Origin of the sequence: Wenzhouxiangella indolica (genome assembly GCF_042310355.1) — a bacterium.
GTDB lineage: Bacteria > Pseudomonadota > Gammaproteobacteria > Xanthomonadales > Wenzhouxiangellaceae > Wenzhouxiangella.
Genome location: NZ_JBHJMR010000006.1, coordinates 1 through 115,343, shown reverse-complemented (window position 1 = coordinate 115,343; position 115,343 = coordinate 1). Strand labels below are relative to the sequence as shown.

Annotated in this window: 94 protein-coding genes and 2 pseudogenes (1 of these 96 running past the window's edge); 37 read left to right on the top strand and 59 right to left on the bottom strand. The window is 64.0% G+C overall.

Annotated elements, in window-relative coordinates; genetic code table 11:
* The 3 genes in view from ACDC67_RS08890 to ACDC67_RS08880 are tightly spaced (at most 23 nt apart) and all read left to right on the top strand, a layout consistent with a single transcriptional unit that may run on beyond the window.
* Positions 1–1,370, top strand: partial view of a vWA domain-containing protein gene (locus ACDC67_RS08890; RefSeq protein WP_376692405.1) — the 3' end only. Its footprint begins 3,961 nt before the window's first position; the window shows 1,370 of its 5,331 coding nt (coding positions 3,962–5,331); its start codon lies beyond the left edge, outside the window; it ends in the stop codon at positions 1,368–1,370.
* A gap of 23 nt (positions 1,371–1,393) precedes the next feature.
* Positions 1,394–3,778, top strand: coding sequence for a hypothetical protein (locus ACDC67_RS08885; protein ID WP_376692403.1), 2,385 nt, complete (start codon positions 1,394–1,396; stop codon positions 3,776–3,778).
* A gap of 8 nt (positions 3,779–3,786) precedes the next feature.
* Positions 3,787–5,235 carry a hypothetical protein gene (locus ACDC67_RS08880; protein WP_376692401.1) on the top strand — a complete coding sequence of 483 codons (1,449 nt, stop codon included), beginning with the start codon at positions 3,787–3,789 and terminating at the stop codon, positions 5,233–5,235.
* A 153-nt stretch (positions 5,236–5,388) separates the two neighbouring features.
* On the opposite strand, the gene ACDC67_RS08875 is transcribed toward ACDC67_RS08880, so the two are convergent.
* A complete protein-coding gene (locus ACDC67_RS08875; protein WP_376692400.1) occupies positions 5,389–7,677 on the bottom strand; it encodes a right-handed parallel beta-helix repeat-containing protein in 2,289 nt (762 codons plus the stop codon).
* 229 nt (positions 7,678–7,906) lie between these two features.
* Between ACDC67_RS08875 and ACDC67_RS08870 the strand changes: the two genes are divergently transcribed.
* Together ACDC67_RS08870 and ACDC67_RS08865 are read left to right on the top strand one after the other, a co-directional pair.
* Positions 7,907–8,359: a hypothetical protein gene (locus ACDC67_RS08870; RefSeq protein WP_376692398.1), complete on the top strand. Its 453-nt coding sequence runs from the start codon at positions 7,907–7,909 to the stop codon at positions 8,357–8,359.
* A gap of 328 nt (positions 8,360–8,687) precedes the next feature.
* Positions 8,688–10,823, top strand: a complete 2,136-nt coding sequence (locus ACDC67_RS08865; protein ID WP_376692397.1) for a hypothetical protein — start codon at positions 8,688–8,690, stop codon at positions 10,821–10,823.
* A gap of 240 nt (positions 10,824–11,063) precedes the next feature.
* Here ACDC67_RS08865 and ACDC67_RS08860 read toward each other — a convergent pair whose 3' ends face one another.
* Complete coding sequence (locus ACDC67_RS08860) at positions 11,064–11,606, bottom strand: COG1361 family protein (protein WP_376692396.1); 543 nt, start codon at positions 11,604–11,606, stop codon at positions 11,064–11,066.
* A gap of 83 nt (positions 11,607–11,689) precedes the next feature.
* Entirely contained in the window at positions 11,690–12,334 is a 645-nt protein-coding gene (locus tag ACDC67_RS08855) for a DsbA family oxidoreductase (protein ID WP_376692394.1), read from the bottom strand.
* 73 nt (positions 12,335–12,407) lie between these two features.
* On the opposite strand from ACDC67_RS08855, the gene ACDC67_RS08850 reads away from it, so the two are divergent.
* A complete protein-coding gene (locus ACDC67_RS08850) occupies positions 12,408–14,741 on the top strand; it encodes a DUF748 domain-containing protein (RefSeq protein ID WP_376692392.1) in 2,334 nt (777 codons plus the stop codon).
* Positions 14,742–14,978: 237 nt separating this feature from the next.
* Here ACDC67_RS08850 and ACDC67_RS08845 read toward each other — a convergent pair whose 3' ends face one another.
* The 9 genes from ACDC67_RS08845 to ACDC67_RS08805 form a co-directional block, all read right to left on the bottom strand.
* Positions 14,979–15,851: a COG1361 family protein gene (locus tag ACDC67_RS08845; protein ID WP_376692391.1), complete on the bottom strand. Its 873-nt coding sequence runs from the start codon at positions 15,849–15,851 to the stop codon at positions 14,979–14,981.
* Positions 15,832–17,016: an O-antigen ligase family protein gene (locus tag ACDC67_RS08840; RefSeq protein WP_376692389.1), complete on the bottom strand. Its 1,185-nt coding sequence runs from the start codon at positions 17,014–17,016 to the stop codon at positions 15,832–15,834. Before ACDC67_RS08840 ends, ACDC67_RS08845 begins: the two co-directional genes overlap by 20 nt.
* A 257-nt stretch (positions 17,017–17,273) precedes the next feature.
* The gene (locus tag ACDC67_RS08835) at positions 17,274–17,705 is read right to left on the bottom strand and encodes a DUF2846 domain-containing protein (RefSeq protein WP_376692387.1); all 432 of its coding nucleotides are present in this window, start codon (positions 17,703–17,705) and stop codon (positions 17,274–17,276) included.
* A 1-nt stretch (position 17,706) separates the two neighbouring features.
* Positions 17,707–18,069, bottom strand: a complete 363-nt coding sequence (locus ACDC67_RS08830; RefSeq protein WP_376692386.1) for a hypothetical protein — start codon at positions 18,067–18,069, stop codon at positions 17,707–17,709.
* A gap of 401 nt (positions 18,070–18,470) precedes the next feature.
* The gene (locus ACDC67_RS08825) at positions 18,471–19,106 is read right to left on the bottom strand and encodes a PRC-barrel domain-containing protein (protein WP_376692384.1); all 636 of its coding nucleotides are present in this window, start codon (positions 19,104–19,106) and stop codon (positions 18,471–18,473) included.
* Between the two features lie 344 nt (positions 19,107–19,450).
* Positions 19,451–20,467: a 3-oxoacyl-ACP synthase III gene (locus tag ACDC67_RS08820; protein WP_376692383.1), complete on the bottom strand. Its 1,017-nt coding sequence runs from the start codon at positions 20,465–20,467 to the stop codon at positions 19,451–19,453.
* 614 nt (positions 20,468–21,081) lie between these two features.
* The gene (locus tag ACDC67_RS08815; protein ID WP_376692381.1) at positions 21,082–22,257 is read right to left on the bottom strand and encodes a hypothetical protein; all 1,176 of its coding nucleotides are present in this window, start codon (positions 22,255–22,257) and stop codon (positions 21,082–21,084) included.
* A 498-nt stretch (positions 22,258–22,755) separates the two neighbouring features.
* Complete coding sequence (locus ACDC67_RS08810) at positions 22,756–23,583, bottom strand: CmcJ/NvfI family oxidoreductase (protein WP_376692379.1); 828 nt, start codon at positions 23,581–23,583, stop codon at positions 22,756–22,758.
* 113 nt (positions 23,584–23,696) lie between these two features.
* Positions 23,697–23,828: a hypothetical protein gene (locus tag ACDC67_RS08805; protein ID WP_376692377.1), complete on the bottom strand. Its 132-nt coding sequence runs from the start codon at positions 23,826–23,828 to the stop codon at positions 23,697–23,699.
* A gap of 140 nt (positions 23,829–23,968) precedes the next feature.
* Here ACDC67_RS08805 and ACDC67_RS08800 point away from each other — a divergent pair, with 140 nt between their 5' ends.
* From ACDC67_RS08800 to ACDC67_RS08760, 9 genes are all read left to right on the top strand, one after another.
* Entirely contained in the window at positions 23,969–25,789 is a 1,821-nt protein-coding gene (locus ACDC67_RS08800; protein ID WP_376692376.1) for an ABC transporter ATP-binding protein, read from the top strand.
* A gap of 208 nt (positions 25,790–25,997) precedes the next feature.
* On the top strand, positions 25,998–26,264 hold the full coding sequence (locus ACDC67_RS08795; RefSeq protein ID WP_376692374.1) for a YlcI/YnfO family protein: 267 nt from the start codon (positions 25,998–26,000) through the stop codon (positions 26,262–26,264).
* Complete coding sequence (locus ACDC67_RS08790; RefSeq protein ID WP_376692372.1) at positions 26,261–26,560, top strand: type II toxin-antitoxin system RelE/ParE family toxin; 300 nt, start codon at positions 26,261–26,263, stop codon at positions 26,558–26,560. The genes ACDC67_RS08795 and ACDC67_RS08790 overlap by 4 nt, the downstream gene beginning before the upstream one ends.
* A 459-nt stretch (positions 26,561–27,019) precedes the next feature.
* Positions 27,020–27,685 (top strand): TMEM175 family protein, encoded by a 666-nt coding sequence (locus ACDC67_RS08785; RefSeq protein ID WP_376692370.1) that lies wholly within the window; start codon positions 27,020–27,022, stop codon positions 27,683–27,685.
* 168 nt (positions 27,686–27,853) lie between these two features.
* Positions 27,854–28,210: a transposase gene (locus tag ACDC67_RS08780; RefSeq protein ID WP_376692369.1), complete on the top strand. Its 357-nt coding sequence runs from the start codon at positions 27,854–27,856 to the stop codon at positions 28,208–28,210.
* 582 nt (positions 28,211–28,792) lie between these two features.
* Positions 28,793–31,327: a M12 family metallopeptidase gene (locus ACDC67_RS08775; protein WP_376692368.1), complete on the top strand. Its 2,535-nt coding sequence runs from the start codon at positions 28,793–28,795 to the stop codon at positions 31,325–31,327.
* A 209-nt stretch (positions 31,328–31,536) separates the two neighbouring features.
* Positions 31,537–32,196 carry a transposase gene (locus ACDC67_RS08770; protein ID WP_376692367.1) on the top strand — a complete coding sequence of 220 codons (660 nt, stop codon included), beginning with the start codon at positions 31,537–31,539 and terminating at the stop codon, positions 32,194–32,196.
* A 362-nt stretch (positions 32,197–32,558) separates the two neighbouring features.
* Positions 32,559–33,212: a Crp/Fnr family transcriptional regulator gene (locus ACDC67_RS08765; RefSeq protein ID WP_376692365.1), complete on the top strand. Its 654-nt coding sequence runs from the start codon at positions 32,559–32,561 to the stop codon at positions 33,210–33,212.
* 72 nt (positions 33,213–33,284) lie between these two features.
* The gene (locus ACDC67_RS08760; RefSeq protein WP_376692363.1) at positions 33,285–33,482 is read left to right on the top strand and encodes a YgaP family membrane protein; all 198 of its coding nucleotides are present in this window, start codon (positions 33,285–33,287) and stop codon (positions 33,480–33,482) included.
* A 103-nt stretch (positions 33,483–33,585) separates the two neighbouring features.
* Here the strand turns inward: ACDC67_RS08760 and ACDC67_RS08755 are convergent, their stop codons facing one another.
* The 6 genes from ACDC67_RS08755 to ACDC67_RS08730 form a co-directional block, all read right to left on the bottom strand.
* On the bottom strand, positions 33,586–34,497 hold the full coding sequence (locus tag ACDC67_RS08755) for a Brp/Blh family beta-carotene 15,15'-dioxygenase (protein ID WP_376692362.1): 912 nt from the start codon (positions 34,495–34,497) through the stop codon (positions 33,586–33,588).
* Positions 34,490–35,641, bottom strand: a complete 1,152-nt coding sequence (locus ACDC67_RS08750; protein ID WP_376692360.1) for a lycopene cyclase family protein — start codon at positions 35,639–35,641, stop codon at positions 34,490–34,492. The genes ACDC67_RS08755 and ACDC67_RS08750 overlap by 8 nt, the downstream gene beginning before the upstream one ends.
* Positions 35,634–36,575, bottom strand: a complete 942-nt coding sequence (locus ACDC67_RS08745) for a phytoene/squalene synthase family protein (RefSeq protein WP_376692359.1) — start codon at positions 36,573–36,575, stop codon at positions 35,634–35,636. The genes ACDC67_RS08750 and ACDC67_RS08745 overlap by 8 nt, the downstream gene beginning before the upstream one ends.
* On the bottom strand, positions 36,572–38,098 hold the full coding sequence (gene crtI / locus ACDC67_RS08740) for a phytoene desaturase family protein (RefSeq protein ID WP_376692357.1): 1,527 nt from the start codon (positions 38,096–38,098) through the stop codon (positions 36,572–36,574). The genes ACDC67_RS08745 and crtI overlap by 4 nt, the downstream gene beginning before the upstream one ends.
* The gene (locus ACDC67_RS08735; RefSeq protein WP_376692356.1) at positions 38,095–38,991 is read right to left on the bottom strand and encodes a polyprenyl synthetase family protein; all 897 of its coding nucleotides are present in this window, start codon (positions 38,989–38,991) and stop codon (positions 38,095–38,097) included. The genes crtI and ACDC67_RS08735 overlap by 4 nt, the downstream gene beginning before the upstream one ends.
* Positions 38,992–39,061: 70 nt before the next feature.
* Complete coding sequence (locus ACDC67_RS08730) at positions 39,062–39,829, bottom strand: bacteriorhodopsin-like (protein ID WP_376692354.1); 768 nt, start codon at positions 39,827–39,829, stop codon at positions 39,062–39,064.
* A gap of 835 nt (positions 39,830–40,664) precedes the next feature.
* On the opposite strand from ACDC67_RS08730, the gene ACDC67_RS08725 reads away from it, so the two are divergent.
* A complete protein-coding gene (locus ACDC67_RS08725) occupies positions 40,665–41,411 on the top strand; it encodes a DUF2797 domain-containing protein (protein ID WP_376692353.1) in 747 nt (248 codons plus the stop codon).
* Positions 41,412–41,781: 370 nt separating this feature from the next.
* Here the strand turns inward: ACDC67_RS08725 and ACDC67_RS08720 are convergent, their stop codons facing one another.
* Positions 41,782–42,705: a tetratricopeptide repeat protein gene (locus tag ACDC67_RS08720; protein ID WP_376692351.1), complete on the bottom strand. Its 924-nt coding sequence runs from the start codon at positions 42,703–42,705 to the stop codon at positions 41,782–41,784.
* Between the two features lie 226 nt (positions 42,706–42,931).
* Here ACDC67_RS08720 and ACDC67_RS08715 point away from each other — a divergent pair, with 226 nt between their 5' ends.
* Both ACDC67_RS08715 and ACDC67_RS08710 read left to right on the top strand, forming a co-directional pair.
* On the top strand, positions 42,932–43,954 hold the full coding sequence (locus tag ACDC67_RS08715; protein ID WP_376692350.1) for a transposase: 1,023 nt from the start codon (positions 42,932–42,934) through the stop codon (positions 43,952–43,954).
* A gap of 432 nt (positions 43,955–44,386) precedes the next feature.
* Positions 44,387–44,644 carry a hypothetical protein gene (locus ACDC67_RS08710; protein WP_376692348.1) on the top strand — a complete coding sequence of 86 codons (258 nt, stop codon included), beginning with the start codon at positions 44,387–44,389 and terminating at the stop codon, positions 44,642–44,644.
* A 281-nt stretch (positions 44,645–44,925) separates the two neighbouring features.
* Here the strand turns inward: ACDC67_RS08710 and ACDC67_RS08705 are convergent, their stop codons facing one another.
* Positions 44,926–45,279 (bottom strand): hypothetical protein, encoded by a 354-nt coding sequence (locus tag ACDC67_RS08705; RefSeq protein ID WP_376692346.1) that lies wholly within the window; start codon positions 45,277–45,279, stop codon positions 44,926–44,928.
* A gap of 36 nt (positions 45,280–45,315) precedes the next feature.
* Positions 45,316–46,095, bottom strand: coding sequence for a hypothetical protein (locus ACDC67_RS08700; RefSeq protein WP_376692345.1), 780 nt, complete (start codon positions 46,093–46,095; stop codon positions 45,316–45,318).
* Positions 46,096–46,761: 666 nt separating this feature from the next.
* Here ACDC67_RS08700 and ACDC67_RS08695 point away from each other — a divergent pair.
* Positions 46,762–47,784 (top strand): transposase, encoded by a 1,023-nt coding sequence (locus ACDC67_RS08695; RefSeq protein WP_376692343.1) that lies wholly within the window; start codon positions 46,762–46,764, stop codon positions 47,782–47,784.
* A gap of 165 nt (positions 47,785–47,949) precedes the next feature.
* Here the strand turns inward: ACDC67_RS08695 and ACDC67_RS08690 are convergent, their stop codons facing one another.
* The 3 genes from ACDC67_RS08690 to ACDC67_RS08680 form a co-directional block, all read right to left on the bottom strand.
* Positions 47,950–48,090 (bottom strand): winged helix-turn-helix transcriptional regulator, encoded by a 141-nt coding sequence (locus ACDC67_RS08690; protein ID WP_376692341.1) that lies wholly within the window; start codon positions 48,088–48,090, stop codon positions 47,950–47,952.
* A 406-nt stretch (positions 48,091–48,496) separates the two neighbouring features.
* The gene (locus tag ACDC67_RS08685; protein WP_376692338.1) at positions 48,497–48,898 is read right to left on the bottom strand and encodes a hypothetical protein; all 402 of its coding nucleotides are present in this window, start codon (positions 48,896–48,898) and stop codon (positions 48,497–48,499) included.
* A gap of 161 nt (positions 48,899–49,059) precedes the next feature.
* On the bottom strand, positions 49,060–49,995 hold the full coding sequence (locus tag ACDC67_RS08680) for a hypothetical protein (protein WP_376692337.1): 936 nt from the start codon (positions 49,993–49,995) through the stop codon (positions 49,060–49,062).
* A gap of 620 nt (positions 49,996–50,615) precedes the next feature.
* Between ACDC67_RS08680 and ACDC67_RS08675 the strand changes: the two genes are divergently transcribed.
* A complete protein-coding gene (locus ACDC67_RS08675; RefSeq protein ID WP_376692336.1) occupies positions 50,616–51,638 on the top strand; it encodes a transposase in 1,023 nt (340 codons plus the stop codon).
* Positions 51,639–52,295: 657 nt separating this feature from the next.
* Here ACDC67_RS08675 and ACDC67_RS08670 read toward each other — a convergent pair.
* The 10 genes and pseudogenes from ACDC67_RS08670 to trpE all read right to left on the bottom strand — a co-directional run bounded on the left by ACDC67_RS08670 (position 52,296) and on the right by trpE (position 61,348).
* Complete coding sequence (locus tag ACDC67_RS08670; protein WP_376692335.1) at positions 52,296–52,490, bottom strand: transposase; 195 nt, start codon at positions 52,488–52,490, stop codon at positions 52,296–52,298.
* 146 nt (positions 52,491–52,636) lie between these two features.
* Positions 52,637–54,376: a DUF11 domain-containing protein gene (locus ACDC67_RS08665; RefSeq protein WP_376692334.1), complete on the bottom strand. Its 1,740-nt coding sequence runs from the start codon at positions 54,374–54,376 to the stop codon at positions 52,637–52,639.
* Between the two features lie 351 nt (positions 54,377–54,727).
* A pseudogene (locus ACDC67_RS08660) lies at positions 54,728–55,364 on the bottom strand (transposase); the annotation flags it as partial.
* A 111-nt stretch (positions 55,365–55,475) separates the two neighbouring features.
* Positions 55,476–56,405 (bottom strand): annotated as a pseudogene (locus ACDC67_RS08655) (transposase zinc-binding domain-containing protein); the annotation flags it as partial.
* 221 nt (positions 56,406–56,626) lie between these two features.
* The gene (locus ACDC67_RS08650) at positions 56,627–56,848 is read right to left on the bottom strand and encodes a hypothetical protein (protein WP_376692332.1); all 222 of its coding nucleotides are present in this window, start codon (positions 56,846–56,848) and stop codon (positions 56,627–56,629) included.
* Positions 56,841–57,371 carry an AAA family ATPase gene (locus ACDC67_RS08645; protein WP_376692331.1) on the bottom strand — a complete coding sequence of 177 codons (531 nt, stop codon included), beginning with the start codon at positions 57,369–57,371 and terminating at the stop codon, positions 56,841–56,843. The genes ACDC67_RS08650 and ACDC67_RS08645 overlap by 8 nt, the downstream gene beginning before the upstream one ends.
* 36 nt (positions 57,372–57,407) lie before the next feature.
* Positions 57,408–58,202 carry an indole-3-glycerol phosphate synthase TrpC gene (gene trpC, locus ACDC67_RS08640; RefSeq protein WP_376692329.1) on the bottom strand — a complete coding sequence of 265 codons (795 nt, stop codon included), beginning with the start codon at positions 58,200–58,202 and terminating at the stop codon, positions 57,408–57,410.
* Positions 58,199–59,218, bottom strand: coding sequence for an anthranilate phosphoribosyltransferase (trpD, locus tag ACDC67_RS08635; RefSeq protein WP_376692327.1), 1,020 nt, complete (start codon positions 59,216–59,218; stop codon positions 58,199–58,201). The genes trpC and trpD overlap by 4 nt, the downstream gene beginning before the upstream one ends.
* A 10-nt stretch (positions 59,219–59,228) precedes the next feature.
* Positions 59,229–59,813, bottom strand: a complete 585-nt coding sequence (locus tag ACDC67_RS08630) for an anthranilate synthase component II (RefSeq protein ID WP_376692325.1) — start codon at positions 59,811–59,813, stop codon at positions 59,229–59,231.
* Positions 59,810–61,348 (bottom strand): anthranilate synthase component I, encoded by a 1,539-nt coding sequence (gene trpE / locus ACDC67_RS08625; protein ID WP_376692323.1) that lies wholly within the window; start codon positions 61,346–61,348, stop codon positions 59,810–59,812. The genes ACDC67_RS08630 and trpE overlap by 4 nt, the downstream gene beginning before the upstream one ends.
* A gap of 380 nt (positions 61,349–61,728) precedes the next feature.
* Between trpE and ACDC67_RS08620 the strand changes: the two genes are divergently transcribed.
* Positions 61,729–63,561: a sensor domain-containing protein gene (locus ACDC67_RS08620; protein WP_376692321.1), complete on the top strand. Its 1,833-nt coding sequence runs from the start codon at positions 61,729–61,731 to the stop codon at positions 63,559–63,561.
* A 170-nt stretch (positions 63,562–63,731) separates the two neighbouring features.
* Here the strand turns inward: ACDC67_RS08620 and ACDC67_RS08615 are convergent, their stop codons facing one another.
* The gene (locus tag ACDC67_RS08615; protein WP_376692319.1) at positions 63,732–66,530 is read right to left on the bottom strand and encodes a S8 family serine peptidase; all 2,799 of its coding nucleotides are present in this window, start codon (positions 66,528–66,530) and stop codon (positions 63,732–63,734) included.
* Positions 66,531–66,907: 377 nt separating this feature from the next.
* A complete protein-coding gene (rpe, locus tag ACDC67_RS08610; protein ID WP_376692519.1) occupies positions 66,908–67,567 on the bottom strand; it encodes a ribulose-phosphate 3-epimerase in 660 nt (219 codons plus the stop codon).
* A 51-nt stretch (positions 67,568–67,618) separates the two neighbouring features.
* Between rpe and ACDC67_RS08605 the strand changes: the two genes are divergently transcribed.
* Entirely contained in the window at positions 67,619–68,497 is an 879-nt protein-coding gene (locus ACDC67_RS08605; protein ID WP_376692317.1) for a phosphoribosylaminoimidazolesuccinocarboxamide synthase, read from the top strand.
* On the top strand, positions 68,490–69,767 hold the full coding sequence (locus ACDC67_RS08600) for an O-antigen ligase family protein (RefSeq protein ID WP_376692315.1): 1,278 nt from the start codon (positions 68,490–68,492) through the stop codon (positions 69,765–69,767). Before ACDC67_RS08605 ends, ACDC67_RS08600 begins: the two co-directional genes overlap by 8 nt.
* Before the next feature lies 1 nt (position 69,768).
* Here the strand turns inward: ACDC67_RS08600 and ACDC67_RS08595 are convergent, their stop codons facing one another.
* Together ACDC67_RS08595 and ACDC67_RS08590 are read right to left on the bottom strand one after the other, a co-directional pair.
* Complete coding sequence (locus tag ACDC67_RS08595; RefSeq protein ID WP_376692313.1) at positions 69,769–70,869, bottom strand: hypothetical protein; 1,101 nt, start codon at positions 70,867–70,869, stop codon at positions 69,769–69,771.
* Positions 70,866–71,792 carry an LpxL/LpxP family acyltransferase gene (locus ACDC67_RS08590; RefSeq protein ID WP_376692311.1) on the bottom strand — a complete coding sequence of 309 codons (927 nt, stop codon included), beginning with the start codon at positions 71,790–71,792 and terminating at the stop codon, positions 70,866–70,868. The genes ACDC67_RS08595 and ACDC67_RS08590 overlap by 4 nt, the downstream gene beginning before the upstream one ends.
* An 81-nt stretch (positions 71,793–71,873) precedes the next feature.
* On the opposite strand from ACDC67_RS08590, the gene waaA reads away from it, so the two are divergent.
* Entirely contained in the window at positions 71,874–73,142 is a 1,269-nt protein-coding gene (gene waaA / locus ACDC67_RS08585; protein ID WP_376692309.1) for a lipid IV(A) 3-deoxy-D-manno-octulosonic acid transferase, read from the top strand.
* Here waaA and ACDC67_RS08580 read toward each other — a convergent pair.
* Positions 73,132–74,487 (bottom strand): TolC family outer membrane protein, encoded by a 1,356-nt coding sequence (locus ACDC67_RS08580; RefSeq protein WP_376692308.1) that lies wholly within the window; start codon positions 74,485–74,487, stop codon positions 73,132–73,134. The two genes, waaA and ACDC67_RS08580, sit on opposite strands and share 11 nt — an antisense overlap.
* Positions 74,488–74,512: 25 nt before the next feature.
* Positions 74,513–75,172 (bottom strand): protein-L-isoaspartate O-methyltransferase family protein, encoded by a 660-nt coding sequence (locus ACDC67_RS08575; RefSeq protein WP_376692306.1) that lies wholly within the window; start codon positions 75,170–75,172, stop codon positions 74,513–74,515.
* A gap of 369 nt (positions 75,173–75,541) precedes the next feature.
* On the opposite strand from ACDC67_RS08575, the gene ACDC67_RS08570 reads away from it, so the two are divergent.
* Both ACDC67_RS08570 and ACDC67_RS08565 read left to right on the top strand, forming a co-directional pair.
* Entirely contained in the window at positions 75,542–76,876 is a 1,335-nt protein-coding gene (locus tag ACDC67_RS08570; protein WP_376692305.1) for an amidohydrolase family protein, read from the top strand.
* A gap of 194 nt (positions 76,877–77,070) precedes the next feature.
* A complete protein-coding gene (locus ACDC67_RS08565) occupies positions 77,071–77,649 on the top strand; it encodes an N-acetylmuramoyl-L-alanine amidase (RefSeq protein WP_376692303.1) in 579 nt (192 codons plus the stop codon).
* A 189-nt stretch (positions 77,650–77,838) separates the two neighbouring features.
* Here ACDC67_RS08565 and pepN read toward each other — a convergent pair whose 3' ends face one another.
* Positions 77,839–80,487, bottom strand: a complete 2,649-nt coding sequence (gene pepN / locus ACDC67_RS08560) for an aminopeptidase N (protein WP_376692302.1) — start codon at positions 80,485–80,487, stop codon at positions 77,839–77,841.
* 40 nt (positions 80,488–80,527) lie between these two features.
* On the opposite strand from pepN, the gene ACDC67_RS08555 reads away from it, so the two are divergent.
* Together ACDC67_RS08555 and ACDC67_RS08550 are read left to right on the top strand one after the other, a co-directional pair.
* The gene (locus ACDC67_RS08555) at positions 80,528–81,481 is read left to right on the top strand and encodes a threonine ammonia-lyase (RefSeq protein ID WP_376692300.1); all 954 of its coding nucleotides are present in this window, start codon (positions 80,528–80,530) and stop codon (positions 81,479–81,481) included.
* A gap of 79 nt (positions 81,482–81,560) precedes the next feature.
* Positions 81,561–82,037 (top strand): SixA phosphatase family protein, encoded by a 477-nt coding sequence (locus ACDC67_RS08550; protein WP_376692298.1) that lies wholly within the window; start codon positions 81,561–81,563, stop codon positions 82,035–82,037.
* Here ACDC67_RS08550 and ACDC67_RS08545 read toward each other — a convergent pair.
* From ACDC67_RS08545 to pilM, 10 genes are all read right to left on the bottom strand, one after another.
* On the bottom strand, positions 82,016–82,474 hold the full coding sequence (locus ACDC67_RS08545; RefSeq protein WP_376692297.1) for a GAF domain-containing protein: 459 nt from the start codon (positions 82,472–82,474) through the stop codon (positions 82,016–82,018). The two genes, ACDC67_RS08550 and ACDC67_RS08545, sit on opposite strands and share 22 nt — an antisense overlap.
* Positions 82,471–83,076 (bottom strand): DUF938 domain-containing protein, encoded by a 606-nt coding sequence (locus ACDC67_RS08540; RefSeq protein ID WP_376692295.1) that lies wholly within the window; start codon positions 83,074–83,076, stop codon positions 82,471–82,473. The genes ACDC67_RS08545 and ACDC67_RS08540 overlap by 4 nt, the downstream gene beginning before the upstream one ends.
* A complete protein-coding gene (gene hutF / locus ACDC67_RS08535; protein WP_376692293.1) occupies positions 83,073–84,428 on the bottom strand; it encodes a formimidoylglutamate deiminase in 1,356 nt (451 codons plus the stop codon). Before hutF ends, ACDC67_RS08540 begins: the two co-directional genes overlap by 4 nt.
* A complete protein-coding gene (hutG, locus tag ACDC67_RS08530; RefSeq protein WP_376692291.1) occupies positions 84,425–85,207 on the bottom strand; it encodes an N-formylglutamate deformylase in 783 nt (260 codons plus the stop codon). Before hutG ends, hutF begins: the two co-directional genes overlap by 4 nt.
* A 97-nt stretch (positions 85,208–85,304) precedes the next feature.
* Positions 85,305–87,968: a hypothetical protein gene (locus ACDC67_RS08525; protein ID WP_376692290.1), complete on the bottom strand. Its 2,664-nt coding sequence runs from the start codon at positions 87,966–87,968 to the stop codon at positions 85,305–85,307.
* Between the two features lie 59 nt (positions 87,969–88,027).
* The gene (gene pilQ, locus ACDC67_RS08520) at positions 88,028–90,187 is read right to left on the bottom strand and encodes a type IV pilus secretin PilQ (RefSeq protein WP_376692288.1); all 2,160 of its coding nucleotides are present in this window, start codon (positions 90,185–90,187) and stop codon (positions 88,028–88,030) included.
* A 65-nt stretch (positions 90,188–90,252) separates the two neighbouring features.
* Positions 90,253–90,786 carry a pilus assembly protein PilP gene (locus tag ACDC67_RS08515; protein ID WP_376692286.1) on the bottom strand — a complete coding sequence of 178 codons (534 nt, stop codon included), beginning with the start codon at positions 90,784–90,786 and terminating at the stop codon, positions 90,253–90,255.
* Complete coding sequence (locus tag ACDC67_RS08510) at positions 90,783–91,406, bottom strand: type IV pilus inner membrane component PilO (RefSeq protein ID WP_376692284.1); 624 nt, start codon at positions 91,404–91,406, stop codon at positions 90,783–90,785. The genes ACDC67_RS08515 and ACDC67_RS08510 overlap by 4 nt, the downstream gene beginning before the upstream one ends.
* A gap of 3 nt (positions 91,407–91,409) precedes the next feature.
* Entirely contained in the window at positions 91,410–92,006 is a 597-nt protein-coding gene (locus ACDC67_RS08505) for a PilN domain-containing protein (RefSeq protein WP_376692283.1), read from the bottom strand.
* Positions 92,006–93,079: a type IV pilus assembly protein PilM gene (gene pilM, locus ACDC67_RS08500; RefSeq protein ID WP_376692282.1), complete on the bottom strand. Its 1,074-nt coding sequence runs from the start codon at positions 93,077–93,079 to the stop codon at positions 92,006–92,008. The genes ACDC67_RS08505 and pilM overlap by 1 nt, the downstream gene beginning before the upstream one ends.
* A 221-nt stretch (positions 93,080–93,300) precedes the next feature.
* Here pilM and ACDC67_RS08495 point away from each other — a divergent pair, with 221 nt between their 5' ends.
* The 4 genes from ACDC67_RS08495 (at position 93,301) to mnmG (ending at position 99,343) form a co-directional block, all read left to right on the top strand.
* Positions 93,301–95,805, top strand: coding sequence for a penicillin-binding protein 1A (locus ACDC67_RS08495; protein WP_376692280.1), 2,505 nt, complete (start codon positions 93,301–93,303; stop codon positions 95,803–95,805).
* Positions 95,806–95,808: 3 nt separating this feature from the next.
* On the top strand, positions 95,809–96,435 hold the full coding sequence (locus ACDC67_RS08490; protein ID WP_376692278.1) for a hypothetical protein: 627 nt from the start codon (positions 95,809–95,811) through the stop codon (positions 96,433–96,435).
* Between the two features lie 2 nt (positions 96,436–96,437).
* On the top strand, positions 96,438–97,376 hold the full coding sequence (locus ACDC67_RS08485) for a hypothetical protein (protein WP_376692276.1): 939 nt from the start codon (positions 96,438–96,440) through the stop codon (positions 97,374–97,376).
* An 86-nt stretch (positions 97,377–97,462) separates the two neighbouring features.
* Entirely contained in the window at positions 97,463–99,343 is a 1,881-nt protein-coding gene (gene mnmG, locus ACDC67_RS08480) for a tRNA uridine-5-carboxymethylaminomethyl(34) synthesis enzyme MnmG (RefSeq protein ID WP_376692517.1), read from the top strand.
* A gap of 9 nt (positions 99,344–99,352) precedes the next feature.
* On the opposite strand, the gene ACDC67_RS08475 is transcribed toward mnmG, so the two are convergent.
* From ACDC67_RS08475 to ACDC67_RS08465, 3 genes are all read right to left on the bottom strand, one after another.
* On the bottom strand, positions 99,353–100,771 hold the full coding sequence (locus ACDC67_RS08475; protein WP_376692274.1) for an alanine/glycine:cation symporter family protein: 1,419 nt from the start codon (positions 100,769–100,771) through the stop codon (positions 99,353–99,355).
* Positions 100,772–100,899: 128 nt separating this feature from the next.
* Positions 100,900–102,759: a signal peptide peptidase SppA gene (gene sppA / locus ACDC67_RS08470; RefSeq protein WP_376692273.1), complete on the bottom strand. Its 1,860-nt coding sequence runs from the start codon at positions 102,757–102,759 to the stop codon at positions 100,900–100,902.
* A 95-nt stretch (positions 102,760–102,854) separates the two neighbouring features.
* On the bottom strand, positions 102,855–104,225 hold the full coding sequence (locus ACDC67_RS08465; RefSeq protein WP_376692271.1) for an MATE family efflux transporter: 1,371 nt from the start codon (positions 104,223–104,225) through the stop codon (positions 102,855–102,857).
* A gap of 190 nt (positions 104,226–104,415) precedes the next feature.
* Here ACDC67_RS08465 and ACDC67_RS08460 point away from each other — a divergent pair, with 190 nt between their 5' ends.
* Complete coding sequence (locus tag ACDC67_RS08460; RefSeq protein ID WP_376692269.1) at positions 104,416–105,009, top strand: hypothetical protein; 594 nt, start codon at positions 104,416–104,418, stop codon at positions 105,007–105,009.
* 12 nt (positions 105,010–105,021) lie between these two features.
* Here ACDC67_RS08460 and ACDC67_RS08455 read toward each other — a convergent pair whose 3' ends face one another.
* Together ACDC67_RS08455 and panD are read right to left on the bottom strand one after the other, a co-directional pair.
* Positions 105,022–106,455 carry a hypothetical protein gene (locus ACDC67_RS08455; RefSeq protein WP_376692267.1) on the bottom strand — a complete coding sequence of 478 codons (1,434 nt, stop codon included), beginning with the start codon at positions 106,453–106,455 and terminating at the stop codon, positions 105,022–105,024.
* 14 nt (positions 106,456–106,469) lie between these two features.
* Positions 106,470–106,850, bottom strand: coding sequence for an aspartate 1-decarboxylase (panD, locus tag ACDC67_RS08450; protein ID WP_376692265.1), 381 nt, complete (start codon positions 106,848–106,850; stop codon positions 106,470–106,472).
* Between the two features lie 315 nt (positions 106,851–107,165).
* Here panD and ACDC67_RS08445 point away from each other — a divergent pair, with 315 nt between their 5' ends.
* From ACDC67_RS08445 to ACDC67_RS08435, 3 genes are read left to right on the top strand one after another with little or no spacing between them, the layout of a single operon-like run.
* Positions 107,166–107,855: an ABC transporter ATP-binding protein gene (locus ACDC67_RS08445; RefSeq protein ID WP_376692263.1), complete on the top strand. Its 690-nt coding sequence runs from the start codon at positions 107,166–107,168 to the stop codon at positions 107,853–107,855.
* Positions 107,855–110,281: an FtsX-like permease family protein gene (locus ACDC67_RS08440; RefSeq protein WP_376692261.1), complete on the top strand. Its 2,427-nt coding sequence runs from the start codon at positions 107,855–107,857 to the stop codon at positions 110,279–110,281. Before ACDC67_RS08445 ends, ACDC67_RS08440 begins: the two co-directional genes overlap by 1 nt.
* On the top strand, positions 110,281–111,396 hold the full coding sequence (locus ACDC67_RS08435) for a lipocalin-like domain-containing protein (RefSeq protein ID WP_376692259.1): 1,116 nt from the start codon (positions 110,281–110,283) through the stop codon (positions 111,394–111,396). The genes ACDC67_RS08440 and ACDC67_RS08435 overlap by 1 nt, the downstream gene beginning before the upstream one ends.
* A gap of 237 nt (positions 111,397–111,633) precedes the next feature.
* Here ACDC67_RS08435 and ACDC67_RS08430 read toward each other — a convergent pair whose 3' ends face one another.
* The 3 genes from ACDC67_RS08430 to erpA form a co-directional block, all read right to left on the bottom strand.
* Positions 111,634–112,926 carry a metal-dependent hydrolase family protein gene (locus ACDC67_RS08430; protein WP_376692257.1) on the bottom strand — a complete coding sequence of 431 codons (1,293 nt, stop codon included), beginning with the start codon at positions 112,924–112,926 and terminating at the stop codon, positions 111,634–111,636.
* A gap of 251 nt (positions 112,927–113,177) precedes the next feature.
* Positions 113,178–113,990, bottom strand: coding sequence for a hypothetical protein (locus tag ACDC67_RS08425; protein WP_376692256.1), 813 nt, complete (start codon positions 113,988–113,990; stop codon positions 113,178–113,180).
* 80 nt (positions 113,991–114,070) lie between these two features.
* The gene (gene erpA, locus ACDC67_RS08420; protein WP_376692254.1) at positions 114,071–114,412 is read right to left on the bottom strand and encodes an iron-sulfur cluster insertion protein ErpA; all 342 of its coding nucleotides are present in this window, start codon (positions 114,410–114,412) and stop codon (positions 114,071–114,073) included.
* A 284-nt stretch (positions 114,413–114,696) separates the two neighbouring features.
* Here erpA and ACDC67_RS08415 point away from each other — a divergent pair, with 284 nt between their 5' ends.
* Positions 114,697–115,158, top strand: coding sequence for a CopD family protein (locus ACDC67_RS08415; protein WP_376692252.1), 462 nt, complete (start codon positions 114,697–114,699; stop codon positions 115,156–115,158).
* The last annotated feature ends 185 nt before the right edge of the window (positions 115,159–115,343 follow it).

The window sequence follows — 115,343 nt, the reverse complement described above, 5'->3', positions numbered from 1 at the left end:
CGATCGTATTCATGTGGGACGGCAGCGGCAGCGTGTCGGCACACCAGCCGGCGATCTTCAAGGCGCTGGGTCGCTTTGCCGAGGGCCTGGAGCCGGGCCAGGAAGTCGCCAACGTGATGCCGCTGGATGGGCCGCTGCTGATCCAGGGCTGGGCCGAGTATCCGTCCGAGATCACGCAGACCCTGTCCGCATTCAACGCCAACCTGAGGTCGTCGGACTCGGAACCGGCCATGATCGAGGCCAGCCGGGCACTGGCCCGGCAGGACGGCGAGCACGTGATTTTCCTGATCACCGATGCGGCGCTGGTCGGCCGGGATCTCGGCGTCTGGGATGCGCTCGAGCAGGTCCGGCCGCGGATATTCACACTCGAGATTGCCCACGGCGATCGCGTCGATGTGGCCGAGAACCGCTGGTACCAGAACCTGATGAAGTCCTGGGCCAACGTCGCCAACGGCCGGTACCGCTACACCGTCAACCGCGCCGAGCTGATCCGCGGTTTCGAGGCCGGCATGCGCGAAGTGCGCCAGCCCACGCGATTTGCCCTTTCGGTCTCGTCGGACTACCGCGAGCCGCCCAAGCCGGGCTCGCTCGAGGTCCGGGCCGGCGATCAGCCGGTCCTCGGCGCCGGCGTTGTGCACCTGATTTTTGATGCGTCGGGCTCGATGCTGCAGCGCATGGACGGCGGTCGTCGGATCGACGTGGCGCGGCAGACCGTGCTGGACATGCTCGATGAACACATTCCCGATCGCGTGCCGATTGGCTTGCGCGCCTACGGCCACACCGAGCCGCACTCGTGCGAATCGGAGCTGCTGGTCGCACCCGATGATGGCAGCCACGGCGCGGTTGCCAATGCCGTCGGCGCTTTGCAGGCGGTCAACCTGGCGCGCACGCCGCTGGCCGCGTCGCTGCAGGCCGTGCCGGAGGACCTGGCCGGTCATGGGGAGGGCAGACGTCTGGTCGTCATGCTGACCGATGGCGAAGAAACCTGCGACGGCGATGTTGCCGCGGCTGTCGAAGCGCTGGTCGAACAGGGCCTGGACGTGCGCTTGAACATCGTCGGCTTCCAGATCGACGAGCTCGAGCTGCAGGCTGAATTCGAGGAACTTGCCGCGCTGGGTGGCGGCGCCTACTTCGACAGCCAGGACGGCGCCGAGCTGTCTTCCAGCCTCAGCGAGGCCCTGGCCGCACCGTTCCGGGTTGTTGACGCGGCCGGTGAAACCGTCGCGCGCAGCCGGGTCGGCGCTGAAGCAATCGAACTGGAGCCCGGCGAGTATGAGCTGCACATCGAGGCCGGCTACGGCGATACCGAGCAGACGGTGCGCATCGCACCGGGCCAGGCTGAGGTCATTCGTCTCGACCAGGCCCAGTGAATGCATTTCCAAGGAAACTTGCCATGAAGCACATACGAACCATTTCGCTAACGCTGGTCTTCACGCTGGTCTGCCTTGCGCCGGCCCCGGCGTCGGCGGCCTCGGCCTGCCAGGAGGCGTCGTCCGACCGCTTTGCCCGGGCCGAGGGCGAGTTGCGCGACCTGTACTCGGCCATTCGCGAAGGCCTGGACGAGATTCCGACCCGGGGCTTCGACGTTGCTTCCCGGCAGCGGGCGATCGGCGAGGACCCGGCCGACCTGTTCGCCTGGGTCCGCGACAACACCCGCTGGATCGCCTATCGCGGCGTGCTGCGCGGTGCACGCGGCACCTTGATGGACAGAGACGGCAGCCACGCCGACCGCGCGCTGTTGCTGGCCGCGCTGCTTGAGTCGGCCGGGCACGAGGTGCGCCTGGCGCGCAGCGGTCTTGGCGAGGAAGCCGTCGATCGCCTGCTTGACGGTTTGCCCTCCGGCGCCTCATCCGCCGACCGCAATCGAGGCAACCCGGACACCGATGCCGAAGACTACGCACGCGTCGCCGATCGATTGAATGCAGACGTCGAGACCATCCGAGCCAGCGTGCGCGAAGTCGAGCAGCGCGCGCAGGCGCTCGAGCAGCGGGTGGCCGAGCAGGTCGAGCGTCAGAGTCGCGCGCTCCATGACCGAATCGCCTGGGCCGAACCCGACGATCCGGAGCGCCGAGACGCGCTGCGGGAATCGATTGCTGACCACTGGTGGGTGCAGCTTCGAACCGGCTCGGGCTGGCAGGACCTGGATCCGTCGCTTTCAAGTCATGCACCCGGCGACCGCCTGGCCGACGCTGCCGAGCAGACCTTGTGGCCGGATGAAGTCCCGACCGAGCAACACCATCGGTTGAAGCTCGAGATCGTCGCCGAGCGCCTGGACGGGGGTCGCCTGCGCGAGAACACCGCGCTGACCCACGAGATCGCCGCGATCGATCTGGTGGGTCGAACCATCGCCGTCGACCTGCACCCGATGGACCTGCCCGGCGCCGAGGGCCTGTTCGGCGGCCAGGGACGCGACGCGCCGTCGACGCTGCCGGAACGGCTGAAGTCCCAGGACGACTGGATGCCGCTGATCACGATCGGCGGCACGCCCGAATACGATCTGCGCATCCGCTCGGATGGCCGGGTCGTTGCGATGGCCGCGACCGGCCAGGCCGAACTGGCCGAGAAAGCCTCCGGCATGCTCGGCCAGATCAGCGCCGGTCGCGGCGATTCCGGCCCGGCTCCGGAGCTGACGGCCGTTTTCCTTCGCCTGTCGATCCTCGAACCGGGGGCCGATCCGATCCTGCACGAGCGCGCGCTGATGGACGTGCTCGGGCCGCACCGGCGGGCCGAGCGCGAGCTCGAACTCGAGTTCAACGACGCGCTGCGCGCTCGACGCGCGGTCGAAATGCTGTCGTCGACCGAAATCCTGGCCCAGGCCCACTGGTGGCCGGTCGACTACACGCTCGGACACCTGCTGCACGGCGCGCTCGCCAACCGCCGCGCCACGCTGGGCGCGGTGCACGCCGCGCGTCGCGGCAACCCCGGCTTGATGGGCAAGGCGATCGAGTTGCTGTCGGCCTCGGGAATCGAACTGGTCAGCCTGGCCCACCACCGCAACGCGCGCAGCCGGCAGGATGAGGCGATGGTCCTGACCGGGCTGAACCTGTTGTCGACGACCGAACGGATGGACTTTGTTGATGGTCAGCCGGCCATGACGCGCGGATTCGACATCATCGAGAATCGCGTCGATGTTCGGCCCGGCGCCACGCTTGATGCCCGCCGGGCGCGCCTGGACCAGGGCGTACTCGATACCGTGCTCGAGGCGGAACTGATCGAAGACCGCGGCTCGGCCCGCAATACCAGCCTGGAGTTTGCCCGCGCGCTGGATGCCGGTGCTGAATGGCGCTCGATCGACGCGGCCGACCTGCCGTCCACGCTGGACGAAGACCTGGCCGCGCGCGTGGCTCGAACGCTGGCCCACGGCGACACGGTCGTCATGGCGGCCGAGCCGGCAGCCGGTCAAAACCCCAGCTGGTGGCGGGTCGACCCGAACACCGGCACGACGCTGGGCATCGGCCCGGACGGCCGCGGCCAGATGACCGAGCAGATTCTTGTGCTGATGAATTCGATCGACAACGCGGTCTCGGCCGTCGCCACGGTGCAGGCGGTCTGGAACTGCATCCTGACCCGGCCGTCGGCTTCGGGCATGCAGTGCTGCATCGTCAAGACCGGGCTCGATATCGCTGCCGGCAACGCGCTCGGCAAGCTGACCGATCGTTTTGGCGAGATCGCAAGCTGGGCGATCGACTCGAAGATCTACCTGGCCGCGCTCGACTCGGTATTCGGCGAAGCCAACGGCATCATCGTCGACGGCCTGATGCCCGACCCCTGCGGATAGGAGTGACCATGGACGCATTATTTCGCACGCTCGCCTTCGCCGTGCTGGCGTTTTCGACCGCAACCCTCGCCGCCGATTCACCGACGCCAGGCGAACTGGCCCGCCCCGGCGTTCACGCCGAACTGGAACTGGCCGGCTGCAGCCGCGCCATGCTGTTCGAGGTCGCGCGGGTCGAGGTTGCCGAGCGCGTCGACGAGCGCGATCCGCCGCCGGGGCATCGCTGGCTGGTAGTCGATGTCGAGGTCGAGAACCGCATGCCGGCCGACCTGATGTTCGATCTCGACTACAAGGAACAGCTGCTGGTCGCATCGGTGCCGCGACAGATGTACCTATTGATCAATGATCGCGTGGTGTCACGTTCGGTCGCCGAACTCAACACGCTGAAACCCAACTTCATCCTGCCCTACATCGGCGCGACCGAGTCCGGCCGGGTCGTTTACCCAGTGCCCGAAGACGATATCGAATCGCTGTCGCTGCGCTATTACCACGACCAGTACGCGCCGGTCGTCGTGCACCTGGCCGGGTCGGAACCGCTGGCGATCGACGAATCGATCGCGGCGCAAGCCGACGGTAGCGACGGTCCTGCAAGCGAGCCGCAGCGCAACGATGTACTCGAGCTGGCGGTGGCAGACGCTGCGCGCGAATCAAGCTGGCAGGGTGTGCCCGCTCCCGACGGCATGCAGTGGCTGGTGGTCGAACTGCTTGGGCGCAGCTTCTGGACGCTTGAAGCCGACGCGCTGGCGATGGATCGGGACGCGGAAATCGACGCCCGGATCGATCTGCCCAAGGTCATGGAGTACGTCGAGGCGGCCGGCTTGCTCCAGGTCGTCGTCGATGGCCGCCACGGCTACACCCGCGAGCTGACGCTGGGCAACCTGCCCGCCGAGCCGGCGCTTCTCCCGGATGCCTGGGCCGGCGGCCGGGCGGTGTTCCCGATCCCGGCCGATGCCGGGCGCGTCGAACTGGCCGTGCACTATCCGATGTTCCAGGGTGAGGGCATCGAGGACGGGATCCCCGAGACGATGCACTTCGAGCTGTTCGATGAAGCCGACGCCGGGTCGGCGCCGTCCGAGCTTCTGGTTATCGAAGATGATCCGACGCCGCTGACGATTCACCGGGCCGCGCGAATCGAAGAATTTTCTGATCATCGCGCCGGCGAGGGCCGGGCGCTGCTTCGTCTCGATGCTTCGATGCGAAACAACAGCCAGACCGGCGGCATGATGGCCATCAGCGGGCGACTGTCGCTGACCGGGCCGGATGGCGAGCCGATCGAGCTGCTCGGCGCCTACCTGCGTGGACCTCTGATGCTCGAAGAGCCGTTCTGGCTCCCCGCCGGCGGCGAGCCGCGCGCGTTCAGCCTGATCTACGACGTGCCGCAAGGCCTGGACACGGCAGAGCTTGCCTACGGCGGAGTCTCGGTCAACACTCGCGAGCAGTTGACGCTCGATACGCCTTGATCAGGTGCAGCTACCCACTTCCCCAACTTGGGACCAGGAACAAAAGGAAACCCAGGACACCCACGATTTGGAGAACATTTCCTACACCACTCGGATCGATCCGCTGTGCTTTCTCAGAGAGCCTCTCAGGTGAACGGATACAGCAATAGACGTTCACGGAGTTTCGAAGCGATCCTGAAACAGCGAGTCGGGCAGCTGCAGTTCCGCCGGCTCGATGGTGAATTGACTGGTGTTGCCGTCGGCATCGGTAGCGGTTGCAACCAGAAATCCACTACCGGGAGCTCCTCCAGGGATGGGCAGCGTGCCTGAGCGAAACGCGAAGGCCTCCGAAGCGAGGTACTCATCCGAGCCCAGGAAGATCATTCCCTGCTGCGTGTCACCGTCGGCGAGATAGAAGTCGATGACCAACGGATAGGCGGCATTGGACGCGTTCGTCTGAACGCGAAAGCGATATTCGATTTCCCCCGCCGATGGGTTGACCTGCGTCTGAGCCGGGTCGAACTCCGGATAATTCATCTGATTATTCGGCCCGGTCGCCGCCCCGCCAACATCGACTTCAACCATGCCCAGATCGATGCCGGGCACTTCAGTGACCGTCCCCCCGGAAATGTGATTTCCGCGAATGACATTATTGACCGTCCCATCACCGGCGTCGAACAGATCGATACCGATCATGTTGTTCGCAATGACGTTGCCCAGACCGGATCCCGGCGACCAGGTTTCCGGATTGATAGTGTCGGCAACCGGAAAGCCGATTTGATTGTCAAAGGCACCTGTCCCCAAATGTTCCCGCAACCAGATCCCCCGTCCGTTGCTCATACCCTGCCCATTGCTGTGCAAACCTATTAAATTCCCAGCCACGAGCACCTCGGAGGCACCGCCGCGCAATTTGATACCCGTAGTGTTGTCCACGATCACGTTGCCGGCGCCACTCTGGCCGATCCATACCCGATTCTCCGTTCCTTCAACCGCAACACCGATTTCATTCCCCAGGAAATCCCCGTTGGCGTTCGTCCCAATGTAGTTTCTCCTGATCATTGCCACGCCGGTTGGATTGTCGCTCTCATAGTCCTCGACCGAAACGCCCACGGGCTGGTCTCCGATCACGTTCGCGTCCGCCCAGTCGGTTGTTCCCAGTTGACCGGCGGCCTCAAATCTGACACCTGTATCGAAGTTCCCGACAATCGTATTTCGGTGATAGGAACCGCCGCTACTTTTGATGACCAGGCCCAAGGTGTTGAAGGAAATTGTATTGCTACGGATCAAATTCCCGGATCCATTGGATACCTGGATACCGGTGATATGACCGAGCGATGAACCTTCGCTATCGGTGCCGATCCAATTGCCAATGACGGAGTTGTCGTCGGCTGGGGACAAACCGCCGATTCCGATGCCGAAAAGCGTATTGTGACCGATCACGTTGCGTTGGCCACCGGTCCCACCGACCGTGTTCTCGGAACTGTTCAGCAAGATGCCGCCACCGCCGTTACGGTATTCCGACGAGACGAAGCCCGATGCAACCTCGCCTTCGTGCGGCACCCCGACGCGATTTCCGAACACCGACTGCCCGTCGGCTCTGATGAATATTCCCGTCTCTCCGTTGTTGGAAATTGTGTTGCCGGAGAACAGACCGATCAGGTTGTCGGCGCCGGCATCAGCATCGATCAGAATGCCGTAACCACCGTTGCCTGCCTGAGGCCGAAAGGCACCGGAGGAAAGCAGTGGCGGCCGCAATCCGATCACATTGCCCTGGATCAACACATTTTCAGTCCCGTCCTGAACGACGATACCGCTGCCATCATTGGCCATCACGACATTATTCTGTACAAGCGTTGCATCGCCTGCGGACGGTACGTTCAAGATGCGAATTCCGGCGCCGCCGTTACCGTCGATCGGAACGTCGGTATTCACCCAACTGCCGCCGATCACGTTGTCCGTAATGGTGTAGTTGGTCCCGTTGGCGACAAGAATGCCGTCTTCGCCGAATCCGCGCACGGCGATGTGGCGAATGGTTGAGCCCGAAGCACCGCTAAGCGTCAGACCATTGGCATCGTCGACCCCGGAATTGCCGTTGATCACCAGGTAGGTGAAGCCGCCGCCGGAGTAATTAGGATGGGTCTCGCCGGCAATCGTGGTCGGGACCACAATGGGCGGCAACGGACTGTTGACATCGATGATGGAATTCCCGCTGGAGTTGGTGGGAATTCCATCATCGATCTCGATGGTGATGGGCGGGGAGGCAAAGATCGAGGCCTGGAGCGCGGCCCGCAGCGTGCATGTTCCGGCCGTGGAGAGACAGATGGCGTCATTCTGACCAGCCTGGTCACCGAGAGAATTGATGGTGTAAGTCGTCTGCGCAATCGCAGGGCCGGAAAAAGCCATCAGCGAAAAAAACAGGGCCAGCCCCGCCGACGCGGGTGAAAACGCGTGAACTTTCGTCATTCTTCGATCCTTGGATATTCTGGGTGCCTGTACAGGACTACGGCATGGGATCGAATCGGAGGACACGGGCAATCGGCGAGCCCGTGTCGCGGGGGCTTCTTCGACCACGCCCAGATATCCGGGGAACCACGACTCGTGGCAGGGGTCTCAAATTTCGAGCCTGAGCAACTGAACGTTTACGCTCGCACATCAAAGATCGCCCTCCATTCCACGAGATCAAGGATCACTCATGCCCTCAGCCAAGTTGTTCATTTCTCTTCTTGTTGTCGCATTGACCATCCACTTGCCGGTCGATGAACTCCGCGCCGCATCGAATCCAGAGCCCACAACGATGGACGCGCCGAGCCAGACTCTCTCGGCACCAGACGACCATCGGATCGTGTCGGACCTGACCCACCACTATCAGTTCGTGAGCACCGCAGTAGTCGGTGCCGGAGCAGCCCAGTTTGACTGGGCCGACTCGACCGCAGTTCGGAGCGCCATCCGCAAAGGCGATGTGCTCGAATTCAGAGTGACCTCGGTGTTCTATGCCGACTCCGATGGCGGGTTGCAGCGTGAAGTGAACTCGATCGTTTCATACCAACTAAATGAGGACCGCTGGGCGCTGATTGGCGTGCAGACCGAAGGGACGCGCAGCGTGGTGAGCTCGCGGGCTTCGAGTGACACAACGGAAAACTGCTGAGTCCGACACAGCCATTGGTTCCGAAACAGACAGTGGTCGCCCGCGCCTTCAGAGGGCGACCCGACTCCCTTCTAGCGGCGTTTAGTCCAAAATCCATCACCCAGAATCCAGGACATCCACGATTTGTAGGCTATTTCCTGCACCACAGTGCGATTTGGCCTGGGAAATCGTGGGTGTCCTGGTTTTTCCCGGGTGCCTGATGGCTCACATGTGCTGAATCAGCACACAGTATTGACGTCAATCACGTTTTGGGATAATTATGTGATATAGCTCTCTTAAAAACGGGTGCGAGTGTCGTGCCGGACGACTTCAGGAAAGGAGTTGCCGCATGACCCCGATCACTCGCTTCGCGGCCGCGTGCGCGGCCTGTCTCGTTGCGCTGGCGTCGCCCGTTGGCGCCGAAACCAACCGGTCGGATTTCTCCGTGGTCGAAGCGTCGTCCTTTAGAGGGACGGTGATCAGCGCGACGCGCACCATTTTTCTCGATCTGGATGGCAACTTCGTCAGCGTTGCCTCGCCGATCGCCTATCATCCCGGTTTCGATCGTTATTACGGCTCGAATACTGGGAGCACCAGCGTGACCGCCATGGTGTTCGGGCCATCCGGCGGCGCCCCGGTGTCAACCGTCGCGCCCTTGAACATCGACCCCAGGTCCTGGGTGTACAACGCCAATACCGCTCAACTGGAGGTTGTCTCCTACAGTGCGGTCAGTGGCCCTCCTGGCCTGATTCTTCCCGGCACCGACGCCTCCGGCAACCTCACCGGCGCGACCACGGAGCTGCTTCCGGATCTTCCGGGTCTGCTGGGATCCCAGACGGCGCCCGCTTATGACGCCGATGCGGATGTGTTTTATTCACGTTCGAGTACGAACACTGTCAACATCGTCAATCGAAGCGACGGCTCCCTGGCCGGCTCGGTCAATCTCGATTTTGTCGCTGCCGGCATCTCGAGCGTCCCCCAAGACGGGATTGTCCACCTTCCGGGCTTCGACCTGCTGGGTGTCGTGGACCAAGCGACTGACGTTGTTGCCCTGTTCGACACTACCGGCACCTTCGAACTGGCCGCGCAGCTCGATATAGACGTCAACGGCGGCTCGCGCCGTTCCGGTTTCGCCAATGGCCAGTTGTTCGTGTTCGATGACGTCCGCCAGGGCTGGCAGGGGTACGCTATTCCCGGGCTCACGGACGGAGTTTTCAGCGACCGGTTCTTCCAGAAGAAGCTGAGCACGAGTGGCAGCTGGACATGCGCCACTGGCACGAGTTGCCAGGATGTCTACGAGGTCGATCTGGAGGCAGGCGCCGTGGTGACCATCAAGGTCAGCGATCTCACCGGCAGCTCGAATGCTCGTCTTGCCGCGTTCGGGCCGGGCGAAAGCCTGGATGGCAACAATGCCCTGCTGGGAACCAACAGTGATCACCTGTGCGCTGAGCAAGGCGCCGACGATGAGGCGAGCTTCTTCACCGGCCAGGCCGGTACCTGGCGGATCGCGATCGGGCGAGACTGGGCGCGCAGCGCCGGTGCCTCGGGAAGCTACTCGGTCTCGATCACCTCCTCGGTCGAGTTTCCTGGAGCGCTGACGGCCGTGGCCGATGACGTGGAAAGCGAGGCAGTGGGCGTGCTCTGCGATGCGTCCTATGTCATCGATTCCTCATGGGCCTGCCCGGTTGGAGACAGCTGCCAGGACGTCTTGTCGCTCGGTCTTGAAGCCGGCAGCTCGCTCGAGCTGGCGGTAACCGAAGTGACCGGCAACTCGGTTCCGCGGATTGCGCTGCACGCGCCCGGAGTCAGCCTCGGCGATATCAATCTGCTGACCAACACCAATGAAGATCGCCAGTGCGTCGGGCAGAACAGTTCGGATTTCCCCGTTCCCTATCCGGTATCGAGTACCGGTACGCACACCCTTGCAGTGACGCGTGACTGGGGTTCAAGCGCCGGTTCGAGCGGCAGCTACCGATTGACCATTTCCGCGCAGGGCGACCATTTCGTCCCGCCTCTGCTCATCGACAATGATGTCGACTCGCTCGCGCCGGGCGGACGCTGCGGTTGGCTCTGGACCGCGGGGTCGAGCTGGGCCTGTACTGTATCGGAGAGTTGCCAGGATGTCTTCGATATCGGGTTGCGGGCCGGGTCGACGCTAAGCGCTGAAGCGACTGCGGTCACCGGTGCTTCAGTCGTGCGACTGGCCGCATTCGCGCCCGGCGAGCCGCTGTCGGGAACCAATTTGTGGACCGGCTCGGCGCTTGACTATTCCTGTGGCGGGCAAAATGCCGATGCGGCTTCACCACCTTTGTCGATTGCGGCCGATGGAACGTACCGAATCGCGTTCGGCCGGGACTGGGGCACCAGCGCCGGCGGAAGCGGCAACTACACCGCGTCGCTCGTCGTGCAGGATGGCTACGGTGACGCAGTCGTGCAGACGATCGATGACGTAGACTCGCTTAGCGGGGGGCTGATCTGTCCATAGGCTCCCGAGAACCCGGGTAGAGCTTCGAGCACCGCCGGCAATGAGAACAGCCAATACCATGGTAGCCCCGTCCTGATCTGGACTGCCGGCTGAACGGCATGGGCCGTACCTCAGCCCCTGCTTGAAATCGGGCCCCAGACGGCCGGTACAGCGCTCGCCATCCCAAGTCGCAGCCACTTCGGGCTCATTCTCAGCAGATACCGATGTCCCGCCAACCGCTTTCAGCAGCGCCGAAAGTGGTTACTCAAACCTATCAGAAAACATCGTGTCTTCAATCCGCAATTCGCGCACCACGGTATTGTTGGACGGCAAGATATCGCGCACATAGCTGGCGGTAGCGGTCAGCTCGCGCTGACCTTCGCTAAGCGGCGCTGTCAGCCGTAAGCGATAGTGAATCGACCCATCCGCGCCAATGTTGATGTTCTGGTTGATTGGCCCTTCGCCGGAGAATGCCAAACAGTCAAAGCTGCCGACGGAAAAACAGTCCCAGGCATCGATCGAAAACGCTTCAGGATCGAAGCCGACTCGAATGCCATAAGCGTTGCTGGGCCCAGAGTTATAAACACTAAGCCACACGATCGCCTGTCCGCCTGGGCCGACCACCTCAGGATCGTCGGAAAACTCGATGGCAACATCGGCCTCCTCAACGATGGTCAGCACCTGCTGCGCCAGTTCATCACCTGGGTTGCCCTCAACTTGGCTGGATTCCGCCGCGACCAGAAAATCCAAGCGACCCAGCGCATCAGGATCGATAGCCAGGGTGGCAAACACGAGGACACACACGAATTTCTCGGCCTATTGAAAAAGTCGCGGCAGGTGCTTGGACTTTGGGGACCGGGCATCGGCACACCCGTGATTCCCCCGGTCTAGCTTTGCGCGGCTCTGTTCATCGCATCGACCAGCACCTCGGGCGGTTGCGCGCCGGAGATGCCCTCGTCCAGCTGTCTGAAAACGAAGCAGGGCACGCCTGTGATACCGAGCTTGCGAGCCAGGTCTTCGTCGTTACGCACATCCTCGGCGTAATCGGTCCCGTCGAGTATCGCCGACACGTCGCTGGCGGCAAGACCGGTTTCAGTCGCGACCGCCAACAGGGTCTCGGGGTCGGAGATGGACCGCCCTTCATGCAGATATGCCCTGAACAGGTTTTCCTTCAGCTCGGTCTGGCGCTCGTGCCCATTGGCGAACGCCAAAAGCCGGTGGACATCAAAGGTGTTCGACGGCCGGATCCGATCAAAACGGATGTCCAGACCGCGACCGCGGCCGGCCTCGACCATGCGTGCGATGAAGCCCTCGGCCTCGTCCCGGCTGGTGCCGTATTTGTCCGCCAATCGCGCCACGTAGTCGACCGCTTCCGGCGCGTCTGCCGGCGCGTCCGGGTTAAGCTCGAAGGCTCTCCAGCGGATTGCGACCTGGTGGTCCGAGGCTGCGATCGCCGCTTCCAGCGAGCGCTTGCCGATCCAGCACCAGGGACAGGCAATATCGGACCAGATTTCGATGTTGACAGCACTCATGTGCAGCAGTTTAAAGGAATCAGCGGCGGCCTTGGCAAGAAGCCTCGGTGGGAATATGTCAAGATGCTCTTATATGCCCAATACATTCCCTCGACGATTCACCCGCAACTTGCGAACCGGCTGGCTCAGTCCGCGCCGGGTCCGGTTCTGGCTGGTTGTCGTGGGCGTTGCCTACACCCTGGTCGGTTTCTTCGTTCTGCCCTGGATCATCCAGAACGTCGCCGTAGATACGGTTCGGGATCGTTCGGGGCACGAGCTGCAGATCGATGGGGTTTACACCAATCCCTTTACGCTGATGCTCCGGGTAGACGGCCTGACGCTGTCGGATGGCGATGATTTCGACCTGCTCAGCTTGAATCACCTGTCCGCCAACTTGTCGTGGTCGAGCGTGACCAGCAGGGCGTGGACATTTTCCTCGATCGGTCTCGACGGGCTCATGGTTGCGGAGGAACGCTTCACTTCGGGCGAGACGCGCCTGACGCGGCTGGTCGAGTCGTTCGCCGCCTCCGCCGAAGCGCCGGCCGAACCGGATTCGCTACCCACATTGCGAGTCGAGGATTTGCGGGTGGAAGACGCCGCCTTCCATTTCACTAACCACCTACGTGAGCCGTCGGCGGAAGCCGGCCATGAACCGACCCCAACCCGACTGTCGCTGCAGGACATTGCCATCGCGGTGGACGGATTCTCGCTGGCGGCGGGTGAGCGTTTTCCCGCGCGACTGAGCGGGCAGTTCGCCCGCGGCGGTGCGTTCGCTTTCGACGGACAGGTGCAGGTATTGCCCACGCCGGCATTCGAAGGCGAGGCAAGCATCGAGGAGCTGGCAATTGCCCCGTTCGAGCCGTACCTGCGCCAGGCGGCCATCGTCCGTATCGACAGCGGCGCGCTGAACCTCGACGGGACAATCCGCAGGGACGAGGATGAGCCGCTTGCGTTCCTGGGGACCGCGGGCATCGATACCCTTCACATCAGCAGGAGTTCGGATGGCGTCACACTCATCGGCTGGCAGACCTTGCAAACGGATCGACTCGACCTACGACTCGGGGACGGGCGCCTGGAAACCGACACCGTCCGGCTCAAAGGCCTGTCCGGCCGGATTGTGATCCACGAGGACCGGACCACCAATTTCGGCCGGCTGCTGGCAATCGACCCGGAGACGACGACCGAAGGGGGCAGTGCTGATTCCACTCTGCTCGGAATGACCATTGCGAACATCGAGGTAACGAACGGCTCCGTCCGGTTCACGGATCGCTCGCTGCCGCTGCCGTTCTCGACCTACATCCAGGCATTGAGCGGAGAAGTATCCACGCTCAGCTCCGAGTCCGCCGAGCCGGCCCGGGTGCAACTGGAAGGACAGGTGGAAGACTACGGTCGGGCCAGCGTTGGTGGCACCATCAACGCCTGGCAGCCGATGCGCGAGACGAACCTCGAACTGAACTTCCGCAATCTCCGGATTCCCGATTATTCCGCCTACACGGTGCGCTTCGCGGGGCGCCGGATCGCGTCAGGCACGATGGATCTCGATCTCGACTACACGATCACGGATCGGCAGCTCGACGGGCAAAACAACCTCGTCCTGCGGGATCTGGAACTGGGCGAACGGATGGAAGCTCCCAATGCGATGGACCTGCCACTCGACATGGCCCTGGCCCTGCTCAAGGACGAGGACGGCGTGATCAATCTCGACCTGCCGGTGACCGGAAGCATGGGTGATCCGGAGTTCGGTTTCGGGCAGGTCATCCGGCAGGCAATAGGTGACGCGATCGGCTCGATCGTGACGGCACCCTTCCGGTTTCTTGCGAGCCTCGTCGGCACGGAAGACGAGGACCTCGGGACGGTCACGTTCCCGGCCGGTCGCAGTGACTTGACAGCCCCCATGCGCGAGCGCATCGACACGCTTCGCAAGGCCCTCGAAAAGCGTCCGGCACTGGCCCTGGAACTCCCCGGCGCCTTCGACCCGGCGCTCGACGGTCCGCCACTGCAGCGTCGCAGCGCCATGGACGAGCTGCGGAAACGCCTGGACCGCAAGATCGACGATCCCAGTCTCTCGGCCGAGGCCACCCTCGAAATCGTCGAGGAGATGTTCGCCGACTACTACCCCGACACGACCCTGGAAAAGGTGCGAGCACGCTTCACCACGGCAGGTGAGGACTCGCCGGAGGAAGAGACCTTCGACGCCCCGTCCTACCGCAACCACCTGGCCGAACAAGTCGTTGCCGCACAGCCGCTCACGGACGAGGACCTGAAGGCTCTCGGCAACGCCCGAGCGGCTGCGGTCCGGGACGCGCTCATGGCGTCGGAAACCGATCGGGGCATCGCCGCACGGCGCCTGCGTCTGCTGGAACCGGTCGAAGTCGATTCGGGCGAGGGTGAACTTGTCGCCATGCAGATCGGCATCGCTCCGGACTGACGGGGCTCGCTCACGCAGGCCGGGTCGTCGTTCCGCGCAAACCGCGAGCACTTCATTGCCTATGCGGCTCCGCCGCTGCGTCCGGCGCACCTTTCTCTGCGGCTTCGACAGCGCCTGCTTGAAATCGGACTCCAGACGGCCGGTACAGCGCTCGCGATTCCAAGTCGCAGCCACTTCGGGCTCATTTTCAGCAGATGCCGATGTCCCGCCAACCGCTTTCAGCAGCGCCGAAAGTGGTTACTCAAACCTATCCGTAAACATCCTGTCTTCAATCCGCAATTCGCGCACCACGGTATTGTTAGACGGCAGGATGTCGCGCACATAGCTGGCGCTAGCGGTCAGCTCGCGCTGACCTTCACTAAGCGGCGCTGTCAGCCGTAAGCGATAGTGAATCGACCCATCCGCGCCAATGTTGATGTTCTGGTTGATTGGCCCTTCGCCGGAGAATGCCAAACAGTCAAAGCTGCCGACGGAAAAACAGTCCCAGGCATCGATCGAAAACGCTTCAGGATCGAAACCGACTCGAATGCCATAGGCGTTGCTGGGCCCAGAGTTATAAACACTAAGCCACACGATCGCCTGTCCGCCTGGCCCGACCACCTCAGGATCGTCGGAAAACTCGATGGCAACATCGGCCTCCTCAACGATGGTCAGCACCTGCTGCGCCAGTTCATCACCTGGGTTGCCCTCAACTTGGCTGGATTCCGCCGCGACCAGAAAATCCGAGCGACCCAGCGCATCAGGATCGATAGCCAGGGTGACCGTTACCACCTCGGCGCTCCCGGCGGGGAGCTCGCCAACCCGGCAAAAGGTTTCGCTGTAGACAGGGCAAGAGGCTTCGACAACGTGCACCAACGAATCAGAGGCAAACAGCAGTTCAACGTCGCTGGCGCCCGACTCGCCGTTGTTGGCGACAACCAGGTTCAGCGACACTGTCGTACCGGCGACAACGGCATCTGGTGCCGGCCCGTCGAAGCTCAGATTCAGGTCTACCTCATCGTAGTAGCCAAGCATGGTCAGTTTCTCCAGGCTACCAGGTGCACCAACGCCCCAAACCGCCACCAGCATTCCAAAGCTGCCGAGTAATGCCCTACCAAAATTCGATTTCATCGTCAGCCCCTCTCGTCACTGAATAGGCGGCACCAAGCAGTGCACACCAAGTCGTAAAATGCATAACCACGCCAAAACGCAGCCAGCTTGCTTCAAACGTTGCCAGGCAAATCCAGCCGGTACCGGAGACAATTAGCGGCACGGCAAAGCGACGGTTCAGACTGATAAGCGCTTTGACATGCAGTAACAGAACCCCCACGAAAACCACGCCGCCCACGATACCAAGACCTAGCAAGGTTTCCAACCACAAGTTGTGCGGCCATGGCATGGCGCGAGTATCGGCCAGCGGTGCAACCAGGTAGGCCGCCAACTGTTCACCGAACAGCTGCGGACCGATCCCAAACCACGGCTGATCCACAAACATCCCCCAAGCCGACTGCCAAAGCGTCCAGCGAACGGCGATCGAGTCTCCGGAGCCTATCCAGGCCGCCCATTGCTCCCGCAGCGCTAGAGCCAGGCCAATACCAATACCGATAACGCCAAGCCAGCCAACAGCCAATCCAGGCCGCCGCTGCATTATAGCGCTTGCCGTTGTGATCAAGATGGTCAAAATGCCAAGCCGGCTATGCAGCGCGATGGCCGCAAGCAGCACCATCAGCTGCCCCAACCCTAGCGCCCACCAGCGAGCCCGCTGAGATAGTGGCGTCAACATGATCAGCGGCACCAATAGCGCGGCGATGGCGATATCGTTGGGCACCACCAGCAAGATGCTGTCGAGCTGATCGATAACTGTCTGCGCTGGGTCTGCCCCGCGTGAATGAAGCAAGACAGCAGCGGCCGATAGCAGGCCGGCAGCATACAAGCCAGTGCCAATAAGCAAGAAATCAGCGCTGCGAAAACGGACCTGACACAACAGCAGAACAATCGCCCCAGCCAGCCAGGCTGCACTGCGCGAGGCCGACAAAGCAGGGGCGTCTGCGGCCAGCATGGCGACGATCCAGACCATGGCGAATGCCACCAGGCTGATGGCACGGGCGTTGAACCAGTGCTGGTGCCAACGCTCGAAAGCGGCACTGAGCACAAGACCAATCCCAAGCGTAACGACCGGCGCCGAAGCAGGCGCACCAGGTAGCGCTAACGACAACCAGGCCAGCGCCAAGGCGACGGCGGCACAGCTGACCGGGCGATGATCCGCTCTTGCTTCCTCTTTGTCAGCGTCATCCATGACCGCTCCGTTTGACGCACTCATCACCAATCGAACGGAAAACCAGGACACCCAAAATATCCGCCTTTAGGAAGATGTCTCGGAGATTTGTAGGAAATCTCCTACAAATAGCCACGACATTTTCCTAGTGGCGAAAAACGTGGGTGTCCTGGCTTTTCCCGCTGATTTTTCCTTCTCCCAGGCCCGGCGATCGAGGATGACTCAAAAGTTGTGCGCCTCGACGCGGCGGCAATGTAGATTGCCACCGGGTCAATTGTTCATTCGCCGGTGTACTTGGTGCCCAGAATCTCTTCGCGACCGATCGAATCATCAACCAGTACGGGCTTTACGTGACCGGCCATGAATCCCATTTTCATCTCCAGTCGGACGTACCGGATCTCACGCTGATCAAGGGTAAGCGTAAGACTGCGTTTAGCCTCTGTCGAGGCAGAAATTTCATAATCACCGGGTGGCAGGTCAACGAAGAAAAACCCCTGTGGCGTGGCTTTGCCCACCGGCTCCCCATCAACTCTCACCTTGGGTTGAACGGCTGCGCCGACCACCGCTGTTCGGTACATATAGATTCGACCGGCATCTTCAGACAGAGGTGGAATGCTGGATTCATAGTCTCGAAAACTCGGGCCGGAAGCACATCCCGAGACGAGGACAACCAGGATAGCGGCAAGGATCAAGTATGCTTTGGACTTCATGTTACTCCTCAGTTTCAACAAGCTCTAATACAACGGCATCAGCTTCTACAAAGCTGTTCTCATACGGCAGATAGTAGCCCACGAGTTGATCGTCTTGGACGACAATGTAGGCTTCGTGAACGTTGTAGCCGTTGACAATGACGACCTGGTCGAGTGGTTCGAACACAGTGCCACGTTCGATGGAGCCGAGCAGACGCCATCGAGTGTCGCGTCTGAGCTCAACGGTTCGCACGTTCCTGGCCTTTGCCGATGCGGAAGTGCGTAGTTGGAATACAGCCCCCTGATTCGGAGATGACGCGAGTTGCTGTTCGACTCTCACCTGATCAATCGAACACCCCGCAATCAGCAACAACAATGAAATCAAGAAGACTCTCATACGACCCCCAGCTACTTCCACAACGCCAATGCGTCCCTATTATCTGGCCACCAAAGCGGCAAGGCTCTTCGTCGACCCCTCTCGAGAAGCCCTCGAATTAGCCCCAATTCTGAAGACGCTACCACAACCTTCATGCTAGCGTGCGATAAGTCCAGAATAAAGAATGCCGAATTAGCGCGATCTGCAGAAATTCAATACAGCCAGCCGCAGTAATTTGGGGTGCTCTCTGTCAGGGCTTCTGGAGCAGAGCCCGCGCAAATCGTGGACGACCTGACCCGCGCGAAAATCCAGGACACCCACGATCTGCAGGAAGTTTCCTACCCATCGTCACGAGAAGAATCGTGGGTGCTCTGGTTGTTGCCGGGTTGATCTGGTCGTGCCGGACGGGCTCAGTCGCGTTCGTAGGGCGTTGCGTTTCGAACTTGTTTGCGGTCCAGATGCGTCGTCATGGTGTTGCCATCTGCAGCAATCTCGATCTGGCGCCACGGCACCGTCACCTCACTGGTGAAGAAGCCCAGGAACCCGCCGCGCTCGATTATCACAGCATCGATCTGCCCGTCTTCATTCATGACAAAGCCGGTGACCTTGCCGACTTCCCTGTCATTCTGGCGGCTGATGACTTTCTGGCCGACCAGTTCGTCGGCACGGATCTGCCCCGGGGCCATGGAACGAGCCTCACCGTCTTGCCTGCGCTCTGCATCCTGTCTGCGCTCGGCATCCTGACGCTGATCCGTTTCACGTCGGCGCTCTGCCTCCTGCCTGCGTTCGGAATCCTGGCGTTGCTCCATTTCACGTTGACGCTCGGCATCCTCGCGGCGCTCGTCCTCCTGACGTTGCTGGAGATCACGACTACGCTCGTCTAGCTGACGCTGGTCGGCATCCTTCCGGCGATCCTTGTCCTGTTGGCGGGCTTCCGATGCCCGTTGCTGCTGCTCGGCGGCATCGACCTCTGCCGACAACGTTCCAAGCGGAGCGAACACGACTGCAAAGGCGAAAGCCAGTGCGATTTTGCGATAGTTATGCATGGTGCGTGCTCCAGAGTGAGCTATAGATTGGTCAGACTGCGCCTTGATGTACATGGCGGTCTGTACGGTTAAGCACCCAAGGCCCTCGCTACAAGGCGATCTCCGACCAATGAAACCGCAGAGGCCGGCCCGTCAGCGCCGAACAGCAGCAAAACCAGCACCGAAACCAGCGAAACCAGGACACCCACGAATTCCGCCAAGTCGCACCTGTCGACGCGCAGGCCGGAGAATGTCGCCTGCGTCCGTAGGAGATCTCCTACAAGTCATGGGCGGACCGGCCCTGGGTCCCGCTTCTCGCCATTTTGGGAGACAGATTCGTGGGTGTCCTGGTTTTCCGGACCGCGTTACCAGACGATCTCGGCCATGGAACAGTTCAACCCCGAGCCGATGCCTAGCAGGGCGACCCGGTCTCCCTTTTCGAGCTTGCCGGCCTCGGCGACCTGCGCCAGCACGATCGGTGCCGAGGCGGGGCCGACATTCCCCATATCCGGATAAATCACGTGGACCTTTTCAGGGTCCAGCCCCAGCACCTGAACCAGGGACTCGGTGTGCACCTTGCTGACCTGGTGAATGACAAACTGGTCAAGCTCGCTTTCGACCCAGCCGAGCGAGGCGCGCGCGACATCGAACGTTTGCGTTGCAAGTTCCAGCCCCGCGCCCAGCAGCGTGCGGGTGTCCGTGTACATGCGTTCCATATCGCCCTGGCAGAGATGGTTGTAGCCGGTGGCCGCACGGGTGACGCTGCCGCGGTAGCTGTGGCCTTCCCCCTCCCGGTCGCCGCGCGACATCACCATGGCGACAGCGCCCGACCCGAGGGTCAGGGAAGCAAACTCGGCGCGGAACTGCTTTTCATCGACCGCCGAATCCAGCAACCGTTCACAGGTCGCGTCGATGAGTTGCCTGCTCGATTCGCCGTCAACGATCAACGCGTAATCCACCTCCCCGCGCTCGATCATACCCGCCACGATATCCATGGCATTGAGAAAGCCCAGGCAGGCATTGGCCACATCGAAGTTCAGGCAGTCGGGCGCCAGGCCCAGGTTGGCATGCACCACGCAGGCCGTCGACGGCTCGAGAAAGTCCCGTGACACCGAGGTGCTGATGAGCACGCCAATGCCGGAGCGGTCAACACCGCTTTGTTCGATGACCTTCTCTGCCGCAAGCGTGGCGGCATCGGATATCCGGGTGCCTTCTTCCCACAGCCTTCGAGACTTGATACCCGAAATTTCCTCCAGCAGACCTTCTCGAATACCCAGACGATCCATGGTGGGTCTGAGGCGCTGTGATATCTCTGCAGAGCCGAGACGGATCGGCGGCTCCACGGCGGCCACGGACTGGATGACGACGTTGTTGAAATGCATTGGCGGAAACTCTTGGCTGCGCAGCCCGCACAGGCTGCGGTGAACAGGTGTTGTCGGTGTCGTAGCCCGGGCGACTACCCGGCACCCATGCTAACCGAAGCGGGCGGGGGACACCCATTATCGATCCGCGTATCCTTGGCCCGTCGACGCACCGAACGGGAGTTGCTGGCCTGTCTCGGCAGGTGAAGGATTCGTGAGTTCAATTTTCGCGTCGGCCACCGATGGCATGATCGGTCCGCATGACGTCACTGCATCAGCAACGCCTCGACGTCGCCTTCCGGGCCCTCAAGGGACCTGTGCGAGAGGCTGCGCGATTCAGAACACACCTCCGTCCGGCACCGCCTCGAGTCGGCTCGATCCCCAATTGGGAAGGTCCTCGGCCGAGAATCTAGGGAAAAGGCACTGAAGCCTGTCGCTGGCCCGGGCTCCAGGCCCATCCTGAAAAGCGCGGCAAGCTTTCCGCCGCCGAGGAAGCACCGCCCGAGGGGCTATGGAGCGTCGCCAGCAATCCCCGCGAGTGGATGCGGCGCGTTCAAAGCACCGAGAGCCGCACTACCGGGCAATCGGGTCGGCCGAGGCGCTTGGGTGTCCTGGTCTTTCCGGTTTTCCCCCGATCAGTGCCGCAAAGACTGGCTGGAAGAATTGCTCGGCTCGGCTTGGAATCGATCGGAGAACAGAGGATCGATCGAATAGCGCGCGACGTAGACGCGGAAGAGGTCTTCTGACTGCAACCAGGCCGCTGCGCCGTTTCCGACATCATCCATCGCAACGTCGGCCCAGTAGGTGGCATACGTACCGGCATCGACCAGGTCAGGCGAAGACCAGCTACTTCCGTTCCAGCGTGCGACATGCACCCGTGTTCGACTACCATCAGTCTGATTCCAGCTCACCATCCCCCGGCCTGCATCATCCGTGGCCAACTCAACATTGGAGATGTTCGGGTCCAGACCGTCGTCGACAGCCACGGCCGCCGTCCAGCTCGTGCTGTCCCAATCGCTGACGAAAATACGCCTCTCGTTATCTTCATCAAGGCGCCACGCCGCCAGCGCGGAACCCGATTGGCTCAGAGCGATTCTAGGGTCAGTCAACCGCTGAGAGCCCGGGTCAATCGATAACGCCCCAGACCATGCCGAACCATCAAACCGAGCGGTCTGGATTCGTCGATTTGCACCATCGCTGAGACGCCAGATGGCGAGGCCATGACCGGTATCGTTCATACTGATGGCAACCGAGGAGCTGGATTGCTCGAGACCTGCGCTGAGCCGCACGGCGCCATTCCAGTTGCCGTTGGTCAGGTGGTTGGCGAAGGCCCGCATATTCGAGCCGTCGCCATCGGGCTGTTGCCACACGGCAATCGCATTGCCGGAACCGTCCATATCGACGTGCGGTGCCTGCGCATTGAAGTCTGCAGTCGCATCTATCGGTTCGGGAATGCCCCAGTCGGTACCGCTCCACTGATTCGCATAGACGCGAAATGCGCCGTCGTGTTGCTGAAACACCGCAACACCCTTGCCCGACTCATCGAGCGCCACATCAGGCTCCGTCCCGGCGGTGGAAAGGCTGACGAGCCCTGGCTGAGACCAGTTCGCGCCGTTCCAGTGCGTGCCATAGATGCGGTTGGTTGACTCCTCGTAGACGGTCCACACCACCAACGCCTCACCGGCATCGTTCATGTCCAGCTCGACACGCAGCGCCCTGCCCGTCTCGCCACTGATCATCTCGGCATCCAACCAGGCCTCGCCATCCCAGCGATTGGCATAAACGCGTGTGATGGTACCCTCCTGCTGCATCCATACCACGGTGAGAAGGCCCTAGCCCCCGGCCGCAATGCGGACATTCGAAGCACCATCGGCAACGTCCAAGGCCATCAACTCAGGCGCTTCCCAGGAAGCGCCGGCAAGACTCGATACCAACAGGCCAAGCATGGCACTCACTTTTAGCGCAACAAACGGAACTCTCACGGCATATACCCCATTGATTCAGATAATGTTCTGCACATCTGGCGAAACCGGCTGCAACCATGACTCAAGGCTGTCAACCGTCAAGATGCCCGGTGCGGACATCATCAAGCTAACACCACCCAGTTCCATGACAGTTGCTTTGGATCAATAACAGGGGAATCTCAGCCTGAAAAACCAAAGAGACAAACCAGGACACCCACGAATTCTGCTAAGTCGCACCGGTCGACGCGCAGGTCGGAAAATGTCGCCCGCGTTTGTAGGAGATTTCCTACACGTCATGGCTGGAACGCCGCAGACCCGAGCCGCGCCATCGACGACGAAACGGCGTCAATAGAAAACCAGGCAACGCGTCTCCAGGCTTTCCCGCGGCGGGGCATCGTCCGGCGCCCGCGGATCCTTGCAGGAGGAGTGGGGCGTGAACCGGGTCGTGCCATCGGTCGCCGAGTCGTACGTCTTGAAGAACAGGACTTCGTCGCGATCCATCCGCGGGTAGTAGTACCAGCGCTGTCGCGGATCGTGCAGCGCGACCTGCAGTTCGCCGATCCGGTCCTCGCCGCGTCGCTCGACAGGAACCAGATTGCCCTCCCCGACCGTGCGCGCATCACACAGCACCAGCGGATGGTCGACGACCGGCTCGCCAATCGGACGCCAGGCGTTGATGATCGCGAAGCGTCCCTGCCGGAGCTTTTCGGCTTCCTCTGGCGAATCGCCGAAGAAATCACTCAGACGACGCGGCCCCGAATCATGCGTGTAGTCGTTATGCACGATATTGGCCGGATCACGCGTGCCGTGCGCCTGCTGACTGGAAACGGTCGAGCTTCGCCGCGTGTCGTCGAAGATTTCGACCCGCTGCGCGCCGGTGCGTCGCTTGAGCAGCTCGATCATTTCAGGATGATAGATCGACTGCAGCGCATCGTCATCGTAGAAGTCATCGACGGCGCTCTCGTGCGACACGAGCACAAAGCCCTCCCGATCCAGATCCGTTCCCGACAAGGCCCGCCGGGCATCATGGATTTCGACCTCGTGGTTTCGGTAGTTGCCCACATGCTCGGTCTGGTCGCCACCGCCCTTGGACGGCACATAGACCAGCGGCTGGGACAGGTCGGCGAGAAACTTGAGCTCCGCTCTGAAGGAAGTTTGGGGGGCCTCGTTCATGGCTGTCTCCCGTGGCGTATGACTGCATGCAATGGCCGCGACATCGGTATATCACCGAGGGGGCATCGACTTGGTGACGCACCAGTTTACCAAGCTTGACCGCCACGCAGTCTTCACCCGAACCGGACCATCACAACCGCGGTAATGACCACCGCCGCGATCAGATTGATCATCAGCGCCGCGGGCACCATCAGCAGTTCGGGCGACACTTCGGTGGCGATCGAGGTGGCCGCAAGGACCGGCATCAGCAGCGAGATCGTGTTGGCCCCCGCCTCAGCTGACCCGAGGATCCCCCAACCCGAAAGCAGCCGATGCGGCTACAAAAATGATGGGTGTCCTGGTTTTCGTCACGGCCCGGACCTGATGCTCCCGTACACTTGGTTCCATGAGCAGCGAGCCTGATCAGCCGCCCGGCATATTCACCCAGATCCGGCCGCTGGCCACCTATGGCCGGCGCGCGCTTTCCCTGGTTTGGGCGACCAGCCCGTGGCTCACGGTGGCGCTGGCGTTTCTCACGCTGGTCGCCGGCCTGCTGCCGGCCTCGATTGCCTATGTCGGCAAGTGGCTGGTCGACAGCGTGGTGGCCGCCATCCAGAACAACACGCTGACCGACGCGGTGTGGTTCTGGCTCTCGCTGGAGGCGCTGCTAGTGGCCGCGATGGCCGCCTCCCAGACGGCGCTCAATATCTGCAACAACCTGCTGCGCGCGCGTCTGGGACACCGGGTCAACGTGATGATCCTGGAAAAGACCCAGCAAATGGAACTGGCCCAGCTCGAGGACGCCGAGTTCTACGACCGGCTCACCCGCGCCCGGCGAGAGGCCTCCACGCGACCGCTTTCGCTGGTTCAGAAGACCTTCGGCGTGATCCAGAACGGGATTGCCATCGTCAGCTTCAGCGGCCTGCTGTTCGCGTTCTCGCCGTGGGCGGTGCTGTTGCTGATCGCCGGCGGCCTGCCGGCCTTCCTGGCCGAAGCCAAATTTGCCGGTCAGGCCTTCCGGCTGTTCCAGTGGCGTTCGCCCGAAACGCGCGAAATGATGTACCTCGAATCGGTGCTGGCGCGGGAGGACTACACCAAGGAGGTCAAGCTGTTCGACCTGGCGCCGACCCTGCTCCAGCGCTACAAGGCCATCTTCACAAAAATCTTCCGCGAGGACCGCAAGCTGACCATCCGCCGCGGCTGGTGGGCGTTCGGACTTGGCCTGGTTGGCACCCTGGCGCTCTACGGCGCGTTTGCCTGGGTGGTGCTGGCGACCGTGGCCGGGCGCCTGACGCTGGGCCAGATGACGATGTACATGATGGTCTTCAAGCAAGGTCAGTCGGCCGTCAGTGCCAGCCTGACCGCGATCAACGGCATGTACGAGGACCATTTGTACCTGACCAGCCTGTACGAATTTCTCGAGCAGCCGGTGCGCGCGCGCGAAGGCAAGGTCAGTCAGGGCGAGGCCCCCGGCCGCGGGCTCGAGATCGTGGATCTGTCCTTCCGCTATCCGGGCAGCGACACCCTGGCGCTCGATGGCATCAACCTCAAGCTGGAACCCGGTACGAGCCTGGCGCTGGTCGGCGAAAATGGGTCCGGCAAGACGACGCTGACGAAGCTGATCGCCGGCCTCTACGAACTCGAAAGCGGGGACATCCGGCTCGACGGAAACTCGTTGCGCGACTGGGATGAACGGGCTCTGCAGGATCGCATCGGGGTGATCTTCCAGGATTTCGCGCGCTACCAGTGGCTGGTGGGCCACAACATCGGTGCCGGGGACGTCGAAGAGTTCGAGAACCAATCGAAATGGCATACGGCTGCGACCAAAGGCCTGGCCGACGAGTTCATCCGCGACCTGCCGAAGGGCTACGAAACGCAACTGGGCCGCTGGTTCAAGGACGGACGCGAGCTGTCCGGCGGGCAATGGCAGAAGATCGCGCTGGCCCGGGCCTTCATGCGGGAGCATGCCGACATCCTGATCCTGGACGAACCCACGGCAGCCATGGATGCCAAAGCCGAGGCTGAAGTGTTCCAGCACTTCCAGGCGATGGCCGGCAACCGCATTCTGATCCTGATCTCGCATCGCTTCTCGACCGTACGCCAGGCCGACCTGATCGCAGTGATGGACCAGGGCTGCATCACCGAGATCGGCACCCATGAACAATTGATGGCGCTCGACGGCCAGTACGCCACCCTGTTCGAGCTGCAGGCCGCCGCATACCGCTAGACCGCAGGCGGCGCTGCGCAACCGGAATCCAGGACACTCACAATATACCTAGCTGGAAGGTAGCGATCATTCCAATTGGTGACTCGGCGCGTCGGGATGTCGGAGATTTCCAGAGAATCAAGGATGCCTGGGTTTCCTCTGGAATCTTGCGTGGGTCGACAGGGTGACGTAGAATGCATCGCTAATGCAATGCACTTGGTTGTCTGAGATGAAATCAGCCACTATTCCACCGCTTCGGGTGACGCCGGAACTCCGCCAGGACGCGGAAAGCGTGCTTCGCGACGGAGAGTCGCTGAGTGGCTTTGTCGAGGAATCCCTCAGGCGGCAGATCGAGCATCGGAAGATGCAGCGGGAGTTTATCGCTCGTGGACTGGCCTCGCGTGATGCCGCATTGGCGTCTGGACAATACGCCGGAAAGGATGAGGTCATGGAGTCCTTGCGCTCCAAGCTCGAGGCCGCTCGAAGCAAGAAATGAGTTACCGCGTTCGCTTTACGTCCGAGGCGCGGGCAGATCTCGAGCGACTTTACGATTTCCTGCTACAGGAAGATGTTCGGGCAGCCGAAAAGGCGCTCAGTATCATCGAGCGTGCCTTCGGTTTCTTGGAAGAGTTTCCGTTCTCCTGTCGGCGGGCTGATGATGGCGACCCGTTTCTGCGCGAACTACTGATCTCCTTCGGGCAATCTGGCTATGTTGCGCTGTTCGAAGTCGAGACCCACGAAACAGTGACCGTGCTCGCCGTGCGTCACCAGCGAGAAGAGGACTACCTGTAGTTCGCTAAAGAGCAAACTCCAGGACACGCAAGATACGAATTACCACAATATTTCGACACAAAGTCATCAGGGCAAGGTTAATGTCGATGGACCGGCACGTTCGAACTATACGGCGTACCGCTCGCGGGTGGTGACAGCGTCAAACTGAACGCACCGCTGGTGATTGACGGAGATGTCTTCGATTTCCAGTTCAGCCCAAACAGTAACTGGATCATCTATCGAGCTGACCAGGACATCGAAGAAGTCCATGAACTATTCAGCGTAGCCAGAGGTGCGCTTGGAGTCGTCGATGCGCTGTTCTCGGATCGCTTCGAATAGGAAGCCCAGGGAACTCGGCAGGAATTCACGGTGCCATGGTTTTTCTTTGCTGAAATGACTTCTGGCATCTTGGCCTGATGGGGCTGCGGTGCCAGAATGACTCCCATGAACGCGTCCAGATTCCCTCGCCGGGGGGCACAAATGACCCGGCTCGAAACCTTTACCGATGCGGCTTTTGCCTTTTCCGCTGCCTTGCTGGCGATCTCGATCGACAAAGTGCCGTCCAACTATGACGAGCTGGTCGTGGCGTTGCAAGGTGCGCCGGCATTTGCTGGCAGCATGCTGATCATCCTGTTCTTCTGGTACGGGCATCAGCGTTGGAGCGATCGCTTCGGCCTCGAGGACCTGCCCTCAGTCATTCTGACCTTTGCTTTGATCATGATGGTCATGATCTACGTTTACCCGTTGAAAATCCTGATGGAAAGTGGTTTTTCCTTTTTCAGTGGGGGATGGCTGCCCTCGACGTTCGAGTTCGAAACGTTCCACCAGTTTCGCGTGCTGGTCTCGCTATACGGTCTCGGCTTCATTTTGTTGTGCTCGATCATGGCCGGTCTGTACTGGCACGCCTGGCGACTGCGCGACGCCCTGGCGATGTGCAAGGAAGAAGCCTTCGATACCTGGACCGAGGTGATTCGATGGATGTTTCCAGTGGTCTTTTCAATGGTCATTGTGGCTTTGATATGGGTGCTTCCGGATGCCCATGTCTCGATGGTGCCTTTCCTTTTCTTACTGCTCGCGATATTCAGCCCGATCAACGATGGAATCGCACGCCGCGCCGCGCAACGTCGCTTCGGGCCGCGGTCATGAAAAGGCAGCGGGGTCACGTCGTGTATCAAGCAGCGGCAAGAACCGAGAGGCATTCAGCAAGGTCTGGATCGGGAATCCGGGACACCCATGATTTGTAGGAAATTTCCTACCGATCCTCACGACATTCGCCGGATGCCAAGGGAACCTGTTCGAGGCCAACATTGGCCGATGGCCTATCCTCGCAGCCAACTGGTCAGCGACGAGGAGCCGGGCTTCTACCATTGCGTGAGCCGTTGCGTCCGGCGTGCGTTTCTGTGCGGCATCGACCAACAATCGGGCAAGGACTTCGAACATCGGCGTCAATGGATCGAATCTCGGATCTTCAAGCTGGCTGACAGCTTCGCAGTTTCCGTGTACGCCTACGCCGCCATGTTGAGCCATACGAACGTGGTTCTCCGCAGCGACCCGCAAGCGCCCTGGCAGTGGTCCGATCGGAAGGTCGCAGAGCGTTGGATGGCAGTATTCCCGGGGTCTATCAGCAACCACGACTCCCCGGCCCAGGCGACGACGGCCACAAGCCAGTGAGCGAATTAGGCGCAAGACCCCCAACGAAGCGCCCGACCGCCCAATTCGCGCCACTTTCCGGCCCCCTCCTCAGCTGATCCGAAGATCCCCCAACCCGAAAGCCGCCGATGCGGCTACAAAAATGATGGGTGTCCTGGTTCTTCTCCCTGTAGGAATATTCCTACAAGAGAGCGGCATTATCTCCTACGACTAAAGACGAAGATCGCTGACTGGATGCCAGGTCCGCCGGTGCGAACATGAGAGCTCGCTGACTTGTCACGTTGAACCACGATCGACAGCGCCATAGGAGCTGTACAGAAAGTGGGCGGACGGTGAAGTCCTCTTAGAATCAACAGGGTGCTCCTTATGGCAATAGGATATCTGCTTCCACTGGCAGCGCAAGCAACACGTATTGGACCCGCGGCTACTGACTTGCCGCCGCGGGATCCGAGCAACTATCGGACAGAAGCTACCGACCAGCGTGCTCACGATTCTCGCAAGGGAGGTCGTGGACAGGCGTAGGAGATCTCCTGCCAATCTTGAGTACCCCAGGTTTCACCACATTTTTGGCCAGTTTCGAAACAGATGCCTGGCGAGGTTCGGATGCATCTGGAAGTCAGGGAGTGGGGTGCTCCTACTTTTTACACACTGTACGGGGATGATATTATTATGTTTATTCTAAACTTTTGGACAATTCTTTATTGCATTGTTGTAGGGCTTTCTTGGGCACTTGCCGGTCTTCCCGCTAATGCCCAGACGGCACGGTCCGATCAGACAATCAGGCCGCTTCCCGATATTCGGGAGATCAACAAGCCCGATCATGTGGTCGTCATCGCTGGAAGTGGTGAACGTACGCGATACAAGATTGAAGTCGACGGTCGTATTGCAGCTGTAGAGGGCCGTCTAGGTGAGATTGATGTGGAGAGCAAGGCTGATGATTCCGTAACCGGACGCAACAAGGCCTCGGGTTTCGTGAGCACTGGCAATGTTGGCTTCCATATCTATGGTGAGATTGTTGCGATCGATCTGTCAGACTCGGAGGACGCCGAAGTTTTCGTTGATGGCGAAATCTGGCGTGATTCCCGCCGGCGTGTAGTTTCCGACGACTTGCTTACCTCCGGAATAGCGCCGCTTCCGTTTGATTTGAAACTGGATGATTACGATCACACTGCAGAACGCTACAGGCCAGGGGAGCGAGGAGATGTCCGTTCGATTGAAATCGTACTTCCCGGTGACTGGGAGGAGACCGAAATCTTCTACGAGGTCATCGACGGTCTTGCCGTTGTGGAGGGCGATATCATACTGGGCGCAGCCGACGATCTGGACAGATGGACAGAGGAGCCACAGGAAGCTCGTTCGGGGGTCGCGCAAGAAGGCGATGTCGGGACTGTCGTCCAGCCGCTCAACGTGGTCTCGAACCTTGATGTGCTCTGGCCTGGGGGTATCATACCCTACGAGCTTTCCTCCCGCCTTGCATTCACGCAGCGCCGGATTGTCGAACGAGCCGCCGATCAGCTCACTCACGATACCAATCTGAACGTGCGCCCAAGAGAAGCTGGCGATGAAAACTATGTTCGTGTGCGACCCGCAAGCGGTTGTTCCTCATCGATCGGGATGCAAGGCGGGCGGCAATCGATCCGATTGAGCGATGGCTGCACAATTGGAAACATGATGCATGAATTCCTCCATGCCGCCGGCGTGTTCCACGAGCAGAGCAGAACGGACAGGGCGCAGCATGTGATCGTTCATGAAGATCGGATCCAATGGTTCAAGGGCCACAATTTCGAGATCGAGCGCGATAGTCAGGGGCTCGGACCTTATGATTTCGGATCGATCATGCACTATGGACGGACGGCCTTCTCCCGAGACGACTGCGACGGTGCAGAATGCGTTACGATTGAACCGATAGACTCGTTGCCTGCCGGTGTGACGATGGGGCAGCGGGCTGGGCTGAGCTCTCAGGACATCGAAGCGATCAACTTGCTCTATCCAACGGCGCCCGGCCCGGAATTCGGTGAGGAATGGGGTGAGCAGAACTCCGCCACAGCGGTTGCGTTCGGAGATGTTAATGGTGACGGTCGTGACGAACTCGCCGTTGGCCGCCGCGCAGAGCAGCACAGTCGATTTTTCGTGATCGACAGGCCCCTTGAAGCTGGTTTCGAAGCAATATTCTCCGGCGGACAAGTGTGGGGCTCCGGCGCCTATACGACAGACCTGGCTTTCGGCGATATTGATGGTGACGGTCGTGACGAGCTCGCGGTCGCGCGGCGCGCGGGCTCTTCCAGCCGCTTCTTTGTCTTTGACGACGCCACGACCGGCTTTGCGCTCCTTCATTCCGGCGGACATGATTGGGGTCCATCCAGTTACGCGACGGCGGTAGCCTTCGGCGATGTTGATGGGGATGGCCGAGAGGAACTCGCTGTAGGCAGACGGGCCGGCGAGAATGATCGCTTCATGATCTACGACGACGCCGTGGCGGCCCAACCGTTCGCAAAGCTCGACGGTGGTGGCGCGGGCTGGGGTTCGGGTAGCTACACCACCGCTCTGGCCTTTGGCGACGTCAATAGTGATGGGACAGCGGAACTCGGCGTGGCGCGTCACGCCAGCGCCTACTCGCGTTATTACATTTATGCTCTTGAAGATGGCGAATTATCGACCCTTGAGAGCGGCGGTTCGGATTGGGGAGAGGATTACTACGCAACCGCAATCGCGTTCGGAGATATCGACAACGATGCCGCCGATGAATTTGTCGTCGGACGTTATGCACGCGAGAACTCAAGGTACTTTATCTTTGATGACAGCGATGCTGGCTTTGCGCCGCTTCGCCGAGGCGGCGATCAGTGGGGTAGCAGATATTATGCTGTCGGTGTCGATTTTGCCGATATCGATGGTGACGGGATAGACGAGGTTGCAGTCGCTAGAAATGCCGGCGAGAACAGTCGCGTTTTCCTACACGATGACGCCACGAATAATTTCGATCCCATGCCGTTCAATAGAAATAGGATCTGGCCGGGTGGCGTTGGGGCGACCGATATCGCGCTGGGTGACGCCGATGGTGATGGCGATGCCGATATCGCTGTGAGCCGCGACGAAGAGATTTACGGGAGGCCTCGCTATGAGGTCATCGTAGCGCAATAGTGCTATTGGCGCTGCCGGACAAAGCCGGACCAGATAACCCGCCCCCCTGAATTTGGGGCCATGCCATGGGGCCGTTCCCATACGGCCCCATGTGCGGGAAGGGCGCGGTGGAGAAATCCAGGACACCCACGATCTGTAGAAATTTTCCTACGGCACGATACGGCAATCCAAGTATGGGTCGGCTCGGGAGCTGGTGGCAGCATTGGTGCATGGCCTATCCACGCAGCCAACTGGTCAGCGACGAGGAACCCGGCTTCTTCCATTGTATTAGCCGGTGTGTGCGCCGCGCGTTTCTCTGCGGCGTCGATGCGCGTTCGGGCAAGAGCTTTGAACATCGTCGACAGTGGATCGAGGATCGGATCTTCAAGCTAGCTGACAGCTTCGCGGTTTCCGTGTACGCCTACGCCGTCATGTCGAACCATACGCACGTGGTTCTCCGAAGCGATCCGCAGGCGCCCTGGCGGTTGTCTGATTGGGAGGTCGCAGAGCGTTGGCTGGCCGTATTTCCCGGATCCATCAGCAACCGCGACGACCCGGCCTGCGTGGAACGAGCCACGCTCGCCCTCATGGGCAACACCGAGCGCCTGAACGTCATCCGCCAGCGTCTCGGCTCAATCAGCTGGTTCATGAGGGCGCTCAACGAGCCGATCGCCCGGATGGCCAATCGGGAGGACGGCTGTACGGGGCGATTCTGGGAGGGTCGGTTCAAGTGTCAGGCGCTGCTGGGCGAGCAGGCGGTTTTGTCCTGCATGGCTTACGTCGATCTCAATCCGGATCGTGCCGGCATGTGCGAGGCGCTCCGCGATTCCGAGCATACCTCCGGTGAGTTCGCACTCAAGAAGCTTCGAGAGCAGCCTATACCCTGGTAGCGCGTTCATGACCAAGACCTGGCCCGGAGCCGACAGCGCCAGGCGGCCCCTCATGGGCTAATTCGGCCCAAGACCCTAAATCCAGCGCCCTAGGGGCGATTCAGCGCCCCACTGCCCTTGCTCTCAGGAGATTCCCAAGCGTTACAGCCTGGGAAATTGGCCATTCGGCCAGAGATTTCGTGGGTGTCCTGGTTCTTTCGGGGATTTTTGGGTCATTTCCTACAGCCTGCCGCGCTATTGGCTGAATTCCCAACAAGAGACATCGCGCCAGCGTAGCTGGCATGGCCTATTCACGCAGTAAGCTGGTCAGCGACGAGGTATTCTTGGCTTCGCGAATACACACGACAAGGCGCCGAAGCCGCATGAATGCATCCAGCCAGGGCACTGAGCCGACCGCGGACTGGGCGGTCGCGTTGCAGGCGGTCGCCCAGAAGCAGACGCTAGAAGCAGGCCGCGCCGTGTTCCATCCGGGCATGGCCTGCAGCCACTACCTCATTGTCAGCGCCGGCTGCGTGCGGGTCTTCGTTTCCACTGCTTCGGGCCGGGAAGCAACGCTATACCGGGTCGAGCCCGGCCAGACCTGCGTACTGACGACCTCGTGCCTGCTGTCGGGCGACGCCTATCCGGCCCATGCCGTCACAGAGACGAATGTCGAAGTTCAAGTGGTACCGGCCACTGCTTTCGAAGAACTGCTCGACGACTCGCCGGCCTTCCGGCGCTTCGTATTCGAGAGCCTCGGCCGAAGGCTCACCACTGTGATCCAGCGATTCGAGGCGCACACCGACCGAGCCGTGCTGCCCCGCCTGGCCCGGTGTTTGCTTGAGGCCGGACACGGAAGCGACGTCGTCCGTCTCACACATCAGCAACTCGCCACCGAGCTCGGCACCGCGCGTGAAGTCGTCTCACGGCATCTCAAGCACCTGGAAGATAAGGGCCACCTTCGCCTCCAGCGCGGCGTCATCGAACTGCGCGACTGGCAAGCCCTGGCCGAAATCGTCGATGAGCCGCCAGTGTGACTAAGTCACCGACAGCGCCACCGGCCGAGCGTAGAGTCGGAACCGTTGCCATACTACGAATAGGAGTTCGCCATGGAACGCAATGTTGGAACGCTGGATCGCTCGATCCGCATCATCGCCGGCCTGGCTCTGATCAGCCTCGTATTCTTCGGTCCGCAGACGCCCTGGGGCTGGATCGGTCTCGTCCCGATACTGACAGGTCTTTCGGGGCGATGTCCGGCCTACATGCCCTTCGGCATTCGCACCTGCCCGGCAAACAAGCCGCACTGACAAGCCCCGGCCGGGGCCGGTTTCGCGCCGTACAACCTGCGCAATGAAATCGACGTCTTCCTCGAGGCCCTGACCAATCGCCGCGACATGCTGGCCTGATCAGTCAGCTGGTCGTTTCGCCGTGGGCGAATCGTTCTACGAGCAGCATGTGCGGCACGGTCAGCGCAGCCAGTGAGACGAATACCACCTGCAGCACTCGCGTTTCCGCGGGCTGGCTATCGCCGAGTATGAAGAAGGCCGTCAGTCCGATCATGACTGTAAGTAGCGTGAGCCCCACGATTACGCCCCCGGCGGCTGGTGAGAGGTGAACCCTGGGATCCCGCGCCACGTTGATCAAATGGCGAGGGCTGTGCAGAAAGCAGAAGTAGATGGCGAAGTAGACCAGCGGTGGTAACCACGCGGCGGCGACGATCAGCATGACCGGCTCGAGCATGGCCGCGGGTCTTCGGGGCCCCTGGATGAGCGCAAGCCACGCCAGGCCGGCGATGCCGGCGACAGCCATCACGCGCCACAACATCACCAGCAGCGCGATCGCTTGGCTGGTGTCGCTGTGCAGCGTGAGTAGCGCGAACAGCTCGGCCGCTCGATCGGGGTGGAACAGGATGGGCGCCCCAACCACGCCCAGTCCTGCCAGGAGTCTTTCGATGACATGCGTGGAACGGTTTCCGGGAAGGCGTGGCCAGTCATCGCCGAAGTGCCAGGCCGACATGAACAGGAACGCCGTCAGGCTGATTACGGGCAAGAGCCACCACATGAAAATGACCGCTGAGGCCAGCCCGATGTAGGCGGCCAGATGGACCGCCAATTGCCTCGCATCGTGCCAGAGTCCGGCCGCGCGGGCGACGAGCGGGTCCATGGCGCCGTGCGGGAGCCCGAAGACCGCAACCAGCGCCGCCAGCAGCGCGGCTCGGGTAGCGGTGCTCAGGGTCTCCAGCCAGGGCCACCCTACGATCAATAACGAGACCAGCAGCAGCCAGGCCAGCCGATGCCAGCGATCAACCCCGGACTCAGGCACCGAACGTATCAAGCTGACTCCGGGCCGTCCAGCCGGGCATCAGAAAGGGCAACTTCGGCAGAGCAAAGACCATGGAGAACACGTCGCCGATTCGCGCCTCGTCGCCTAGGAAGCGGGCAAGGCGATCGCCGCTCAGCCGACTTGCCATGCGCTCGAACAGCGCAGGCGCCAGCTGGGGGTTGCGCCGGATCACCTCGAGGAAGCGACGATCCATCGCTCGACGCCAGGCCGGTTCGGGCGGATGAGGGATCGGGTGGTCTCGCTTGACCAACGAACGAGCACAGGCCTGCGCCCAGCCTTGCATGCGCAAGAAACCATAACCGCTGGCCGAGCGGAGCGCCCCGGCGCCTGCCCCGGCCCGGGTGGGCCTGGTCGAGACGCTTCGGTTGTGTGGCCAGTGGCCCATCGGAAGGCGGCCGAATTCTTGTCGGATGACTTCGGCGCGCTCGCCGCCGGTCAAACGCTCCGTAGCACAACGCGTTTCGGCCCGAAGGGTTTCTGCGTCGAGTAGGCGCGGGCTAAAACGCGTCGACTCGATCAGCGCGTGATCGACCCCGAACGGCAACAGATAGGTGAATATGAACCCGGCTTGATCGCAATCCATCTCGAGCATCAGGCCAGCGCTGCCCGGATCGAAGCAGGGGGCATCGGTGCGAACCTCCTCCCCGACAAACTGCTGCCACAGCAACGGGCGAATCGATTCGTCAGGTCGCGTGTCGATCACATGAAGCGCCGTGAGCCGCCCGCTATCGGTTTCGACATGAAAGTGATCGTGGTGGTGTTCTATGCCGTGCACGTGCGTTGGGTGGCGCAGCGCCACGGACGAGGACGCGTTGATGTGGCGAATTTGCTGCCCGTAGTAATCGATCGCCCTTAGGCAGGCATAGCGTCGTTTCGATGGTCGTTGCACTACGGTATCGTGGCCGCGGCGGCTCATGGCCCAGGCGGACCAGCGCGCGCGAGCGTAGCCGAGCCAGGGGTTGTCGGGTTTCGCCCAGAACGACCAGCTGCGATCGTCCGTGTAGCGCTCACGCGCGTCGAGCAGTAAGGTCCTAGGTGCCCGGGCGCCATGTTCGCAGAGCGATCGGCCCAGGGCCAGGCCTGCGCAACCCGCGCCGATGACGAGCAGGTCGACGTCACTCATGGCGGCTGGACGTGGCCACGACAGGGGGCGCCTGGGAATCGAGTCCGGCCAGTGGTTCGTGCAGTCGCAGATCGTGGTCGCCGGGGTCGTCGCGCATCAGTTGACGAATGACCGAAGGTGGCGTGAGCAGACATTTCTGCCAGGTGGGCACGATCGTGCGTCCAGCCAGTGGATTCGCGCCGCGGGCGAGCATGCGCCGGCCGATCTGGCGGTACACGCGGCCAGCCACGCCGATAGCCAGCGCGGGGCGCAGGGGCAGGTAGCTCAGGCCCGACAGACCGCTGTCGTAGTAGGTTTCGGCACGACCCAGCATCTTGCGGCAGGCGGCGCCGACGCGCTTCGGGCAGCGCCTGAGGTCGACGGGCTCGATTTCGCCGACCCAGCTCGCCGGCAGGTAGCGCCGGTCGGCCTCGGCGTCTTCGCGGACATCCCGAGCGATATTGGTCAACTGCATGGCGATGCCCAGGTCGATGGCAAATGGCCGGGCTGCGGTCTCGCGCGCACCAAGGACCTGGCTCATCATCAATCCGACCGTGCCGGCTACCCGATAAGCGTATCGAACGAGCTCATCCCAGTCCTCGAGGCGAACGTGGCCCAGATCCTGTTCAAGGCCGTCGAGCAGGTCGAGGGCCGCGGACAGGGGAATGTCGCAGTCTTCGGACAGCGCCAGAAAATCGGCAACGTTGCGGCTCGATGGCCGGCGCAGTGCCAGGTCGCGGCGTACCCGGTCGAGATACCGGCGCGCCAGCGCCGGATGGCCCTCGTCGACCAGGTCGTCGAGCCAGCGGCAGAAGGCGTAGAGCCGCGCACTGCGCTCGAAGTCCCGACCACCGAGTAGCTGGCCGGCAAAATAGAAGCTTCGACCGTGGTGTCTGAGCACGGCAACGGCGCGGTCGACGGGGAGGTCCGGCCGGGTCGGTGTGAGGGTACTCATTGGGCCCTCGCTTGGGCCAGTGGCTGGCCGTCGGACTGCCTGGTCGGATCGGGCAATAGCCCTTCGACGACCTTTGCGGATGTCACGACCCCGGGCACTCCGGCGCCCGGATGGGTGCCCGCCCCGACCAGGTAGAGCCCCTCGGGTCCTTCGGAACGATTGTGATAACGAAACCAGGCGGACTGCCTGAACAGCGGCGCGATCGAGAATCCGGCGCCGTACTCGCTGAGATAGTCGTGCGAGAAGTCCTGGGGCGTCATGAAAAAGTCGGCGGTCATCACCTCCGACAGCCCGGGCATCAGGCGCGCCTCGAGTGCCTCGACGATGCGGACTTGAAGTTTCGGACCTTCCACCGACCAGTCGATGTCGGCGCTCAGATTGGGCACGGGGCAGAGAACATAGAAGCTGTCGCAGCCGGCCGGAGCGAATGAGGGGTCGGAAGCGGTTGGCCGGTGAAGATACAGCGAAAAGTCGTCGGCAAGCTTTCCGTGCTTGAAGATGTCGTCCAGAAGCCCCCGGTAACGCTTGCCCATGAGGATGGTGTGGTGGGCAACGTCGTCGAAGCGGCGCCGGGTGCCGAAGTACAGCACGAAAAGGCCCATCGAGTAACGCGAGCGACGACGCTTGATCCGAGCCGGCAGCCGAATCTCCCCTTCATCGAGCAGGCTGCCGTAGAGGTGTCCGGGGTCCGTGTTGGCGATGACCACTTCGGCCGGATAGTGTGTGCCGTCGCTCAGCTCAACGCCGCTTACCTGGCCGGATTGGGTCTGGATACGCTCGACGGTTCGTCCCATCTGGAGATCGATCCCGACTGACTGCATGAGGTCGGCCAGCGCATCGACCAGGGCACCCGTGCCGCCCCGGGGGAACCAGACGCCCCAGCGGCGCTCCAGGTAGTGAATCAGGCTGTAGATCGACGTGGTGTCGAACGGGTTGCCGCCGACGAGCAACGGCTGGATCGAGAACGCGCGGCGAATCCGGTCGTCTTGCAGGTGTTTGCTGACCAGCTGCCACACGCTTCGGTCGGCGCGAAGCCGGCCGAGCGCGGGAATCTGGGCTGCCATCGTGCGAATTCGATGGAAAGGCTGATCACCCAGCTTTTCGTAGCCGATCTCGAACAGCTGTCGTGAGTGCTCGAGCAACCCATGATAGCCGTCGACATCGGCAGGGTTGAAGCGCCGGATCTGTTCGAGTGTCTGCTCGAGATCGGCACCGTAGTCGAAGCGGCTGCCGTCGTCGAACTCGAAGCGGTACCAGGGATCGACCGGCATGAACTCGACGGCCTCACGGCGATCCTTGCCGAAGAGCTCGAACAGTTCATCGAACAGGTGCGGCGCCGTGATGACCGTGGGGCCGGCATCGTGCCGAAAGCCATCGCGCTCGAACACTTGGGCGCGTCCGCCAGGGCGGGTGCAGCGATCCACGAGCTTTACTTCATACCCCTTGGCGCGTGCACGCAGGGCGGCGGCCATGCCGCCGAAACCCGCGCCGATGACCACTGCCTGTGAGTGGCCCGCGCTCATCGCCGTTCCAGCTTCGCGGCCAGGCGCTCGATCAGGCCATCGAGCACGTTCTGGCACCCCTGCGGCAAGACGCTGAACCGTTGTCGTGCTTCCTCCAGGCGCAGTTTAGCCAGTTCGCGCGCTTGCTCGTGGGGATCGGAAACCTGCTGGATCCGGAGCTGGCCGATAATGTTGAGGCAGTGCTGTTCGGCGTCTTTGCTGGCGAGGTCGGTACCGACATCCTCCAGGTCGTCCAGGATTTGATAGGTGGTGGCCAGCTTTTTCATGCCGGCTTCTACGTTCGGCACAAGCGTCGCGAGATCGGTAGCGATCAATACAAGCTCGACCGGAAGCGACAGGAGCGGCCCGGACTTGCCGCCGACGATCGTCTCGTAACGCGGCAGCGAGCAGTGCTGTGTCGATAGGGTGAGCTCCTGGTTCTGGCCGCGAATGGTGCGGTGGATGGCCTGATGGACTCGGGCAACCAGGAGAGCCGAATCCGCCGAATCGGCCAGCAGCGGCTGCAGCGCAGCGTAGCTGGCCGACAGAAAGAGGTCGCCAATGACCAGCGCGACGTCAGGCCCGAATGCTTGCCACAGCGCGGCTCGCCCCCGCCTGATCGGGGATCGGTCCTGAATGTCATCGTGAATCAACGAGGCATTGTGAATAAGCTCGGCAGCTGCCGCTATGGCAACGCAATGGCGTTGATTCAGGCTGAGGCACTGACCGACGCTCAGTGCAAGCTGCGCGCGGGTTCGCCCACCGCCGCTCACCAGGTGGTGGTCGCAGGCTTGTCCCGTGACGCTCGTTTCGTCCGCGCCGGTTAGCTGGCGCATGAGGCTTTCGACGTCGTCGATCTGCGGCAGGGTCGCGTCGAGTGACGCCTGCGCGGGCAGTCGGGATACGGTTCCCATCACTGACCTCCTTGGCGACCGGTGGAAAAGCTCCCGGCCGGCGCACGCCGGCCGGGAGTCCTGGAGGCCATTATTGCGGCTGGTAGCCCTGCGCTTCGGACTTGCGCACTGCGATCTGGTAGATCAGTACGCCGAACAACGCCTTGGCCACGATGTCAGCGGCCGAGTAGCCGACTTCGATGATGGCCTTGGGCGTGCCGCCTTCGAGCGGAACGATCAGGGGCAGGAAGTAGACCACCGGATAGAAGAACCAAGCGGCGACCGTGAGGTTACGGGCCAACTTGATCAGACCCTTGGCCTCGGCGGGCTGGGCGTCAATGGCTTTCGACAGGCCCACGAACAGCTGGTAGACGATAATCAGGAACGGAATCATCGACAGAATGCCCCACAACCAGCGTTGTCCGTCGCTGGTGGCGATTTCGCCGGGGTAGCCCAGGATGATCATTGCGGCTGCCAGCAACGCCAGCGTAGTGCCTTTTTTGATCGTCTCCTCCTTGCTCAGTCGCATGACGAGAATCAGCTCGATCAGCAGCAAGGGTACAGTCAGCAGCCAGTCGACGTAACGATAAGCCTCGTTGTAGGCGTAAGTCGTCGATGCCGAAATCGTTCCCGCGACCAAATTGATGTCGTAGGCCTGACCCCAACTTTCGAAGATCCGCCAATAATGGTAGAGCGCGATGAAGGTCACCAGGCCCGTGATGGTGATCGCGGTCCGAAACTCGGGCGCGACCTGCGATCGGTTGATCCAGAAGAACAGCGTCGCCGCTGCCATCGTGGCCACCGTGAAGGAGAAAACGTTGTAGACCAGGGAAAACTGGCCAATGGTTGTCACTTCCATGTCTGACTCCCTGAACAGCTTGAGTTTCCATCGGCACCGGGCCGACTCGTAGTTGCGCTTTATTGCTTTTGTTGCATGCAGATTCGCTCGAGAGGGGTCAATTTAATGTCAACGCCCTCAGGCCACGTTTCAAGAAGAACCAGGACACCCACGATTTATAGGGCGCAACGGGCATTCACGCTGTTCGGCGGGATCCTACCGGCCCGATCAGCAGCCGGCGGGCCGGGAACGTGCCCTCGCCGTACTCCGGCGGGCCGCGGAATTTGACCTTTGCGGTTCCGGCATCCTCCAGGCGCAGTTGCAAACGACCCCAGGGCGAAGATCTGGACACCCATGATATTTAACTCCGAAAATCGTGGGTGCCCTGGTTCTTCTGTTTTTGCGGGTGTGCCGGTTCTCGGTACTGATCCTCTCCGATTTCGGAGAAAGAATCGTGGGTGTCCCGGTTTTCCCGGTTTTCCGGTTTCTAACAAAAACAATGCGTTGAAAACGATTCCGGGCAACGTGAACACCCATTCCGGCAATGTGAACACCAATTCCGGAAATTCGGCAAAAGTGTTCACGTTGAAACGGAATGGCTGTTCAGCTTGTTTCGGAATCGGTGTTCACGTTGGACCAGAATGGGTGTTCACGATGGGCCGGACTATGCATTCTGACGTCCTGGCAAGAGGTGTCCTGGTTTTCGCCAGAGCGGCAACATTCCCGGCAACCTTGTTTCTTGTCGAGGCACTAGAATGTCAGCGACGGCAACGGACACGGAACGAAGGCATTCAGCATGGTCACAGACGCAAATCTCTCCGGAAATCTGAGAAAGATGCAGACCCGACTGCGGGATGTGGCGCAGTACACGCTGTTGCTGGACGGTGTGCCAGTCGACATGAATGCAAAGATCGGCGAGACCCTATCGCTGCGTTTCGACGGCACCATCAACTGCATCGTCTGCGGCCGGGAAACCAAGAAGTCCTTCGGCCAGGGCTTTTGCTACCCCTGCTTTCGCGACGCGCCCGAAGCCAGCGAATGCATCATTCGCCCAGAGCTCTGTCGCGCCCATGAGGGCGAGGCCCGGGACATGGACTGGGCCGAGAAACACTGCCTCGTCGAACAGATCGTCTATCTCGCGCGAAGCTCCGCGATCAAGGTCGGTATCACGCGCGCCTCACAGATGCCCACCCGCTGGATCGACCAGGGTGCTACCGATGCCATCGTCTTCGCCCGTGTGCCCAATCGCTACACGGCAGGTCTTGTCGAAGTCGCGATGAAAGAGCACCTGACGGATCGAACGAACTGGCAGCGCATGCTGAAAAACGAAGTGATCGATGCCGATCTCGTGGCAACCAAGGCATCGCTGATCGACAAGCTGGGACCGGAACTACGGCAGTACATCGATTCCGATGACACGGTCTGCAAGATCAACTATCCGGTTGAACGCTACCCGGAGAAAGTCAAGAGCGTCGGCTTCGACAAGCAGCCGCAAATCGAAGGTCGCCTCGCCGGCATCAAGGGGCAGTACCTGATCTTCGACGACAACCGGGTGCTGAATATTCGCAAGCACAACGGCTATCGGATTGTGATGGAGGCGTGAGCCTCCGCGAATGCGAGAATCTGTGAGAGAACCTGGGCACCCCGAGAAGCGCGGCAAGCTGTCCGCCCATGAAGAAGCCCCGCCAGACAAGAAACTACGGGAACAGCCGATACCATGGTAGTGTCCTCCTGACCAAGACTTCGCCCAGAGCCGACGGCGCTGGCGCCTCCTCAAGGGCAACTCCGGGCTAAGATTCCAAATCCAGGTAAATATGGGCGATTTCGCGCCCCACTGGCCTCTCCATCAGCAGATCCTGACGCGTCATCACCTGGCACAAGGACCATTCGGCCGTAAATTCCGCGGGTGTCCTGGTTTTTGTTGGTTTTTCAGCATGGAAACCCGGCAATGGCCCGCCGATCGCGTCAGCAGGTCAGAGCGCCTGCAGCGCCTCCCGCGCTTGTTCAAAATCGGAATCGAACTCCAGCGCCTTTTCGAAAGCCTCTCGCGCGGCCTTCGTATCACCGCCCAGGGTCTCGATCATGCCCAGACGCCACCAGGCGGGCGGCAGGGGAACGGCCAGGTCTTCATCCGCCGCTCTCATTTCGATATAGCGCGTCATTGCCGCCCGGCCTTCGACCAGGTGCTCACCCGATAACGCCGCTGTTCGGCCAAGCTGGTAAACCACCATCGGATCCGGCTCTGGGCGGCCGGCATACGATTCAAGCACTTCGAATGCCTTGGCATACTGCTCCAGCTCCTGATAGCCAATACCCAGGGGCACGACGAGCGAGTCCCAATCCGGATGCTCCAAAAGCGCCGCTTCGAGCAACGCAACCGCGTCTTCCGTCTCGTCGTCTGCCAGGCGATTCTGCGCAAGCACCCTTACTCCACGCTCTGCATCGTGCTCGCGGATGAACTCGGCCTGCTCGTCCGCCTCGCCCATGTCGCCCCCCGCGATCCAGGGCGCACCGGCGAGAAAGCCGGCCAGGGATTCGCGCGCGTCCAGGTTCATGGGATCGATCTCGACCGCCTTGCGCAGACGCTTCCTGCCTCTGCGCGCGTCCCCCAGGGAGGACTCCATTCCGGCGCGCATCAGATAGATTCCCCCCAACATCCGCTGCAGTTCCGAATTCGGCGGCATCCGTTCCGCGGCGGCCTCAAGGTGATCTATGCTTTCATCAACTGTTTCTGACGCATAGGTCATACGCCCCAGCGTGAGATGAGCCTTCCCGCAATCGGGTTCCACCTCGAGCACCTGTGCGACAGCCTGTCTGTCCAGGTCGTCCACATTCCCGTCGATCCCCGGCAACTGGGCACAACTGAGGCCCGCAGCCAACGCCGCTTCGATAATCATTGGAATTCCTTAATCGAGTGAATCAAGTCTGTCGGTTGGAATCCTGAAATTGTGCCACAGGCAAAAGCGAGGCAGTCCCGAAATCTGCAGGAATCTGGAACACCGGGTGTTGCCGGATCAAGCGCGATAGAAAACCGGGACACCCACGATTTGTAGGAAATTCCCTACCGATCCTCACGACATTCGCCGGATGCCAAGGCAACCTGTTTGAGGCCAACATTGGCCCATGGCCTATCCACGCAGTCAATTGGTCAGCGACGAAGAGCCCGGATTCTTCCATTGCGTTAGCCGATGCGTCCGTCGCGCCTTCCTCTGCGGATTCGACAGCGCCACCGGCAAGGACTTCGAGCACCGACGTCAATGGATCGAAGACCGCATCTTCAAGCTGGCTGACAGCTTCGCAGTTTCCGTGTACGCCTACGCCGTCATGTCGAATCATACGCACGTGGTTCTCCGCAGCGACCCGCAAGCGCCCTGGCAGTGGTCGGACTGGGAGGTCGCAGAGCGTTGGCTGGCAGTATTCCCGGGGTCCATCAGCAACCGCGACGACCCGGCCTGCGTGGAACGCGCCACCCTCGCCCTCCTTGGTAACGCCAAGCGCCTGGACGTGATTCGTCAGCGACTCGGCTCGATCAGCTGGTTCATGCGCGCGCTCAATGAGCCAATCGCCCGCATGGCCAATCGCGAGGACGGTTGCACGGGTCGATTCTGGGAAGGCCGGTTCAAGTGTCAGGCGTTATTGGATGAGCAGGCCGTGTTGTCCTGCATGGCCTACGTGGATCTTAATCCGGTTCGAGCCGCCATGTGCGAGACGCTGCGCGATTCAGAACACACCTCCGTCCGGCACCGCCTCGAGTCGGCTCAATCTGCAATTGGCAAGGCACTTGGCCAGAGCGCCCAGGACCGGCCGCTCAAGCCAGTCGCCGGACTCGATAGCGACACGCTCTCCGAGTTGACGGAATCCAGCTATATCGACCTGGTCCGCTGGACCGGACTTCAGGCCAATCCCGGGAAACGTGGCAAGCTGTCCGCCGCTGACGAAGCGCCGCCCGAAGGCCTCTGGAGCGTCGCCAACCATCCCCGGGAGTGGATACGGCGTGTCCAGGGGACCGAGAGCCGCTACTACCGGGCAATCGGGTCGGCCGAAGCGCTGATGCTGAAGGCGGCTGATCTAGGCCAACGCTGGATGAAGGGTGTTTCCGGCGAGTTCGCGCTCAAGAAGCTACGGGAACAACCAATACCTTGGTAACCCGGCGCTGATCTGGACTTCCGGTTGAACGGCATGGACCGGACGACACCCCGTGCGTGAAATCGGCCCCAAACCTCCGGCGGGCCGCTCGACACGCCCAATCAGGGCCACTTCGACTCCATCCTCAGCAGATTTTGATCTCCGGGCGACCACACCGAGGCTGATTCAGCAGGGAAAATCGTGGGTGTCCTGGTTTTTGTATCCGGAGAGTTCGCGCTCAAGAAGCTGCGGGAACGGCCAGCCCCCTGGTAACGCTCTCCTGACCTGGACTTCAAAGCGACCGGAATGAGCCGGGCGCCAGCCCGTGCGTGAAATCGGCCTCAAACGAGCGGTGGACCGCTCTATCCGACCAATCGCGGCCACTTCGGCCCCAACTTCCGCAGATCTTGACTTCCGGGCGACCACGCCGAGGCTGATTGAGCCAAGAAAATCGTGGGTGTCCTGGTTTTTCAAAAGCGCGGCAAGCTTTCCGCCGCCGAGGAAGCACCGCCCGAGGGTCTATGGAGCGTCGCCAACCATCCCCGCGAGTGGATGCGGCGCGTCCAAGGTACCGAGAGCTGCTACTACCGGGCAATCGGGTCGGCCGAAGCGCTGATGATGAAGGCTGCCGACCTGGGCCAACAGTGGATGAAGGGCGTTTCCGGAGAGTTCGCGCTCAAGAAGCTACGAGAACAGCCAATACCTTGGTAGCCCGATCTGATCTGTACCTCCGGCTGAACGGAACGCTTCGGCCGCCAGCCTGTGGCCAAATCCCGGCTTAGACGGCTAACGGACCGCTCGACACGCCAAATCGGGGCCACTTCGACCCCATCCTCAGCAGATTTTCATCTCCAGGCGACCACGGAGAGGCTGATTTGGCCGGGCAAATCGTGGGTGTCCTGGTTCTTGCCCAGATAGCCCGGCCCGAGCATTCTGAAAGGCTCGGGCCGGGCTAACCCCCACGCAAGTTGCGCTGGTAACCAATCTACACGCTAATTGACAGCGGTTTCAGCATCCGTCTGCCGAGTCAAATGTGCGTAGAGCTCGGGATGATTCTCGGACAGCTTTGACAGCAGCATCTGATAGTGATCAGAATCAGCTGTGCCGCGCATGTTCACGTAGCTTTGCATGCTCCCTAAATCCGACCTAAGCGCAAGATCAAGTGTTCTTCGAACCTCTTCGAGATCACCTTCCTTTGCCGCAGCAAGAACATTGGCATTCTGAATTGCCGTCATCACGGCAACCCTCTCAGCACGTTCGGATTGTTGATAAAGCATGACTCCGGTTACTCCAAGAGCCGTCAGCAAAAGCGCAGTACAAATTATCCAAAGGAATCTCTCATTCATAGTCCACTCCGAGAGCAAAACTCTGCAATAAAGGTGTCAAAGCGGGCTGCATTGCACGCCGCTACCTGGAATATTACTCGATGTACATAGCAGCACTGAAGTACCGCCGCCTACGCGAACGAGGAAACCGCCACCGGCTCCGGAACCACCATACTGCGATCCAGCGACGCTCCCGTCCAATGGATTGCCATCAGAATCCGTAGCTGTTCCGTCCGCATAGAATAGCGTACCTACTGCAGTAGGACCAAGCCCCTTGACATCTAGCTGCAAGGTGTCACCATTGGGAAAAATGACCACGACCGTGTGGTGTTTTCCAAAAATCAGTGTTTTACTAACCGCCACGACTACGGACGTAAAACTCCTCAAATTCTCAAGCACAGAATCAACCAAATTGTGGTTCATTACGTACTGGAGAAAGTCAGGCTCCATTGCGCCACCAAAGCCTGCATCTGAGGCACTTCCACAATGAGTGCACGCATCCGGTGGGATTACGATATAGCTATCCTCGGTGGCATACTCCACTATCTCCTCAAATTCGGACTGCAGCGTCACTGGAGCCGGATCCGTTGCCACAAGAATCATCGGGGGCGCAGTGCCTTGGTGCTCAATGTAGACGCTTGCTTCGATTAACTCAACTTGATTATGGTTGGCAACCATAAACTCATATGTACCATCAGGGCGATGCTCGACCTGCCCCTCCAGAAAAACACGGTAGTCAAATTGAGAATCGCATGTCCCGCACACAACCCACTCAGGATCTTGAGCATTAGCATTGGCGGCGAAGAATAGCATTCCAATTAAGGCGACTAGTCGCATAACCACAAGCCTCCGTAGTTTCAAAGGACAAAACAATCACCATGTGTCTCGCGGCGTAAGAGATGTATGATCCAATCTAACCGCACACACAACTGCCCCCCATCGAAGCGAGCCGACCAATTCGCGTATGTGGCTCGCCTCCACCAATGGCGACATGAAAGGCCACCGGCCCCAACAGTAGCCGATAGCAGGAAAAAGCCTATCAAATGTAAAAAGTGCCGGTCAACCTCAGGGGAATTTGGTAGATATCCAGGGCAACTACGATGCCGCAGGAGATCTCCTACGGATCGGCAAGGTGGTTCCCCGATTGATCGACAATGATGTCTCCGGCGCCAAGAAGGGCATAAGTGATCGAAACCAGGACGCCCTCGATTGTCGGCTGCCTGAATCAGGTCAGCCAGGTCTTGCGATCGCTGGTCCGCTTAGCTACACACGCTATAACTTCCGCGTCACCTTACTTTGCAAGGCCGCTCACCTATGCGACAGCGGACCTTCAATTGGCCTCGTCCAAGCATGGGAATCCAGGAGGAATCCAGGACACGGAGGAATCCAGGACACCCATGATTTGGGGAATCCAGGACACCCACGATTTGTAGGAAATTTCCTACACTGCAGCGCGGCAATCTTCGGATTCCATTGGACGGATCTCTTTGTCAGGCTTCCAGCATGGCCTACCCACGCAGCCAACTGGTCAGTGACGAGGAGCCCGGCTTCTACCATTGCGTGAGCCGGTGCGTCCGGCGTGCGTTTCTGTGCGGATTCGATCAGGAATCGGGCAGGAACTTCGAGTACCGCCGGAAATGGATCAAGGATCGGATCTACACGCTGGCAGAGAGCTTCGCGGTCTCCGTTTTTGCGTATGCCGTCATGTCGAACCACACGCACGTTGTATTCCGTAGTGACCCGCAAACGCCCTGGCAGTGGTCTGATTGGGAGGTCGCAGAGCGTTGGCTGGCAGTATTCCCGGGGTCTATCAGCAATCGCGACGACCCGGCCTGCGTGGAGCGGGCCACCCTCGCCATCCTCGGGAACACCGAGCGCCTGGAAGTCATTCGTCAGCGCCTCGGATCGATCAGCTGGTTCATGCGCGCGCTCAACGAACCTATCGCCCGCATGGCCAACCGCGAGGACGGCTGTACGGGTCGGTTCTGGGAAGGCCGGTTCAAGTGTCAGGCGCTGCTCGATGAGCAAGCCGTTCTGTCCTGCATGGCCTACGTCGATCTCAATCCGGTTCGCGCCGGCATGTGCGAGACGCTTCGCGACTCCGAACATACCTCCGTGCGATACCGAATCGAATCGACTCAAAACGCAATTGGAAAGGCGCTTGGCCGTTGCTCTCAGGAGCAGGCGCTCAAACCTGTCGCTGGTCTCGAGGTCGACACTCTCGCCGATTTGACAGAATCCAGCTACATCGATCTGGTCCGCTGGACCGGGCTCCAAACCCATCCTGAAAAGCGCGGCAAGCTTTCCGCCGCCGAGGAAGCACCGCCCGAGGGTCTATGGAGCGTCGCCAATCATCCCCGCGAGTGGATGCGGCGCGTGCAGGGGACCGAGAGCCGCTACTACCGGGCGATCGGATCCGCTGAGGCCCTGATGATGAAAGCGGCCGACCTGGGCCAACGATGGATGAAAGGCATTTCGGGAGAATTCGCGCTCAAGAAGCTACGAGAACAGCCAATACCTTGGTAGCCCCATCCTGACCTGGGCTTCCGGTTGAACGGCATAGACCGGACACCAGCCCGTGCTCAGAATCGGCCCCAGACGACCGGCACAGCGCTTGGCACCCCAAGTCGCGGCCACTTCAGGCTCATTCTCAGCAGATTCCGATGTCCCGCCCACCCAGGAGAGGCTGATTCAGCCGAGGAAATCGTGGGTGTCCTGGTTTTCACTCTCGATCCGGCGCAAGTGGTAGCGAATGTTGCCCTCACTCATGTTGAGTTGGCGGGCGATGTCCCGCTTCGGAACGCCCTTGCGGGCCAGAGTCTTGATGGTCATACGTACCTCCAGGTCAGTGGTCATCGGTACGCTGCTCCCTGCAATCGACAGGAATGCAGCGTAGACAATCACCCCGGGGTGCGTAAATCTGGGTGTCGCCTTATCGGCAGGTTACGGTGTCGCTCTACACCATCCGAATGGCTCGTTCCCGGACTTCCGGGCTGTATCTTCTCTTGTCGTTCATGGCTCCATCCTCTCAAATGATGGAGTCTCCGGTAAAACCGGGGCGGTTCAGACAGGCCAATTCGGGCCACTTCTGGGCCCATTCTCAGAAGATTCCGAGGCGCTGCCCAATGACAAGAGGCCGATTTGCCCAGGCAAATCGTGGGTGTCCTGGGTTTTCCGGTGCTCGCCACACTTTATGGGAGAGCAGTGTGTGCCCGGCTACCCCTCCGTCAACCGCCAACTACCTGTTGAGAACTAGTTCAGGATCTCTATCTCGCGAGTAGCCGCGGTAGTCGTAGTGCCCAAGAAACTCCAGTTCCCTACTAAATAGGACGATGACACCCTCCGCCCCAGTGTGTATTCTTTCGAGTGGAGGAATTTCTTCTCTAGCAGGGTCTACAGTGTTCTCGAGTGCAGCGACCGCATAGAACGGTCCAAAACTATAGAAGCCCACGTCGAACTTGTAGAATTCGCCCGACTCGGTTTGCTTTTGCACTGCAAGCAAAGGAGCTGCCTTTTCCCACAATTTTTCGCAAATTCCGCGAGCGGCTTGATCTGTAAGTGCAACTGGTTCAGTTGAACCAACGGCAGCGCGCGCGCGCGCATTGCTCCAGTCCTCACTACGTCGTGCAAAACTCATCATGTGGCTCTCGACTCGATCGCTTGGGGTCATGCAAGCCGGGCCCACTTCACCCCGATCGTCTGCGACAACTGAACCTAGACCGGAAAACAAAAATAAGGCGGCCAAGCTAATTCGGTACCAATTCATAGCAAATCTCCATTTCCGTAGGATTACATCCCTATTCAATAGCATCTGTTTGATTCGTCAAGCACGTCCCCATTTTCGTCAAATATTGTCAGTTGATCACCATCTATCACTACCCCGATAATGTTTACGCCATAGAACTGTTGAAGCGAAGTTAGCGCATCATCATCAAACGTCCCCGGGCCTGGACGGTAGACCAACTCTGCTCCACCGTCAGGTGGGCCGCATGCAGGCTCTTGATCATCACCGTTGGACCATGGATGTGTATGTACGAATATCGATCCATCCGGAATAGTTAGTCCTTCCATTACAGACGCATCAAAGCCAAAACCGCACGCTGTTTGATTTATCAGAGCCCCGATCGCTCCTAAATCTATCGTTGTGCCGTCAGGCAAAATGAACCCAGCCTGTTCGATGCCTGCATACCCACTCCTTTCTCTGCCCGCCCTGAACTCTGAGAAGTTGGAATCTTCGAAAAGATCCTCCAAGAACTCTTTCTCGGAATTGAGATCTGAATTCTGCGAGTCGCACGGAAGATCGGGAGGGTCAGGGCGAACTCTCAGGTCCGGTTCACCGGGCGTTCCCCCACCTCCACCTCCTCCTCCAATTGAGAGCCTTGGAAACATTGTACCCAACGAGGCAAAGCTAACCCCCATCCCAATCACGGTGATGCGGTCACCAACCCACGGGTCATGCAATTGGGGTGGAGGAGATGCAGAATGCGGGTCATAGCAGATGTTATCCTCATCGCACCACGGGCCGCCAATCGGTGGAGTTGAATAGGCCTCAAGATCCCCTGGAGCGCTTGGCTCTTCTGAGACTCCAGGCACTTCCCATGTGGCAACTACTTCGTATACGGCATACCCAACACCCTCCTCAACCTTTATCACTCGCCCTACGGTGCCTCCAGACACAGAGAAGGAGCACAAAAGCAAGACAGCACAGATACACCATTTCTTGCAGTCAATCGGCATCGTCATAAACTCCTCTCGAGTTGCTCGAACGGAGTCATGCGACCAGCGCTGATAGTAGAGTTACCGTACGAAATGAGCTCCGCCCTGATAAAAGTGGGCCAACGCTAGCTGCATGTACGTAGATGCGTGACCATCCCCCCGAACGGAAACGCCGCCAATACCCTAGCACAGGAAATTTCTGTCATTCAAGAGCACGAGAACAAGGACGCGCAGAGCCAGCGCAGAACCAGGACAAGACAACCACGGTTTGTAGGAAATGTCCTATAGATCGACGGGGCAGTCTCCCGATTGGCCAACATAGTTTCGGGGGAACTCAGCACCGGAATTCCGGAATTCAGTACACCCACGATCTGTAGGAGTTTTCCTACATCACGGCAAGGCAGTCTAAGGATTGGCTACCTCGCGGTCTGGTGGCAGGATCAACGTATGGCCTATCCGCGCAGGAGAATCGGGACACCCACGATGAGGAGAATCCGGAGAATCCGGGAGGAGAATCCGGAGAATCCGGGAGGAGAATCGGAGGAGAATCCGGGACACCCACGATTTGTAGGAAATTTCCTACCGATCCTCACGACATTCTCCGGATGCCAAGGCAACCTGCTTGAGGCCAACATTGGCACATGGCCTATCCACGCAGTCAATTGGTTAGCGACGAAGAGCCCGGATTCTTCCATTGCGTTAGCCGATGCGTCCGGCGCGCCTTCCTCTGCGGATTCGACAGCGCCACCGGCAAGGACTACGAGCATCGGCGTCAGTGGATCGAAGATCGGGTCCTAAAGCTGGCCGACAGCTTCGCGGTTTCCGTGTACGCCTACGCCGTCATGTCGAACCATACGCACGTGGTTCTCCGCAGCGATCCGCAAGCGCCCTGGCAGTGGTCTGATTGGGAGGTCGCAGAGCGTTGGCTGGCGATCTTCCCAGGGTCCATCAGCAATCGCGACGATCCGGCCTGCGTGGAGCGAGCCACCCTCGCCCTCCTCGGGAACACCGAGCGCCTGGAAGTCATTCGTCAGCGCCTCGGCTCGATCAGCTGGTTCATGCGCGCGCTCAACGAACCTATCGCCCGCATGGCCAACCGCGAGGACGGCTGTACGGGTCGGTTCTGGGAAGGCCGGTTCAAGTGTCAGGCGCTGCTGGATGAGCAGGCTGTGTTGTCCTGCATGGCCTACGTGGATCTCAATCCGGTGCGCGCCGGCATGTGCGAGACGCTGAACGACTCGGAACACACGTCTGTACGGCACCGGCTCGAATCAGCTGGATCTGCTATTAGAAAGGCGCTTGGCCGTGGCTCTCAGGACCAGGCACTCAAGCCGGTCGCCGGCCTGGATGTCGACGCCTTGGCGGAGCTCACCGAATCCAGCTACATCGATCTGGTTCGCTGGACCGGACTCCAGGCCCATCCTGACAAGCGCGGCAAGTTATCCCCCACCGAGGAAGCGCCGCCCGATGGTCTATGGAGCCTCGCCAACCACCCCCGCGAGTGGATGCGGCGCGTGCAGGGCACCGAGAGGCGCTACTACCGGGCAATCGGGTCCGCCGAGGCGCTAATGCTGAAGGCTGCCGATCTGGGCCAGCGCTGGATGAAAGGCGTATCCGGGGAATTCGCCCTCAAGAAGCTACGAGAACAGCCAGTCCCCTGGTGACGTTCTCCTGACCCGGAATTTGGATTGACCGGAATGAGCCGGGTGCCAGCCCGTGCGCGAAATCGGCTTCAGACCACCAGCGGACGGATTGATACGCCCAATCGCAGCCAATTTAGCCCCAACTTCCGCAGACTTCTATCTCAGGACGACCACGGAGAGGATGATTTAGCCAGGAAGATCGTGGGTGTCCTAGTTTTCCCTACCAGCCCGTGGGCGAACTCGGCCTCAGACCACCAGCGGGCCGCTCGACACGCCAAATCAGGGCCACTTTGACTCCATCATCAGCAGATTTTGATGCCCAGGCGACCGCACCGAGGCTGATTCAGCCAGGAAAATCGTGGGTGTCCTGGTTTTTCCCCCTACTACCGGGCAATCGGGTCCGCCGAGGCGCTAATGCTGAAGGCTGCCGATCTGGGCCAGCGCTGGATGAAAGGCGTGTCCGGAGAGTTCGCGCTCAAGAAGCTACGAGAACAGCCAGTCCCCTGGTGACGTTCTCCTGACCTGGAATTTCGATTGACCGGAATGAGCCGGGTGCCAGCCCGTGCGCGAAATCGGCTTCAGACCACCGGCGGACGGCTTGATACGCCCAATAATCGCAGCCAATTCAGCCCCAACTTCCGCAGACTTCTATCTCAGGACGACCACGGAGAGGATGATTTAGCCAGGAAGATCGTGGGTGTCCTGGTTTTTCAGCTTGTAGATCCGAGCCTCGTTCCATTGCCGGCGATGTTCGAAGTCCTGGCCGGTGGAACTGTCGGTGCCGCACAGAAACGCACGCCGGACGCACCGGCTCACGCAATGGTAGAAGTCGGGCTCCTCGTCGCTGACCCGTTGGCTGCGTGGATAGGCCATGGGCCAATGCTGGCCTCGAACGAGTTGCCCTGGCATCCGGCGAATGTCGTGACGATCCGTAGGCATTTTCCTACAAATTGTGGGTGTCCCGGATTCGCAGCCGAAGTAATCGTGGGTGTCCTGGTTCTGCTGGTTCTGGCTCTCGCCTACGCGGTCGGCTCGAAGCGATCCTCGAAGACCGGGTCGACCACCGGGCCGAGCGCGTTGGAATCGCTGTCGCTGTTGTCCGCGCTGGGCTCGACGGGCGGGTCGTCGGAGGCCGGGGAGTCGATCGTGACGACCGCGTCGAGCGTTCCCGTGGCGTTGTCGGCGATGGTGCAGTCGATGGTGTAGGTCACCGTCGCGTCGGCCGGCATCGCCAGCGCCTCCTGCAGATCGCCGCTGCCCGAGACCGCGTTGCCGGTGGCTCCACCCGCGGCCGTGCTCGTCCAGCTGCAGCTCGATTGCGGCGGCAGGGTGGTGTCGACCCACACGTTGCCGTTGGCTTCCGGCCCGTTGTTGGTGGCGACCACCGTGTAGGTCACGGTCTGGCCCGGATCGGCCTGGGTCTGCCCGTCGTCGATGGTCACGGCCAGGTCGGCGTCGGGGAAGTCGGGGTCGATCAACTGCACGACCAGCGAACCCTCGGCCCTGACCGTCGCGGACGGGTCGTTGCAGGTGTAGTGGGCCACGGCAGCCAGGCCGCGGCCGGCGAGGTCGTCATCGACGCGGATGGCGTCGTTATCGAGGTCCGTCTCCGTGCCGCAGAACGGCGAGTCGATCGTGACCGGTGCGCCGAGCTCGGCCAGGCCGCCGTCATCTCCATCGGACTGGACGCCGGTGGGAAAGTGATGAATATCCAGCGTGTCGGCGGCGTTGCGCCGCGCGAGGATCCACTCCCCGCCGATGGTCTCGACATCGATGGTCGTGTTGATCGGAAGGGCGATCTGCTCCGGGTTCTCGCCGGACTCCATGACCCGAGCATAAAGTCTTTGCCCCAGACCGAATGCATCCGGGTAGATGGCGAAGATCTCGCGGTTCGGGCTGCCGTTGAAGTCGACCTCGATCCAGTCGGCGTAGACCCTCCCCGACGAGCCATCGGGGTCGTTGTCATCGTAGAAGCCGTCGAGAAACGGAAAACAAGCATCGCCGGGCGCGCAGCTGTCGACCGGGTTGCCGGACCCGTCCAGTTCGAAGGCGACGTGCGTGATCCCACGCTGGCTGCAAGAAAAGCCATTCTGGCCGAAGGAAATCCAGACTTTGCCGTCCGGGCCGATCTCCGAGTCGCCGGATCCGGGCATCGTGAAACAACCCGAATCAGCGCCGCTCCACAATAGGCGATCCCTTGGCATGACGCCCGGATCCACCAACGCCGCCGTGCTGGGCCAGGCCACTAGTTGGTGAGCATCTCCTTTCCAATGAGTCAAGAACACGGCCCCGTCGTCGTCGACCACGATGCCGACGTCGGGATACGTGCTGCTGGTGGCATAGTTGCGGTCGAGCGTCTGGACCGCGCCGGTCTGGGCGTCGACGCGAGCGACCTTGATCGAGCGGGTGTTGTTGACGCCGTCGTAGGCGGCGACGAGGACATCCTCGGCCGCGACGTAGTCCAGCGCGCAGTTCCTCGCATCTCCGTCCAGCGACTCGACCACCCTGCGCCACTGCGTGGTACCGGCCAGCGGATCGATCCGCCGGGCGACCACATCCTGCCCGCCGTCGTCGCGGAATTCGATGTGGCAGGTGTAGGCCTCGCGCGCGGAGACCAGCACCACGTGCAGGCTGTCGCGTTCGATCCGGATCTCCGCCGGCGGCGTGGGCTGGGCCGATGCGGCCAGGGGCAGCAGGGCGCAAAGAACGGCCAGAAAGCCTGCGAGAGAACGCCAGGTGCGCATTCGGAACTGGAGCATGGAACCCCCCAATCAATGACAATTCGACGTTGCCGGACCCTCGACTGCCCTTCGACAGAAGCCAGTAATTCGTTAGCCTATACTACGAAGAAGCGATCAGCGATTCAAATGCGGCGTATAGGAAGTATAAGCGGCCTATTTCCTGATTTCCAGCGGTATCCGGAGCCGTGCCAGGCTGGCCCCGGACGCTTACCAAAGTTCCCAGCACGCCGAATTCCGTCTGATTCCGCTCTGTCGGAGCCAATCGAGAAGCCCCTGTAGCCGCGTTTTTGCCGGCGTTGGCCTCTCTCGGCACGAGCGCCATCGGACCGCGCCCGGATGCAACGCGGCCTGAAACCGGTTTCCTGCGTTTCAGTGATGCAAGCCGGTACGCTCGGCCGGCCTGCCGGCGCGATGCACGCGGACAGGCGGCGCACGACTTTCCGTCCACAGGCCGGGCAGATCCTTCCTGGCCAGATGATTCAGTATCCGCTCGATCACCGGCGGGTCTTCGATACAGGCGATAATCTGGACCGTGCCCCCGCAATTCGGACAGGTCTCCACATCAATCTGGAAAACCCGCTTGAGGCGTTGCGCCCAGCGCATCGCCGCGCGTTGTTCGGCCGGCGTGCGCTCCTTTTCTTGGGCCGGCTTGACCGGCCTGGCACCCCGGCCCCGGCAGGCCGGTGTGATCCGCGCCCGGTACGGGCTGTTCGGCGCAAACACCCCATGGAAGCGGGTCAGGTTCAGCCGCGGCGGCGGAACGAGCGCGGCCAGCCGGGCGATGAAATCCAGCGGCTCGAAGAGCACGTGGGTCGTCCCGTCACGGTACGGGGTTTTCAGGCTGTAGCCGATCTCTCCGCGTGCTGTCAGGAACAGGCGCTTTTCCGAGACGGGAGGACGGCAGATGTATCGGCACAGCCGCTCGAGCTTGTCGCGCCAAGCCCGGCATGTCCATGGCCCGGTCGTCGCGAGACGGCTCCAGGTCCCGTAGCCGTGGTGTTTCGCGACCGAGCCCACCGCAGGCGTACTTTCCAGTACGCTGAGGATGCGCGACCGAGCGAAACGCCGCGGATGCGGGGCCTGGGGGCGTCGCAGCAGGGCGGGTCATGGATATGCCGGGCTCCGCTTTGACCGCGACACCGGCGTGCAGAGACAAGCCCGCCACATTGCCGGGACCGCCAGTTACCCAGTCCTCCTCATCGCAAATCGGCAGGGTCTGGAGCTTGAATACTTTGCGCCCGCGATGCGGGCCCACGGCAATGCGGTAGGTGATGGAATGCCCGACCAGGTCGAGGATCGGGTCGTCCTCGTCGGGTGCCTCGCCCAGATCGAGCTGTTCGGTATCGCGCTCCAGTAACCCTTCACGTTCCAGGAGCCGCCCCACCCGGCGGGCGATGGTGTGGACCAGTTGCGTCATTTGGGCCGACGTCGGTTCGCGCACCCACTGGAATCGGGGTCGGTTATCGTGAGGCGGGGTCACCACGTAGACCCCATCGACAAACAGCATGTGAAAGTGGATGTTGAGATTCAGTGCTGAGCCGAATCTCTGAATCAACGTGACAGCACCCGTGCGCGCCGACTGTTGCGTGTACCCGGCCTGCCGGATCATGTGGCCGGCAATGACCCGATAGACGATGCCCAGCACGCGACCAATGAGTGCCGGGTGGGTGGCCAGAAGAAATCGCAGTGGAAAGGGGAGACTCAATACCCATTGACGAATCGGCCGCTCGGGCAATACCTGATCGACCAGCCAGGCCGCGCCGTCGGCCATCCTCCGCGCGCCGCAGCTAGGGCAGAATCCGCGGCGCTTGCAACTGAACGCGAGCAAATGCTCGACGCGGCAGGCGTCGCAGCGCAGGCGCAGGAACCCGTGCTCCAGCCGACCGCATTGCAGGTAGCCATCGAATGCCTGACGCACATGGCTGGGCAACTGTTTGCCGGCCTCGGCAAGGTGTTCGACAAAGGCTGGGTAATGGCGCTCGACGATCTGGTAGAGCAGCGTCTGCTCGGGGCGGTGGCGCTGATAGCCGACACTGCCGATTTCCACACCGTTTGTCCCCCGCTTGCATAAAGCAAAACGGCAGGGTCGCTCACAGGAGGAGCGCCGTCAGTCAGTCAATGGCTTGTCAGCAGGTAGGAAAAGAGCTTTGTTCGATCTGCCAATGACCCGCTTGATGGCTGCAGCTTCGGACTCGGCCAACAGGTCCGTCTTCGAGGAAATCATCGAGGCAGCTACCGATATATTCGCTGATTTCGCTACAAGCCAGCTTATTCTTCAACATCGTAGCGCTCGAATTGGTCGGCAACTTCTTGCGAAACCGGCTCCAGGCGATCCGGTGGCACAAACTTCAGCACACCGTCCTCGCTAACCACCAACCGAGTCCCGGTCATTCGCGCCCGCTCGCGTGCGCGTTGTGCGGCGCGCAGCAACGCCGATTCGATTCCGCGCAGGTCGGAATCCATTGATTGTTCAATCATTCGTTCAGTCATGGCGCGAACTCCATTCCTTCAATTCGGGACCCTCACCCGAATTATCATACAGTGCCCAACTATCTACCAAATGTCGGTAAAGGCTTGCAAAATTGTTCTTTCCGGCATGGAAGCGCCGCCTGATGGTCTCTTCCGGCACATCATGACCGCCTTGTCGAACCCTTTCGGCGACCCTTGCGATCGCGGTTTCGGGGCGATCGAGCTGAAGGAAGATCAGCTTGACCCGGTAGCCGTCGTCTTGCCAGCGCGGAATCATCCGCGCGTAACCGCGGCCCGACAAGGTGGTTTCGAAACCGAAACTGATACCCGCAGCGGCGTGGCGGGCAATCTCGGCAAGCATCAGGCGCCCGGCCTGGAAGGCTACGGACTCGGGCCTGAATGGTGAAAGGCCGGCGGCAATCAGATCGGCATTCACGAAAACCGGGCAGTTCGCCTCCTGAAGCAGATACTCCCGTGCAAAAGTCGTTTTCCCGGCCCCGTTCGGGCCGGCAATGATCAGAATTCGGCGCCCCGCTTCTGCCATGCCATCACTCCAAGGCGAACTGTGTTTATGATTAGATTATCGGGCGATCAGCCGACCCAACGCCTCACCAGGATCGGGCTGTCGCATGAGTGATTCCCCAACCAAAAACGCCCCAATGCCTCCCTTTTGGAGCTTTTCGACATCCTCACGGCTATGAATCCCACTCTCAGAAACAACTAACCGGTCAGACGGCACCATCGGCGCCAACCGTAGCGTAGTCTCCAAGTCGGTCACAAACCGATGCAAATCCCGATTATTGATCCCCACCAGATCCCCAGGCACCTTCAACGCCCGCTCCATCTCCTCCTCATCATGCACTTCCACCAGCACAGCCAACCCCACTTCCTTCCCCAACTCAGCCAGCTCCGCAAGCTGCCCGTCATCCAGCGCAGCAACAATCAACAACAGCGCATCGGCCCCGATGGCGCGGGTCTCGACCACCTGCCAGGGGTCGATAATGAAGTCCTTTCTCAGCACCGGCAGGCGGCAGGCAGCTCTGGCCTCGACCAGGAAGGCGGACTGGCCGCCGAAGAAGCCCTCATCGGTGAGCACCGACAGGCAGGTGGCGCCGCCGGCCTGGTAGCTCTTGGCGATCGCTTCGGGGTCGAAGTCGGGGCGGATAATGCCGGCAGACGGCGAGGCGCGCTTGACCTCGGCGATGACGGCGTCCTGGGTGGCGGCCGCTCGAGTCTTGAGTTCGCCGGCGAAGTCGCGGCACGGCGGCAGGTCCTTGACGATGGCCTTGAGTTCGTCGAGTGGCCGGTCAGAGCGGCGGCGTTCGACCTCGTCTTTCTTGGCCTTGAGGATCTGCTGGAGGATGTCGGCACTCACAGGGCGTAGCTCCGCTTGGCGTATTGCTTGAGGCGTTCCAGGCCGACGCCGGTGGCCAGGATGTCCTGGGCCTGGCGGATGCCCTCTTCCAGGCTCTCGGCGCGGCCGGAGACGTAGATGGCGGCCCCGGCGTTGAGCGCGACCATGTCGGCGGCCGGGCCCGGCTCGCCGCCCAGGGCGGCCTCGACCAGGGCCAGGCTTTCCTTGGCATCTGCTACCTGCAGTGCGGCCAGGCTGTGGTGCTTGATGCCGTAGTCGTTGGGCCGGATTTCGATCTCGCGGATTTCACCGTCTTTCAGTTCGGCGGCCTTGGTGGGCGCGGCGATGGAGATTTCGTCCAGGCCGTCATGGCTGTGGACGACGATCACGTGGCGGCTGCCCAGGGCGTGCATCACCTCGGCCAGGGGCAGGACCAGTTCCGGGGCATAGACGCCCAGCACCTGGTTGGGTGCGGCGGCCGGGTTGGTCAGGGGGCCGAGCAGGTTGAACAGGGTTCTCAAGCCCAGCGCCTTTCGCGGGCCGATGGCGTGCTTCATGGCCGTGTGGTGCTGCGGCGCGAACAGGAAACCCACGCCCAGCTCGTCGATGAGGATGGCGACCTGTTCGGGCGTGAGGTCGAGCCGGCAACCGGCGGCTTCGAGCACGTCGGCGGCGCCGGACTTGCTGGAGACCGAACGATTGCCGTGCTTGGCCACGCGCACGCCGGCGGCGGCCGCGGCGAAGGCCGATGCGGTGGAGACGTTGAACAGCGAGGCGCCATCACCGCCGGTGCCGACGATGTCGGTCAGGCCCTCGCGGTCGATGTCGACGCGCTGGGCGACCTGACGCATCACCTCGGCGGCGGCGGCGATCTCGATCGGTGTCTCGCCCTTGACGCGCAGCGCCATCAGGAAGCCGCCGACCTGCGCCGGGTCGGCCTCGCCTGCCATGATCTCGTGCATGGCCGATCGCATCAGCTCGCCTTCGAGGTCGCGGCCTTCGGCCAGTTCGTTCAGGGCCTGCTTGATGGCGGTCATTTGTTTGTCTTCATTGGTTCTGGTCCAGAAAGTTCTTCAGCAGTTCGTGGCCGTGGCGCGTGAGGATCGATTCGGGGTGGAACTGCACGCCTTCGACGGGCAGTTCCTTGTGCTTGAATCCCATGATCTCGTCACGATTGCCATTGCGCTCCGTCCAGGCGGTCTCTTCCAGGCAGTCCGGCAGGCTCTCGCGCGCGATGATCAGCGAATGGTAACGCGTGGCCTCGAAGGGATTGCCCAGGCCGGCGAACACGCCCTGGTCGGTGTGGTGCATGTGCGAGACCTTGCCGTGCATGACTTCTCTTGCACGCACCACCTCGCCGCCGAAGGCCTGGCCGATGGCCTGGTGGCCCAGGCAGACGCCGAGTATCGGAAACACGCCGGCCAGTTCCTTGACCACGTCCAGGCACACGCCGGCCTCGTTAGGCGTGCACGGGCCCGGCGAGAGCACGATGCGGTCGGGCGCCATCTCGCGGATGCCATTGAGGTCGATGGCGTCGTTGCGCACGGTGCGCACGTCCGCGCCCAGCTCGCCCAGGTACTGCACCAGGTTGTAGGTGAACGAGTCGTAGTTGTCGATCATCAGCACCTTCATCGGTGCAGTCCTCCGCCGGCTTCGGCCACGGCGCGGATCAGCGCGCGGCCCTTGTTCATGGTTTCTTCCCATTCGGCCTGTGGGTCGGAGTCAGCAACAATACCGGCGCCGGCCTGCAGGTGCAGGGTGTGGTCTTTCACCAGCGCGGTACGGATGGCGATGGCCAGGTCCGCGTTGCCGTGCCAGTCCAAGTGGCCGACCGCGCCGGCGTAGACGCCGCGGCGCACCGGCTCGAGTTCGTTGATGATTTCCATCGCACGCACCTTCGGGGCGCCCGAGAGCGTGCCGGCCGGGAAGGTGGCGCGCAGGACATCAATCGCGCTCATGTCGGTGTCGAGCTGGCCGTGGACTTCCGAGACCAGGTGCATGACGTGCGAGTAGCGTTCGATCACCATACGGTCGGTCAGCTCGACCGTGCCGGTGGCAGCGATCCGGCCGATGTCGTTGCGGCCCAGATCAATGAGCATCAGGTGCTCGGCCAGTTCCTTCGGGTCGGCCTTGAGTTCTTCTTCCAGGCGGCGGTCTTCTTCGGCCGTCTTGCCGCGCGGGCGCGTGCCGGCGATGGGGCGCACCATGGCCTCGCGGTCGGACACGCGCACCAGCACTTCAGGCGACGAACCAACCACTTGGAAGTCGCCAAAGTCGAAGAAGTACATGTAGGGCGAGGGGTTGAGGCTTCTCAGCGCCCGGTAGACGTCGAGCGGCCGGGCGGCCAAGTCCACGCTCATGCGCTGGGAGAGGACCACCTGCATGGTGTCGCCGTCGAGGATGTATTGCTTGATGCGCGCGACGGCGTTCTTGTAGTCGGCTTCGGCAAAACCGAAGCGGAAATCGTCCTCGCCCGGGGCTTCGAGCGAGACCGGCGGCGGGTAGCCCGGCGAGCCGCATCGGAGGCGATGGGTGAGCTGGTCGAGGCGGCGGCAGGCCGTGTCCCAGGCGCGCGGTTCTTCCGGGTCGGCGTTGACGATCAGGTAGAGCCGGCCGGCCAGGTTGTCGAACACGGCCAGCTCCTCGGCCTCCAGCAGCAGGATCTCGGGCACGCCCAGTTCGTCGGGCTTGTTGGAGAAATCCAGCTTGGGTTCGAGGTGGGCGACGGTCTCGTAGCCGAAATAGCCGACCAGGCCGCCGGCGAAGCCGGGCAGTTCGTCCAGCTCTGGGGCCTTGCGGCTTTTGACCAGGGCGTCGATTTCGGTCAGCGGGTCGATGTCGTCCAGTTGATCGACGACGCGGCCGTATTCCAGGGATTCGAGCGTGCGGCCGGTGGCGCGCCAGGCGCGGCGGCACGGCAGGCCGATGATGGAATAACGGCCCCAGTTCTCGCCGCCCTCGACCGATTCGAGCAGGAAGGCGTTGGGGCCGTCGGCCAGCTTCAGGTAGACCGACAGGGGCGTGTCCAGGTCGGCCGCGATCGAGCGCCAGACCGGGATGCGGTTGTAGCCCTGTTCGGCGAGTTGTTGGAAGCGGTCGGAGTCCACAGGGAAGTCGTTGTCGTTGGCGAGCCCGGTATTGTAAGCGCCCGGGGGTGGGCTGGCCATCGACGGGACTGGGGGCGGATTCGAAAAGCAGAATCTTTGAAACGCAAAGACGCTAAGCAGCAAAGAACGCAAAGGGAATGAAGCAGCGGGGGGCCTTAGTGATGTGTGGAGGCGGTGTCGGAACGCATCGGCTTGCGGTTGTGGTGCGGCTGATGCGTTGCGCTGGCGCTCCACGCATCCTACGAAACCACGAAACTACGAAACCATGAAGACGGTTTGGCGGGGTTGGGAGGCACGGCGGGTCAAAACCTCCTACAATCGGGGCTTGACTTCGAGCGTAGGGGCTCGAAGCGGCACGACATGACGGGTTGGCGGCTGGTCGACCTGTCGAGGGGGGCAAGCCAGCCATGAAAAATCGACAACCGAGACGTTGCAAAACCTTGGGGATCGCGGTCATCGCCGGCCAGGCGGTCGCTGGGGTGTCGACGTCTGCGGCGGCGGATGACGGCTGGCAGGCGGCCTTGCCGCAGCTTCCGGCTGCCGTTGCCGTGCCCGGCCTGTTGCCGGCCTTGCTGGCGGCGCTGTTGGTTACGCTGCTTGTCGCAATGCGGCAACTGCGCCAGACCCGGCAACTGAACCGGCGCCTGTCGCGCATCCTGCGCGGGTCGCGTGCCGGCACCTGGGAATGGAACGTGCAAACCGGCGAGACCGGCTACGACGAACGCTGGGCCGGGATCATCGGCTACCGGCTGGCCGAGCTCGAGCCAACCTCGATCGAGACCTGGAAGAAGCTCGCCCACCCCGACGACCTGGTCGAATGCAACAAGCGCCTCAAGCGGCACTTCCACGGCAAGTCCGAGCACTACGAGATGGAGGTTCGGCTGCGCCACAAGGACGGGCACTGGGTGTGCGTGCACGACAGCGGCCAGGTGATGACGCGCACACGCGACGGCGAGCCCGAGTGGATGTTCGGCATGCACCTCGACGTGACCACGCGCCGCGCCGTGCAGGAACGACGCGACGGCTGGCTGCAGCGGTTCAGGGAGCTGTCGAGCAACGTGCCCGGCGTGATCTACCAGTACCGGCTCCGGCCCGACGGCTCCTCGCATTTTCCCTTCGCCTCCGAAGGCCTGCGCCAGATCTGCGGCTGCGCCCCCGAGGACGTGGTGGCGGATGCCACGCCGGCCTTCGACCGGGTCCATCCGGATGACCTCGACGAGGTCTGGCGATCGGTCAGGGCATCGGCCGAGGCCCTGAGCACCTGGCACACGGTCTTTCGCGTGAACCACCCCGAGCTGGGCCTGCGCTGGGTCGAGGGCGACGCCACGCCGTCGAGCCAGCCCGACGGCAGCATTACCTGGCACGGGCACATCCGCGACATCACCGAACTGCACCGGGCGCTCGAGCGCGTGCGCACCGCCGCCAGCGTGTTCGAGAACAGCCAGGAAGGCATCATCATCAGCGGTGCCGACTTCCGTTTTCGCGACGTCAACCGTGCCTTCGAGCGCCTGACCGGCTACTCGCGCAAGGACATTCGCGGCCAGACCCCCGAGACGCTGCTGCCGGACAAGGACCGCGAAAGATCGCTGGCGCAAATCCGCTCAGCGCTCGAGGCTGACGACCACTGGCACGGCGAGGCGTTCATCCGCACCCGAAGCGGCGACACCTTTCCGGCGGAGTTGTCCATCTCGACGGTTCGCGACGACGACGGCCGCTTGTCGCATTACGTGACGCTGCTGACCGACATCACCCTGCGCAAGGCCCAGGAGCGCCGCCTGGGCAAGATCGCCAATCACGACCCGCTCACCGGCGTGGGCAACCGGCGCATGGCCGACGAACGACTGCAGCAGACCCTTACCCTGGCCCGGCGCTCGGGCACGACCTTCGCCGTGTGCATGATGGATCTCGACGAGTTCAAGCCGGTCAACGACCGCTACGGCCACGACGCCGGCGACCACGTGCTCAAGACCATCGCCGAGCGCCTGCAGGACCTGGTTCGCTCCGACGACGCCGTGTGCCGTCTCGGCGGCGACGAGTTCCTGATCATCCTGCGCGAGCCGCAGGGAGAGTCCGTGTTCGAGCGCATCCTCGAAGCGATCCGCATCCCGATCCGCATCGAGGCGGGCCTGGTGCGCGTGTCCTCGAGCCTGGGCGTGACCTTGTGCGACGCCGACTGCGACACCGATGCCGAAGGCCTGCTACGCCGCGCCGACCGCGCCGTCTACGCCGCCAAGTCGGCGGGACGCAACCGCTTCCGGTTTGATTCGGACTAGATCGGGGCCGGGTGGTCGCCGTAAGCGGAGGGTGCGGGCTTTAGCGCAAAAATCTTTTCAACGCAAAGACGCGAACACGCGAAGACCCAAAAAGATATAAAGATTCGTAGGATGCGTGGAGCGTAAGCGCAACGCATCGATTCCGGCGTGGGCCGATGCGTTACGACCCGCTATTGCCCCTCGAACCGGTCCCGGAAGATGCGCGTCAGGGCCTGGACGTCGAACGGGGACGATTCGGCCTGGGTGAGTTCGCCTCCGGCGTCGGCGGCCTGCAGGCTGTAGCCGGTACCTGCCTGGTCGACGCTGAGTGGGCTGAACTCGGCCAGGCCGGACGAAACGGTGACGTCGGTGCTGCCGGATAGCGTTGCGCCGGGCGTGCCACCGAGCAGGGACAGGCCGACTTCGGTGGCGTTGTCCCAGGTGACGCGGTTGCCGGCGTCGTCGAGCACTTCCAGGCGCACCGGCGGCGAGACCGTCTCGCTCTCGTAGGTATCCGTCGGCTGGGTGACGAAGGCCAGGCCGGCCGGCGCGCCGGCGAGGATCTCGAACGGGTTGCTGACGGCCGCGTCGAGCTGGCCGCCGGTATCGCTGGCGAGCAGTTCAACGTCGCTGCCCATGGTGTCGATCGACAGCCCCGGGAACACCGCCTCGCCCGCGCTGACGAGCCTCGGCTCGCCGCCGGAGAGCGTCGCGCCGTCGGGGCCGGCGGCCAGCGTCATGGCCACCTCGGTCGTGTTGTCCCCGGGCAGGAAATCGCCGGAACTGTTGACCACGCGGACGACCACCGCGGGCGCGATCGCCTGGTTGCGCGGCGCGTCGGTCGGCTGCACCTCGAAGACCAGCGCCGCCGGGTCGTCGTCGATGATGTCGAACTCGTCGGTCTCGGCCGGCTCCGGACCGGGCACGGTTGATTCGAAGCCGAGCGTGTAGCCCTCGTCGGCCTCGTCGATACTGAGGTCGTCGAACAGCGCCGAGCCGTCGGCGACCGGCTGCTCGAGCGTGCCCTGGAGCTCGGCGGAACCGAAGGAGGCGTCGAAGTCGATCTCCGCGGCGATCGACTGCGTGGGCCCACTGAGCACGACCAGGCCTTCGTCGTCGCGGACCTCGACGCCGACATGGCCGACCGGCTCGTCCGTGCCGACATCCTGCGGCTGCTCGGTCACGACCAGGGCGTCTTCGAGCTGGAAGCGCAGGCGACCGTAGCCGTGCTGAAAATCGTGCCCGCTCGCGCCCAGGTCGTTGCTGCCCAGGGCGCTGACGCTCTCCAGGCGCGAGACGATCTCGGCGCGGGTCATGGCGGGGTGGCGCTGTTGCAGCAGGGCGGCCATGCCGGCGACGTGCGGCGCGGCGGCCGAGGTGCCCGCGAAGTCGCCGGCGCCATAGGTGACGGTGTCCACGCGAGCGAAGCTGGCGGCATCCGGCTTGGGCGGCTCGTCGCCGGTGGGCAACTCGCCGCCGGGCGCGAGGATCGGGCCTTGTGAACTGTAGGGTTCCTGCGCCGAGTCGGCGTGGTCGAGCGCGGCGACGGCCACGGATTCGGGGGAGTCGGCCGGGAACGCCAGGCTGCGCGCGCCCACGCGCTGGTCGAGCGGCGCGCTGGCGAAGAACTGCAGGTTGCGGTCGCTCGGGGCGTCGGATCGCTGGACGACCCAGCCGTAGATGCCGCTTTCACCGTCGCAGGGTTCGTTGAACGACGTGGCGGCCGCCACTGCCACGAGTTCCTGCGGCGTCTGCCCGCTCGCGCCGCCCTGTTCGTCCTGCGAGCGCTCGACCTCGTTCCATGTCTCTCCGTCGTACTCGACCAGGACCAGGTCGTAATCGTGGTCCACGTCGCTCCAGTCCGCCCAGAACAGTTCGCCGCGCAGCGGCGAGCCGTCGTCGATGCAGAAAGCCGAACCGCTGCCGTCGCCGTGGAAATTGACCTGCTGCCCCGAGTCATCCCAGTCGTGGAGATCCGCATCCGCGCTGCTCGATTCATACAGGCCGCCCCAGTGCCGCTGGCGGCTGTTGCCGGCGGCGTTGATGTAGACCACGCCCGAGCCCGCGGCCGCTTCCACCGCTTCGGCCACCGAACCGGGCAAGGCGGTGCCGTCGCCGATGCCATCGAGCGGCGCGCCGAGGGAGGCCGAGATAATGTCGGCGCCGCTGTCGACCGCATCGTCGATCGCGGCAATCCAGTCGCCGAGGGTCAGGGTGTCGTAGACGATGTACTCGGCTCCAGGGGCGATGTCGAAGGCGATCTCGACGACGGCATTGCCGTGCGGCAGGTCGTTGTCGCCGAAACTGCCCGAACCGATCTTGACCTTGGTCACCTGCCCCGGCGGCGGCCAGTCGTCGTTGGCCTGCAGGGCGGCAATTGCGCTGGCGGAATCGTCGAACTGGTCGATGATGGCGATGGTGACACCCTCGCCCTCGAGGCCGCCTTCATGCCAGCGCCCGGCCTGCCCCTCGGCCAGGCCCTGGGTCAGGGCGGCCCCTTCAAGGGGCTCGACTCGCCGGGCCGGCCAGATGCGGGCGACGCTTTCGTCGCCGGCCAGGTCTTCAAGCGCGTCGATCGGCATCCAGGCCTCGACGATGCCGCCGTTCAAGGCGTGACGAACGCTGCCGCCGAGGCGCAGGAGCCGGCTGCTACGAACCGCGCGCCGAAAGCGCAGCTCGACCAGCACGCGATGGCCGTCGATCAGGCTTGCGGGCACATCGCCGGCGGCCGCCAGGTTGTCGGCGCCGCGCGAGCGCGCTTCGATCAGCTTGACCAGGTTGGGATGCAGCCGCCCGGCGTAATCGTCGGATGGCGCCGCCGCGGAACGGGCCTGGTCCAGAACAATGGGCGCATCGGCCGGCACCGCCACGGTTTCTCCCGAGAACAGGCGGCCAGGGTCCGGCTGCGCTGTCGCCGTTTGGGCGGCCAGGGCGAGTAACCCGGCAATGCAACCCCCGAAACCGGAGCGGATCGGTGAAATACGCGGCATATCAATTACATGGAGATCGCTCGTTTACCGAGAGTCTAACCTGCATGGGCGTAAAACAGATCGCAAGGGAGATTGCATATTGATTCGGACTCGATCGGGGCCGGGTGGTCGCCGTAAGCGGATGGTGCGGGCTTTGGCGCAAAAATCTTTTTAACGCAAAGACGCGAAGACGCGAAGAAGGCAAAAAGCAGTAAGGATCTGAAACACAGAGGGTGCCGACGATAGCTCGACAGCACGCTTGGCTACCGCTCGCAGGCGAGCAGGCCCGCATCTGCAACGAATAGGCCAGGGATCACGATCGTTCAATTTCTTTCATTTCCTCTGCTTTATATCTTTGCGTCTTCGCGTCTTTGCGTTTATAAGATTTTGCCCGCCCTCTAAGCCCCCCGCAGCGCGCGAACGACTTCGGCGTAGTCGTCGGCGCCGAAGATGGCCGAGCCGGCCACGAGGGTGTCGGCGCCGGCTTCGCGGATTTCGGCGGCGTTGTCGGGTTTGACGCCGCCGTCGATTTCCAGGCGGATGTCGCGGCCCGAATCGTCGATGATCTTGCGCGCCTGGCGGAGTTTTTCCAGGGCGGCGGGGATGAACTTCTGGCCGCCGAAGCCGGGGTTGACCGACATGATCAGCACCAGATCGACCTTGTCGATCACCCACTCGAGGATGTCGAGCGGCGTGGCCGGGTTGAACACCAGGCCGGCCTGGCAACCCTGTTCGCGGATCAGGGCCAGGCTGCGGTCGACGTGCTCGCTGGCTTCGGGGTGAAAGCTGATGACGCTCGCACCCGCCTGGGCGAAGTCGGGGATGATGCGATCGACCGGCTTGACCATCAGGTGCACGTCGATGGGGGCGGTGATGCCGTGATTCCTCAGCGCCTGGCAGACCATCGGCCCGATGGTCAGGTTGGGCACGTAGTGGTTGTCCATGACGTCGAAGTGCACCCAGTCGGCGCCGTCTTCGAGCACCCGGGTGACTTCCTCGCCCAGGCGGGCAAAATCGGCGGACAGAATGCTCGGGGCGATCAGGGTGGGCTGCTTCATGGTGGACGTCATGCGTATAATTCGGTCAGGTTTCTTATTGTACCCGCCATCGTGAGCGACTACCCCGTCCCGCCGCTGGAATTACTGCACCAGGGCAAGGTGCGCGACATCTACGCCGTCGACGACGATCGACTGCTGATCGTCGCCTCCGACCGCCTGTCGGCCTTCGACGTCGTGCTGCCCGACCCGATTCCGGGCAAGGGCAAGATCCTCACGCGCATCTCGACTTTCTGGTTCAGCCAGTTCGCCGACCTGGTGCCCAACCACCTGCTCGACGACGATCTTTCCGGCATCGTCGGCAGCACAGATCTGGCCGCCGAGCTGGCGCCGCGCAGCATGCTGGTCAGGCGCCTGAAGTCCCTGCCGGTCGAGGCCATCGTGCGCGGCTACCTGGCCGGCTCGGGCTGGAAGGACTACCAGCGCAGCGGTGGCATCTGCGGCATCGACCTGCCTTCGGGCCTGGAACAGGCCGCCGCCCTGCCCGACCCGATCTTCACGCCCTCGACCAAGGCCGCCGTGGGCGATCACGACGTCAATATCGACATGGCCGCCATGCAGGCGCAGATCGGCGCGGACCTGGCGCTTCGCATCCGCGATATCTCGCTGGCCATCTACCGCCGCGCGGCCGCGTTCGCGCGCGATCGCGGCATCATCATCGCCGACACCAAGTTCGAGTTCGGCGTCGATGCCGACGGCGAGCTCTACCTGATCGACGAGCTGCTCACGCCGGATAGTTCGAGATTCTGGCCGGTGGACGAGTGGCGCTTGGGCATCAGCCCGCCGAGCTTCGACAAGCAGTTCGTGCGCGACTACCTCGAAACCCTGGACTGGAACAAGACCGCGCCGGGGCCGAAGCTGCCCGCCGAGATCGTCGAGCAGACGATGGCGCGCTACCGCGAGGCCGAGAAACGACTGCTGGCCGATGACTGAAACGGCGGCCACGCGCGTCGCGGCCGACAGTTACCTGAGCCGGCTCACGGCAGCGACCCTGTTTCTGACGCTGACCTTCGGGCTGGTGGTTCCCAACGCCATCGACGCCGGCGAGGTGATGCTGGTACTGCTCGCGCTGGGTTGGCTGTTCGGCGCCGGCGGCTGGCGCCGGCCCGGCCTGACCCGGTCGGAACGGATCTACCTGACCGTACCCATCCTCTACGTGCTGGCCTGGCTGCTGGCCTGGACCCTGCACGGCTCGTCGACGGCCGGGCTGGGCACGATCGAGCGCCTGCCCGACCTGCTGGTGATCATTCCCGTGTTCCTGTTCCTGCGCCGCATCGACGGCCTGGAGACCGCCTGGTGGAACGGACTGGTTGCCGGCGCGTTCGTCGCCGGCGGTTACGCCATCTGGTACGTGGCGACCGGCCAGGAATCCGTGCACGGCGCACGCGTGACCGGGCCGACCAACCCCATCTACTTCGGCGCCATTGCCCTGGCTTTCGCCCTGATGCTGATTCCACGCCTTGCCGATGACCGCGTATCGGCCACCGGCCGCGTGCTCGTCGCCGCCGCCATCGTGCTGGCCTTCGTGGCCAATGCGCTTTCGGGCAGCCGCGGCGCCTGGCTGGCCATCCCGGTGCTGCTGGGCATCTACCTGTTTACCGCCGGCGCCGGCCAGCCGCTGCGCTGGCGACTGGGGGTGCCGTTCGTGGTGGCCGCGCTCAGCCTGGTGGTGCTGTTAAGCCCGGTGTTGCCGATGAGCGATCGCCTGGACGAGACGCTGGCCGAACTGAGCCTGATTGCCGGCGGCGGCAACGGCGACGGCGGTTTCGGCCTGCGGGTGCAACTGTGGGAGATCGCCGGCGGCCTCATCGGTGCCGAGCCGCTGACGGGCACGGGGCCGGGGAGTTTTCGCCTGGCGCTGGTCGAGTCCGTGCAGGCCGGCGCCCACGACGAGATCCTGCTGCGCTACGAGCATCCGCACAACCAGTACCTGTCGGCCCTGATCGACGGCGGCGCGGGCCTGCTCGCGGCCCTGCTCGCGCTGTTTGCCGCGCCCATCCTGTTGGTATCGCCCCTGAGCCGGCGCTACTCCCGGCAGTGCCGCTACCTGGCCTGGTGCACGCTGGCCGCCGCGGTGGTCCTGGCGGTCATGGCGCTGTCGGAATCGATCTTCGAGCGCAATACGGGCATTGTCTGGTTCGCCATGCTCACCTCGATTGCGGCCGCGCTGGCGGGCGGCAGCGGGCAGCGCACGCCGGACTGACTCAGGCCCGCTGCGGCCGGCCGGATCGGGCCAGCGTCAGCAGTCGCTCGGCCGTTTCGGCGGTGGCGTCGGCCGTGCCCAGCGCGCGCTGGCGCGCCACCTGCTCCGCCGCCCGCTCGGGCGCTTCGAGCAGGGCCCGGGCGCGCTCGGCCAGCGCCGGGGCGCGCAGGGGCGAACCCGCCACCAGCCCGGCACGTTCGAGATCGCGGATGCGCTGCGCCTGGTCGTTACCCCCGGCGGGAATCATCACCGCGGGCACGCCGGCGGCCAGCACCTGGGCGCTGAGCATGCTGCCCGCGCCGGTGACGGCCAGGCGCGCGTCGGCCAGCAGCGCGCCCAGGGCGGCGGTGGGCAGCGAATCGATCAGGCACACATGGGAATGCTCGCGCAGCGATCCGCGGTACTGCGGGCCGAGCACCACCACGGCGTCGATCCCGGTGGCTTCGGCCAGGCGCTCGGCCGCGTCGACGAGGATCTCCGGCACGGGCCGGCCGTCCTCGACGTAGCCGCCCCCGCCGGCGACGAACACCGCGTAGGGTCGGCCCGGTTCCGGCAGCCGCTCGCGCCAGGCGGCCAGCGCCTCGCGGTCGGGCTCGGCGACGATGCCGGGCACCGCCATGGCCGCGGCCCGCCCGCGGCCGAACACGGCCAGCAGCAGTTTCTCGTAGGCCTTGAGTTTGGGCGGCCGGCCGCTGACGTCGACGGCCAGGTGCAGGTCGACCTGGCGCAGCTGCCGGGGGCGAAAACCCTTCAGGCGCTTGGGCGAGCGGTCGCTGATCCACACCACCCGCGCCCCGGCGCGCTGCAGCGCGCGGAACTGGCGCACCCGGCCAGTGCAGTCGAACACCGCCAGCTGCGGTCGCAGCGACTCGATCAGGCGCAGCACCTCGTCGCCGGCGCGCGCGGGCGTGTCGGCAATCTCGTGATAGGTAAAGCGCTCGTCGCGCTCGACGCCGGCCTTGACGCTGAGCAAGAAATCGATGCGCGCCGACGGCGCCCGGGCGGCGACGGCGCGCGCGAGGGTCAGGCAGCGGTAGTACTCGCCGCTGCCGCCCGGCCCGCTGGCCGGGGCGAAGAGGATGCGCAGGGGCGGCTCGTTCATTTCGACTGTTCCCGCCGCCTGCGGCTGCGGCGCCGGCGAATGCCCGCGTAGCGATCGGGCTCGCCCGGCGGCGCGGTCTTGAAGCGGCGGTGCACCCAGAAATACTGCGCCGGGTCGCGCCGGATCTGGCGCTCCAGGAAGGCGTTGAAGCGCTCGAGGTCGTACACGTCGTCGCCGCTGGGAAAGTTCTCGAACGGCGCCTCGATCACGACCCGGACGCGGCCGCTGTCGGCGTCGCGCAGGGGATACATCGGCAGCACCAGGGCGTCGCCCATGCGGGCCATGTTGGGAATCCCCGTCGCGGTGGCCGTGGCCAGGCCGAAGAACGGCGCGAAGACCGAGCGCTGCGGCCCGAAATCCTGGTCGGGCGCGTACCACAGGAGCTTGCCGGCGCGCAGGTGGCGCACCATGGCGCGCAGCTCGTTGCGCCGGAACATGCCCTCGGCGTAGCGCAGCCGGCCGCGGTTCTGGAAGCGCTCGACCGCCTGGTTGCGCTGCGGGCGATAGACGCCCCAGGTGGCCGTGCGCTCGCACAACAGCCGCCCGCCGAGCTCCAGCGAGGTGGCGTGGCCGGTCAGCAGCAGGATGCCCCGGCCCGACTCGCGGGCCCGCTCGATGTACTCGAGACCCTCGACGCTGCCGAAGCGTTCGTCGAGCCGTCCGGGCCGGCACCAGGCGATGGCGCCTTCGGCCAGCATCTCGGCCAGGAAGCGGAAGTGGCGCTTGACCACGCGCTTGCGCTCGTCCGGATCCATCTCGGGAAAGCAGAGCGCGATGTTGCGATCGGCGATGCGCTTACGCGAGGGCATGGCCAGGGCGAACAGCGGGCCGAGCGGGCGCACCAGCGTGCGCGCCGTGCGCGGCGGTAGGAGCCCGAGCAGCCGGATGGGCTGGAGGAATAGCCAGGTCAGTAGATCGATCATCGAGGTGGTGTTTTCCAGTTACCCCCGGCGCGGCCCGGATTCGGCCCGGCGCCCGGCTCATGCAGTAAACTCGTCGCCGTCATGCTTGCAGTCTACCGTTTGCTCATTGTGCTCGTCGCGCCGCTGGCGCTCGTCTGGCTGCGCTGGAAGATCGCAGGCCCGGCCGAACTGCGCGCGCGGTGGACCGAGCGCCTGGGCCAGGTTCCCGAATCCGATCAGCGACCGGTGCTGTGGCTTCACGCCGCCTCGGTGGGCGAGGTCAACGCCATCGCCGCGCTGGTCACCGCCCTGCTCGAGCAATACCCGGATCATCGCCTGGTCATCAGCACGATGACCGTCACCGGCCGTGCCGAGGCCATCCGCCGCTTCGGCGACGCTGGCGACGCGCGCGTCGAGACGGTCTTCGCGCCGCTGGACACACCGCTGGCGGTGAGCCGCTGGCTGGCGCGCATCCGCCCGCGGCTGGCCATGGTAGCCGAAACCGAGATCTGGCCGGAACTCTATCGCGGCTGCCGCAAGCGCGGCATTGCCCTGGTGCTGGTCAACGCCCGCCTGGCCGAATCGGCCATGCAGCGCTACCGCCGCTTTCGCTCGCTGTTCGCCGGCGCGCTATCGTCGGTGAACCTGGCGATCTGCCAGAGCGACGAAGACGCGCAGCGCTTTCGCGAGCTGGGCCTGGACGAGGACCGCCTTGCCATGGCCGGCAATCTCAAGTTCGACCGGGCGATTCCCGACAACCTGGGAGAGTCGGTGCGCCGCCTGCGCCGGCAGTGGGGCGAGCGCCCGACCTGGGTGGCCGGCAGCACGCGACCGGGCGAGGAGGCCATCGTGCTCGCGGCACACCGTCGCTTGCGCGCGCGCCGGCCGGACGCTTTGCTCGTGCTCGCGCCGCGCCATCCCGAGCGCAGCAACGAAGTGCGCGGCCTGATCGAGCAGGCCGAACTCACCCACCAGCCGGTCGAAGAAGTCGTCGACGCGGCAACGGCCGTGGTGCTCATCGATCGCATCGGCGTGCTGGTGTCGTGCTACGCGGCCGCGCCGGCGGCCTTCGTCGGCGGCAGCCTGGTCGATATCGGCGGCCACAACCTGCTCGAACCGGCGGCTTTCGGCAAGGCGGTGATTGCCGGCCCACACCTGCACCAGCAGGCCGATTCGGCCGCGGCGCTGCGCGAGAAGGGCGCGCTGATCGAGGTGCACGATGCCGACGAGCTGGCGCAAGCGGTCGCGACGATCTGGGAAGACCCGCAGCGCGCGCTGGCGTACGGCAGCGCGGCCCTGCAAGTGGTGGAGAACGGGCGCGGCAGTGTCCGCCGCACCCTGAAGCTGCTGGCGCCGCTGATCAGTCGGTAAGCAGTTCGTTGGCCCAGGCCAGGTCGTCTTCTTGCAGCACGCCGGCCGACTGGCGCAGGCGCAGCTGGTTGAGGATGAACTGGTGGCGGGCGTCGGAGTAATTGCGCTCGGCCTGGAACATACGCTGCTCGGCGTTGAGCACGTCGACGATCGTTCGCGTGCCCACCTCGAAACCGGCGTTGGTGGCTTCCAGGGCGCTGTCGGCGGAGATCAGGGCCTGGCGGCGCGCCTCGACTTCCTGGATACCGGCGACGATGGCGCGGAAGGCGGTCTCGGTCTGGCGCTTGATCGAGCGCTCGGTCGACGACAGGGTGGCGTCGGCCGCGCGCAGCGAGTAGCCGGCCTGGTTACGGCGGGACTGCGTCGCGAAGCCGGAGAAGATCGGCACGCTGAGCGTCAGCCCGACTTCCCAGCCATCCGTTTCAAGCGTCCCGGACGGCACCTGCTCCTGGGTCACGGGGTTGATGCCGACGTAATCGTTGTCGGTGAAATTGGAGTACCCGGCTTCCAGGCCGAGGGTCGGCAGGTGACCGGAACGGGCGATGCGCAGGTCGGCCTGGGCGACGTCGACCTGCGAGCGCTGCTGCATTAGCTGGGGATTGAATTCCAGTGCACGCGCCACCCACTCCTCGACGTCGGAGGGGTTGGGCATATCCAGGGGAATGTCCTGGGCCAGGCGATCGAAGCGCTCGAACCAGGCGCCGGCGATTTCGCGCAGGGCGTCGCGGGCGTCCTCGAGGGCATTCTCGGCCGTGATCACGCGGGCACGCGCCGCGTCATAGACAGCCCGGGCCTCGTGCACGTCGGTCACGGCCGAAAGGCCCACTTCGAAGCGCTGTTCGGCCTGCTCGAACTGGCGCTGGAGCGCGGTCTGCTCGGCCTTGGCAAAGCTCACCGAGTCGAGCGCGGTGAGTACATCGAAGTAGCGCTCGGAGACGCGGAACAGGAAGTTCTGCCAGGCCTCGCGATACTGCGCCTCGGCCACGCTGAACTCGGCCTTGCCGCGTTCGATTTCGCCGTAGTTGGCGTCGTCGTAAATGCTTTGCCGAAGCGACACGCTCCAGTTCTCGGTATCGGTGTCCTGGGACGGCGACTCGATGCCTTCGACCGCGCGGGTCGAGGATCCGATGGTCATGCCCGCGGAAGCGTTGATGCTGGGCAGGAGACTGGCCCGGGCCTGCACGGGGATCTCGCCGGCCGCGTTGAGCCGCTGCTCGGCGGCGCGGATCTCGGCGTCATGGCTCTGCGCCAGCTCGTAGACGCCCATCAGGTCGACGGCCTGCGCCGAAGTGCTCAGGCCCAGGGCAATGGCCAGGGACAGGAAGACTTTGCTGCGGTTGATCATGATAATTCCGGCTTGAAGGATGTGGTCAAAATTCGAACTGCGGCCGATCCTCGGCGCCGATCAGGCGCGGCAGGTCGGTATCGAAGAGGCTGTCGACCCGCCAGTGATCGTGCTCCGAGCGGGTCAGGGAAATGGCTTCCATCACCGGGCTGAAGCCGCGCACGGCGAACAGGCGCCCACCCGGCTTGAGCCACTGGCGGAAGCGCTCGGGCACTTCCGCGGCCGATCCGGTGACGGCCACGGCGTCGAAGCTCTCGCCGGGGTCGAAGTCACCCAGTGCATCGGCGTGCCGCAGCTCGACGCCCTCGATCGCCAGGCGCTTGAAGCGGCGCTTCGCCCGCTCGGCCAATTCTTCGAAAATCTCGATGCTCAGCACCGAAGCGCCCATGTGGGCCAGGCAGGCGGCGGTAAAGCCCGAACCGGTACCGATCTCGAGCACTCGATGTCCGGGCTGGATTTCCAGCGCCTGGAGCATCCGGCCTTCCTCGATGGGCTTCATCATGACCTGGTCGTGCGGCAGCGGAATGCGCAAGTCGGAAAACGCCATGCGCCGATAGTCCGACGGCGCGAAATCCTCGCGCGGGACTTCGCGCAGCGCATCGAGCACGTACGGGTCCAGCACCTCCCAGGTGCGCACCTGCTGCTCGACCATGTTGACGCGGGCCTGTTCGAGATTGAGCGACATAATCGATCCCAGTCGGTTTCATGGAATATTAGAGCGCTATTGTACCCGCTCGGAAGTGAGCGTTACTGTGCCAGTGGTCATGAATCCGGCGGCTCGGCGATGGGGGCACTCGAGAGGCGGAAAATCAAAATCTTTTAAACGCAAAGACGCCAAGACGCGAAGACGCCAATGCGGCAGAGGAACGGAAAGAAAGACAGTAACCACCGAAGACACTGAAGACACCGAAGAAAACTTAATTTGGGTCACTTTTCGGTGCATTCGGTGTCTTCGGTGGTTTAACTGGTTTTCTTTGCGTCTTTGCGTCTTTGCGTTTTAAAGATTTTCAAAGCCGGAGTACACTCAACCCCCTGATCCTGCCGGAGAATTGCCATGCGTATACTCACTACCGCCCTGTTGCTGGCACTCGCCCTGGGGGCGCGGGCCGAGTCGACCGTGTTCGAGAACTTGCGCCTGGTCGATGTGCGCAACGCCTCGGTCTCCGAGCCGATGCGCGTGGCCGTTCGCGACGGGTTCATCGTCGAGGTCGACGAGATCGATCCGGGCAGTGCCGACGAGGTGGTCGAGACGGCGGGCTTCCTGATTCCCGGCCTGGCCGAGATGCACGCGCACGTGCCGCCGATGCAAGCCGGCGAGCAGCGGGTGCACGACACGCTGATGCTGTGGCTGGCCCACGGCATCACGACCATCCGCGGCATGCTCGGCGAGCCCGGCCACCTCGAGCTGCGCCAGCAGCTGGCCGACGGCGAGGTCCCGGGGCCGCGCCTGGTCACCTCCGGGCCCTCGTTCAACGGCTCCTCGGTGTCCTCGCCGGAGGACGCCCGCCGCATGACCCTGGCCCAGCACGAGGCCGGCTACGACCTGCTCAAGCTGCACCCGGGCCTGTGGCCACAAGCCTTTGAGGCGATCGCCGAGACGGCCGACGCGCTCGGCATCGACTACTCGGGGCACGTTTCGGTGGCGGTCGGCCTCGATCGGGTGTTCGATTCGAAGCAGGGCACGATCGATCACCTCGACGGCTACGCGCAGCTGATGGTGCCCGAAGACCACGCCCTGCACGGCACCGATCCCGGCCTGTTCGGGGTCAAGCTGATCGACGGCATGGACGAGGCGCGGCTGGCCGACCTGGCGCAGCGCACCGCCCGGGCGGGCGTGGCCAATGTGCCGACCCAGAGCCTGGTCGAGAACTGGGCCACCGGCGATATCGACGCCCTCATGCAGCGCGACGCGATGCGCTGGATCGACGGCGACACGGCTGGCCAATGGCGAGAGCGGGCCGAGCAGCTACGCGAGAGTTACGGCGCCGAATCGGACGCCGAGCGCTACGTGGCCGTGCGTCGAGAACTGATCAACGAACTCCAGGCCGCCGGGGCGTTGATCCTCGCCGGCGCCGACTCGCCGCAGATCCTGAGCATCCCCGGCGACGCCATCCATCACGAGCTGGCGATCTACGTCGAATCCGGCCTGACGCCGGCCGAGGCATTGGCCACGGCAACGACCAACGTGGCCGAGTATCTCGACGAATCCAGCCGTGGCTGCCTGAAACCCGGCTGTGTGGCCGACCTGGTGCTGCTGGAGAACAACCCGTTGGACGACATCGACAACACGCGCTCGATCCTCGGCGTAATGCGCGCCGGGGAATGGTTCGACCGCGACCGACTCGACGCCGCGCTGGAAGCGATCGCTTCGCGGGCGGGTGATGGGTGAGAATCAAGACCTTTGAAACGCAAAGCAGCGAAGCGAAGAATGGCCAACAAACCTGATGGAACCACCGAAGACACCGAATGCACCGAAAATGGACTGACAAAAGGTTTTCCTTCGGTGTCTTCGGTGTCTTCGGTGGTTCCCGGGTTTTTCCTTGCGTGCTTTGCTGCTTTGCGTTTTCAGGACTTTCCTGCTCGATGACGACGACCATGCCGAACACCGACCGCAACCCGCTCAGCTACGTCGACCGTCTCGATGAGCGTTCCATCGACGATATCGAGCTGGTGGTGATCCACGCCACCGAATTGCCGGACCTGGACACGGCCCGGGAATACGGTGAGCAGATTCACTACCCCAATTCGCAGACCGGCAACAGCGGCCATTTCTACATCGACCGCGACGGTTCGGTGGCGCAATGGGTGCCGATCGAGCGCGTGGCGCACCATGTACGCGGCTACAACGGCAAGTCACTGGGGATCGAACTGGTCAACCGGGGGCGCTGGCCCGACTGGCTCCACAGCCGGCGACAGGGCTGGCCGGAAGACTACGCCCCCGCGCAGATCGAAGCCCTGGTCGAGCTACTGGAGCAATTACAAAAGACGCTGCCCAACCTGCAATACATCGCCGGCCACGACGAGCTGGACATGGGCGTGGTCAATGCCAGCGACAACCCCGCCATCAAGGTGCGGCGCAAGGTCGACCCCGGGCCGCTGTTTCCCTGGGGCGCGATCGAGGCGAGCGTCAATCTGCAGCGCTCTGGAACGAAAATTGATTGACCGAGAAGATAACCGGGGAACCACCGAAATCACCGAAAAGCACCGAACAAAGCACGACTGAGAAACAGGCGTTCTATCGATCCATGAGTCGCGAGAGAACTCATGCATCACTCCATTTCTTGCTTCGGTGTATTCGGTGTCTTCGGTGGTTTCCGCTTTTTCCGTATCGGTTAGCCGCTATTCCGAAAGTCAGCTCCCACTGCGATCCTTCAGTGCCGCGGTGACGATTTCTTCGATGTCGGGTGAGAGTCCTTTCTTGGCCGCCAGGCGCTGCAGTTGCTCTTTCATCATCGCCGAGCGCTTGTTGTCGTAGGCGCGCCAGCGGTTGAAGGCGGTCGCCAGGCGGGCGCCGACCTGGGGGTTGAGGTCATCGAGTTCGTTCAGCACCTCGCCGATCAGGCGGTAGCCGTCGCCGTCGGCGCGGTGGAAGGCGACCGGGTTGCTCATGGCGAAAGCACCGATCAGGGAGCGGATCTTGTTGGGGTTGTTCATCCGGAACGCCGGGTGCGCCATCAGGTCGCGCACGTCGTCGACCGCGCGCTCGTCCGGGCGCGTGGCCTGGACGGCGAACCACTTGTCCATCACCAGCGGATCCTCGGAGAAACGTTCCTCGAAGTGGGCCAGGGCCTTGTCGGCACCGCCGAGGTCCTGGTGGATCAGGGTGCGGAAGGCGGCGATCCGGTCGGTCATGTTGTCGGCCTGCGCGTAGTGCGCGGAGGCGAGCTCGTTGGCCGACTCCGAACCGGCGGCGGCCAGCAGGCCAAGCGCCAGGTTGCGCAGTCGCCGGCGCGCGGCGTCCGGACCCTCCGACGACCAGTCGCCGCTCGGCGCCAGCGCGTCGAAGCGTTCGCGCAGTTTCTTCTCGAGGCGCCGTCCGAGCAGCCTGAGCAAGGTATCGCGGGCGGCGTGGATGGCTTCGACATCGACCGGGTCGCGATCCTGCGCCAGCTCGCCCTCCGAGGGCAGGCTGAGCAGCTCGGCGGCCAGTGCCGGGTCCTTGTCGGAGTCGTCGAGCACGGCCTCCCAGGCCTCGACCAGCAGCTCGGCGTCGTGTTCTTCCCGGGCGGCGATGAGGTCGTCGAGCACGCGAGCGCTCAATCTCCGCATGGCGCGCCAGCGGCTGAAGGGGTCGGGGTCGAAGCCGGCCAGGCGGGCCAGGTCGCGGCTCGACCAGTCGTAGTCGAGCTTCACGGGTGCCGAGAAATCACGCAGCAACGACGGCAGGGCGTCGGCCGGCAGGTCGCGGAAGCGGTATTCCGCCGATTCCTCGGTGAGCACCAGCAGCCGGGTTGCCGGCCCCGGCTCGCTTTCGCCGGCCAGGGTGACCGGCAGGGACTGGTTGCCGTCGTCGAGAAAACCGACCCGGACCGGGATCATCAGGGGGCCGACGTCGCGGTTGTCGGAATGCTCGGGCAGGCGCTGCTTGAGCGTGAGCACCAGCTCGTCGCTTGCTTCATCGAAGCGGGTTTCGGCCTCGACGGTGGGCGTGCCGACCTGGCGGTACCAGCTTTCGAACTGGGCCAGGTCGGTGTCGTTGGCGTCGGCCATGGCAAGTCGGAAATCGTCGCAGGTAACCGCCTGGCCGTCGTGGCGTTCGAAGTACAGATCCATGCCGCGGCGGAAGCCGTCTCGGCCGAGCAGGGTCTCGTACATGCGCACGACCTGCGCGCCCTTCTCGTAGACGGTGGCGGTATAGAAGTTGTTGATCTCGACGTAGCGCTCGGGCCGGATCGGGTGCGCCATCGGGCCGGCGTCTTCGGGGTACTGGCGCGCCATCAGGTCGGAGGCGTCCTGGATGCGCTTGACGCCCCTGGAGCGCTGGTCGGCGGTGAATTCCTGGTCGCGGTAGACGGTCAGGCCTTCCTTGAGGGTGAGCTGGAACCAGTCGCGGCAGGTGACGCGGTTACCGGTCCAGTTGTGGAAGTACTCGTGGGCGATGACGGCCTCGATCGCCTCGAAGTCGGCATCGGTGGCGGTTTCGCGGTCGGCCAGCACGTAGCGGGCGTTGAAGACGTTGAGGCTCTTGTTCTCCATCGCCCCCATGTTGAAGTCGTGGGTGGCGACGACGTGGAAGACGTCCAGGTCGTACTCGAGGCCGAAGCGCTCCTCGTCCCAGGCCATGGACTTCTTGAGACTCTCCATGGCGTGGTCGAGGCGGTCGATGTTCTCCGGCTCGGAGTAGAACTTCAGCGCCACCTCGCGTCCGGAGCGGGTGGTGAAGGTATCGGCCAGCTCGGCCAGGTCGCCGGCGACGACGGCAAACAGGTAGCTGGGCTTGGGGTACGGGTCGTCCCAGACGGCGAAATGCCGGCCGTCGTCGAGCTCGCCCGTTTCCACGCAGTTGCCGTTCGACAACAGCACCGGGAAGCGCTCACGGTCGCCGCTCAGGCGCACGCGGTAGGTGGCCATGACGTCGGGCCGGTCCGGGAACCAGGTGATCTTGCGAAAGCCCTCGGCCTCGCACTGGGTGAGCAGCATCGCGCCCGACTTGTAGAGCCCTTCGAGCGCGGTGTTGCGGTCGGGGTGGACGACGACCTCGATGGTCACCTCGGCGCGCTCGGGCACGCCCTCGACGATGAGGGTCTCGTCGTCGGCGCGCTCGTCGAACTTCGCCGGCTCGCCGTCGATTTCGACGCGCCGGGTGTCGAGGCCGGCGCCGGACAGGGTCAGGGGCTCGGCATCCACGTCCGGGTTGCGCCGCACGCTCATGCGGCTGACCACGCGCGTGGCGGTGGCATCGAGCTCGAAGTCCAGCTCGACCCGGTCGACCCACCAGGACGGCGGCCGGTATTCCTGGCGCAGGACGGGGGTGCGGGGCTGATCACCACGTGCGGACATGAAGAACTCCTCGGGGATACTTGCAACGTATTATAGAGAGATGCCAATCGATTCCATGCTGACGCCCGACGACGTGGCGCGGGCCCGGGAACGGATCCGTTCGATGATCCGAACCACCCCGGTGATGACATCCGATGTGCTTGATGAGATGACGGGTGCGCGCCTGTTTTTCAAGTGCGAGCACCTGCAGACCACCGGCTCGTTCAAGCTCCGCGGCGCCAGCCACGCGGTCGCGCTGCTTTCCGACGACTGCCCGGGCGTGGCCACGCACTCGTCGGGCAATCACGGCGCGGCCCTGGCGCGAGCAGCCACCCTGCGCGGTTTTCGCGCCGAAATCGTCGTGCCCGAGGGGGCCGTGGCCAGCAAGGTCGACAACATCCGCCGCCACGGCGGCCGGGTGCAGTTCTGCGAGCCGACCCAGGCCGGCCGCGAGGCCGCCCTGGCCCGGCTGGTCGAGCGGGGTTTCGAGCCGGTGCCGCCCTACGACGACGACCGGATCATCGCCGGCCAGGGCAGCGCGGCGCTGGAGCTGGTGGAGCAAGTGGCGGAGCTCGATGCGATCGTCGTGCCCGTCGGCGGCGGCGGTCTGGTCTCCGGCACGGCGCTGGCGGCCCGCTCGGTGAGCCGGCCACCGCGGGTGTTCGGGGTCGAACCCGCCGGCGCCGACGATACGGCCCGCTCGCTGGCGCTGGGCCGCCGGGTCGAGGATCATCATCCCGAAACCATCGCCGACGGCCTGCGCGCCCTGGTGGGCGAACGCAACCTGGCGCTGATCGCCCGCCACGTCGAGGCGGTCGATACCGTCTCCGAGGCCCGGATACGCGAGGCGGTCGAGCAGATCTGGAGCCACCTCAAGCAGACCGCCGAACCCTCCGGTGCCGTCGCGCTGGCGGGGGTTCTGGCCCAACCGGAGCGCTTCGCCGGCCAGCGCGTGGGCGTGATGATCAGCGGCGGCAACCTGGATGTCGCCGCCTGTCTGGCCGGACTGCCCTGATTCACGAGAGTCGACGCAAGAGCATCGGCACGCTGGTATGCTGAGCGGCCGCAAACGCGACAGATGGGGAGTTTTTGCTGTGGAGTTGTGGCTACTGCGACACGCGCGCGCCCGGGCGGTCGCGTCCGGGCAGAAGGATCACGATCGCGACCTGACCGAGTCGGGACGCGAGGCCGCCCGCAAGCTGGGCGAATGGATCCAGACCTCCGGCCTGACGGTGCCGACAACCGTCTGCGTCTCACCCTCGGTGCGCACGCGCGACACCGCCCGGCTGGCGCTCGACGGGCTCGAGGCGCCGGAGCCCACGGTGGAACCCGCGCTGTGGGAGGCGCTCGAAGAAGACCTCATCGGCGTGCTGCAGAAGTACCAGCAGGCCGATTCCCTGCTGGTGGTGGGACACAACCCCGGCTTCGAGTGGCTGGTGCAGTGGCTGACCAACCAGCGCCCGCGGCTCGGGATTCAGCCCGGCACGCTGGCCATCATCGACGCCGACATGCCGCCGGCGCCGGGCTGCGGCCGGATTCACAAGCTGATTCAGCCCAGCGATCTGGCGTAGATTGCCGCCAGCCGCTCCAGGCCGCGCTGATCGTTCTCGTCGAAGCGCCCCCGGCGCGGACTGTCGATATCCAGCACGCCGATGACCTGGCCGTCGATGATCAGCGGCACGACCACTTCCGAACGCGACTCCGGATCGCAGGCGATATGCCCGTCGAAGGCGTGGACGTCCTCGACGCGCTGGGTGGCGCGCGTGGCGGCCGCGGTGCCGCACACGCCCTGCCCCATCGCGATGCGCACGCAGGCGGGCTTGCCCTGGAAGGGGCCGACGATCAACTCGTCGCCTTCCAGAAAGTAGAAGCCGGCCCAGTTGATCTCGGGCAGGGCGTCGAAGATCAGGGCACTGAGGTTGGCGGCATTGGCGATGCGGTGCTTTTGCCCCGACAGCAGCCCCTCGGCCTGCTGGGCGAGTTCATCGTAGTTGACGGGTTCGGTCATTCGCTTTTCCTGAAAATGAGTAGTCGGTTGTTGGCCGGCATGGCGATCTCGGCTTCCGCCACCCAGCCCGCGTCAGCGGCCAGGCGACGGACTTCCAGGACATCCCGGATGCCCATGGCCGGATCGCGATGCCGCAGTTGCTGGTCAAAGTGTCGGTTGCTTTCCGCGTCGAAGCGCTCGCCGTCGCGGAAGGGCCCGTAGATCACCAGCACCCCGCCGTCGACGACGCGCTCGGCCGCGGCCTGCAGGAGCGCGGGCGTATGATCCCACGGCATGATGTGCAGGGTGTTGGCGGTAAAGACCGCGTCCCGTTCGCCGTCGGGCCAGTCGCCGGGGGTCATCACGTCCAGCGAGACGGGTTCGGGCAGCGACGGCGCTTCCTCGGCCAGCCTGGCACGCAGGGCATCCAGGTTTTCCGGCATTTCCGAGGCCTGCCAGTCCGCCCCGGGCAGCAGCGCGTGAAACCAGGCGGCATGCTGGCCCGTGCCCGAGCCGATCTCGAGCACGCGGGCATCCGGCGCCAGCCAGCGGCAAAGCACCTGCCCGATGGGTATCCGGTTGCGCTCGGCCGCCGGTGAATGGGCGCTTGCCGGGCCGCTCACGACGACGCGCTCGCAAGCAGGCGACGGCGCATGGCGGCCACGCGCTGGTCCAGTTCCGGCCGCCCCGGATGCCGCCCCCGGTTGACGACGAGGCGGCCCGCGACGCGGACCTGGTCGATCATGCCGGCGGTGTGCGCGAAAACGAAGCTGTCGAGCTGTTCGTCCGCCGGCAGGCCGGCCAGCAGCGGATGGTCGTCGTCGAGAACGACCAGGTCGGCGCGCCGGCCCGCGCGAATCTCACCGGCCGGCTGTTGCAGCGCCTGCGCGCCGGTTCGCGCCAGGTGCTGCCACAAGGCGGTGGCAACGTGCGCGCCGGCGTCGGCCAGCACGTTGCGCTGGTTGAGGCGGAGCCGCTGCCCCCATTCAAGCAGGCGCAGTTCCTCGGCCGCCGAGGTCACCAGGTTGCTGTCGGAGCCGACGGCCACCCGGCCGCCGCCGTCGAGATACTCGCGCAGCGGGAACAGGCCATCGCCCAGGTCCGCCTCGGTGCTCGGGCAGATCCCCACCGCGATCGAGCGCCCGGCCAGCGCCTTCACCTCGGCCTCGCTAGCGTGCGTGGCGTGGATCAGGCACCAGCGCGCGTCGGGTTCGACCTGCTCGAGCAGCCATTCGATCGGCCGGCAGCCGTGATGTTCGAGACAGTCGCTCACCTCGGCCGGCTGCTCCGAGATATGCAGGTGGACCGGGCCTTCGGCGATGCCGTCGAGCAGATCGGGCAGGTCGCGGGCGTCCACCGCCCGCAGGGAATGCGGCGCCACGCCGACGCGTTGCATGGCCGGGTCGAGCCCGCCCTGCAGTTCGTCGACGAGGGCGACGATCCGCTCGAGCGACATGCCGAAAGCCTGCTGACGCTCGCCCAGGGGCCGGCGCCCGAATCCGCCGTAGCGATACCACACCGGCAGCAGGGTCAGCCCCGTGCCGGCCCGCTCGGCCGCGGCCAGCACCTGCCGTGCGGTCACGTCGGGCGCCTGGCCGTCCAGTCCGTGCGGGTAGTGGAACTCCCCGGTGCTGGTGTAGCCGCCTTCGAGCAATTCCATGAAGGCGCGGGCGGCCAGTAATTCGAAGTCCTCCCCCGAGAGCATGGCGACGGCCTCGTACATCCGGTCGCGCCAGCTCCAGAAGCTGTCGCCGCGGCCGGCGCTGCGGCCCGTCAGCCCGGCGATGAGCCGCTGGTGAATATGCGAATGGACGTTGACCATGCCCGGCAGCACGGTGCCCGGCAGGCGCTCTGCGCCTTCGCTGCAGCCCGACCGGACCGATTCGATCAAGCCCTTCGAGTCGATCCCCAGCGTGACGTCCTCGCGCCAGCCGTCGGCCAGGAGCACGCGGGAACAATGAAGTCGCTGCGTCATGACGGGCGCCATTGCGAGAGCCTGCCGGTCAGTTCGTCCAGCAGGTTCATCAGGGGACGGGCGGCCTGCGGGTCGAATTCCCGGGGCCGCGACTCGTCCATGTAGGCGGACTGGGCGATCTCGATCTGCAGGGCGTGGACACCCTCGGCGGGGCGACCGTAGTGGCGCGTGATGAAGCCGCCCTTGAAACGGCCGTTGACGACGGTCGAAAAGCCCTCGGCGCCGGCGAGCATCTCGGCCACCGACTCCTGCAACTCGGTGGCGCAGCTGCGTTCTTCGAAGGTGCCCAGGTTGAGATCGGGCAGGCGCCCCTCGAACAGCCGGGGTACGACGCTGCGGATGGAGTGCACGTCGAACAGCACCGCGAAACCGTGGCGGCTGCGCAGGGCTTCGAGCGCTTGCGCAAGCTCGTCGTGGTAGGGCCGCCAATAACGCTCGATGCGCCCGGCGATTTCGCCATCGCTCGGTTCGTCGTCGCGGTAGACGGGTGAGCCGTCGAAGTTTTCCGTGGGCACCAGGCCGGTGGTGGCACCGGCATAGAGGGGCTTGTCGTCGCTGCCGCGGTTGAGGTCGATCACGTAGCGGGAGTAACGCGCCCGCATGAGCGAGGCGCCCTGCCCGACCGCGCCTTCGACCAGTCGGTTGACGTGCCAGTCGGTGTCGGGCAATTCACGGGCGCTTTCGGTCAGGCGCGAGCCGATCTCCGGTGGCAACTCGGTGCCGGCGTGCGGCACGTTGACGAGCAGGGGCGTGGTGCCGGACTGGAAGTCGTAAAGCATGCCGACATTGTACTGCCTGCAAAATAGAAAGGGCCCGGCAGTGCCGGGCCCCAAAGGCGATCAGGTCTGAGACGAACTCAGCTTGCTCGCGGCATGCCTACGGGCAGGACGGCGAAAGGTTGGCGTTCGTCGCGTTGATGCCGATGGCCACGAAGGTGCCCACCGGGGATCCACTCGGCGTCGTGAACGTGCACTGCCCGATCCGCGGGAAGCCTTCGGCGTCCTCTGCAGCACACTCGGTCATACCCACCGAGACACGCGCCGTGGTTTGACCGTCGGCATCGGTGACACCCGGGGCGGCCTCGATCTCGAGGGTACCGTCACCGCCATCGCATTCACCCGTCAGGCCGACACCGGAAATCGGCTCGCCCTGTGCGTTGAGCAGGGTCAGGGTCAGGACGCGGGAGACGATGCTCGGCGACGGATCGCGATACTGCGAAGGCTCGACCAGCAGCATCGCGGATCCCGGCGGCACGACCGTCACTTCGGCCGTGGCCGAGCCGGCGCTGAAGCGGATGATCGACTCATCGCCGTCCGGAACCATGCCGCTGGTCGTGACCTGCGTTACGGTGCAGCCGTTACCCGCCGAACCGGTGGGCTCGGCCGTCGTCGTCGACATGGGCTCACCGTCGAGGCTGCCATTGGCCGGACCCTCGACGATATCACCCCGGATGAACACGTCATTGATCGGGGCGCCCAGGGCGTCGGTGAAGCAGACCTCTACGGCCGTGGTCGAATTACCCTGGATGGACGACGGAATCGCCGAGAGCTGCCCCGGCGCGATACCCGGGAACACCATGGCGCCGACATCGGCCACCGTCTTGGTCAGGTCCTCTTCGACCCGGTTGCCCTGGCCCCAGAGAACCAGCGGGCGACCCAGGGCGCTGATGGGATAGGTCAAGGTGACCGATCCGCGACCGTCGCTCGACAGGTTGACCTGCGAATCGACGACGCCGAACTGCGAGCGACCGATGACCCAGGGAATCACGAAACCGTCGTCGACGATCGGGCCGGCGCCGTTGTTCGGGTTGAAATCGTTGGTGACGGTGACTGTCGAGCTGTCAACGATGCTGGCAACCGTGCGGGCGGCCTCGTGTTCGCGGTTACCGGGAACGGTCTTGCCGAACAGGGCGACGGTGTCACCGGGTTCAACGGCCTCGTCCACGGTTGGTGGGTTGGCACCGAACCCGGCCGACGAGGAGACGCTGAAGATATCACCGCCCTCTTCCGGGTTGCCGTCGGTGCCGGAGAAGACGAACTCTCTCGGCAGGGTCTGCGTGAGCGGCGCGTCGATCTTGCCAAAGTCGATCGGCGTGCCCGGAAGCACCGGGTTGCCGGCCTGGTCGGTACCCTGCGCGGTGATCGTCAGCGAGTAGGTACCGTCGGAACTCGGCGGAATCACCACACCCGTCTCCGGATCGATTTCCGGTTCCTCGTCGGTCTGGATGAAGCCCACCGTGTTGTTGGCCACGATGGCGCTGATGGAGGGACTGACGATTTCGAGACCGAACAGGCGACCGTCGCCGACATCCACCGTGGTCTCGGCGGTGATCGGGTCGAGCAGGTCGTTGTCGACGTTGTTGTCGCCACGGTCGGCCGTGGCGGTGATGCGATGCGGCCCGGTCTCGCTGCCGGCGTTGAGCGAGAAGTTGGCCACGCCGTTGACCGTCTGCACGCTGATCTCGCTGCCGTTGACCGATCCATCCGCGCCGGTGCCCGTCAGGCGAGCGCCGCTGCCCTCGGGCGCATCCAGCGACAGGATGACGTTGTTGTACTCGGCGCCGCCACCTTCGGGGTTGGGCACCGCATTGTCGCCGGAGTCGCCGACGAACAGCGACATGGTCTTGGACGTCGAGCCGCCGGAACCCTGGACGTAGATCGGGTCGGTCGGCACCGAGAAATCGAGGTTGGCCGGAAGGAAGTCGGCCGCGCCTTCGGCGATTTCGATGACGAATTCTTCCGAGAAGGTGTCGCCGGAGTCGGCATCCTGCGCCGACACGCTGACGGTGAGCGCGCCGGGCTGGTCGAAGCTGTGCACGAAGACCGTGGCCACGCCGGCGGTCATGGTGACCGGGCCGCTGCCCATCAGCTGCAAAAACTCGTTGACGTCGTCGGTTTCAGGATCATCGAGCGTCGAAAAAGCACCGCGGGTAACCGGCGAAACAGCCACGGCAATCTCTCCGTCGGAAACGCTGCCCGCGCTGCCGTCGGGGTTGCGATAGCGAACCGTCAATTCGTTGATGAAGGGCGAGCCCATGAAGATCTCGACGTTCTCGTTGTTGGCCGGCATGGTGTTCGAACCGCTGACTTCCAGGCGCGCCTCGCCGTCATCGCCCTCGATGACGTCGATATCGCGCGAGGCGGATACCGTGCCCGAGCCGCTGGGGTTGCTGCCGGAGGCCGTCAGCGTCACCGTGCCCGTGTTGGAACGGGCCGTGAACACGAAATTGGCCTGACCACCGCTGGTGGTCGTCGTGGCCGAAGCGCCCGAGGACGCACCCGACTCGTCGGCGGCGACCACGCCCCGATTGGTGTTGCTGGAATTGAGCGTGACCTGGGTGCCGTCGGACACCGAAGACCCGTCGGCCGCGCGGAAGCGGACGGTCACTTGCATGGAGCTGTTGGTCGTCACCTCGGCGGACTCGACCGTGATGCTCATGCTCGCCGAGCCACCGTTGTCGAAGCTGCCGGAGGAACTGCCGCCACAAGCGGCCAGAAGTGCCGTGGCTGCCAGAATGATGCCGTATCTGATTATCTTCATGAATCGAAATCCCGAGTGTTTTGATGTGATGTTCATGGCTGGCTTGCTCCCTCGCCTGGTCAGTCGGCCGCGACGCGCTCGTCCAGGATGGACGGTGTAATGAAGATCAGCAGTTCGCGCTTCTGCTCTTCGGTGCCGCGCTGGCGGAACAGGCCGCCGAGAACGGGCACGTCACCCAGTACGGGGACCTTCTGCTCCTGGTAAGTCCGCTCTTCCTGGAAGATGCCGCCGAGCACGACGGTCTGGCCATTGTCGACAAGGATACGCGTGGACAGCTCGCGGGTGTCGATCGACGGGATGAAACCGCCCCGACCGTTGGGGAAGAGTTCGCCCACCGTGTCCTGCTTGACCTGCAGCTGCATCTGGATGCGGTTGTCGGGTGTGATCAGCGGCGTGGCGCGCAGCTCGAGGATCGCTTCCTTGAACTCGACGTTGATGGCGCCGGAAGTATTGCCGCCCTGCACCGACTCGAACGGCACCTCGACACCCTGCAGCACGTAGGCCTCGGCCTGGTTGGAGGTGATCACGCGCGGCGTGGAGATGATTTCGCCGTTGCCCTCGCTTTCCAGGGCGCTGAGCTCCAGGTCCAGCAGCACGTCGGCGGCCAGTACGCTGAACCCGAGGCTGCCGGCGGGACTGGATACCGGAAGGTTGACGTTGAGGCGATCGCTCAGGCCAGGCACACCGACGGGCGTGCTCGACCCGGAGCCCGAACGGCGATTGGCCAGACCGTCGCGGATCATCTCGTCGGTACCCTCGTTGTTGGACGCCATGGTGTAGAGATTGCCGCGGGAATCCTGACGGGCACCGGTGACGCCGAAGCGCACGCCGAGCTGGTGGTTGAAGTCGCTGCGCGCGATGACGATGCGCGATTCGATCAGCACCTGGCGAACCGGGCGATCGAGGTCGGCAACCAGTTCGCGCACCGCGTCGATGCGATCGGTCGTGTCGTTGATCAGCAGCGTATTGGTGCGCTGATCGATGGTGACCGAACCACGCGACGAAAGCAGGCCGTTGGAGCCACCGCCGTCGTCGTCGCCGGAACCCTCGGAAGCCGACTGGACCAGGGAAGCCATTTCATTGGCGTCGGCGTAGCTCAGGGGAATGATGGCGGTTCGCAGCGGCTCGAGCGTCTGGCGCTCGGCGCGCGCCTGCAGGATGGACTGCTCGCGTGCGGCGATTTCCTGCGTCGGGGCAATCCAGATGACGTTGCCGGATTGACGCATGTCGAGATTCTTGGTCTCGAGAACGATATCCAGGGCCTGGTCCCAGGGAACGTTGGTCAGGCGCAGCGTCAGGTTGCCGCCGACCGAATCGGAGACGACGATATTCAGGTCGGAGACGTCGGCGATGAGCGCCAGCACGGAACGGACCGGAATATCCTGGAAGTTCAGGGTAATGCGATTGCCGTCGTAGTCGCGGTCTTCGAAGAAGGTCAGCTCACGATCCTGCGGCGCTTCCTGTTCGGGCTCGCCGACTTCGATCACCACCTGGCCATCCGACTGGTAAGCCAGATGCTCGTAGGCGCCGGCCACCTCGAGGTTGAGGCGGACATTGTCGCCGCGCTGTTCGGGCGTAATCATCTGCACGGGCGTGGCGAAGTCGCTCACATCCAGGCGCTGGTGCTGGTCGTCGGACAGCCGGGTGTCGAACAACTCGACCCGCAGGCCACCCGTGCGTTCATTGACCGACAGGTTCACGCCGGAGCGGTCGACATCGACAAGCACACGGCTTTCACCGTCGGGACCACGTCGGAAATCGATGCCCGTGACTTCGAAGCGACGGCCGCCGCTGCCGGACGATGCGCTGGTCTCGGCCACCGAGGTTTCGGACGTGCCGCCACCGCCGGTTTCGACCACCAGGACGACCTGGTTGCCGGAGACCTGAACCTCGTAGGGCGCGCTGCGCGCCATGTCGACGACCAGGCGCGTGCGGCCACCGGCGCTCAACGCCGTGTAGCTGCGCGCCGGTCCGGCGCTCACCGGCACACTGGACGTATCCACACGGGAGTCCGTATCGGGCATTTCCAGCACGATTCGAGGCGGTTCCTCGGTGGTGAACACGGATGGATTGCCCGGCTCCCCATCGAGGTTGAGAATAAATCGTACCTCTCCGGATCCGCTCTCGACCTGGATATCGGTCAACTCCGTGGCCTGGGCCATGGAAACCATCCAGAACAGCCCGATCAGAAGCGCAATCGCTTTGCTACTGCTGTTCATTGTCCATCTCCCGTTAATCGCCCATGAAGACTTGATCATGATGTTCAATTCCTTGCCGGTATACATTAGTCTTCAGCCATGGTCACGCGTACCCGGCGTTCCGACCAGCCGCCACGACCATCCTGCACAAGTTCACGCACTTCGACCTGGGTGGACTGAACGCTCAGCACCAGGCCATGGTTCTGCCCCATGTAGTTGCCTTCGCGCACCCGATGGACCACTTGTTCGTTGTCCTGGATCAGCGCGTACTCTTCTCCGTCGATGGTGAGCGTACCGACCATCTCCAGGGTGTCCAGCGGGAAACCCTCCAGATACTCCTTGCGACGATCGGGATCGGGACGGAGCCCTCCCCCTTCGCTGGCAACTTCATCGTCTTCGTCCTCGCTTTCCCGGCGCGCCCGGTGGAACGGATCCCGCAGGTCCATGGCCTCGTAGGCGACGACTTCGGGCGTCTCGATGGGCGGGATCGGATCGATCGGGTCCGGTTCGCGCTCGAGGACGTCGGCCGTCCAATCGCGCAAATCCTGGGTCCCCTTCTGGCAACCGACCAGCAGCAGGGCAAGCAACAGGATCGACAGGCTTCGCATCATCAGGCTCATTGTGCTCCTCCCGTCGACACGGCGCCGCCCTCGGACTCGTCAAGGTAGCGGTAGGTCGTCACGACGCCCTCCAGTCGCAGTCGGCCGTCCGAGCCCTCGATCGGCTCCAGCGAGATGTCCCGCATGGTCAGGATCACGACGCGTGAAAGCGAAGCAACCGAACTGACGAAGTTGCCGAACTGGTGGTAAGTCCCCACCATTCGAACATTGATCGGTTGCTCGGCATAGAAATCGCGCTTGACCTCCGATCGCGGCTCGAACAGTTCGTTGTCGATCCCGGCGCCCAGCGCGGTCTGCGAAATGTCGATCAGCAGGGCGGGCATTTCGGTTTTCGACGGCAGTTGCCGCAGCATGACCTCGAGCATTTCTTCCATCTCGGCAAGCTGCTGCTCGTAGGCGGGGAGATTCGCCGCCTTCTGCTGCTTGGTCTCGAACTCCTGCTTGAGCTGGCTTTCGACCTGCTCGCGCTGCTCGAGCGTCTCGCGCTTGTCCTTGATGATGTAGAAGTAGCCACCGACGATGATGACGACCGCCAGGAAGCCCAGCAGGATTGCCTTGACGCCGGTCGAGGCCGAGCCCAGGTTGTTGAAGTCCAGATCTCTCAGTTCGGATAGATCCATGGATCAGGCCTCCTCTTCCTGCGCTTCGGCCGCTTCCTGCTCGACCGCATTGGGTGACGCCACGCGAGCGCGCAGCTCAAAGGTGAAGCGTTCGCCGCCGCCTTCACCGTCACCATCCATGACCTCGATGATTCGAAGATCCGGTTCGTGCAGCCAGTCGGCCGACTCGATGTTGCGCATGTAGTCGGATACGCGCGTTTCGGACTGCGTCGTTCCCTCGATGGTCAACTCCTCGCCCGCCTGCCGGACCGAGGTCAGGCGAATGCCCTCCGGCACGGTCTGAGCCAGCGAATTGAACAGGTGAACCATCATGGAGCGGTTCTCCTGCAGACGCTCGATCACGTTCTTGCGCGCCAGCAGGTTGTCGCGGGTGCGCTCGAGCTCCTCGATACTGGCAATATCGCGATCGAGTTTTCGGATCTCGTTCTCGAGATAGTTGTTGCGCGCATCCTGGCCGTCGATCTGGCGTTCCACCAGGTGCGAGCCGAGGAAGACGAGCAGCACGGCCACGAGCGCCGTCCCTCCGAGCGCGATCATGAAGTTTCGCTGGCGTTCCTGGCGGAGATTCTCGCGCCAGGGCAGCAGGTTGATTCTCGCCATCAGTCGAACCCCCGCAAGGCTAGCCCGCAGGCTGTGGTCAGTGCCGGTCGAACGCGCTCGAGCCGACCGGCATCGATGGACGGCGCCAGCCGCATGCCCTCGATCGGATCGGCCACTTCACAGGAAATGCCCACCTCGTCGCCGACCGCTTCGGCCAGCCCCGGCGTGGAGGCCGCGCCACCGGTCAGGAACAGGGTGTTGATGCCCGAGTAGTCGCTCGAGGACGAGTAGAACTGCAGTGCCCGGCTGATCTGCTGAATGACGTTTTGCCTGAACGGCTCGAGAATCTCGTCCTCGAAGCCGGCCGGGGGCGTCTCGCCCCGCTGCAGGAAGGCGGCCTGGTCGGCGTCCATGCCGTAGCGGCGCATGCAGTCGTCGATCAATTGCTGGCCGCCGAAGGCATGTTCGCGGCTGTAGATCGTGCGATCGCCGCGCAGGGCGATCAGCGTCGATGCGGTCGCTCCCATGTTCAGCACACCGATCGTCTCGCCCTCGTCGATTCCCGCGTGCTTGCGCACCAGGTCGAAGGCGTTGGCGACGGCGTAGGATTCGACATCGACGATCCGCAGCCCCAGGCCGGCGAGTTCGGCCACTTCGCGGCAAAGGTCGACGTGCTCGGTCTTGGAGGCCGCAAGCAGGATCTCGACCAGCTCGGCATTCCGGGGCGCCGGCCCGAGCACTTCGAAGTCCAGACTGACCTCCTCGCGCGGGTAGGGAATGTATTGCCCGGCCTCGACCTCGATCTGGGCCTCGATGTCGTCTTCGGACAGATCGGCGGGCAGGTTGATCACCTTGGTGATGACGGCCGAGCCGCTCACCGCCATGGCGCATTCCTTGGCCTTGCCGCCCGATCGCTTGACGGCGCGCTTGACCGCTTCGGCCACGCGATCGGTATCCGTGATGTTGCCTTCGCTGATCGCGCCTTCCGGCACCTGCTCGACGGCAAACGCCTCGACGCGATAGCCCGAGCCGCTGCTGCCGAGCTGTAGCACCTTGATGCTGCTGGTGCCGATATCGACGCCCAGCAACGGAGGCGGTGCTGCGCCCAACAGCTTTCTGAGAAAGTTACTCATGTTGTTGTCTATTGCCCTCTGGTCGGCATGGCCGTGTGACTGGTTCTTCTTTCTTGACCTGCCCGACATGCCCCCTGCAACGCCGGTCTGGACAAGTATAAGTCTGTGCTACCCTCAGATCCAAGGTCGTCCGGACCTCGATTCGTGGGCACTTTTGCCCCGGAATCGCATCCAAGACGTGCGTCATTCCGACTTGTCTGTGCCTACATTTACCATAACTGATGGTTCGAATAAAGCCTTTAATAGTTTTTTCTATCCGCCTGTTTTTCCTGCTGTTCATTCTCGCAGCAATTGGCGTGCTCGTCATCTGGCTGACCATCGTGCCGTCACTGCCCTCGGTGGAGTCGCTGCGGGACGTGCAGTTGCGGGTGCCGCTGCGGATCTATTCGGCCGATGACAAGCTCATGGCGGAGATCGGCGAACAGCGCCGTCGGCCGGTCACGCTCGATGAAATCCCCGAACGTCTCAAGCTCGCCTTTCTGTCGGCCGAGGACGATCGCTTCTACCAGCATCCGGGCGTGGACTGGCGCGGAACGCTGCGGGCGGTCTGGCTGTATTCGCTGAGCATGGGCCAGGGGCGCGTTCCGGGCGGCAGCACGATTACGCAACAGGTCACCCGGCGGTTCTTCCTTTCGACCGACTACTCGGTCACGCGCAAGCTGCGCGAGATGCTCCTGGCGTTCAAGGTCGAAAAAGAGCTGAGCAAGGACGAGATCCTGGAACTCTACCTCAACAAGGAATTCCTGGGTCACCGCGCCTACGGCGTGGCCGCCGCCGCCCAGGTTTACTACGGCAAGACGCTGGATGAACTCAGCCTGGCGGAAATGGCCATGATCGCCGGCTTACCCAAGGCGCCCTCGCGCGACAACCCCCTCTCCGGTCCGGCCCGCGCCATGTCCCGGCGCGACTGGATCCTCGACCGCATGCTCGAGCTCGGTCACATCAACGAGGCCGAGCACCGCGAGGCCCTGGCCCAGCCCAACAGCGCCAGCTACCACGGTCCGGTAGTCGAGCTCGATTCGCCCTGGGTCGCGGAAATGGCGCGACAGGATGTCGTCGACCGGGTGGGTTCGGACGTGGCCTACAACAACGGCCTGATCGCCCACACCACCGTTCGCTCGCAACTGCAGGAAGCGGCCAATCGCGTCGTGCGCGACGGCCTGCTGGCCTACGACCGACGCCACGGCTGGCGCGGCCCGGAAGATCGCGTCCCGCCGGAAACGCTCGACGAGCCCCGGGCACTGGCCGAACGACTCGAGGCCATCCGGCCCATCGCCGGCCTGCAGGCGGCCGTGGTGATGTCGTCCGACGAAGAAGCCGCCATGCTGCAGCTCGCCGATGGCAGCTCGATCGAACTGTCGCTCGAAGCGCTGTCCTGGGCGCGTCCCTTTCTCAGCGCCGACGCCGTCGGTGCCCAGCCCGAGGCGGCCAGCGACGTGCTCGCCGCCGGCGACATCGTGCGGGTACGTAACAGCGAGTCGGGCTGGCAACTGGCCCAGATCCCCCAGGCCGAGGCAGCCCTGGTGAGCATGGACGCCGAGACCGGGGAGATCTTCGCCCTGGTCGGCGGCCTCGATTTCGCCTACAGCCAGTTCAACCGGGCCACGCAGAGCCGGCGCCAGCCCGGCTCGGCCTTCAAGCCCTTCATCTACTCGGCCGCCCTCGACAACGGCTATACGCCGGCATCGCGAATCAACGACGCGCCGGTCGTCATCGATGATCCGTCGATGGAGCGCGAGTGGAAGCCGACCAATTTCAGCCACCGTTTCTTCGGGCCGACCCGCTTGCGCGAGGCCATGGTCAACTCACGCAACCTGGTGAGCGTGCGCCTGCTGATCGATATCGGCATCTCGGAGGGTCGTGACTACGTCACGCGATTCGGATTCGAACGCGATCAACTGCCCAACGGCCCGTCCATGGCCCTGGGCTCGGCTTCGATCACGCCGCTCAGCCTGACCGGTGCCTACGCCAGCTTTGCCAACGGCGGCTTCCGCACCGAGCCGGAGTACCTCTACAGCATTCGCGACACCGACGGCAAGACGATTTACGAAAGCGAATGGGCCCTGCCCTGCCGGGACTGCGACGAAATACCGCCACCCAATCCGCCGGCCGTCGTGACGCCCGCTCCCGAACAGAGCGATCAACCGACCCTGCGCCGCCTGCAACTGGCCGACGACGAAACCTCGGGGCACCCCGATGCCGACAGCGAAGCCGAGACGGCATTCGTCGGCCCGCCGCGCCCCGAGCGCGCCCGGCAGGCGCTCAGCCCGCAGACCGCCTGGCTGATCGACTCGATGATGAGCGACGTCATACGGCGCGGCACCGGCCGGCGGGCGCTGGCGCTCGAGCGCGACGACCTGGCCGGCAAGACCGGCACGACCAACGACCAGCGCGACACCTGGTTCGCCGGCTACGGCGGCGGTGTGGTCACGGTCGTGTGGGTGGGCATGGACGACAACCAGTCGCTGGGTCGCCAGGAGCAGGGCGGGCGCACGGCCCTGCCGCTGTGGGTCGATTACATGGAAACGGCGCTCGAGGGCCGGCCCGAAACCGAACCGCGGGTACCGGTGGGCATCTCGCGCGCGCTGATCAACCCGGAAACCGGCCTGCGGGCGCGGCCGGGCACGCCCGACGCCATCCAGGAATGGTTCCACAGCGACAACCTGCCGCCGATGGAAAGCAGCGACGACGGCGGCGAGCAGAACGATCCCTACGAGATCTACTGATTCATGCGAAACAGCCGCATCCGCCAGGAGATCGCCGCCGAAGCCGCGCGCATCATGGCCACGGAAGGCCAGAAGAGCTTCCTGACGGCCAAGGAGAAGGCGGCACGCCGCGTCGGCGCCACCTCGCGCACCAGCCTGCCGTCCAACAGCGAGGTCGAGCAGGCCCTGCGCGAATGGCAGAGCCTCTACGGCGGGCCCGAGCACTCGCGCACGCTGCTCGAGTTGCGAGAGGCGGCCGCCTCGGTCATGCGTTTCCTCGAGGAGTTCCGGCCGCGCCTGGTCGGGCCGGTGCTGGAAGGCACCGCCGACGAGCACTCGCGCATCAGCCTGCATGTGTTCGCCGACGACCCCGACGCCGTGGTGCACTTCCTGATCGAGCGCCACCTGCCCTTCACCCAGGAAACGCGGCGTATCCGCTGGCACGACGGCAGCGCCCGGGATCTCGAGATCATCGTCCTCGAGGGCGGCGGGCAGGCCATCGAACTGATCCAGATGATCGGCCCCGAGGCGCGCCAGGCGCCGCCCAGCCCGGTCGACGGCAAGGCCCAGCGCCGGGCGGCGCTGGCGGAAGTCGAATCCATGATCGCGGCCGATTCAGCGGCGGTTCACTCCGATGAAGTAAGCTGGTAAACGTGAAGAAATCCGACTCGCTCACGGCAAACATCCCCAGGCTCGCGCTACTCGCGATCGCGGGCCTGCTGCTGGCCGGCTGCTCGAGTTACTACGGCACGCGTGACGACGGGGTCTATTACCAGACACCCAGCTACCGCGCCAGCGCCGTGCGGGTCGACCCGACGCTGTATCCGTTCTGGTCGCTGGACTACTTCTATTACAGCCACTACTACCACCCCTACTCGGTCGTCGTACACCGCTACGATCCCTGGTACTACCCCTACCCCGGCTGGTACTACGGCTACCGACCCGGTCCGCGCCACATCGGTCATCATGGTCATTTCCGCTACCCCTGGTACCGCCTCGGCGATCGCTACGGCAGCGGCTACCGTAGCTGGCATTACGCCGGCTATTGGGGCTTCGACCCCTATTCACGGGAGCGATTCACCAGCGGCGACCGGGTACGCCAGATCGATGCAAGGCTGCGCGAACTCGAAACCCGGCGATCGGTCGCCATCCGCGATCAGCGCCCCGACCGCCGCCTGACGCCGCGCTCATCGCCCATGTTGCCGGCCACCCGGCGCGGGGCGGCGATCCGGCGCGACGAACTGCGCCGGCCGGCGCCCGTGCACCCGGGCACGCGCGCGGCCGAAAGCAGCGAAACCGGCAGCCGCCAGGCGCTGATCGAACGGCTGCGCGCCACGCCCCGGCGGAGCGACTTGCCCGATCGCAGCGAGCGCTCCCGTGAGCGCCGGCCCACCGCACCGCCGGCCGGCCGTGACCTGCGCTCGCGCGAGCGGAGCGCCGAACCGACTGCGCCCGCTCGCCAGCGCCCAGTCGAGACCTCGCCGCCCAGGAGCAGTCCGCCACGCGGGCGCGAGCGGCCGCCGAGACGGTCACCGACCCGGACAAGCCCGCCGAAAAACCGCTCCCGCTCCGATCAGCGCCAGCGCGACTGATTTACCCGGGCTTTCGCCAGCACCGATGCGGGCGCTAAAATGAGCGCCTTTTCACGCACTTGGCCTTACTAATGTCATTAGTAACTATGCGCTATCCCGACTCTTTCGAGGTCATCGTCATCGGCGGTGGCCACGCCGGCACCGAGGCCGCGCTTGCAGCGGCCCGGACGGGCGCGCGCACCCTGCTGGTCACGCATTCGATCGAAACCATCGGCCAGATGAGCTGCAACCCGGCCATCGGCGGCATCGGCAAGGGGCACCTGGTGCGCGAAATCGACGCCCTCGGCGGCATCATGGCCCGGGCGGCCGACGACGCCGGCATCCAGTGGCGCCGGCTCAACGCGCGCAAGGGCCCGGCCGTGCGCGCAACGCGCTGCCAGGCCGACCGAACGCTGTACCGCAACGCGATTCGACGGGCGGTAGAAGCCCAGCACAACCTCACGCTGTTCCAGCAGCCGGTCGACGACCTGGTCGTCGAAGGCGACCGGATCAGCGGCGTGCGCACCGCCATGGGCCTGGTTTTCAGTGCCCCCGCCGTGGTGCTGACGACCGGCACCTTCCTGGGCGGGCGCATTCACATCGGCGACAGCCACCTGGCCGGCGGCCGGGCTGGCGACGCCCCGGCCAACGCGCTGGCCGCGCGCCTGCGCGAGCTGCCCTTCTCCGTCGGCCGCCTGAAGACCGGCACGCCGCCGCGCCTGGACGGGCGCAGCATCGACTTCAGTCGCCTCGAGGAACAACTCGGCGACGACCCCCGACCGGTGTTCTCCTTCCTGGGCGATCGCGACCACCACCCCGAGCAGGTCTCTTGCTACGTCACGCGCACCCACGAAGCCACGCATGAACTCATCCGCGCGAACCTGGACCGCTCGCCGATGTACGCCGGTCACATCGAGGGGACCGGGCCGCGCTACTGCCCCTCGATCGAGGACAAGGTGGTGCGCTTTGCCGAGCGGGATTCGCACCAGGTCTTCCTCGAACCCGAGGGTCTGGGGCTGAACGAGTGGTACCCCAACGGCATTTCCACCAGCCTGCCCTTCGACGTGCAGATCGAGATGGTGCGCTCGATCCCCGGCCTGGAGCACGCGCACATCACGCGCCCGGGCTACGCCATCGAGTACGACTTCTTCGATCCACGCGAACTGCGCGCCAGCCTCGAGACCCGGCACCTCGGCGGGCTGTTCTACGCCGGCCAGATCAACGGCACGACCGGCTACGAGGAAGCCGCCGCGCAGGGCCTGATCGCGGGACTGAATGCCGCCCGCCAGGCGCGCGGACAAGCGCCCTGGACACCCGGACGCGACCAGGCCTACATCGGCGTACTGATCGACGACCTGATCACCCAGGGCGCGCCGGAACCGTATCGCATGTTCACCAGCCGGGCGGAGTACCGGCTACACCTGCGCGAGGACAATGCGGACCTGCGGCTGACCGAGGCCGGCCGGGAGCTCGGCCTGGTGGACGACGCACGCTGGAAACACCATGTCGAGCGCCGCAAGACCATAGAAGCCGAGCGCTCACGCCTGGCCGCCCTGCGCATTCCGGCGCAGTCGGAACTGGCCGCGCGCGCGGCCGAGACGCTCGCCATCGACATCCGCAAGGACACCAGCGCCGAGGAACTGCTGCGGCGCCCGGAAGTCGACTACGCGCCGCTCATGCAGGTGCCCGGCATCGGTCCCGGCGTGTCGCGCGAGGACGTGGCCGAGCAGGTCGCCATCCAGATTCGCTACGCCGGCTACCTCGATCGCCAGCGCGCCGAGATCAAGCGCCAGCGACAGGCGGCCTCGCAGACCATTCCCGAGGACTTCGACTTCGAGACGGTCCGGGGCCTGTCGTCTGAATTGCTGGAGAAGCTGGAGAAGACGCGTCCGGACACCATCGACCAGGCCAGCCGCATTCCGGGCATGACGCCAGCGGCCATTTCCCAGCTGCTGGTCTACTTAAAGCGCCACCGCTCGGCGGCTTGAAGCCGCGGCCTACTTCCTGAGGCGGTCGACGGCGTCGGCGGCGTCCTTCCAGGCCTCGCGATCGATGTTCAGATCCGGGAACTTGTCCGGATCGAAGATCGGCACCTTGCCGGCGCGCCACTGCTGGTCGTAGTCGTTCATCAGGCGCAGGCCGACTTTCATCAGCAGGGCCAGGGCGACCAGGTTGAAGACCGCCAGCATGGCCATGGTCAGGTCGGCAAAGCTGAAGATGGTGGTCAGGTCCTGCATCGAGCCCCACAGGATCAGCACCAGCATCAGCAGGCGGAAAACGATGAAAAAGACCGGGCTGTCGGGCGTCATCCAGCTCGAGGAATTCTCACCCAGGTAGAAGTTGTAGAGGATCGAGCTGAAGGCGAACAGGGTCAGGATGACGCTGACGAAAGTCTGGCCCCAGGGACCGACATGGTCCTGCAGCGCGAGCTGGGTGAGCACCACGCCGTCGTCGACGGAACTGGCCTCGTGAATGCCGGACATGAGAATGATCATGGCCGTGGCGGTGCAGATGATGGCGGTGTCGATGAAAACGCTGAAGCTCTGCACGATGCCCTGGTTGACCGGATGCGGCACGAAGGCGACCGCGGCAACATTGGGCGCACTGCCCAGTCCGGCCTCGTTGGAAAACAGGCCGCGACGCACACCCATCATGATGGCCGCGCCGATGCCGCCGCCGACGGCCGGCTCGAGTCCGAAGGCGCTCTTGACGATGAGCGAAACCACGGCCGGAACCTGATCGACATTGAGTCCGACCACCCCCAGCGCGACGATGACGTAGGCGATCGCCATGATCGGCACCACCACTTCGGTCACCCGCGAGATTCGCTGAACGCCGCCGAAGATGGTCAAGCCGACCACCACGGTCATGACGATGCCGGTGATGTGCATGGGAATGCCGAAGGCCTCGTCGAGCGAAGACGAGGCGGTGAACGACTGCAGGGCCACGAAGGCCAGGCCGAAGGTAAACAGCAGCAGCAGCGTGAAGATCATGCCCAGCTTGCGGCTGCCGAGTCCGCGCTCCATGTAGTACATCGGCCCGCCGCGGAAGGTCGAGGTCTTGAAGTCGGCCACCTTGAACGCCTGCGCCAGCGAGCACTCGAAGAAGCTCGTGGCCATGCCGATCAGGCCCACGACCCACATCCAGAACACCGCGCCGGGTCCGCCCAGCGTGATGGCCACCGCGACGCCCGCGACATTGCCCGCGCCGACGCGCCCGGCCACGCTCAGCGTCAGCGCCTGGAACGACGACACGTGTCCGGGATGGTGCTTGAACGCCTGCCCCAGCACGCGGAACATTTCCACGAAGTAGCGCAACTGGACGAAACGCGAGCCGATGGTGAAAGCCAGGCCGATGGTGACGAGCACCACGACCAGAACATACGACCAGAGGAAGTCAGTGACGGTTGCCAGCATGGTTAGTGGTTCGATTCCCAATTAAAGTCACGCACCGGCCGTCCAGGTCCCCCGGCCGACCGGCGCGAAACAGCCATCATACTCAAACGGCTGAGCAATGAAAATAAACCGCTCTGTCCAGGGCTTTCTTAGCGCGGCGCCTCGCACAGGCAGTGGGCCATCACGCCCGGCCGCCCCGACTGCGCCTGGGCGAACACCAGGCGAATGTCGTCGAGAAGCTGGCGCCCGAGATCGCCCGGCAACCAGGTGGCGATGCCGCGCGTGGCATCGACGCCGGCCATGCGGATGGAGGCACCCGCCATATTGACGAAAAACTGCTCGACCGCGGAAAGCTCACGCTCGACATAGGCCACCTGGTAGTCCTCGCCGATACCGGCGCTGCGCGCGGCCGATGCCACCGCCTGCTCCAGCGTACCCAGCTGATCGACCAGGCCGCGGCGCTGCGCCTGCGCGCCGCTCCAGACGCGTCCCTGGGCGACCTCGTCGACCGCCTCGACCGACATCTGCCGGTGCTCGGCAACCAGGGTGATGAACTCGCGGTAACCGTGTTCGATGAAGCTCTGCAGCAGGCTGCGGGCCGACTCCGGCAGGGCGCGGTCGGCGCGCAAGGCGCCCGACAGGGGCGTGGTTCCGATGCCGTCGGTGCGAATCCCGATCTCGGCGAGCGTGTCCTGGAAGGTGGGGAAGAAGCCGAAGATGCCGATCGAGCCGGTCAGCGTTGTCGGATAGGCCCAGACCTCGTCGGCGCCCATGGCGATCCAGTAGCCGCCGGATGCGGCGACATTGCCCATGCTCACGACCACCGGCTTGCCGGCTTCCTTGAGGGCCATCAGCTCGCTGCGAATGACCTCCGAGGCAAACGCACTGCCGCCACCTGAATCGACGCGCAACACGACCGCCTTGATGCGATCGTCGTTGGCCGCCTGGCGAATCAGGCGCGAAGTCGATTGCGAGCCGATCGTACCCGGCGGATGGCTGCCCTCGGTGATCGCGCCCTGGGCGACGATGATGCCGACGCGATCAGCGCGCGGGTGCCACTCGCTGGCCGCCTGCACGTAGGTCTGGAAACCGATCTGGCGGAATCCGCCGTCGGGGTCGGCGGCACCCCGGTTGGCCAGTTCGGCACGCAGCTCGGGCCGGCTGACCAGGCGATCGACCAGCCCGCGTTCCAGGGCCATGGCCGCAATATCGCCCTCGGCTGCCTCGACGGCATCGGGGAAGTTCTCGGTCAACTCGACCAGCACTTCCACGGGCAGGCCGCGGTGAAGCGCGGCGCGGTCGAGCCAGCTCTGCCACAGGTCATCGAGCCAGACTTCACTCGCCCGACGATCGGCCTCGGACATGTCGTTGCGGATGAACGGCTCCATCGCCGACTTGTACTCGCCGACGCGGAACAGGTTGACGTCGACCTTGAGCTTTTCCAGGCCTTCGGCATAGTACTGGCGATAGCGCCCGTAGCCTTCGAACAGCAGGAGCCCGTCCCGGTCGAGCCAGATCTCGTCGGCCATGGAGGCGAGCATGTACTGGCCCTGCATCATCATGCCGCCGTGGGCGATGACCGGCTTGCCCGAATCCCGGAAAGCGGCGAAGGCATCGGCCAGTTCCGTCTGCATCCCCGGGGCGACGCCCCACAGCTCCTCGGTCCGCACAAGGACCTGGGCAATGCGGTCGTCATCGGCGGCATGCTCGAGCGCGGCGAGAATGTCGCGCAGCCGCGTTTCGGGCAGTTCCTGACCCAGTGCCTGGTTGATGGCCCGATCCAGGGCCGTTCCCGTGTACTCCTCGACGATCAGACCCTTGGGCGCGATGACCAGCGTGGTCTGCGGCTCGACGATGATCTCGTCGGAGGAGAAGAACAGTACGCGGATGACCAGCGCGAGCACGATCAGGAAAAGAATGTTGAAAACGGCCATGCGGAAGGCCGTCAGCCCGCGCCAGAAGCCCAGCCAGAGCCGGACCAGCACGTTGGGTCGAGAGTTCGAAGTCATTGAGGACCGATTGAATGGGCAGATTGGCCGAGTATTCTACCGAGCCGTCGTCAAGGCCCACAATGTGCCATTCGTCACTGGAAGCGTCCGGCTGATCAGGAGGCGATCTGCTCGATTTCGCGCCATGAAGCGGTGATCCGCAGGAACCGACCCCCGAGCAGGAAGGCGGCGACGGTCAACCCGGCGATGATGCCGCACCACATGCCCGCCGGGCCCCACCCCTGGTGGAAGGTGAGCCACCAACCCAGGGTCATGCCCACCAGCCAGTAGGCCAGCACGCAGTAGAGCATGGGCACGCGCGTGTCCTTGAGCCCGCGCAGGGCGCCGGCGGCCGAAACCTGCAGGCAGTCGGCCAGCTGAAAGACCGCCGCGAAGAACAGCAGGCTGGCGGCCAGGGCCACGACTTCCGGGTCGGGCGTGTAGATGCGCGCGACCCGCTCCGGGAACAGGACGATCACGGCCGATGCGAGGGCGCCGAACACCAGCGCCATCCCCATGCCGACCAGGCCGGCCCGACGCGCGCCGGCGCGGTCTCGCCGCCCGACCGCGTTGCCCACCCGCACCGTGATCGCGCCCGACAGCCCCAGCGGGATCATGAAAACCAGCCCCGAGAAGTTGATCGCGACCTGGTGCGCGGCGACCGGCAGCGTCCCCAGCGTGCCGATCGCCAGCGCGCTGGCGATGAACAGGCTGGCTTCGAGGAACACCATCACGGCGATCGGCAGCCCGAGCGCCAGCAGGGCGCGAAGCTCGCGCCAGTCGGGCCCGCTGAAGCGCGAAAAGACGCCAAAGGGGCGGTAGTAGGGCCGCCACTGAACCCAGCCGGCCATCATGATCAGCTGCAGCCACAGCACGATCGCCGAGGCCCAGCCGCAGCCCTCCGCGCCCAGCGGCGCGAACCCCAGCTTGCCGAACATCAGGATGTAGTTCAGGGGCACGTTGAACAGGATGCCCATCACGCCGATGTACATCGTCGGTCGGGTGTGGCCCGTGCCCTCCGAAAAGAAACGCAACACGAACATGCCGGCCAGGGCCGGCACGCCCCAGCTGATCGCCCGCAGGTAGCGGTCGGCCAGCTCGGCCACGTCGGGCTCGACGCCGATCATCGCCATCAGCCAGTCGCCGCGCCGCATCAGGACGAAAAGGATCGCCGCGACGGCGAGCGCCATCCACAGGGCCTGGCGCGTGAGTTCGCCGGCCTGAGCGCGCCGACCCGCCCCGTCGAGCTGCGACACGGCGGCCGACACCGCCATCATCAAGCCGACGACGAACACCATTCCGGCCGCCCAGATCGAAGACCCGATCGCCACCGCACCCAGGTCGAGCGCACCAAGCCGGCCCGCCATCACGGTGTCGACGAAAGTCATGGCGTAGCTGGTCACCTGCCCGACGATCAGCGGGCCGGCCAGCAGCAGGGTGCGCTTGATTTCTGCGGGGAGATCGGGGGCGTGCGCACTGGCGGGCATGCGAAGTCAACAACCGGGGGAGCCGAGCGGAAGCGGCATTGTCCGTTGCCGGCCTCGCGCGTGCAAGCCGCCGTTGACCGGGCTGCAGTGCGCGTTGCTGCCGGGTTGATAACGGGAAAGTTGTTATCGTGTCCGCTTGCTGTCCGACCCGGGGTCGGCAGCCCATTCGAAGTCAACGAGGATATCGAACATGGCGAGCACCGTGATGCGACTGAGCCTGATCGGCATGAGCCTGGCAATGCTGGCCGGCTGCGGCACGCGCCAGGTCCAGGACGGCCTGGCCGGGGCCACGGCCCAGCAGCTCGTGACACACAGCATCGACGACCTGGTTCAGCATCTGCCCGACTCGGATTTCGCGCCGCACGCCGGCAAGTCGGTTCACCTGACCACCCACTTCCTGCAGAACCCGGAAGTCCGGCACTACGCCGACCGGCGCCTGGGCATCGAACTGGCGCGACGCTTCGACATGCAGCTCGTCGACGACCCCGACGATGCCGAGGTGAGCATCGAAGTGTTCTATACGGCGCTGGGCACTGACCAGACCAACCGGGGATTCGTGCTGCCCCTGGGCTTCGTGCCCGGGCTCGATCAAAGCACGCAGATCGACCTGCTCACCCTCGACCAGTTCCACGGCGTGGCGGAAATGTACTATTTCGTCGGTCCTTCGGGACACGAGCGGCGCGGGGACGTACTACAGGCCCGCACGCGTACCGACGCCATCGGCCTGCCGATCATCACCATCCCCGTGTCGAGCATCGACCGGCAGGGAGAAGGCGGCGACTGAATCGAGCGCGAGCTACTCGCCTTCTTCCAGCCGGCGACGTATCTCTGCGGCCAGGCGTTTGCCTTCTTCCACGCCCCACTGATCGAAGGCGTTGATGCGCCAGATGACCGACAGGGCATAGACGGCGTGTTCCAGGCTGGCCAGCAGCCAGCCCAGCTTCCCGGCATTGAGGCGATCGACCAGCAGGGTCATCACCGGCCGGTTACCCGGCATGCGCTGAAAGGACTCGCCGTCTTCGCGGCCGTTGGCCAGCGCCTCGGCCTGCGCCAGCAAATGCGCAAGCTGGCGGCGCTGCCAGTCCGGATGGTCGTGGTCGGCGTCGCGGCTGCCGACGAGAATCAGCGGATGCGTGTCCGGCCCCTGGTGCAGGGCCTGAAAGATCGAATGCTGCAGGTCGGTACCCCGTCCGCCGAAAATCAACGGCGCGGTGGGGCCGTCGACCGCCTGGCCGTCGAGATCCACGCCCTTGCCCAGGCTTTCCATGATCAGTTGCTGCAGGTAGTCGGCCAGAAGGGCCAGGCGCGGCTCGTAGCTGACCACACCCAGGGTGTTGCAGTCGAGCCCGCGGCGCAGGTAATGGACCAGCAAGCCCAGCAGGGTCGCGAAGCCGTCGGCGTCGGGATGCTGATGGAAGTCGGTGTCGGCCGATTCCGCACCCGCAAGCAAGGCCCGGAAACGCTCGGGGCCGATCGCCGCCGCGGCGCTCACGCCGACCGAGGACCAGAGGGAAAAGCGACCGCCGGTCCAGCCCGCGAACGGCAGGATGTGCGCATCGTCCAGCCCGAACTCGCGCGCCCGCTCGATGTTGGCCGTGGCCGCCCAGCAGCGCGAGGCCCAATCCAGTCCGAGCCAGTCGCGGGCCGCGCGGGCCTGCAGCAGCGTTTCCTCGGTGGAAAAGGACTTCGAGGCAATGACCAGGCCGGTGGTGGCCGGGTCCAGGCGCCGGCAGAGTCGCTCGAAGTACCGGGCGTCGAGTGTCGACAACCAGTGCACGCGCACCGCGCTGTCATCCGCGTCCAGGGCGTCGGCCACCAGCCGGGGACCGAGGTCCGAGCCGCCGATGCCCACGTGCAGGATGTCGGTCAGGCCGGTCCGGCCGGCGTGCAACTGCCCGGCGACTGCCAGGAAACGCTCGCGCGCGTCGATCACGTCAGATGCGGCGCCCGCATCCAGGCCCGGAAAGGGCTCGGCGGCGCGCAGCGCCATGTGCAGCGCCGGCTGGTTCTCGCTCGGGTTGACGATCCCGGCGCCGAACAGCCGCGCGACGGCCTGGGCCAGGCCCAGCGAGCGCGGCACTTGCCGCAACTCGGAGAAAGCTTCTCGGGTCAGGGGAAGCCGGGAAAAGTCGAGGGCCCAGCCGCCGTGGCTGCGGCTGAAATCGCGCGCTCGTTCGGGGTCGGCGGCCAGCATCTCGGAAACGACCGGAATGTTGTCTTTTTGCAACACCCGGCCATCCATGATCAGGCTGCCTGGGCGGGAACCCGGCCGGCGGTGCGCGAGATGCGGTTGTCGGCGTCGGGGTAGACCAGGCGGGGTTCGTGTTCGGCCGCCTCGGCCTCGCTCATGCGCGCGTAGGCGGCAATGATGACCAGATCACCCTCGGTGGCCTTGTGCGCGGCCGCGCCGTTGACCGAGAGAATTCCGCTGCCGCGCTCGCCGCGAATGGCATAGGTCACGAAGCGTTCGCCGCTGGTGATATTGTAGATATGTACTTGTTCGTGCTCGAGAATTCCCGCCGCCTCGAGCAGGTTCTCGTCGATGGCGCAGGAGCCCTCGTAGTCAAGCTCGACGCGCGTGACCGTGGCACGGTGGATCTTGCCTTTCAGCATCGTAAGCTGCATGTCGATGACCTCCGTATCCAGCCGGATTGTCCGTGTGTCGTCCAAAAAAAACCCCTCCCCTGTTGGGGGGAGGGGCAACGGATGTCGGAGTGATGTACCTCGCTTCGCGCCCTGCGCCCTGGCTCGACCGTTGCGGTTTTGCCAAGGTTGGTGGTAAGTCTACCACAGCTGATGCGCAATTGCCAAGAAAAAGCTTATTCGCATCACAACTCGCAGCACACAATGCTTTTGAGGCGACGCGCCCTCGAAAGTTCCCCCGCCATTGATGCCGGTTCCTACATAATGCCAACAGCTTTTCGCGAGCATTGCCCGGCCATGACCCGAAACGAGACATCGACGACGCCGGCCCTCGAACTGAGCGGCGTCACGCGCCGGTTCAGCGCCGGCGAGCGGTCAGTGAGCGTGCTTGAGCAACTCGACCTCGAGCTCGAGCGCGGGGGTCGGATCGCCGTGATGGGTGCATCGGGCGCGGGCAAGTCCACGCTGCTCAACCTCGCCGCCGGCATGGATCGCCCCGACCGGGGCCGGGTCAGGGTGCTCGGCCATGACCTCGACGCGCTCCCGGAACCGGGACTGACCCGGTTTCGCGCTCGCAACATCGGCCTGGTATTCCAGGACTTCAATCTCATCGACTCGCTGAACGTGCGCGAAAACATCGAGCTGCCACTGTGGCTCAACGGCCTGGACGACGACGCGTCGCTGCGCTCACTCGCCGACATGCTCGGCATCACGCCCCTGCTCGCGAGCATGCCCGGCCAACTCTCGGGCGGCGAGAAGCAACGCGTGGCCATCGCCCGCGCGCTGGTCCACGACCCCGGGCTGCTGCTGGCCGACGAGCCCACCGGGAGCCTCGACGAAGCGAGCGCGGAACGCGTCCTGGCGCTGTTCGATCGCATTACCCGCGAGCGCGGCTGCGCGCTGATCCTGGTCACCCACAACCCGCAAGCCGCCGCCGTCTGTGACCGGCAGTACCAGCTCAGCGGCGGCCGCCTGCACCCGGGCTGATGCGCCTGCTGCTGCAATCCTCGCGCCGGTTCTTCCGGCAGCATCCGGGGCAGCTGTTCCTGGCGCTGGCCGGCATGGCCGCCGGCGTGGCGGTGATGACCGGCGTGGCCCTGATGCGCGACGTGCTGGTCGATTCGCTCGACGGCGCCAGCCGGGCCCTGGTCGGCAGCAACAGCGTCCGCGTGTCGGCTGCCCACGGCCCGCTGGACGAGCGCGTCTACGCCGAACTGGCCCGCGCGGACGGCGCCCCGCCGCTAACGCCCGTGCTGCGCCAGCGCGTTCGCTTTGACGACAGCACCCTCGAGCTGCTGGGCATCGATCCCTTCTCCGGAGACGGCCGCGGGCTGCTGCCACCGGCGCTGTTGTCCCAGCTGCTCGGCAGCGGCCCGGTTGCGGCGGCCGGCCCGGCCACGCTCGAGCGCCTGGGAAAATCGCCGGGCGACACCCTGGCGCTTCGCCTGGGCGAACGCACGCTCGAAATCGAGCTCACCGAGGCGCTGCCTCCGCGACCGGGCCTGGACGACCGGTTGCTCATGGACATCGCCACGCTGCAGGCGCTGGTTGACCGCCGGGGCGAGTTGAGCTGGATCGACGCACCCGCGGGAGCGCGCGACTGGCTCGAGCGCCAGCTGCCCGAGTCGATCGAGCTCAGCGACGCCGACGAACGCCGCGCTTCGGCGGCCAGCCTCACCCAGGGCATGCGCGCCAACCTCACGGCGATGGGCCTGATCAGCCTGGCCGTGGGCCTGTTCGTGATTTTCAGCGTGCTCTCATTCCTGCTGGTGCAGCGACGCCGCAGCCTTGCGATGCTGCGCGCCGTCGGCGTGACCCACGGCCGGATCACGGCCTTGCTGCTGGCCGAGACGCTGGTCCTGGCCGGTATCGGTGCGCTGGCCGGCCTGGTGCTGGGCACGCTGCTGGCCGATCGCCTGGTCGACATGGTCCGCACCCCCGTGCTCGAACTCTACGGCCTGCTCACCAGCGCCGGCGTTCAGCCCACGCTCGGGCTTTACGCGCTGATTGCGGCGATCGCCGTGGCCGCCGCGCAGCTGGCCGTCACCGGACTGCTGCGCGAGGCCCGACGCATTCCGCCGGGACGGGTTCTGCGCCAGCCCGCGACGCCCGACCCGCATCCGCTGCGCCGCCTGGCGACGGCCGCCGCGCTGCTCGGCCTGGCCGCGGTCGGGGTCGCGACCAGCAGCGGCCTGCCGGGGGCATTCGCCGCGCTCTTCCTCGCGCTGGGCGGCTTCGCCCTGCTCGCGCCCTGGTTGGGCGTGTTGCTGCTCGGCACGCTGCGCCGCATCGCACCCCGCCGCCTGCCGGCCCGCGCGCTGGCCCTGCTGCTGGCCGGCGAGAAACGCATCCGGCCGGCGCTGGCCGCGCTCAGCCTGGCGCTGGCCCTGGCCGCCGGCCTGGCGATGATGGTGCTGGGATTCCGCGCCGCGGTGGACGACTGGATCGACCGGCTGCTGCGCGCCGACAGCTACGTGACCGCCAGCCAGGGCGGTCTGGAACCCGCCACGGTCGAGCGCGTGGGCGCACTGCCGGGCATCGAGACCATCTCCAGCGCGCGCCGCGTGCGGATCGACGATGGCCGCGACCTGATCGCCTACGACCTGCCGCCGCGCGCCTGGGCCGGCTTCGAATGGCTCGCCGGGGACGCCGAAGCAGCCTTCGAGGCCTTTCGCGCCGGCGAAGCGGTGGTGGTCTCCGAACCGCTGGCGCGGCGCCATGGCCTGGCCGTGGGCGAGACGATCAGCCTGGCCACGCCCGAAGGCGCCCTCGAGCGACCGGTTGCGGCCATCTATCGCGACTATGCCAGCGAGCGCGGCAGCATCGCCATCGACGCCGCGCTGTACCGAGAAGCATTCGACGATGCCCGGCGTGACAGCCTCGGCCTCTACTACGACGCGACCGTCGACGAGGCGGCGCTGGCCCGGCGCCTGCAGTCGATCGACTCCGACCTGCAGCTCACGCGTCGCGAGTCGGTGCGCGAGACCACCCTGGCCGTATTCGATCGCACCTTTCGCATCTCCTGGGCCCTGGCGGCGCTGGTGGCCATCATCGCCGTCATCGCCCTGGTCAGTGCGCTGCTGGCCCTGGGCCTGGAGCGGCGCCGCGACTACGCCACGCTGCGCGCACTGGGCCTGACCCGGGGCGGCCTCCATGCCCTGGTGGTTTGCCAGACCGGCGGACTGGCCCTGGCCGCGGCCCTGGTGGCCGTGCCGCTTTCGGTCGCCATCCACCTGGGGCTTTCGCTGGTGATCCAGCCGCGCGCCTTCGGCTGGAGCCTGCCCCTGTCCTGGCCGCTCACCCCGGTGGCCGTGATGCTGCCGCTGGCCCTGGTCTGCGGACTGCTCGCCGGACTGTACCCGGCCTGGCGCATCGGACGACGCGACCCGGCCCCGGAGCTGAAGGGGGAGTAATGCGCCGCGACCTCCTGCTGATCTGCGCCATCACCCTCGCCCTGGTCGCCTGGCTGGTCTGGCGCACCCTGCCCGAGGCGACTCCCGAAAGCAGCCTGAGCACGCGCGGCCTGCTCAACGACGCCCCGGAGTCGTTCCGACAGGTCACTTCACCGAGACCGTTCGAGTTCCCGGCCGATCACGCGGCTCACCCGGGCTACCGCAACGAGTGGTGGTACTTCACCGGCAACCTGGACGGTCCCGAGGGCCGGCCCTGGGGCTTCCAGTTCACGCTGTTCCGCTTCGAACTCGATCACGGCCCCCGGCCGGACTCGGCCTGGGCGACCGACGCGGTCTGGATGGCCCACCTGGCGCTCAGCGATATCGAAGGACGGGTCTTTCACCGCGAGGAGCGCTTCGCGCGCGGCGCGCTGGACCTGGCCGGCGCCACCGAACAGCGCTGGTGGCTGCGCGACTGGACGGTGCGACGAAGCGGGAAGCACTTCGAACTCGAGGCCGATGCCGGGGATTTCGGGCTCGACCTGCGCCTGGAGCAAACCCGCCCGGTCGTGCTGCAGGGCGATGACGGCTACAGCCGCAAGGGCCCGCAGGCGGGCAACGCCTCGCACTATTATTCGCTCACGCGGCTGAAAGCCTCCGGCAGCATCCGCCTCGGCGATGCTTCAACGCCGGTCGAGGGCCTGGCGTGGCTCGACCGCGAATGGGGTTCGAGCCAGCTGTCCGGAAACCTGGCCGGCTGGGACTGGTTCTCGCTGCAGCTTGATGACGGACGCGACCTCATGGTCTATCGCCTGCGCACGGACGCCGGCGAAGCCGCCCGCTTTTCCGCCGGCAAGGTGGTCCACCCCGACGGCAACGCGCGCACGCTCGGGCCGGACGACTTCACCGCCACGCCCGGGCGCGAATGGCGCGACGATGCCGGCAACCGCTGGCCGGTCGAATGGACGGTCGAAGTGCCCTCCGAAGACCTGTCGCTGGAAGTGAACGCCCGTTTCGACAAGCAGCTCTGGCGAGGTGCGGTCAGCTACTGGGAAGGCGCGGTCGGGGTGCGGGATACCCGGACGGGGGAGTCGCTGGGTCGAGGCTACCTTGAGCTGAGCGGCTATGCGGATTAGAGACGTTCAAAAAATCAGAACCTTTGAAACGCAAAGACGCCAAGACGCAAAGAACGCAAAGTGAAAGACCAAAAATGAATGTAACCACCGAAAACACTGAATGCACCGAATAAAGGATTTCAGGAACTAACTAAAAAATTTTTGTCTTCGGTGTTCTTCGGTGTATTCAGTGGTTTCAGATTTTTTCTTTGCGCTCTTTGCTGCTTGGCGTCTTTGCGTTTCCAAGGTTTTGCTTCTTCAATCCTCCGCCGATCGATCGACAAACACCGCCCCATCTCGCATCACGAAGCGCAGATCGTTGAGAACACCCACGTCTTCGAGCGGGTTGCCCTCGACGGCGATCAGGTCGGCGGCGTAGCCGGGTTGGAGGCGGCCCAGTTCGTCTTCGCGACCGAGCAGCGCCGCGGCGTGGATGGTGGCGGTGCGCAGGGCGTCGGCCGGGCTCATGCCTGCCTCGACCATGTAGCCGAACTCGCTGGCGTTGCTGCCGTGGGGGCACACGCCGCAGTCGGTTCCGAAAGCGATGCGCACTCCCGCGGCGTGGGCGCGTTCGAAGGTCTGCTGGATGATCGGACCGATGCGGCGCGCCTTGTCGGCCACCACCGGCGGGAAATAGCCTTCGACCTCGGCCTTCTCGGCGACGAACTTGCCCGCCGAGATGGTCGGCACGTACCAGGTGCCCCTGTCGATCATCAGCTCCATGATCTCGTCGCTCATGTAGGTGCCGTGCTCGATCGAGTGAATGCCGGCCTCGACCGCCCGCCGCATCCCTTCGACGCCGTGCGTGTGCGCGGCCACGTGCATGCCGTAGTCGGCCGCGGTCTCGATGACCGCTTCGAGTTCATCCATCCTAAACTGCGCGTTGTCGCCGCTGCTGGCCACGCTGAGCACCCCGCCGGTGGCGGTGATCTTGATCAGGTCGGCCCCGTCCTTGTAGCGCTGGCGCACGGCCGCCCTGGCTTCGGCGGCACCGTTGAGCACACCCTCGCGCGGCCCGGGATCGCCGGCCAGGTCGAAGCGCCAGCCGTTGGTCGGGTCGGCGTGACCGCCGGTGGTCGCCAGGGACTTGGCGGCGGTGAAGATACGCGGTCCCGGCACGCCGCCGTCCTTGATCGCATCGCGCAGCGCGATCGAGGCATTGAACGAGTCGCCCAGGTCGCGCACCGTCGTGAATCCGGCCTCGAGCGTCTTGCGAGCGTAGCGCGCCCCGCGCAGGGCGACGTCCGCCTCGTTGAGCGTGAACCGCTCGATGTAGGACGAGGGACTCGACTCCGAGGTCAGGTGGGTATGCATGTCCATCAGGCCGGGCAGGCAGGTCAGCGCAGACAGGTCCACCTGCTCCACGTCGTCACCCCATTGCGGGTGGCCCGAACGCAGTTCGGAAACCTTGCCCGCGTCAATGATGACGGTATGTGCCCCGTGCCGCTCCCCCGCCTCGACATCGACCACACCCCCGCAACGCACCCAGGTCTCGCCCATGGCCAGTCCGGAACACAGGATCAATCCGACAAACATCAACAAGCGATTCAAGACTCTATCCTCCAGAAAGCACGATTGAAGACTTCATTGTGAATCATGGTGCCCACGTTTTACCGCCGAGCGCCGGCCAAAGCGGATGCCCTCCCTACGGCAGCACGGCGGTCAAGCGACGATGCATCCGTCTGGATCATTCGAATTTCGGTCATTCGAATTTGTTTGGTACTTGGTGCTTGGAATTTGAGATTTCCCAAGTTCGCCGGGTACCTCGGGACGAGCGGCGTCCAAACCGCCAATCGAAGACTCTACACGATCCATCCCGCAATCAGCATCAGACTCAACACCACCAGCCAGAGCACCAGCATGCGCCAGGCCAGCTGGTGGCCGCGAGTCAGGCCCGCCGGGCGCGACTGGGCATCAACGAGCACGCTGGCCATGACTTCGTCGATCAGGCGCGGCGAGAAGATCCACCAGGCCCGATCGCGGTGGTAGTGCTTCCAGGCCTGCACGACCCGGTCGAGGTCGGTGACCAGGCCCAGCGCCACGGTCATCAGTGCCAGCACCGGCCACTCGAGGACCCAGCGCAGGCGGGCGAGCCAGTCCCGTTCTTCGTCGGACAGGCCCTCCGTCTGCATCGCTTTCTGGCACAGGCGATACAGCAGTGCACCGGGAATCCCCAGCAGCGTGAACCAGAACAGGATGCCGAACCAGCGCGTGCGGGCGGCTTGAACCACCGCCGCGCCGGACGACGCGGCCGAAGCGTCATTGCTCACACCCAGGGCCTGCGCCGCCTCGCGGCCGTCGGCATGCTCCGGTTCATCGAGCAGCAGCTTGACGTCGCGATCGAGATCGCGCGGGCCGAGCGTGTAGATGAAGGCCGCCAGGGCGAGCAGCGCGCCGCCCGGCTTGCCGAGCAACAGCGTGGCCACGGCCGTTGCCAGCCAGGCAGCCGCCACGGCGGTGGCGATGACGGCGGCAAGCGTCAGCCAGTGCTGCTGGGGAAACCGCGACCGAAGCTGCCGGGTGGGCCACAGCAGCCAGCCGAAGTCACGCCATCGACCCAGCGCGGTGAAATAGTGGCTCAGCAGCAGGCCGATGAGAACGATCAGGATGGTCATGCCGCCGTGATAACACGAATCGACAATCGGGCGCCAGTCCGCCGGTTCGGCTCAGCTCCGGGCGGGCGCCGACGGGGAGTTCAGGCGACGCCGAAGGAAGAGCCGCAGCCGCAGGTGGTCGCGGCGTTGGGGTTGCGGATGACGAAACGCGCGCCCTGGAGACTTTCGCTGTAGTCCACCTCGGCACCCTCGAGGTACTGGAAGCTGAGCGGATCGACCACCAGCGTGACTTCGTCGCGCTCGACCGTCACGTCGCCGTCCTCGACCTGCTCGTCAAAGGTGAAACCGTACTGGAATCCGGAACAGCCGCCGCCGGTGATGTAGACGCGCAGCTTGAGCTCGGGATTGCCCTCGTCGAGAATCAGCTCGCGCACCTTCGCCGCGGCCGAGGGCGTGAAGATCATGGGTTCGGATTCAGGCATTGGCAGAACTCTCCGGTCAACTGCTGCGTTGGACAACGTTGATATGGCGATTGCTCACCGCGGCTTCAATTATGCCGCAGAGTGGCGACGGTAGGGAATGCAGGAGTCAGGATCAAAAAAAAAGCGGTCTCGCGACCGCTTGAATATGATGTGCCCCAAACCGGATGGATCTGCACGTTATTTTTGTTTGATTCATGACGTTGTAAATTCATGAATTTTTCGTGATGTGCGCGTTGTTTATACATTGCCGGTCGGTACGACGTCAAGTTGCCCGCCGGGAGCGCATGCCCGAGAATACACGCTTCGCCACTGTGCAGGAGCGCCACATGCGCTGGCTCGAAGCCTTCCACGTCGTCTTCGTCGTCACCTGGTTCGCCGGCCTGTTCTACCTGCCGCGCCTGTTCGTCTACGCCACGGAAAACCCCACCGGCCGCACGCTGGAGCTGCTCAAGGTCATGCAAAAGCGCCTGCTGGGCATCACCCATATCGGCGGCGCGCTGGCCGTCGGCTTCGGCCTGGCCACCCTCATCGGCGAGCCCTGGCACCTGTCCACCGGCGGCTGGATGCACGCCAAGCTGGTACTGGTGGCCGGCCTGATCGCCTATCACGCCTGGTGCTGGCACCTGGTGCGGGTCTTCGCCCGCGATGACAACCGTCACAGCTCGAAGTGGTACCGACTGTTCAATGAAGTGCCGGCGGTGTTTCTGATTGCCATCGTGGTGCTGGTGATCGTCAAACCCTTTTGAATTGGCTCAACTGCCGGGTCGGCATCGACCGGGGCTTGTGTGGGGTTGGTGCCACCGGTCGGTGTGGTGGCCTCGACAAGTCAAATTCTGTTTCGCCCGGGCCCGCTTCGCGGGGTCTTGCGGCGACTCACTTTTGTCATTCGCGACAAAAGTAAGCAAAAGCGCTTTTCAAAGTCAAAGTCCAA

Excerpts from the sequence above, each read along its gene's own strand:
- ACDC67_RS08885 (WP_376692403.1), top strand. The coding sequence starts at position 1,394 with ATGAAGCACATACGAACCATTTCGCTAACGCTGGTCTTCACGCTGGTC.
- ACDC67_RS08880 (WP_376692401.1), top strand. The coding sequence starts at position 3,787 with ATGGACGCATTATTTCGCACGCTCGCCTTCGCCGTGCTGGCGTTTTCG.
- ACDC67_RS08875 (WP_376692400.1), bottom strand. The coding sequence starts at position 7,677 with ATGACGAAAGTTCACGCGTTTTCACCCGCGTCGGCGGGGCTGGCCCTG.
- ACDC67_RS08870 (WP_376692398.1), top strand. The coding sequence starts at position 7,907 with ATGCCCTCAGCCAAGTTGTTCATTTCTCTTCTTGTTGTCGCATTGACC.
- ACDC67_RS08865 (WP_376692397.1), top strand. The coding sequence starts at position 8,688 with ATGACCCCGATCACTCGCTTCGCGGCCGCGTGCGCGGCCTGTCTCGTT.
- ACDC67_RS08855 (WP_376692394.1), bottom strand. The coding sequence starts at position 12,334 with ATGAGTGCTGTCAACATCGAAATCTGGTCCGATATTGCCTGTCCCTGG.
- ACDC67_RS08850 (WP_376692392.1), top strand. The coding sequence starts at position 12,408 with ATGCCCAATACATTCCCTCGACGATTCACCCGCAACTTGCGAACCGGC.
- ACDC67_RS08845 (WP_376692391.1), bottom strand. The coding sequence starts at position 15,851 with ATGAAATCGAATTTTGGTAGGGCATTACTCGGCAGCTTTGGAATGCTG.
- ACDC67_RS08840 (WP_376692389.1), bottom strand. The coding sequence starts at position 17,016 with ATGGATGACGCTGACAAAGAGGAAGCAAGAGCGGATCATCGCCCGGTC.
- ACDC67_RS08835 (WP_376692387.1), bottom strand. The coding sequence starts at position 17,705 with ATGAAGTCCAAAGCATACTTGATCCTTGCCGCTATCCTGGTTGTCCTC.
- ACDC67_RS08825 (WP_376692384.1), bottom strand. The coding sequence starts at position 19,106 with ATGCATAACTATCGCAAAATCGCACTGGCTTTCGCCTTTGCAGTCGTG.
- ACDC67_RS08820 (WP_376692383.1), bottom strand. The coding sequence starts at position 20,467 with ATGCATTTCAACAACGTCGTCATCCAGTCCGTGGCCGCCGTGGAGCCG.
- ACDC67_RS08815 (WP_376692381.1), bottom strand. The coding sequence starts at position 22,257 with ATGCAGCAGGAGGGTACCATCACACGCGTTTATGCCAATCGCTGGGAT.
- ACDC67_RS08810 (WP_376692379.1), bottom strand. The coding sequence starts at position 23,583 with ATGAACGAGGCCCCCCAAACTTCCTTCAGAGCGGAGCTCAAGTTTCTC.
- ACDC67_RS08805 (WP_376692377.1), bottom strand. The coding sequence starts at position 23,828 with ATGCCGGTCCTTGCGGCCACCTCGATCGCCACCGAAGTGTCGCCCGAA.
- ACDC67_RS08800 (WP_376692376.1), top strand. The coding sequence starts at position 23,969 with ATGAGCAGCGAGCCTGATCAGCCGCCCGGCATATTCACCCAGATCCGG.
- ACDC67_RS08795 (WP_376692374.1), top strand. The coding sequence starts at position 25,998 with ATGAAATCAGCCACTATTCCACCGCTTCGGGTGACGCCGGAACTCCGC.
- ACDC67_RS08790 (WP_376692372.1), top strand. The coding sequence starts at position 26,261 with ATGAGTTACCGCGTTCGCTTTACGTCCGAGGCGCGGGCAGATCTCGAG.
- ACDC67_RS08785 (WP_376692370.1), top strand. The coding sequence starts at position 27,020 with ATGACCCGGCTCGAAACCTTTACCGATGCGGCTTTTGCCTTTTCCGCT.
- ACDC67_RS08780 (WP_376692369.1), top strand. The coding sequence starts at position 27,854 with ATGGCCTATCCTCGCAGCCAACTGGTCAGCGACGAGGAGCCGGGCTTC.
- ACDC67_RS08775 (WP_376692368.1), top strand. The coding sequence starts at position 28,793 with ATGCATCTGGAAGTCAGGGAGTGGGGTGCTCCTACTTTTTACACACTG.
- ACDC67_RS08770 (WP_376692367.1), top strand. The coding sequence starts at position 31,537 with ATGGCCTATCCACGCAGCCAACTGGTCAGCGACGAGGAACCCGGCTTC.
- ACDC67_RS08765 (WP_376692365.1), top strand. The coding sequence starts at position 32,559 with ATGAATGCATCCAGCCAGGGCACTGAGCCGACCGCGGACTGGGCGGTC.
- ACDC67_RS08760 (WP_376692363.1), top strand. The coding sequence starts at position 33,285 with ATGGAACGCAATGTTGGAACGCTGGATCGCTCGATCCGCATCATCGCC.
- ACDC67_RS08750 (WP_376692360.1), bottom strand. The coding sequence starts at position 35,641 with ATGAGTGACGTCGACCTGCTCGTCATCGGCGCGGGTTGCGCAGGCCTG.
- ACDC67_RS08745 (WP_376692359.1), bottom strand. The coding sequence starts at position 36,575 with ATGAGTACCCTCACACCGACCCGGCCGGACCTCCCCGTCGACCGCGCC.
- crtI (WP_376692357.1), bottom strand. The coding sequence starts at position 38,098 with ATGAGCGCGGGCCACTCACAGGCAGTGGTCATCGGCGCGGGTTTCGGC.
- ACDC67_RS08735 (WP_376692356.1), bottom strand. The coding sequence starts at position 38,991 with ATGGGAACCGTATCCCGACTGCCCGCGCAGGCGTCACTCGACGCGACC.
- ACDC67_RS08730 (WP_376692354.1), bottom strand. The coding sequence starts at position 39,829 with ATGGAAGTGACAACCATTGGCCAGTTTTCCCTGGTCTACAACGTTTTC.
- ACDC67_RS08720 (WP_376692351.1), bottom strand. The coding sequence starts at position 42,705 with ATGATTATCGAAGCGGCGTTGGCTGCGGGCCTCAGTTGTGCCCAGTTG.
- ACDC67_RS08715 (WP_376692350.1), top strand. The coding sequence starts at position 42,932 with ATGGCCTATCCACGCAGTCAATTGGTCAGCGACGAAGAGCCCGGATTC.
- ACDC67_RS08705 (WP_376692346.1), bottom strand. The coding sequence starts at position 45,279 with ATGAATGAGAGATTCCTTTGGATAATTTGTACTGCGCTTTTGCTGACG.
- ACDC67_RS08700 (WP_376692345.1), bottom strand. The coding sequence starts at position 46,095 with ATGCGACTAGTCGCCTTAATTGGAATGCTATTCTTCGCCGCCAATGCT.
- ACDC67_RS08695 (WP_376692343.1), top strand. The coding sequence starts at position 46,762 with ATGGCCTACCCACGCAGCCAACTGGTCAGTGACGAGGAGCCCGGCTTC.
- ACDC67_RS08690 (WP_376692341.1), bottom strand. The coding sequence starts at position 48,090 with ATGACCATCAAGACTCTGGCCCGCAAGGGCGTTCCGAAGCGGGACATC.
- ACDC67_RS08685 (WP_376692338.1), bottom strand. The coding sequence starts at position 48,898 with ATGATGAGTTTTGCACGACGTAGTGAGGACTGGAGCAATGCGCGCGCG.
- ACDC67_RS08680 (WP_376692337.1), bottom strand. The coding sequence starts at position 49,995 with ATGCCGATTGACTGCAAGAAATGGTGTATCTGTGCTGTCTTGCTTTTG.
- ACDC67_RS08675 (WP_376692336.1), top strand. The coding sequence starts at position 50,616 with ATGGCCTATCCACGCAGTCAATTGGTTAGCGACGAAGAGCCCGGATTC.
- ACDC67_RS08670 (WP_376692335.1), bottom strand. The coding sequence starts at position 52,490 with ATGGCCTATCCACGCAGCCAACGGGTCAGCGACGAGGAGCCCGACTTC.
- ACDC67_RS08665 (WP_376692334.1), bottom strand. The coding sequence starts at position 54,376 with ATGCTCCAGTTCCGAATGCGCACCTGGCGTTCTCTCGCAGGCTTTCTG.
- ACDC67_RS08650 (WP_376692332.1), bottom strand. The coding sequence starts at position 56,848 with ATGACTGAACGAATGATTGAACAATCAATGGATTCCGACCTGCGCGGA.
- ACDC67_RS08645 (WP_376692331.1), bottom strand. The coding sequence starts at position 57,371 with ATGGCAGAAGCGGGGCGCCGAATTCTGATCATTGCCGGCCCGAACGGG.
- trpD (WP_376692327.1), bottom strand. The coding sequence starts at position 59,218 with ATGACCGCCATCAAGCAGGCCCTGAACGAACTGGCCGAAGGCCGCGAC.
- ACDC67_RS08630 (WP_376692325.1), bottom strand. The coding sequence starts at position 59,813 with ATGAAGGTGCTGATGATCGACAACTACGACTCGTTCACCTACAACCTG.
- trpE (WP_376692323.1), bottom strand. The coding sequence starts at position 61,348 with ATGGCCAGCCCACCCCCGGGCGCTTACAATACCGGGCTCGCCAACGAC.
- ACDC67_RS08615 (WP_376692319.1), bottom strand. The coding sequence starts at position 66,530 with ATGCCGCGTATTTCACCGATCCGCTCCGGTTTCGGGGGTTGCATTGCC.
- rpe (WP_376692519.1), bottom strand. The coding sequence starts at position 67,567 with ATGAAGCAGCCCACCCTGATCGCCCCGAGCATTCTGTCCGCCGATTTT.
- ACDC67_RS08600 (WP_376692315.1), top strand. The coding sequence starts at position 68,490 with ATGACTGAAACGGCGGCCACGCGCGTCGCGGCCGACAGTTACCTGAGC.
- ACDC67_RS08595 (WP_376692313.1), bottom strand. The coding sequence starts at position 70,869 with ATGAACGAGCCGCCCCTGCGCATCCTCTTCGCCCCGGCCAGCGGGCCG.
- ACDC67_RS08590 (WP_376692311.1), bottom strand. The coding sequence starts at position 71,792 with ATGATCGATCTACTGACCTGGCTATTCCTCCAGCCCATCCGGCTGCTC.
- waaA (WP_376692309.1), top strand. The coding sequence starts at position 71,874 with ATGCTTGCAGTCTACCGTTTGCTCATTGTGCTCGTCGCGCCGCTGGCG.
- ACDC67_RS08580 (WP_376692308.1), bottom strand. The coding sequence starts at position 74,487 with ATGATCAACCGCAGCAAAGTCTTCCTGTCCCTGGCCATTGCCCTGGGC.
- ACDC67_RS08575 (WP_376692306.1), bottom strand. The coding sequence starts at position 75,172 with ATGTCGCTCAATCTCGAACAGGCCCGCGTCAACATGGTCGAGCAGCAG.
- ACDC67_RS08570 (WP_376692305.1), top strand. The coding sequence starts at position 75,542 with ATGCGTATACTCACTACCGCCCTGTTGCTGGCACTCGCCCTGGGGGCG.
- ACDC67_RS08565 (WP_376692303.1), top strand. The coding sequence starts at position 77,071 with ATGACGACGACCATGCCGAACACCGACCGCAACCCGCTCAGCTACGTC.
- pepN (WP_376692302.1), bottom strand. The coding sequence starts at position 80,487 with ATGTCCGCACGTGGTGATCAGCCCCGCACCCCCGTCCTGCGCCAGGAA.
- ACDC67_RS08555 (WP_376692300.1), top strand. The coding sequence starts at position 80,528 with ATGCCAATCGATTCCATGCTGACGCCCGACGACGTGGCGCGGGCCCGG.
- ACDC67_RS08545 (WP_376692297.1), bottom strand. The coding sequence starts at position 82,474 with ATGACCGAACCCGTCAACTACGATGAACTCGCCCAGCAGGCCGAGGGG.
- hutF (WP_376692293.1), bottom strand. The coding sequence starts at position 84,428 with ATGACGCAGCGACTTCATTGTTCCCGCGTGCTCCTGGCCGACGGCTGG.
- hutG (WP_376692291.1), bottom strand. The coding sequence starts at position 85,207 with ATGCTTTACGACTTCCAGTCCGGCACCACGCCCCTGCTCGTCAACGTG.
- ACDC67_RS08525 (WP_376692290.1), bottom strand. The coding sequence starts at position 87,968 with ATGAAGATAATCAGATACGGCATCATTCTGGCAGCCACGGCACTTCTG.
- pilQ (WP_376692288.1), bottom strand. The coding sequence starts at position 90,187 with ATGAACAGCAGTAGCAAAGCGATTGCGCTTCTGATCGGGCTGTTCTGG.
- ACDC67_RS08515 (WP_376692286.1), bottom strand. The coding sequence starts at position 90,786 with ATGAGCCTGATGATGCGAAGCCTGTCGATCCTGTTGCTTGCCCTGCTG.
- ACDC67_RS08510 (WP_376692284.1), bottom strand. The coding sequence starts at position 91,406 with ATGGATCTATCCGAACTGAGAGATCTGGACTTCAACAACCTGGGCTCG.
- ACDC67_RS08505 (WP_376692283.1), bottom strand. The coding sequence starts at position 92,006 with ATGGCGAGAATCAACCTGCTGCCCTGGCGCGAGAATCTCCGCCAGGAA.
- pilM (WP_376692282.1), bottom strand. The coding sequence starts at position 93,079 with ATGAGTAACTTTCTCAGAAAGCTGTTGGGCGCAGCACCGCCTCCGTTG.
- ACDC67_RS08495 (WP_376692280.1), top strand. The coding sequence starts at position 93,301 with ATGGTTCGAATAAAGCCTTTAATAGTTTTTTCTATCCGCCTGTTTTTC.
- ACDC67_RS08490 (WP_376692278.1), top strand. The coding sequence starts at position 95,809 with ATGCGAAACAGCCGCATCCGCCAGGAGATCGCCGCCGAAGCCGCGCGC.
- mnmG (WP_376692517.1), top strand. The coding sequence starts at position 97,463 with ATGCGCTATCCCGACTCTTTCGAGGTCATCGTCATCGGCGGTGGCCAC.
- ACDC67_RS08475 (WP_376692274.1), bottom strand. The coding sequence starts at position 100,771 with ATGCTGGCAACCGTCACTGACTTCCTCTGGTCGTATGTTCTGGTCGTG.
- sppA (WP_376692273.1), bottom strand. The coding sequence starts at position 102,759 with ATGACTTCGAACTCTCGACCCAACGTGCTGGTCCGGCTCTGGCTGGGC.
- ACDC67_RS08465 (WP_376692271.1), bottom strand. The coding sequence starts at position 104,225 with ATGCCCGCCAGTGCGCACGCCCCCGATCTCCCCGCAGAAATCAAGCGC.
- ACDC67_RS08460 (WP_376692269.1), top strand. The coding sequence starts at position 104,416 with ATGGCGAGCACCGTGATGCGACTGAGCCTGATCGGCATGAGCCTGGCA.
- panD (WP_376692265.1), bottom strand. The coding sequence starts at position 106,850 with ATGCAGCTTACGATGCTGAAAGGCAAGATCCACCGTGCCACGGTCACG.
- ACDC67_RS08445 (WP_376692263.1), top strand. The coding sequence starts at position 107,166 with ATGACCCGAAACGAGACATCGACGACGCCGGCCCTCGAACTGAGCGGC.
- ACDC67_RS08440 (WP_376692261.1), top strand. The coding sequence starts at position 107,855 with ATGCGCCTGCTGCTGCAATCCTCGCGCCGGTTCTTCCGGCAGCATCCG.
- ACDC67_RS08435 (WP_376692259.1), top strand. The coding sequence starts at position 110,281 with ATGCGCCGCGACCTCCTGCTGATCTGCGCCATCACCCTCGCCCTGGTC.
- ACDC67_RS08425 (WP_376692256.1), bottom strand. The coding sequence starts at position 113,990 with ATGACCATCCTGATCGTTCTCATCGGCCTGCTGCTGAGCCACTATTTC.
- erpA (WP_376692254.1), bottom strand. The coding sequence starts at position 114,412 with ATGCCTGAATCCGAACCCATGATCTTCACGCCCTCGGCCGCGGCGAAG.
- ACDC67_RS08415 (WP_376692252.1), top strand. The coding sequence starts at position 114,697 with ATGCCCGAGAATACACGCTTCGCCACTGTGCAGGAGCGCCACATGCGC.